Below are 110,395 nucleotides of genomic sequence, written 5' to 3'. Positions count from 1 at the left end.
GTTCAGTTGGTTAGAATACCTGCCTGTCACGCAGGGGGTCGCGGGTTCGAGCCCCGTCCGTTCCGCCACTATTCAGAAGCCCTGAGTTAGCGATAACTCAGGGCTTCGTCGTTTCTGCTCTCGGCAAAACGGTACGGCCCAATGAACGGGGCCGGCAGACCGGCCCCTTATTCCTCAGAACAACACCGAGTAGTTCAAACCGAAGGTGCGTCCACGGCCCTTATAGCTGTACAGCTCAGGCGAGCCGTAGGTCGGGCTGTACAGGATCGGCGCGCGTTGGCCCCAAACGGTGGTGTATTCCTTGTCCAGCAGGTTTTCCACGCTGAAGCTGATTTTCCCTACCGGCAGGGTATAGCTGCCGAGAAAATCGAGGGTGTTGTAGCCATCGATTTTGCGGCCTTGGGTGGAGTTGGCCTTGGTGTAATCGCCGTCGTCCGACACATCGAAGGTTTGCTGCGACTGTAAGCGCAGATTCCAGTCGCCCGGCGCCCAGCCGACATAAGCGGTGACTTTCGATGGGCTGGCGGTATCGACCACCAGCTTCTTCCATTCGCCGTTGACCTTGGTTTCGGAACGGATAACGTTGAAGTTGGTGCCGGCGCTCCAGTCGCTGTCTTCAAAGAAGTAGTCCACCGCGCCTTCCACCCCATAGATGCGCCGCTTATCCGCATTGACGTTAATGGTCATGTCGGTTTTGTTGATAGCGATGCTCTTGTCGGACAGCGAGTAGTAGGCGGCGATTTGCGTGCGCAGGTTATCGCCGGTATAGCGCCAGCCCAGCTCGTAGGCATTGACCTTGATGCCTTCCAGCTTGGAATCGCCGACGTTGACGCTCTTCAACAACTGGTAATGGCCGCCGTTCAACGTGTAGGTGCCGTTACCGTAATATTTGCCCGGATCCGGGATCTCGAAGCCCTGAGAGAAGTTGAACCAGGTTTGCTGGCGCTCGGTCAGATGTGCCAACAGGCCGGCGTTGAACAGCGCGTTGTTGTAGTCGGTTTTCCCGCCCGGTATAGCGTCGGCGGATGTCGCGGCGCCGGTGGCGATCGCCTGCTGCTGGTTATAACCGACGAAGTCGTCGATCTTGTTTTCGGTGTACTGGTAACGCACGCCGCCGCTCAGGGTGAAAATGGGATTAATGTCGTAACTGGCCTGCAGGAACGACGCCAGGTTGCTGGTGGTATAGCTCGGGTAGCGGCCGGTGCTGTAAGCGTTCTCCAGCGTCATGCCGCCGGACTGCTGAGCCTTCGCCAGGTTAAAGAACTGCTGATTGGCGTTGAAGCTTTCATGCTCGGCGTCAATGCCGTAAGTCAGCGTCAGTGCGTCGACAGGTTTGCTGTTTAACGTCAGCTTGCCGCCGTAGAAATCGGTTTTTTGCTGCGAAGCACCAATGCTGTTGACGTAATAGTTCGGCGCTTTGCCCGCCAGCGTCGGGAACGGGTAGAAGGTCAACGTTTCGTCGCGGTAGTAGACCTGCGCCACCAAATCCTGGCCGAGGAAATCAGTGTTGGAATACTGCAGGTTGATCAGGTGGCGTTCGGTACCGGGGATGCGGTCGGAATTTAAGTTACCGCTGTTATATGCCTTGGCGTTGCCCGTCACCGCCGCAAAGTTCTCTCCCAGGAACAGGCCGTGATCGCCGTCGGATTGGCTTTTGTAGTATTGGGTGGTCAGTTGCAGCTGTTGATGATCGTCGATGTTGAGGGTGCCGGTGCCCATGACGTCGAGGCGATCGGAATACTGCAGGCCGGTTTGGGTATTGTCGATCAGTACCTCATTGCCTTTGCCGTCATACCAGCCGCCATAGCGCTGGTAAGAAACGGACAGGCGCCCAGAGGCGTTGTCGTTGCCGCCGCTGACCGCCGCCGCCACGTTCTCGTCGTGATCGTGATGGCCGCCAAAGCCGGTTTTACCGCCGACCTGCAACTCGACCTGCTGTTCCTGTTGCCCTTTTTTGGTGACGATATTGATCAGGCCGCCGGTGCTGCCACCGCCGTACAGCGAGGTCGCGCCGGAAATCACCTCAATATGGTCGATATTGAACGGGTCGATCGAATCCAACTGGCGGCTGTCGCTGCGCGACGAGTTCAGGCGCACGCCGTCAATCATCACCATCATCGAGCGGCCGCGCATATTCATGCCATAGTTGGTACGGCCCTGGCCGCTGACGTCCATGCCGGGGATCAGCTGCGCCAACATGTCCTTGATCTCTTTACCGCCCTGAACCTGCTGTTCGATCTCCTGGCTTTCAATGATCCAGGTAGTCTGTGCCATTTCCGCCGTGCTGCGGTGCGAACGGCTGGCGGAGACCACCATCTGCTCTTCGGTGCCGGCTTTCTGATCCTCAGCCCAAGCCGCCGGCGCAAGCATTGCCAGCAGACAAGGATTCAATACCCAAAGGTGTTTGCGTTTCATCGTTATTTCCTGGTGATATTGTTATTGTATTTTTTGAGAATGATTCTTTTATCAATAACGTTTCTTGTTATCAATAAAATCATGATATGATTTTTTTCGATACATTAACGTAATCAATCAGTTTTATTAACATTTTACCCGCTGCGCGATCGAGCACCCCACGCCGTCAACACGGCAGCCGATCGGCTATACGCGCAAGCGACAGCGTTGCCGGAGAATAGAGAACATGTCCGCCAGCTACAGAATTTTTGATATCACCCTGAAAAGCAAAACGCTGATTTCGCCCTCGCTGGTGCGCTGCGTGTTTGAAGGTGCGGATATTCATCGGATGAAGCTGGAAGCGCCGGACCAGCGCATCAAACTGTTGTTCCCGGCGGCGGACGGCAAGATCACGCCGTTGACCAACGGCCCGGACTGGTACGGCGATTACATGGCGATCCCCAAAGAACAGCGTCCGGTGATGCGCACCTATACGTTGCGTGCGCTGCGCCGCGAGCAGAATCAGATGGACGTCGAGTTCGTGTTGCATGGCGTGAACGGCCCGGCTTCCGCCTGGGCGACCCATGCCGAACCCGGAGACACGATTCAAACGGTCGCCCCCAACGGTGACTTCGACGGCGACAGCGGCGGTTACGAATGGGCGCCGCCGGCGCAGTTGCAACAGGCGTTGCTGATCGCCGATGAGACGGCGGTGCCGGCGGCGATGGCGATTCTGGAACAGCTGGCGCAGCAGGCCAATCCGCCGCGGGTGCAGGCGTTTTTTGAGGTGCCGGTGGCGGGGGATTGCCTGGATTTGGCGCATTTCCCGTTCGCCGAGGTCTACTGGCTGCCGCGTGACGTCGGCCGCCAGCTGGCACACGGTACGCTGCTGGTGGAAGCGGTGCGCCAGCGGGTGGATATCCCCGCATCGGCGTGCGCACAGGCGCAGTCACTGGCGGAAAGCAGCCTGAGCGATGAGGTGCTGTGGGAGCGGGCGGCCGGCAGCAACGCTTTTTATGCCTGGGTGGCGGCCGAATCTTCTGCGGTGAAAACGCTGCGGCGTTACCTGATTGGCGAACGCGATCTGGATCGCTCCACCGTCAACTTCATGGCCTATTGGTGCTGAACGAGCCGTCCTTTTCCGGCATCGGCGCGGAGTCTTTATCTCTCTGCCGAAGATCGACGCGCTAATCGCCGGCTGGGATCGCGTTTAATCAGTCAAGACGCAGAAAGCTGTCGGCATCGCGCCAGGCCGGGAAGGCGCTGCGGTAGCTCTGCAGGGTTTCCAGCGACAGCTCGGCGTCCAGGCGCGTGGCCGCGCCGGGTTCCGCATCCGCCAGGATCTCGCCCTGAGGGCTGATGATTAAGCTGTCTCCGCTGTAGCTCAGTCCGTTAGGATCTTCGCCCACCCGGTTGCAGCCCGCCACATACACCTGATTCTCAATCGCCCGCGCCGTCAGCAGCGTTTGCCAATGGTGGCTGCGCGGCGCCGGCCAGTTGGCGACGTACAGCGCCAGATCGTAATCCTGCTGATAGCGCGCCCAGACCGGGAAACGCAGGTCGTAGCAGATCTGCGGCAGGATGCGCCAGCCGCGCCACTCGAAGATTTCACGCCGGTTGCCGGCCTGGTAATGCAGGTGTTCGCCGGCCATGCGGAACAGGTGGCGTTTATCATAGGCATGCACCTGGCCGCCCGGCTCTACCAGCAGGAAGCGGTTGACCGCGCCTTCGGGCGTTTTCAGCGCCACGCTGCCGCCGATTAACGCGTGGCTTTTCACCGCCCAACTGCGCAGCCAGTCGATCACCTGCTGTTCGGGCAGGGCGCTCTCGCCGGCATCCATGGCAAAACCGGTGGTGAACATTTCCGGCAAAACGATGAGATCGCGCCCGGCGATCGGCGCCAGCAACGCGTCGAAGGCGGCCAGGTTAGCGAGGCCGTCGCGCCAGACCAGAGGTTGCTGCAACAGGGTAATTTTTAAAGTCGACATAACCGCTCCGCAGCTGCATCCAGCGTGGCGTCCTGTTTAGCGAAGCACAGCCGGATCAATTTATGGGGGAAAGGATCGGCACAGAAGACCGACAGCGGAATGGCCGCCACGCCCACGTGCTCGGTTAACCAATGGCAGAACGCCACATCGTCCAGATCGGAGATGGCGCTGTAGTCCGCCAGCAAGAAGTATGTACCCGCGCAGGGTAAAATTTCCAGTCGGCTGCGCGCCAGCGCCTGCACAAAGCGATCGCGCTTGGCGCGATAGAACGCCGGCAACTGCCGCCAGTGCTCCGGCTCGGCACGCAGGCTATCCGCTAGCGCCAGCTGCGCCGGGGTGTTGACCGAAAAGGTCAGGTATTGATGCACCTTGCGCACCTCGGCGCTCAGCGCGGCGGGCGCCACGCAGTAACCCACTTTCCAGCCGGTCATGTGGAAGGTTTTACCGAAGGAGGACACCGCGATCGCCCGTTGGCGCAGCTGCGGGTGGGCCAACACGCTGGCGTGGCCGCCTTTGGCGAAGCAGATGTGTTCGTAGACTTCGTCGCTGAGCACGTAGATTTCGCGTTCTGCAATGGCGTGCCACAGCTGCTGCATATCTTCCGCCTGCCAGGCGGTGGCGGACGGGTTGTGCGGCGTGTTGACGATCACCAGGCGGGTGCGCGGCGACAGCGCGGCGGCGAACCGTTGCCAATCCACGGCAAACGCGGGCGGCTGCAGGGCGAGGCGTTTGAGTACGCCGCCGGCCAGCGTCACCGCCGGCGCATAGCTATCGTAGCTGGGATCGAAGCAGACCACCTCATCGCCGGGGCGCACCAGCGCGCTGATGGCGGCGAACAGCGCTTCGGTGGCGCCGGCGGTGACGGTCACTTCAGCAGCGGCGTCCGGCAGCCAGCCATACAGCTCGGCGGTTTTGTCGGCGATGGCTTCGCGCAGCGGCGCCACCCCGGTCATCGGCGCATATTGGTTGGCGCCCTGGGCGACGTGCCAGGCCAAGCGTTCTTTCAGGTAGTCCGGCCCGTCGAAATCAGGGAAGCCCTGAGACAGGTTGATCGCCTGATGCTGCTGCGCTAGCGCGCTCATTTGGGTAAAGATGGTGGTGCCCAGGGCAGGCAGTTTACTTTCGGGAATCAATGCGGAAGTGCTCATAGCAGGTGAATACTCCAGGCGCTTATATTGCCGTCAATATAACACGATGCTAGTATTTGGCAATCAAGACGCTTAGATGGCTAAATGCGAAAAAGTGCTTAGCCCGCCACGCGGCAGGCAAAGTTTCATCTGCCGGCCGCCTTACCGAACGGGAAATGATAATAATGACGGATAATCCGCAATTTACCGCATTGCTGGCGGCCTGCCACTGGATTGGCGACAAAGGCTGGTGCCCGGCGACCGGCGGCAACATGTCGCTGCGCCTCGACGAACGTCAGTGCCTGGTCACCGAGTCCGGCAAAGACAAGGGCAGCCTGAGCGCCGCCGATTTTCTGCGGGTGGATATCGCCGACAATCATGTGCCGAGCGGCCGCACGCCGTCGGCGGAGACCGGGCTGCATACGCTGCTCTACCGCCTGTCTGCGCACATCGGCGCGGTGCTGCATACCCATTCCGTCAACGCTACCGTACTGTCGCGGGTGGAACGCGGCGATGCGCTGGTGCTGCAGGGATACGAAATGCAGAAGTCGCTGGCCGGCCAGCGCAGCCACCTGGACAGTGTGGCGATCCCCATTTTTGATAACGATCAGGATATCCCCCGGTTGGCGGCGCGTGTGGCGGCCTATGCCGAGGCCACGCCACTGCAGTACGGTTTTCTGGTGCGCGGCCACGGTCTCTATTGCTGGGGAAGCCAGGTAGCGGAAGCCCGCCGCCATCTCGAAGGGCTGGAATTCCTGTTCCAGTGTGAACTGCAACGCCGCTTACTGGAGGCGAAATGATCCGCGCTATCGTGACCGATATTGAAGGCACCACCAGCGATATTCGCTTTGTGCATCAGGTACTGTTTCCCTATGCCCGCGAACGGCTGGCGGATTTTGTGCGCCGCCATGCCGCTGAGAGCGAAGTCGCCGCGCCGCTGGCGGCGCTGCGCGCTGAAATTGACCAGCCGCAGGCAGATCTTGACGCGCTGATCGCCGCCCTGTACCGCTTTATGGATGAAGATCGCAAATCCACCGCGCTCAAGGCGCTGCAGGGCATCATCTGGCGCAGCGGCTATCGCGAGGGCGACTTCCGCGGGCATCTGTACCCGGAAGTCGCCGGGCAGTTGGCCGCCTGGCAGCGGCAGGGAGTGAAGCTTTACGTCTATTCCTCCGGTTCGGTGGAAGCGCAGAAGCTGCTGTTCGGCCACAGCGACGCGGGCGATCTGCAGCCGCTGTTCAGCGGCTATTTCGATACGCACGTCGGCGCCAAGCGCGAAACCGCGTCGTACCGCAACATCGCGCAGGCTATCGGCATCGCGCCCGACGAGCTGCTGTTCCTGTCCGATATTCACCAGGAGCTGGACGCCGCGCAGGCCGCCGGCTGGCATACCTGCCAGCTGATCCGCGATGAGGCGGACGAGCAAAGCCGGCATCCGCAGGTTAACCGTTTTGATCGTATCGATTTAGGGGAGTTCGTCTCATGAGTGGATTGACCATTTTCAGCGATAAAGCGCCGCAGCAGCCGCTGTGGCAGAGCCGCGACGCGCAGGAGATCCAGCGCCAGCTGGCGCAAATCGGCGTGCGCTTTGAGCGCTGGCAGGCGGATCGCGAGCTGGGCGACAACCCGCAGCCGGAGGCAGTGATCGCCGCCTACCAGCATGAGATCGACCGGCTGGTGGCGGAAAAGGGCTACCAGAGTTGGGACGTGATCAGCATGCGGCCGGACCACGAGCAGCGTCAGGCGCTGCGCGAAAAATTCCTGTCCGAACACACGCACGGCGAGGATGAAGTGCGCTTTTTCGTTGAAGGGGCGGGGCTGTTTTGCCTGCATCTGGACGGCAAGATCTTCCAGATCCTGTGCGAAAAGAACGATCTGATCTCGGTGCCGGCCAACACCCGTCACTGGTTCGATATGGGCTCGGCGCCGCACTTTACCGCGATCCGGGTATTTGACAACCCGGAAGGCTGGGTGGCGCATTTCACCGGCGACACGATCGCCGATGCCTATCCGCGTTTGGACTGATCGTCAACCGGCGGGCGTTACCCCAGCGCCCGCTGGAAAATCCCCGCTTCAACCTGTTGCGGCGTGATCACGCCGCTGTCGAACACCCACCCGCTGATAAGCTTCGCCGGCGTGACATCGAACGCCGGATTGTACACCGGTGCCTCGTTCGGCGCCCACTGGCAGGCGCCGAAGCTGCCTGAAACGCCGGTGACTTCGGCCGCCGCGCGTTGCTCGATCGGGATGGCGGCGCCGTCCGGACAGTGCGGATCGTGGGTGGTGTGCGGGGCGGCCACGTAGAACGGGATGTCGTGATAGTGCGCCAGCACCGCCAGGCTGTAGGTGCCAATCTTGTTGGCGACGTCGCCGTTGGCGGCGATGCGATCCGCGCCGACCCACACCGCATCGACCTGGCCCTGCGCCATCAGGCTGGCGGCCATCGAATCGCAGATCAGACGATAGGGAATGCCCAGCTCGCCCAGTTCCCAGGCGGTCAGACGACCGCCCTGCAGCAGCGGCCGGGTTTCATCGACCCACACCTGTTGCACTTTGCCCTGCTGGTGGGCGCGCAGCAGCACCCCGATGGCGGTGCCGACGCCGGCGGTGGCCAACCCGCCGGTATTGCAGTGGGTCAGCAGGCGGCTGCCGGGCTTGACCAGCCCAGCGCCGTGATCGGCGATGCGATCGCACAGCCGGCGATCTTCCTCCACCAGCCGCAGCGCTTCGTTCACCATTGCCGGCGCCCAGTCAGGCTCCGCCAGCGCCAGCTTCATGCGATCCAGATTGTTCATCAGGTTAACCGCCGTCGGGCGCGCGGCGCGCAGCGTGTGCAGCGCCTGTTCCAGCTCGGCGCGCGGCAGACCGCGTTCCGCCAGCAGCGCCAACAGCAGGCTGGCGGACAGCCCGATCAGCGGCGCGCCGCGCACCCGCAGGCTGTGAATGTGCCCGACCAACTCTTCCACGCTGTCGCAGGCCCGCCACCGCTTTTCCTGCGGCAGAGCTTGCTGATCGAGGATCCAAAGGCGGTTATCTCGCAGGGTCAAACTGGTGGTGTTAAGCGCTTGCATCGGCGGTTAATTCCTTGTTGCGTGGTTATTGCATCTGAAACGCTATTCTGCCAACATGACTTCCAGATGTATAGACGTCCAAATGCTTTTACGTCTAAATAATCAGAGTCGCTGGGTCAGTGAGAGAGAACAGAGGGGTTGGGGAATGTCGCTTTATCGTACGTTTACGGCTGCCGATGCCGTTGAATATGCCCGCCAATACGGGCAGGTGGCCGAACCGCAGGCGCTGGTGAGCGCCGACGAGATCGGTGACGGCAACCTGAACCTGGTGTTCAAGATCCGCGATCGCGAAGGCGTGAGTCGGGTGATCGTCAAACAGGCGCTGCCCTACGTGCGCTGTGTGGGCGAATCCTGGCCGCTGACGTTGGATCGGGCGCGCATCGAAGCGGAAACGCTGCTGGTCCACGGCGGTTTCTGCCCAAGGCATACGGTAAAAGTCTTGCATCACGATCCCGAATTGGCGGTGATGGTGCAGGAAGATCTCTCCGATCATCGCATCTGGCGCAGTGAACTGGTGCAGGGGAACTATCACCCGCTGGCGGCCGGACAGCTGGCGGAATACCTGGCGCAGACGCTGTTCCACACCTCCGATTTTTATCAGTCGGCGCAGCAGAAGAAGGCGGAAGTCAGCCGTTTCACCAACCCCGAGCTGTGCCAGATCACCGAAGATCTGTTCTTTACCGACCCCTATATCGACCATGAGCGCAATCAGTTCGAGGCGGCGCTGTTGCCGCAGGTGCGGGCGCTGCGTGAGGATGCGCCGCTGAAGCTGGCGGTCGCCGGCCTGAAACATCGCTTCCTCAGCAAAGCGGAGGCGTTGTTGCACGGGGATATCCACAGCGGTTCAATTTTCGTGGCGGAAGGGCGATTGAAAGCGATCGACGCTGAATTCGGTTTCTACGGCCCGATCGGTTTCGATGTCGGCACTGCGTTAGGCAACCTGCTGCTCAACTATTGTGGTCAGCCGGGGCTGTTCGGGCCGCGCGATGCCGCCGCCGGGCGCGAGCAGCGCCTGCAGGATGTGCGCGAGCTGTGGCTGATTTTCGCCGATCGCTTCCTGGCGCTGTGCCATCAGCAAAGCCGCGATGCGGCGCTGGCGACGCCGGGTTACGCCGAGCAATTCCTGCAGCAGGTCTGGGCTGACGCAGTAGGGTACTGCGGTACCGAACTGATCCGGCGCACCATCGGCCTGGCGCACGTCGCCGATCTGGACAGCATCGCCGACGCCGACATGCGCCTCGACTGTCAGCGTCACGCCCTGGGATTGGGGCGCACGCTGATCGTCAATGCGCCGCAGATCGAGCATATCGATGCGCTGTTGGCGCGCATTCGCCAGCAGGGCTGAAAAGGCGGGTGCTCGTGGATCCTGCCTGACATCATCAGCCAACGGGCGGGGCGAACCCCGCCGTTGGGTTGCCTTACCGTTCGGATTCGTAAGCCAAAGTGGCCGCAACCTCCGAGTCTCCCAACCTGATGCGCAGTTCGCACAGCGAACCGCGGGTTAGCCAGATGAACGCGATCAGCGTCATACAGACGATCACCAGTTTAAGTACGACCCGTTTTTGCTGCATTTTTGACCTCCCTATCCTTGCCTTGCGGCGGGTAAGAGGCTAACCTGATGTTGCTTGGCATCAGAGTGGCCTCGGGTTGATAATATCGACTCGGGGCCTTTCTCTTTCTCTCCTTTGCCAAGGCTCCGGACAGAAAGATCCAGAGCACCCGCTGCGCAGTCTACTCGAACTTCCTTCCCGTGAAATCTGCCGTTGCGCCAACCTGCGGCGCGGTGCGCAGTTTGTGGTGCAAGAAAAGAAAAAGGGGCGATGATGATCGCCCCTTGGATGCGTGGAGTGGGAATTGGCGTTAAGCCGCTTCGGTCTGCTGTTGGCGCTTAGACTGCGCCGCCGGCTTTTCCGGCTTAGCGGCCGCCAGCGCATCCGGTGCAAAGTCGTCCACGTTGATGGAGCGCAGACGGCTCTCTTCGGCTTTCACCAGGATCTTCGCTTCGTCGGCGCTGATCTTGCCTTCTTCCAGCGCGCGTTCCGCCAAACGATCCAGACGGGTGAACGGCAGGTTTTTGCCGGCTGCCTTGCACAGACGTTCGTGAATCGGCTCGGCGGCCATCACGTCGGCCAGCGCCGCTTCCAGCAGGCCGATTGGGTTATGTTCGCTCGGCGTCAGGTACTGACCGCGCCCCAGGCGGCTGCGGGTGGCGGAAGGCACCTGCAGGATCTTGGCCAACTGGTGATCCAGGCGATCGGACGGTGCGGTATGCACGCGGCCGAACGGGAAGACCACGAAGCGCATCGCGCCAGCGATAAAGCGGTTCGGGAAGTTGCGCAGCAGGTCATCCAGCGCCTGTTCGGCTTTATGCAGGCTGTCTTGCACGCCCCAATGCACCAGCGGCAGATCTTCTTTCTGACGGCCTTCGTCGTCAAAGCGTTTCAGCACGGCGGAAGCCAAATACATCTGGCTGAGGATATCCCCCAGGCGAGCGGAGATGCGCTCACGGCGCTTCAGGCTGCCGCCCAGCACGCCCATGGAAACGTCCGACAGCAGCGCCAGGTTGGCGCTCAGGCGGTTCAACTGCTGATAGTAACGACGGGTCGCATCCTTGGTCGGCGTGGCGCTGGTGCGGCCGTTGGTCAGGCCCAGCCAGAAGCTGCGTACCTTGTTGCTGCCGACGTGGCCCAAGTGGCCGAACAGCGATTTATCGAAAGCGTTCAGATCGTTGTTCTGCGCCGCTGCCATTTCATCCAGCACATAAGGATGGCAGCGGATTGCGCCCTGGCCGAAGATCATCATGGTGCGGGTCAGGATGTTCGCGCCTTCCACCGTGATGGCGATCGGTGCGCCCTGATAGGCTCGAGCCAGGAAGTTGGATTCGCCCAGCATGATGCCTTTACCGCCGGCGATGTCCATGGCGTCAACGATCGACTGCTGGCCGCGGTGTGTACAGTGGTATTTGACGATGGCCGACAGCACGGCCGGTTTCTCGCCCTGCACCAGCGCGTAGGTGATCAGCGAAGCGGCGGCGTCCATCACATAGGTGTTGCCGGCGATGCGTGCCAACGGCTCTTCGATCCCCTCCATCTTGCCGATGGAGATCTTGAACTGACGGCGAATGTGCGCGTAGGCGCCGGTCGCCAGGGCGATGGATTTCAGGCTGCCGGTAGAGTTGGACGGCAGGGTGATGCCGCGGCCGACCGACAGGCACTCAACCAGCATGCGCCAGCCCTGGCCGGCCATTTTCGGCCCGCCGATGATGTAATCGATCGGCACGAACACGTCGGTGCCGCGGGTTGGGCCGTTCTGGAACGGCACGTTCAGCGGGAAGTGACGGTTGCCGATTTCCACGCCCGGCGTGCTGGTTGGGATCAGCGCACAGGTGATGCCCGGGGATTCGTTGTCGCTCAGCAGGCGATTCGGGTCATGCAGTTTGAACGCTAGGCCCAGTACGGTAGCGACCGGCGCCAGCGTGATGTAGCGCTTGTTCCAGGTCAGGCGCATGCCCAGTACCTGCTTGCCTTGCCATTCGCCCATGCACACGGTGCCGACGTCTGGAATGGCACCGGCATCGGAACCCGCTTCCGGGCTGGTCAGCGCGAAGCAAGGAATTTCGTCGCCGCGCGCCAGGCCCGGCAGATAGTGGTTTTTCTGTTCTTCGGTACCGTAGTGCTGCAGCAGTTCGCCCGGGCCGAGGGAGTTTGGCACGCCGACGGTGATCGCCAGGATGCCGGAAACGCCGGCCAGTTTTTGCAGCACCATCGCCTGAGCGTAAGGTGAGAATTCCAGACCGCCGTACTCTTTCTTGATGATCATCGCGAAGAAACGGTGTTCTTTCAGGTACGCCCAGAGTTCAGGCGGCAGATCGGCCAGTTCGTGGGTGATCTGGAAGTCGTTGGCCATGCGGCAGGCTTCTTCCACCGGGCCGTCGATAAACGCCTGCTCTTCTTCCGTCAGGCGCGGTTTCGGGTAGCTGTGCAGCTTGTTCCAGTCCGGCGCGCCGCGGAACAGATCGCCTTCCCACCAGGTGGTACCGGCGTCGATCGCTTCCTTCTCGGTGGTGGACATCGGCGGCATCACCTTGCGGAAGGCGCGCAGCGCCGGCGCGGAGAGCAGGGAACGGCGTACAGAGGAAAGGTTCAGCGGCAGCAGCACGATCGCCAGCGGCAGCAACAGCCAGAAGCTCCACAGGCCGATAGCACCCATGGCGGCAGTGTACGCCACCAGGATCAGGCTGCTGAGGGTAAGGTTCACTCGGTGGTAGAACACCACGCCGAGGAGAGCCAGGAAAACGACGATACTAAGAACCATCATAAGAAGCTCCGAAGTAGTAAGAGGTCTGACCTGTTGTGTGTATGTAATAGGTTTTAGTACAAGGCAGAATTTTTATCAATGCGTTTACAGTTTAATTACAACTCACGTCACAAACTGACAGCACCAATCATCAAAAACCTCCCCGCTTCCTTAACTGGCGCGCTGTTTGGCTGAGAATGCTTCTCGCTGTTTCCGCGATCCGGTACACTGCGAAGCGGAAGATTTGACGATAACAAGAGGTTCCTCATGTACCACGACCTTATTCGCAGTGAACTGAACGAAGCAGCTGATACCCTGGCGAAATTTATCAATGACGACGCCAACATCGACGCCATCCAACGTGCGGCGGTGCTGCTGGCGGATTCCTTCAAAGCCGGCGGTAAAGTGATTTCCTGCGGCAACGGCGGTTCCCATTGCGACGCGATGCACTTCGCCGAAGAGCTGACCGGCCGCTACCGTGAAAACCGCCCGGGCTACCCGGCAATTGCCATCTCGGACGTGAGCCACCTGTCCTGCGTCAGCAACGACTTCGGTTATGAGTATGTGTTCTCGCGCTATGTGGAAGCGGTGGGCCGCGAAGGCGACGTGCTGCTGGGCATTTCTACTTCCGGCAACTCCGGCAACATCATCAAGGCCATCGACGCGGCGCGTGCCAAGGGGATGAAAGTGATCACCCTGACCGGCAAGGACGGCGGCAAGATGGCGGGTTCCGCCGATGTGGAAATTCGCGTGCCGCACTTCGGCTACGCCGACCGCATTCAGGAAATCCACATCAAAGCGATTCACATCTTGATTCAGCTGATCGAAAAAGAGATGGTTAAGGCTTGATAGCCTTCGGGGAGCTGCGGCTCCCCCAGGAATAAGACGGCGGACGCCGCATGGTGCGTCCGCACAGCCTGTGTCAGTGTGGTTAAGGAGTGCTGGCGATGTGTGAACTGCTCGGGATGAGCGCAAACGTACCGACCGATATCTGCTTCAGCTTTACCGGCCTGGTACAGCGCGGCGGCCGCACCGGGCCGCATAAGGATGGCTGGGGCATTACCTTCTATGAAGGGAACGGCTGCCGCACATTCAAGGATCCGCAGCCGAGCTTCAACTCGCCGATCGCCCGCCTGGTGCAGGACTATCCGATCAAGTCCTGCGCGGTGGTGTCCCATATTCGCCAGGCCAACCGCGGCGAAGTGGCGCTGGAAAACACCCATCCGTTCACCCGTGAACTGTGGGGCCGCAACTGGACTTACGCGCACAACGGCCAATTAAAAGGCTATCGTCAGCTGGATACCGGCACGTTCCGCCCGGTCGGCCAGACCGACAGCGAATACGCGTTCTGCTGGCTGCTGCATCAGCTGGCGCTGAAATACCCGCGCACCCCGAGCCAATGGCCGGCGGTCTTCCGCTATATCGGCCTGTTGGCGAACCAGCTGCGCAAGAAAGGGGTGTTCAACATGCTGTTGTCGGACGGGCGCTTCGTGATGGCCTATTGCTCCACCAACCTGTATTGGATCACGCGCCGCGCGCCGTTCGGTAAGGCGACGTTACTGGATCAGGATGTGGAGATCGATTTTCAGCAGCAGACCACACCGAACGATGTGGTCACGGTGATCGCCACCCAACCGCTGACCGCCAACGAAACCTGGCACAAGATTGAGCCAGGCGAGTTCGCGTTATTTCACTTCGGTGAGCGGCTTGTTCTGAGCGAAGGGATTGGTGTTGGGCGTCGGGCTGGCTGACGCGTACTGCGTCATCTGGCCGCTGCTCATCAACGGTTGACCCAGCACATACTGGCCGTTGTCTACGGTCATCATCGGCGGCTGGTGGTTCTTCGCGAAGTAATCGTAACCCGGCTTCAGCTGGCGCCAGAAGGCGATATAGCTGGATGACGCATGGCGCTTGAGGTTTTGCTCGGTCATGCGGAACGGATAGATGCTGATATCGACGCGGCTTTGGCCATAGGCAAAAGCAGCTTCGACGTAGCGATAGATCTCATCCATATAGGTGTTGGTCATCGCGTAACAGCCGATCGATTTACATTCGCCGTGGATCATCAGATAAGCGCCGGAATAGCCCTGCGATTTATCGTAATCGTTAGGGAAACCGATATTGATCGCCCGATAATACTTGCTGTCGGGTTTCAGATGGCGTGCGTCAACGCTATAAAAGCCTTCCGGACTTTTAAAGTCGCCTTCACGACGTTTAGGACCCAGCCCGCCGGAGAAATTACAGATCGGGAACGTGTTGACCAGGCGGAATTCATTGCCCATTTTGGCATACAATTCCAGCTTGCGTTCCTCTTTGAAGATCTGAATATAGACCGGCGAACCCAATAATTGCTGTTTAACTACCGGCGCTTCGGGTACCTGCTCGCTGGCGCTGCAGGCCGTGATCATCGGCATAGAAACAAGCATCGCAAACAACAGCGCGATTTTGCTCATTATTATTCCTGCTTATATTTATCTGCCGGCGCAATTGAGGTTGGCCAACATGCCACTGATTATTGTTTTTACTGCTGCAAAACACCGCCAGATTACCAGCGCGTTTATTTTTAGCAATACGTGATATGTATAAAAAAACGACAAAGCTCGATAAAAGTGAAATGACCGGCAGATTTTAACGATAAGTAGTGAAAAACAGGCGAAATTTAATTGCGTTTGCTTGACCCAAGTCACGACGGAACGCAGAACAATGTTGCGAACAATGTTAATATTCTCTCTTCAATTTAACGCACTGTGGCGATTGAAGCGGCAAGAGTTATTGCATATAACCCGGCCGTTTTGATGGTTATTTGGCTACATGCCGTTAACACATCGACTGTCGCGCAAACAACGGAAAGGGGGATTCAAGGGAATGCGCGTTACCCCAGTTTTTCACTGCGAGAAAGTTCATGTTGGGCGTGCCGTTGTGCGCACTGCCCGGCAATCCTGGCATCGTCAGCACCCGCCTCTGGGGCCGGGCAGACGTGTAAACCCAACTACATCGTATAAATCCTATGATTAAGATCAGAAAAGGGTTAGATCTGCCGATAGCCGGAGCCCCGGTTCAGGCGATCCAAGATGGCCCGAACATTCAGCATGTCGCCCTGCTTGGGGAAGAGTATGTCGGAATGCGCCCCTCCATGCTGGTGCAGGAAGGCGATACCGTTAAGAAAGGCCAGGCGTTGTTCGAAGATAAGAAAAACCCCGGGGTTTTCTTCACGGCTCCCGCCAGCGGCCGCATCGTCGCGATTAACCGCGGCGAGCGGCGCGTATTGCAATCGGTGGTGATTGCGCTGGAAAACGGCGGCGACGATCAGCTCGAGTTTGCGCACTACCCGCAGGGGGAATTGGCCCAGTTGCCACGCGAACAGGTCGAGAGCGAACTGATCGCCAGTGGCCTGTGGACCGCACTGCGCACCCGCCCGTTCAGTAAAACGCCAAGCCCCGGCAGCGAACCGCGCGCCATTTTCGTCACCGCGATGGATACCCAACCGTTGGCCGCCGATCCGCAGGTGATCATCGCTGAGCAGCAGACGGCGTTCAACGCCGGGCTGGTGGTCTTGGCGCGCCTGACGGCGGGCAAGGTGCACGTGTGCCACGCCGCCGGCGCCTCGGTTGGCCAGGAGAGCGGCCCGCAGATTGCCTACAGCGAATTTGCCGGCCCGCATCCCGCCGGGCTGGTGGGCACCCACATTCACTTCCTTGAACCGGTCAGCCTGAAGAAAATCGTTTGGCACATCGGCTACCAGGACGTCATCGCCATCGGCACGCTGTTCACCACCGGTAAGCTCGATACCCGCCGGGTCGTGGCGCTGGCCGGGCCGCAGGTGGCGCAGCCGGCGCTGCTGCGCACCCGCCTGGGGGCCAGCCTCGAGGAGCTGACCGCCGGCCGCCTGAAAGACGGCGAGAACCGGGTGATCTCCGGTTCGGTGCTGAACGGCATGCACGCCGCCGGGCCGAACGCCTGGCTCGGCCGTTTCCACTCGCAGGTGTCGGTGCTGGAAGAAGGGCGCGACAAAGAGCTGTTCGGCTGGATCGTGCCGTCGCCGAACAAGTTCTCTATTACCCGCACCACGCTGGGCCACTTCCTGAAAAACAAACTGTTCGCCTTCTCGACCACCACTAACGGCGGCGAACGCGCCATGGTGCCGATCGGCAACTACGAGCGGGTGATGCCGCTGGATATTTTGCCGACGCTGCTGCTGCGCGATTTGCTGGCGGGCGACAGCGACAGTGCGCAGGCGCTGGGCTGCCTGGAGCTGGACGAGGAAGATCTGGCGTTGTGCACCTTCGTTTGCCCCGGCAAGTATGAGTACGCGCCGGTGCTGCGCGAGGTGCTGACCAAGATTGAGCAGGAAGGATAACCGATGGGCCTGAAGAATTATTTTGAGAAGATAGAGCATCACTTCACGCCGGGCGGCAAACTGGAAAAGTGGTACCCGCTATATGAAGCGACCACCACGGTGTTTTATACCCCCGGCACGGTGACGCGCGGCGCTTCGCACGTGCGCGACGCCATCGATTTGAAACGCATGATGATCCTGGTGTGGCTGGCGGTGTTCCCGGCGATGTTCTGGGGCATGTACAACGTTGGCCAGCAGGCGATCCCGGCGCTGCACCATCTGTACAGCGGCGACGCGCTGCAACAGGTGCTGGCGGGCGACTGGCATTATCGTCTGGCGCAGTGGCTAGGCGCCTCGCTGGCGGCCGACGCCGGCTGGGTCAGCAAGATGGTGCTGGGCGTCTGTTACTTCCTGCCGATATACGCCGTGGTGTTTGTCGTCGGCGGCTTCTGGGAGGTGCTGTTCGCCATTATCCGTAAGCATGAGGTTAACGAAGGCTTCTTCGTCACTTCAATCCTGTTTGCGCTGATCGTGCCGCCGACCCTGCCGCTGTGGCAGGCCGCGCTTGGCATCACCTTCGGCGTGGTGGTGGCCAAAGAGATCTTCGGCGGCACCGGGCGCAACTTCCTCAACCCGGCGCTGGCCGGCCGCGCCTTCCTGTTCTTCGCCTATCCGGCGCAGATCTCCGGCGATTTGGTGTGGACCTCCGCGGACGGTTTCTCCGGCGCGACGCCGCTGGCGCAGTGGAGTGCAGGCGGGGCGCACAGCCTGAGCAACGTGGCCACCGGCCAGTCCATCAGCTGGCTGGACGCCTTCCTCGGCAACATTCCCGGCTCCATCGGTGAAGTCTCCACGCTGATGATCCTGATCGGCGGGGCGATTATCCTGTTCGGCCGCGTGGCCTCCTGGCGCATCGTCGCCGGCGTGATGCTCGGCATGGTGGCTTCTGCACTGTTGTTCAACGCCATCGGTTCGGACACCAACCCGATGTTCGCCATGCCGTGGTACTGGCATCTGGTGCTGGGCGGCTTCGCCTTCGGCATGATCTTTATGGCGACCGACCCGGTTTCCGCCTCCTTCACCAATAAGGGGAAATGGTGGTACGGCATTCTGATCGGCGTGATGTGCGTGCTGATCCGGGTGGTCAACCCCGCCTATCCGGAAGGCATGATGCTGGCGATCCTGTTCGCCAACCTGTTCGCACCGCTGTTCGATTACCTGGTGGTGCAGGCCAACATCAAGCGGAGAAAAGCCCGTGGCGAATGAAGCGAAAAACGACGGCATCGGTAAAACGCTGCTGGTAGTGCTGCTGCTGTGTCTGGTGTGTTCAGTGGTGGTGGCGGGCTCCGCCGTCGGCCTGAAGTCCAAACAGCAGGAGCAAAAGCTGCTCGATAAGCAGCGCAATATTCTCGACGTAGCCGGCCTGTTGCAGCCGAAAATGGAGAGCGAGCAGGTCAAGCGTCTGTACAGCGAGCGCATCGAACCGCGCCTGGTGGATCTGAACAGCGGCGAGTTTGTCGCTGGCAAGGCGGCGGCGTTCGATCTGGGCGCCGCGCTGCGCGACGACGCCAAAAGCGTGGCGTTGCCCGCGGGCGACGATCCGGCCGGTATCAAACGCCGTAGCAACCAGGCGGAAATCTACCTGGTGCGCGACGAAAGCGGCCAGGTGAACAAGCTTGTGCTGCCGGTATACGGCACCGGCCTGTGGTCGATGATGTACGCCTTCGTGGCGCTGGATAACGACGGCAATACGGTCAAGGGCATCACCTACTACGACCAGGGGGAAACCCCAGGGCTGGGCGGTGAGGTCGAGAATCCGTCCTGGCGCCAGCAGTGGGTCGGTAAACAGCTGTTCGACGACAACGGCCAGCCGGCGATCCGCGTGGTGAAAGGCGGCGCACGTCAGGGGGATGTGCACGGAGTGGACGGCCTATCCGGCGCCACGCTGACCTCCAACGGTGTGCAGCATACGTTTGATTTCTGGTTGGGCGAGCACGGCTTCGGCCCGTTCCTGAAAAAAGTTCGTGAAGGAGCGCTGAAAAATGGCTGATTCCAAAGAGATAAAGCGGGTCCTGCTGGGGCCGCTGTTCGACAATAACCCGATCGCCCTGCAGGTGTTGGGCGTCTGTTCTGCGTTGGCGGTGACCACCAAGCTGGAGACGGCGGTGGTGATGACCATTGCGGTGACGCTGGTGACCGCGTTCTCCAGCTTCTTCATCTCGCTGATCCGTCACCATATTCCCAACAGCGTGCGCATCATCGTGCAGATGGCGATCATCGCCTCGCTGGTGATCGTGGTCGATCAGCTGCTGCGCGCTTATGCGTTCGAGATCTCCAAGCAGCTGTCGGTGTTCGTCGGCCTTATCATCACCAACTGCATCGTGATGGGGCGCGCCGAGGCTTATGCCATGAAGTCGCCGCCGATCGAGAGCTTTATGGACGGCATCGGCAACGGGCTGGGTTACGGGGTGATCCTGGTGCTGGTCGGTTTCCTGCGCGAGCTGATTGGCTCCGGCAAGCTGTTCGGCGTCCCGGTGCTGGAAACGGTGCAGAACGGCGGCTGGTACCAGCCGAACGGCCTGTTCCTGCTGGCGCCGAGCGCGTTCTTCATCATCGGCCTGCTGATCTGGGTGCTGCGCACCCTGAAGCCGGCGCAGATCGAAAAGGAGTAAAGGCCGATGGAACACTATATCAGCCTGTTTGTGCGCGCGGTGTTCGTCGAGAACATGGCGCTGGCGTTCTTCCTCGGGATGTGTACCTTCCTGGCGGTGTCGAAGAAGGTCTCGACCGCCTTTGGCCTGGGCATCGCGGTGACCATCGTGCTCGGCATTTCGGTGCCGGTGAACAACCTGGTCTACAACCTGATCCTGCGCGACGGCGCGCTGGTGGAAGGCGTCGATCTGAGCTTCCTCAACTTCATCACCTTCATCGGCGTGATCGCGGCGCTGGTACAGATTTTGGAGATGATCCTCGATCGCTTCTTCCCGTCGCTGTATAACGCGCTCGGCATCTTCCTGCCGCTCATCACCGTGAACTGCGCCATCTTCGGCGGCGTGTCCTTCATGGTGCAGCGCGACTATAACTTCGCCGAGTCGGTGGTGTACGGCTTTGGTTCCGGCACCGGCTGGATGCTGGCGATCGTCGCCATGGCGGGGATCCGCGAAAAACTCAAGTATGCCAACGTGCCGGCAGGGCTGCGCGGCCTGGGCATTACCTTTATCACCACCGGACTGATGGCGCTGGGCTTCATGTCCTTCTCCGGTGTTCAGTTGTAAAGGCGGGAAGAATTTATGGAAATTATTTTAGGCGTAGCAATGTTCACCACCATCGTGATGGTGCTGGTGTTGCTGATCCTGTTCGCCAAATCGAAGCTGGTGAACACCGGTGACATCGCGGTGGAAATCAACGGCGATCTGGATAAGAGCTTCCATGCGCCGGCGGGCGACAAGCTGCTCAACGTGCTCTCCAGCCAGGGGATCTTCGTCTCCTCGGCCTGCGGCGGCGGCGGTTCCTGCGGCCAGTGCCGGGTGGTGATCAAAGAGGGCGGCGGCGATATCCTGCCGACCGAGCTCTCGCACATCAACAAGCGCGAAGCGAAAGAAGGGTGCCGCCTGGCGTGCCAGGTGAACGTGAAGCAGAACCTGAAGATCGAGCTGCCGGAAGAGATCTTCGGCGTGAAGAAATGGGAGTGCGAGGTTATCTCCAACGATAACAAAGCCACCTTTATCAAAGAGCTGAAGCTGAAGATCCCCGATGGTGAGGACGTGCCGTTCCGCGCGGGCGGCTTTATCCAGATCGAAGCACCGGCGCACGACATCAGCTACGCCGACTTCGACGTGCCGCAGGAGTATCGCGGCGACTGGGACAAGTTCAACCTGTTCCGCTACCGCTCGACGGTGAACGACACCACGGTGCGCGCCTACTCGATGGCCAACTACCCGGAAGAGAAGGGCATCATCATGCTCAACGTGCGTATCGCCACGCCGCCGCCGAATAATCCGGACGTGCCGCCGGGCATCATGTCTTCCTATATCTGGTCGCTGAAAGCCGGTGACAAGGTGACCATCTCCGGGCCGTTCGGCGAGTTCTTCGCCAAGGACACCGACGCCGAAATGATCTTCATCGGCGGCGGCGCGGGCATGGCACCGATGCGTTCGCACATCTTCGATCAGCTCAAGCGCCTGAACTCGAAGCGCAAGATCACCTTCTGGTACGGCGCGCGTTCGCTGCGCGAGATGTTCTATGAAGACGACTTCAACCAGCTGCAGGCGGAGAACGAAAACTTCACCTGGCACGTGGCGCTGTCGGATCCGCAGCCGGAAGATAACTGGACCGGCTACACCGGCTTTATCCATAATGTTCTGCTGGAGAACTACCTGAGGAACCACCCGGCGCCGGAGGACTGCGAGTTTTACATGTGCGGGCCGCCGATGATGAACGCCGCGGTGATCAAGATGCTCAAAGATCTGGGCGTCGAAGACGAAAACATCATGCTGGATGACTTTGGTGGCTAAATTGCGCGCATTGGCGATGAAGAACTGGCTGACGGGTGTGGCGCTGAGCGCCACCCTGCTGCTGACCGGCTGCGGGCCGGAACAGGTGGACCTGATGGGTAAAACCATGGGCACCTCGTATTCGATCCGTTACGTGACCGGCGAAGATACGCCGTCGGCGCGCGAGATGCAGGCGGAGATCGACAAACGGCTGGAGCAGGTGAACGATCAGATGTCCACCTACCGGCCGGATTCCGAGCTGAGCCGCTTCAATGCCAACCGCGACATTGACCGGCCGTTCCCGGTTTCGCCGGCCACCGCCGAAGTGGTGCGCGAAGCGCTGCGCATCAACCGCGTCACCGACGGCGCGCTGGACGTGACCGTCGGGCCGCTGGTCAACCTGTGGGGCTTCGGCCCGGAAGGGCGGCCGGACAAAGTGCCGAGCGAGGCGGAACTGGCGCACCGCCGCGCCTGGACCGGCGCCGACAAACTGTCGGTGCAGGGCAGCGCGCTGGTGAAAAGCATCCCTGAGCTGTACGTCGATCTGTCGTCGATCGCCAAAGGGTATGGCGTGGACGTGGTGGCGGAATATCTGCAGTCCCGGCATGTGAAGAACTACATGGTGGATATCGGCGGCGAGGTGCGCACGCGCGGGCATAACGGCGAGCAAAAGCCGTGGCGCATCGCCATCGAGCGCCCGACCGCCGGTACGCAACAGCAGGCGCAGCTGGTGATCCAGCCGGGGGAGATGTCGATCGCTACCTCGGGTGACTATCGCAACTACTTCGAGCAGGACGGGGTGCGCTATTCGCACACCATCGATCCGGTCACCGGCCGACCCATTCACCACCGTTTGGTGTCGATCACCGTGCTGAGCCCGACCTGCATGACCGCCGACGGCCTGTCCACCGGCCTGAACGTGATGGGGCCGGAGCGCGGCCTGGCGCTGGCCAACCTGCTCGGTATCCCGGTGTTCATGATTGTGAAAACCGCCGACGGGTTTGAGGAGCGTTACTCAGACGCGTTCAAGCCCTATCTGAAAAAGCGTTCGTGAGGTTGCTATGTTGACGGTATTCGCCGCTACTTTCGTGTTGTTTCTGCTGATCGTCGGCGGGATGTCGCTGGGCTATGTGTTCAAACGCAAAAGCCTGCAGGGCAGCTGCGGCGGCATCACCGCATTGGGGATGGAGAAAGTCTGCGACTGCCCGGAGCCGTGCGATGCGCGCAAAAAGCGCGAAGCCAAAGCGGCGCAGCGGCGCGAGCAGTTGGAAAAGCACCGTATTCTGTAGCGAAAACCCGGCCTTGGCCGGGTTTTTTATTTCGCCTTACGGAAGCTTTTTGCCTCGGCCGGTGAGTTGACCATCACGCCGTCGGCGCCCAGCGCCAGCGCCTGCTGATACTCTTGCGGCGAGTTGACGCCGAACAGGATGATGTGCGCCGGGCCCTGCGAGCGGAAACAGTCCATCGACTCTTTATCCCAGGTCAGAAACGCCTTAGAACGCCCTTCGCCGAGGGTATATTTCTCTACCACTTCCACCTCGCGCTTCAGCTCCAGTCCGTACCAGCGCGGCTGGCGGTTGTCCGGTTTGACGTCGCACTGGTGCGCCATGGTGATATTGGCCAGCAGCGTGCGGGTTTCGTCGCGGCTTTCGAAGCGCGGGATGGCCGGCGGCAGCGCCTGCAGGTATTTGGCGTCGGTGGAGTAGACGCGGATGCGGTTCAGGCTGTCGGTGCTTTCCAACGTCGCCAGCAGCGCCTGGCCAAACTGCGCCGGATCGGCGTCCGGGGATTTGATGTCCAGATAGAAGGTGACGAGCGGAAACGCTTTAAGCACGTCGTCGAGCCGTGGAATGCCGATGCCCTGGCCGCGGAATGGGTGCGCATCACCCTTGGCGAAGGCCCAACCGGCGTCGATCTCGGCCAGCTGCGCGGCGGTATAGGCAGAGACCGGGCCCTGCCGGTTGGTCAGCGCTTTCAGGTCCGAGGGGCGATACAGCACGATGACGCCGTCTTTGGATTCTTGCAGGGTGATCCAGATGGCGTCGGCGCCGTTTTTCAGCGCGGTTTCGATGGCGATGCGGGTGTTCTCCGGCGCATCGGCGGTGCCGCCGCGGTGGGCGACGATCGCCGGCGCATGACCGGCGGTGGCGCTGGCCGCCAGCGCGCTCAGCGACAGCGCGGAAGCCAGCAGCAAAGAAGAAAATCTGATCATGTAGGGTACCTTGTCGTTATCGTTGTGGTGAGCCGCACGGGATGGCGGAAATCATACTATTGAAAAATTAAGCTTTTTTAACAACGCGGAAATATCTGGCGGAAACGGTGCTTTCGTCGAATCCTGCGGCCTTGAGCTTTCGGTATCTGACTGTATACTTATACAGTGTTACTGGAGGGTGCGATGCGTAAAATCATTCATGTCGATATGGACTGCTTCTTCGCAGCGGTGGAAATGCGCGACGATCCCAGCCTGCGCGATATCCCGCTGGCGATTGGCGGCAGCGCCGATCGCCGCGGGGTGATCAGCACCGCCAACTATCCGGCGCGGCGCTACGGCGTGCACAGCGCCATGTCCACGGCGATGGCGCTCAAGCTATGCCCGCATCTCACCCTGCTGCCGGGGCGCATGGCGGCCTACAAAGAGGCCTCGCTGCACATCCGCGAAATCTTCGCCCGCTATACCCCGCTGATCGAGCCGCTGTCGCTCGATGAAGCCTATCTCGACGTGACCGACAGCCCGCAATGCAACGGTTCGGCGACGCTGATCGCCCAGGAGATCCGCCAAGCGATCGCCGACGAACTGAACCTCACCGCGTCGGCCGGCATCGCGCCAATCAAGTTTCTCGCCAAAATCGCCTCCGAGATGAACAAGCCGAACGGGCAATACGTGATCACGCCGGCGCAGGTGCCGGCGTTTTTGCAGCAGCTGCCGCTCAGCAAGATCCCCGGCGTCGGCAAGGTGACCGCCAAGCGGCTGGAGGAAGTGGGGCTTATCACCTGCGCCGACGTGCAGCAATACGATTTGGCGCAGCTGCTCAAGCGCTTCGGCAAGTTCGGCCGGGTGCTGTGGGAGCGCTGTCAGGGCATCGATCGGCGCGAAATCTCTCCTGAGCGGCTGCGCAAATCGGTGGGGGTGGAGCGCACGCTGGCGGAGGATATTCACGACTGGGAAGACTGCGAAACGCTGATTATCGACAAACTCTATCCCGAGCTGGAGATGCGGCTGCGCAAGGTGAAGCCGGATCTGCAGATCGCCCGGCAGGGCGTGAAGCTGAAGTTTCAGGATTTTCAGCAAACCACCCAGGAGCACGTGTTTCCGGTGCTGAACCGGCAGGATTTGCTGGAGGTGGCGCGGCAGGCGTGGCGCGAGCGGCGCGAAGGGCGCGGCGTGCGGCTGGTGGGGTTGCATGTGACGCTGCTCGATCCGCAGCTGGAGCGGCAGCTGGCGCTGTCGTGGGAATAAAAAAGCCGGCGGTCGCCGGCTTTTTGCGTTAAGCGTGCAGATTACGCGCGCTCAGGGATTGCTTTCAGCAACGAGGTCAGCAGCTTCCAGTACAGGCCGACGCTTTCGATATGCACCTGCTCATCCGGCGAATGCGGGCCGGTGATGGTTGGCCCGATCGATACCATGTCCATGTTTGGATATGGCTTTTTGAACAGACCGCATTCCAGACCGGCGTGGATCACCATGATGTTCGGCGTCTTGTCGAACAGATCCTGATACAGCTCGCGCACCAGGTGCATCACCGGCGAGTCGGCGTCCGGCTGCCAGCCCGGGTAGCCGCCCTTCGGCGCCACTTTAGCGCCGGCCAGCTGGCCCAACGCGGTCAGCATCTCGACCACGTAGTCTTTGCCACTGTCGATCAAGGAGCGGATCAGGCAGATGATTTCCGCTTCGTTTTCGCTGGTGGTGACCACGCCGACGTTCAGCGAGGTTTCCACCACGCCTTTCACCGCGTCGCTCATGCGGATCACGCCGTTCGGCGTGCCGTTCAGCAGCGCCAGGAAGCGCTGCTGGCTGTCGGCGCTCAGCGCCAGCGAAGCGCTGGTGGTCGGCTCCAACAGCACGGTGATGTTCTTCTCTTTGGCGGAGAGTTCGTTCTGCAGCACGGCCAGGAACTCCTGGCTCAGCGCTTTCAGTACGTCGGCCTTGTCCGCCGGCACCGCTACCACCGCGGAGGCTTCACGCGGGATGGCGTTGCGCAGGGTGCCGCCGTTCAGGTCCAGCACGCGCAGGTTCAGCGCCGCCGCATGGGCGAACAGGAAGCGCGCCAGCAGTTTGTTGGCGTTGCCCAGCCCGACGTGGATCTCGGCGCCGGAATGGCCGCCTTTCAGGCCCTTGAGGGTTAGCTTCAGGGTTTGGTAACCGGCCGGCACCGCTTCGCGCTGCAGCGGCAGAGTGGTGATGAAGTCGATACCGCCGGCGCAACCCATGTAGATTTCGCCTTCTTCTTCGGAATCGGTATTGATCAGGATATCCGCCTGCAGCCAGTTCGGCTGCAGCCCGAAGGCGCCGTCCATACCCGCTTCTTCGGTCATGGTCAGCAGCACTTCCAGCGGGCCGTGCTCAACGCTGTCGTCGGCCAGCACCGCCAGGGCGGAGGCCATGCCGATGCCGTTGTCGGCGCCCAGCGTGGTGCCGCGCGCTTTCACCCACTCGCCGGCGATATAAGGCTGGATCGGATCCTTGGCGAAGTCGTGCACGGTGTCGTTATTCTTTTGCGGCACCATGTCCAGGTGCGCTTGCAGCGCCACCGGCTTGCGGTTTTCCATGCCTTTGGTGGCTGGTTTGCGCAGCAGGATATTGCCGACCTGATCACGCTCGGCGTGCAGGTTCTTTTCTTTGGCCCAGGTGAGGATGTGCTGCGCCAGCGCTTCTTCATGATAAGAAGGGTGCGGGATAGAACAGATCTTGGCGAAAATATCCCACAGCGGCTGTGGCGAAAGCTGAGACAATTCAGACACTATAAGTCTCCTGTGACGGCAGGCTCCGACAGGACGGGCATGCCGCGCGGTTAAGGTGAGCGGGTATCTGTGCGTCGTGGCACGATCGTCAGAGAATATCACTTTATTTCCGGCGGTGCGCCCCCCGTATTGTGCGGTTTAAGCGCTTGATCACATGGCTTCGCTGCGGGAACGCTCGCTTTTTCAGCATCAATCACCGAAAAGCCGCCCGGCGGAAATCGCGAGGTTTTCCTCGGTACAGCTGGAATTCAACGCGGCCAGTCTCTATAATCTCGCGCAACCTTTTTTCCCCTGAACTACAAATAAGCCGCTTCACCGCCGGCTGGGACACGATTCTATGAGCGAAAAATACGTTGTTACCTGGGATATGCTGCAAATGCACGCACGCAAGCTGGCGCACCGCCTGCTGCCTGCCGACAAATGGACGGGCATCATTGCCGTCAGCCGCGGCGGCCTGGTGCCGGCGGGCCTGCTGGCGCGCGAACTGGGCATCCGCTATGTGGATACCGTCTGCATTTCCAGCTATGACCATGACAACCAGCGCGAAATGAAAGTGCTCAAGCGCGCCGAAGGCGACGGTGAAGGCTTCATCGTGGTGGACGATCTGGTGGATACCGGCGGCACCGCGAAAGCGATCCGCGACATGTATCCGAAAGCGCATTTCGTCACCATCTTCGCCAAGCCGGCGGGCCGTCCGCTGGTGGACGACTACGAAGTCGACATCCCGCAGGATACCTGGATCGAACAGCCGTGGGACATGGGCGTCAGCTTCGTTCCCCCGATCGGCGGTCGCTAAGTCCAGCCAGTTCCAGCCCAACGCCCGGTTATGCCGGGCGTTTGCGTTATCTTGGTTTATCCCGCCAGAGTTAGGTACACTACCTCCAGTTAAGTAGGCCTTTTGCGGCCTATCGCCAGATTTACGGAGGCTGTTGTTACCATGGCACAGGCCAACCTTTCTGAAATTCTTTTCAAGCCCAAATTCAAACACCCTGAAACCTCGACGCTGGTGCTACGCGCGCGCAACAAAGTGAGCGCCGCCATGCATTCCGCATTGGAAGGCGACACCACCGGCAGCTGGTATCGCATGCTGAATCCGTTGCTGTGGGCCTGGCGCGGCGTCAGCCCGATCGAAATCCACGAAGTGCTGGCGCGCATCGCCGCCTCGGACGCCGAACGCAGCAATCCGCAGCGGCTGGATACCGTGGTGGGCTACCGCAACGGCAACTGGATCTACGAGTGGATCCATCAGGGCATGCAGTGGCAGCAGCGGGCGACGGAACAGCAGGATCCGCTGCTCGGCGGCGAGTACTGGCTGAAGGCCGCGAGCCTGTACAGCATCGCCGGTTACCCGCACCTGAAGGGCGACGAGCTGGCCGAACAGGCGGAGATGCTCGCCAACCGCGCTTACGAAGAGGCGGCGCTGTTGCTGCCGTATCAGCTGAAAGAGCTGGAGTTCCGCATCGAAGGCGGCGGCAGCGTCACCGGTTTCCTGCACATGCCGGAGAAGGGCGAGGCGCCGTTCCCGACGGTGCTGATGTGCGGCAGCCTCGATACGCTGCAGACCGACTATCATCGCCTGTTCCGCGACTACCTGGCGCCGCACGGCATCGCCATGCTGACGCTCGATATGCCGTCGATCGGTTCTTCGTGCAAATGGAAGCTGACGCAGGACTCCAGCTACCTGCACCAACAGGTGCTGATCCAGCTGGCCTCGGTGCCGTGGGTGGATCATCAGCGGGTGAGCGCCTTCGGCTTCCGCTTCGGCGCCAATGTGGCGGTGCGGCTGGCCTATCTGGAGCCGCAGCGGCTGCGCGGCGTAGCCTGCCTGGGGCCGGTGGTGCATCGCCTGCTGTGCGACAGCAGCACCCAGTTGAACGTGCCGGACATGTATATGGACGTGCTGGCCAGCCGCATGGGCATGGCTAACGCCTCGGACAACGTGCTGAAGGTGGAGCTGAACAGCTACTCGCTGAAAATGCAGGGGCTGCTGGGGCGCCGTTGCCCGACGCCGATGATCTCCGGCTACTGGGAGCGCGATACGCTCAGTCCGAAAGAGGAGTCGCAGCTGATCGTCACCTCCTCGGTGAGCGGCAAGCTGGTCGCCATCCCGCGCACCCCGGTGTACGACAGCTTCCACCGGGCGTTGCTGCAGATGTCCGGTTGGCTGAGGGACAAAATGCGTTAATTAGTTGCTAAATTTTAACAGTTTGTTAAAAAGAGTGGTCTACATTGAGGAGGTTAGAGAATGACGTTACCGAGTGGTCACCCTAAAAGCCGACTAATGAAACGTTTTGCCAGCTTGGGGCCGTACCTGCGTGAAGGGCAATGTGAAAACGACCGTTTTTTCTTTGATTGTTTGGCCGTCTGCGTCAATGTAAAGCCCGCTCCGGAGAAGCGTGAGTTCTGGGGCTGGTGGATGGAGCTTCAGGCGGAAGAGGCGCGCTTCACCTATTCGTACCAATTCGGCCTGTTCGACAAGGAAGGCGACTGGACGGCGCAAAACATTAAGGATGATGAAGTAAACGCCAAGCTGGAAGACACCCTGCGCGACTTCCATCGCCGCCTGGGCGAGCTGCTGGCGACCATGGAACTGGGGCTGGAACCCGCCGACGATTTCAAAGAAAAACTGATCAAACTCTCCGCCTGACCCCGTTTGACCACGTATTGTGCTGATTTCGCGTTGTGCCTGTTGGCATAACGCGTCTCTCCTGTTACAAAGACCTTTGCACTCTTCTTCTCATCATTACACACGGCAGAAATACTATGAACGGCAGCCAGACATTGGTTGTGAAATTGGGCACCAGCGTGTTGACCGGCGGATCGCTGCGTCTGAACCGCGCCCACATTGTCGAATTGGTGCGCCAATGTGCGCAGCAACACGCCGCGGGCCACCGCATTGTCATCGTCACTTCCGGCGCCATCGCCGCCGGGCGCGAACACCTGGGCTACCCCGAGCTGCCCGCCACCATCGCCTCCAAGCAGCTGCTGGCAGCGGTAGGGCAGAGCCGGCTGATCCAGCTGTGGGAACAGCTGTTCTCCATTTACGGCATTCACGTCGGGCAGATGCTGCTGACGCGTGCCGATCTGGAGGACCGCGAGCGCTTCCTCAACGCGCGCGACACCATGACGGCGCTGCTGGATAACCGCATCGTGCCGGTAATCAATGAGAATGACGCCGTCGCCACCGCCGAAATCAAGGTGGGCGACAACGATAACCTGTCGGCGCTGGCGGCCATTCTGGCCGGGGCTGACAAACTGCTGCTGCTTACCGATCAGCAGGGCCTCTACACCGCCGATCCGCGCAACAACCCACAGGCCGAACTGATCCGTGAAGTGCACGGCATCGACGACGCGCTGCGCGCCATCGCCGGCGACAGCGTCTCCGGTCTGGGCACCGGCGGCATGGGCACCAAGCTGCAGGCGGCCGACGTGGCCTGCCGCGCCGGCATCGACGTGGTGATCGCCGCCGGCAGCAAGCCGGGCGTGGTGGCGGACGTGATCGAAGGCAAACCGGTGGGCACCCGTTTCCACGCGTTGGAAACCCCGCTGGAAAACCGCAAGCGCTGGATCTTCGGCGCGCCACCGGCCGGTGAGATCACCGTCGACGATGGCGCGGTGGAAGCGATGATGGCGCGCGGCAGCTCGCTGTTGCCGAAGGGCATCCGCGAAGTGAAGGGCGACTTCTCGCGTGGCGAAGTGATCCGCATCCGCAACCTGGCGGGGCGCGATCTGGCGCACGGCGTCAGCCGCTACAACAGCGACGCGATGCGCATGATCGCCGGGCACCACTCGCAGGAAATCAGCGAGATCCTCGGTTACGAATACGGTCCGGTGGCAGTGCACCGCGACGATATGATTGTCAGTTAAGGAGTGAGCATGCTGGAGCAGATGGGGAAGGCCGCCAAGCAGGCCTCCTGGCAGCTGGCGGTGCTGAGCACGGCGAAGAAGAATCAGGTGCTGTCGGTGATGGCCGACAGGTTGGAAGCCAACAGTGAAGCGATCCTGCTGGCGAACGAACAAGACATGGCGCAGGCGCGCGCCACCGGCATGAGCGAAGCGCTGCTCGATCGCCTGCTGCTGACCCCGGCGCGGCTGGCGGCGATTGCCAACGACGTGCGCCAGGTATGCCGCCTGAACGATCCGGTCGGCCACGTGCTGGACGGCAACCTGCTGGACAGCGGGCTGAAGCTGGAGCGCCGCCGGGTGCCGCTCGGCGTGATCGGCGTGATTTACGAGGCGCGGCCGAACGTCACCATCGACGTCGCCAGCCTGTGCCTGAAAACCGGTAATGCGGTGATCCTGCGCGGCGGTAAAGAGACGCACAACACCAACCAGGCGACGGTGAAAGTGATCCAGCAGGCGCTGGAACAGTGCGGCCTGCCGGCTGCGGCGGTGCAGGCGATCGACAGCCCGGATCGCGCGCTGGTGAACGAACTGCTGCGCCTGGACCGCTATGTCGACATGCTGATCCCGCGCGGCGGCGCCGGCCTGCACAAGCTGTGCCGCGAGCAATCGACCATCCCGGTGATCACCGGCGGCATCGGTGTGTGCCACACCTACGTGGATGCCGACGTCGATTTCGACAAGGCGCTGACGGTGATTGAAAACGCCAAGATCCAGCGCCCCAGCGCCTGTAACTCGCTGGAGACGCTGCTGGTGAACCGCAGCATCGCCGCCGAGTTCCTGCCGGCGCTGAGCGCCAAAATGGCGGCGGCGGGCGTGACGCTGCACGCGGCGGAAAACGCGCTGCCGCTGCTGCAGGGCGGCCCGGCGACGGTGGTGCCAGTGAACGCGGAAGATTACGACGATGAATGGCTGTCGCTGGATCTGAACGTGCTGCTGGTGGACGATATCGATCAGGCCATCGACCACATCCGCACCCACGGCACCAACCACTCCGACGCGATCCTCACCCGCTCGCTGAGCAGCGCCGAGCATTTCGTGCGCGCGGTGGACTCCTCGGCGGTGTACGTCAACGCCAGCACCCGCTTCACCGACGGCGGCCAATTCGGCCTGGGCGCGGAAGTGGCGGTGAGCACCCAGAAACTGCACGCCCGCGGCCCGATGGGCCTGGACGCGCTGACCACCTACAAGTGGATCGGCTACGGCGACGATCTGGTGCGCAGCTAAGGCCGGATTGCGGTCATAAAGAGGTCAGGGCGCAGCGTGCTGCGCCCTGATTGTTTTTGGGGAAGAGAACTTAAGCTGAGAATCCGTTTACCTGAGAAGCGGGCTCCCCTTTATCTCAGCTTTCTAGCGTTACGCCCAATGCGTTCCATAATTGGCCCGGTATTTACATCCAGTAACCGCGCGATCAAGGCAAATTCCACGACATCCAATTTTCTTTCGCCATTTTCAACCTTGGCGATAAAGGATTGTGGGCGGCCAAGTGCTTCGGCTAACTTGACCTGAGTGATGCCTTTTTCTATACGAGCGTCTCGAAGTATTTTTATAACCAATTGATATTCTGCTGAATAAACTGAGGTCATGACGTTTTCCGCGAGTGATATCCCAAAATCGAATATCTGCGATTGTTGTAATTATCCCAAAACAGGATAATTACAAGGCGAGGTAATCAAGAGGATTAAACATGATGGATAAACAAGATTGGCATCCGGCGGACGTCATCGCCGCTTTGAAGAAGAAGGGCACGACTTTGGCGGCAGTTTCCAGAAAAGCCGGATTGGCATCTTCTACGTTAGGTAATGCTTTGGCTAGACATTGGCCAAAGGGGGAGAGGCTGATCGCTGAAGCACTGGAGCTAGCGCCAGCGGAAATATGGCCTTCAAGATATGGTGGTATGATGCGCCGTGAGTGAATGATAGGAGCTGCACGAGCTGCATTTTATGCTCGTGTAGCACGGTCTTCAGATCGCCGCTGATGATAAAACAACCAAACGCCCCGGCGGCTATTGACTCATTTCGTGCACAGGTCTACCTTGTTCAACGCACTTCCGGCTTGCCCCGCATGCCCGGTTCGATGCCGATATAGCTCAGTTGGTAGAGCAGCGCATTCGTAATGCGAAGGTCGTAGGTTCGACTCCTATTATCGGCACCATAAATCAATACGTTACGAAATCCTCTTTCATAAAACCTTCCTTTTTTCTTGCGTACTTATTTAGCAAGGTATAGCCCCTTACCATAATCTCCCCTTGAAATCGTTATCCTTTGACCGTTGGCTGAAATCCGATTGTTGCATATGATACCCATTTTGCAGAACAGAAGCTCAGCAAGGAGCTTCTGTTTGTCGTAGTTGTGGCGAGGGAGAAGCAAAGGTTACGTCAGTCATCAAACGATTAAGTTTTTAGCAATTGTAGAGATAACCCTTGGTATTCCTACTGCATTCTTGTCACTTTCGCAACCCATTCAACACCATTAATGACTGTCGTTCTTCTGGCTATGATGCTTGGCCCGATACTGACTTTAAAATTAAAGAACAGAAGAAAATTAGTTGGTTCAAACTAGCGGACCGGTAAGTAAATCAGCATCAGGGAAATAATCTCTCAAATGGCTCACAACTTCTGGGGCGCGAGATTTAAAAAAATCAGGCGAATAAAAATTAAAGGAACAATCACAGCATTATTTTTTCCAGTTCTGCTGGCGTTAACGGGGTGTCAACACTTAAATGACGTCACTGGGAAAGTCGGGGAGGCGTTTAATTCCTCCTTATCTTCTTTTAGTGGGGGAGGCAATCCCACTGGGCAGAAAAAACACTACACTGGCTTCTGATAATATCCAGTTGAACACCGTTAGCGGTTTAGGTTTTATTTTTCATGACTATGAAGTCAATGCGATGGAGGGAAAAAGGAACTTGATTGGGGAGGAAATCAGTATAAGCAATGCCTCCATTATGGAGGCTCAGGAAAAATACGATACTGTGAAGCACCTTGGTGCGCAGCGAAAAAATAAAATCTACGTTATTCCATGCATCTGGTGCGAAATGTTGTGGTGGGATTAACTTTTTATCTTACTATACAAGATAGGATGAAAATATTTTAAAGTTCGATAAAGGGGGGAGATGATATTTCTGGTGTGATATATGGCATTGGCGACAGGGTTTTTAATACGCATAACAATGAAAATATGATATGGAAAGTTACTAAAATTGATGGAAAAATTATACATTAAATTATTACTAAGAGCACATTGGCTTTATAGAAAGCCAATGTATATTATTTTAAAACATAAGTTATATGCCTAAGCTAAGAAACCTCTGGCACGAAGATAGTTTTCAGCTATCATTACACCTAACTTATTAATAACAATTTTGTTGAAATCAGAAAGGGTGCTGATGTTGAATTTATTAATTAAATCAATTATATATGGAATTTTTTCTTTTGCATACGCTTCATCATCATTTAACTCTATCCCGGTTTTTCCTTTAAATAACTCGAAATAACTTTTTGTATAATAATTCTCTGAGGAAATGCAGCCTTTAACATCAAGCATAGTCAAATCAACCGGCTGTATTGTTTTTATTCCATCAGTAATTCTGTCAAAGTCTATAGATGGGGTGTTATATGTGTGAGTGTAAACACTTCTGCAAAATTGTTTACTGACATCATTTATTGAATAACTTTCATCTTCATGATCAAGTATTTCTGTCAGGCTTACTCCATTAATGCTTTTGTGACAAAATCTAAAGTAATATATTAAGGAAATAAGTTTCATTTCACTTGTGGTTAAACGAGGAGTTATATCTAAGGCGTGATCAATAAGAAGATCAGTTTCTTCTTGGTTGTTTTTTATCTTTGATACAATAAGTTCTTTTAATAAATCAGATTTAGCTCCTAATCCTTTCCTGGCAACCTGTATAACAGACTGGTTCATTGCATATTGAATATCAGGATCTCGTAATTTTTCCATTACTATATCCTCAACTTCAGAAGATAGCTTTTCAATTATTTGACTTCCAAATTCAGTTGCACGTAAGCGAGCTTCCTCTTGTGCTTCCTGACGTAATGCAGCCATTTGGGTTGAAACAACAAGATTACAGATTGCAATAACCTCAGTCGTGGTATTTCCTACATTAAAATCTCCAGCAACCTGAACCGCATTGCTGTTATCACCCACTTTTTGTCCAGAGTTATCTAAAAAAGACATTATTTAATCCTTCTTGGAATTGATGTTAACATCACCACCGATTTGAATTCCTGAACCGTTTTTACCTATTTTTTGATTTATTTTTTTATTAGTATTACCTTCCGGTTTCTTTTTCATATTGGCTAATGAAGTTAAAAAAGTAACTAAGCTTACAAGGAAAGCAATAAAAGAAGCCAAGGACTTCTGATCTAGTGCCAGATATCCAAGCCCCAAGGTTGCAAAGAGTGAAATAACGGAAATAGCTATTCTCATGTTCTGGATCCTGTGGAAAAATATGCTTTTTCAATTAAATAATACTGGGTGTAAAACCAGTTGTCTATCAATTGAGTACTGAAATAGGAGGAGCACTTCCAATTTTCCCCTGTGAGCTATGAGCTAGACCTTGATTTCATCGGGTTTTTAACAGGCTTAAGCCCTTTCTTTTTTGTCTCTTGGTTACGGTGGAAAGGCAATAAATGCCGAGGTTCATTGGAATTTGGCTTTTTCTCGGTTTTATAATTGTAGTTAGCTAGTTAGCTAGTTAGCTAGTTTGACCTGCTCCCCGCTGATTAATACACCGCGATGTTAGTAATGTCTTCATAAGCCACATGAGGACATCCCCATGAAGAAGCGTTTTTCCGACGAACAGATCATCAGTATCCTCCGCGAGGCTGAAGCCGGGGTTTCTGCCCGTGAGCTCTGCCGTAAGCACGCCATTTCCGACGCCACCTTTTATACCTGGCGTAAGAAGTATGGTGGTATGGAGGTGCCCGAGGTTAAGCGCCTGAAGTCGCTTGAGGAAGAGAACGCCAGACTCAAGAAGCTGCTTGCCGAAGCCATGCTCGATAAGGAGGCACTCCAGGTGGCTCTGGGGCGAAAGTACTGACGACAGACCAGAAGCGGGAAGCCGTTGAGTTTATGTGTGATGCAACCGGTCTGTCGCAACGTCGTGCCTGCAGGCTTACAGGTTTGTCCCTGTCGACCTGCCGCTATGAGGCTCGGCGTCCGGCGGCTGATGCGCATTTATCAGGGCGAATCACTGAGCTGGCACTGGAGCGCAGGCGTTTTGGCTACCGCCGCATCTGGCAGTTACTGCGCCGTGAAGGCCTTCATGTTAATCACAAGCGCGTGTACCGCCTTTATCATCTGAGAGGGCTGGGCGTAAAACGCAGACGACGTCGTAAAGGGCTGGCAACAGAACGTCTGCCGCTGCTCCGCCCGGCGGCGCCCAACCTGACCTGGTCGATGGATTTTGTCATGGACGCGCTCGCCACCGGTCGCAGGATCAAGTGCCTGACCTGTGTGGACGACTTCACGAAGGAATGCCTGACGGTCACTGTTGCCTTTGGGATTTCAGGCGTGCAGGTGACACACATTCTGGACAGCATTGCGCTGTTTCGGGGCTATCCGGCGACGATAAGAACTGACCAGGGGCCGGAGTTCACCTGCCGCGCACTGGATCAATGGGCTTTTGAGCATGGTGTTGAGTTGCGCTTAATCCAGCCGGGCAAGCCAACGCAGAACGGATTTATTGAGAGCTTTAACGGACGATTTCGCGATGAATGTCTGAATGAGCACTGGTTCAGCGATATCGTTCACGCCAGGAACGTCATTAATGACTGGCGGCAGGATTATAACGAGTGTCGTCCACATTCAGCACTGAATTATCAGACGCCATCAGAGTTTGTAGCACGGTGGCGGAATGGAAAATGTGAAGGTAAACAAACCGACATTACTAACTGATGGCTGTATCTAATACTGGGGGCAGGTCAGTAAAGGGACATATCTTTTGGCTTCACCTCAGCAGATTTAAAGTGGCATTTTCTTTCCTGAACAACCAGTTCAGGCTGACGAGCAGGTACTGAGGTACTGAGGTGCTGGTGTTGTTTTGGTAATGCGAAGGTCGTAGGTTCGACTCCTATTATCGGCACCACCTCCTCTCCAGGCTCCATATGCTTACCCTTTCGCCGGTTAAACAACCGTTTAATTAATCACTGTTATAATTACCCCTGTTGAGTCTTGATGGATGAATGTTTTCTCCTCAAGCATTGCGATGCGGCGCTCTGCGGAGCGGCATCCGTTTTTTGGACATGCCGGTGGTTCGGTGAGAAGTAAGGAGAAGTGCACTATGAGCAGAAAAGACAAGCTCGCGGCGGCCCTGCTGGCCATCTTCCTGGGTGGGCTGGGCATTCACAAGTTTTACCTGGGGATGAAGTGGTGGGGGCTGTTCTACCTGCTGTTCTGCTGGACGGGGATCCCGGCGATTGTCGGCTTTATCGAAGGCATTATTTATCTGTTCCAATCGGAAGAGAAGTTCAACCAGAAATACAATCCGGGTCTGATTTAAGACTTTGCTGACGGCGCCTCCTGTTAAGGAAAGCGCCGTTTTTCATTCCGCTACTGTTTCTTCATCATCTTGCCGCGCATTTCCTCACTCATCATTTTATTCGAGCTGGAAATGACGCAGTTATATTGCTTGCCTTGGTTGATGATCATAAAGGTGCTGACCGGATCTTTAAAATCCTTGTCGATGGTGAAATAAATATAGGCCTGCGGCAACGCGGCCGGTTTAAAGGCACCGAAGGCATACACATCCGCCAGGCCCAGCGCGGAGAGATCGACCGTCAGTTCCATCGGCTGTTTGTCGTTGGGCGACGGGAACATCGATTTGGCCGACATCATCATGGTGCTGCTATTGATGGTGTAATCGGTTTTAACCTTCATGCCGATATATTTCGATTCCGGCATGGAAAGTTCTTTTTTGCAGGCGGCGTCGTGCTGCGGCGCCGGGCTGCCGTTTTCTATCACGGCGTGCACGTGTTCCAGCGTCACTTCCGCGTTGCCGGTGGTAGGTTGCGCATCGGCCGCGTAAGCCGCGCCGCTGAAGGCGGCCACAGAGGTAAGGATAATGCCCGTAACGATTTTCATTGTCGGTCTCCGGAATGCTAATAATGCTATTAATTGCGGTGTGTAGCCTATTGGCTTGATAAAACGCAAGGTTACCCGTTCCGTGGAAATAAAATTCCCTCGGAATTTTTATAATAAATAGCGTTTCACCCACGCGATACGCGAGGTTTGTTTAATTATATTGAGAGCCTTTCTCTTTTGTTTTTCAGTCTGTTTATCTGCATATAAAGAGTATGTCTAAACATAGTTAATGTTTAGAATATGCACAAGTTATTGTGTTTTTTACCCGCTTTTATTTTTCTTTTTTTAATGGGTTTATAAATATTGCATTGAGATACAGGGAGTTGTCTTTCCTGCGTTAAAATCACTCTGTGAAGCGTTATTTATGTGATCTCTGTAGTCACAGAAATAACGCTGAAATTATTATCTTTCTATTTAACGGCTAATTATTCATGGCATAGGCTTCAACCCTTTGCGTTTCCTGCGCTAGAATCAGGCGGTTTTCTCGTGGAAAAGGATATCGCCATGGCCGCCTGGGCCTTTTTGATCGTCGGTTGGGGGTTGATTTGGCAGGATCACCCGATTTTCGGCGTGCTGTGCATCGCGCTGTTTGCCGTGCTGCAATGGGTGAAGTACGCCGCTAAAGGCGTGCAAGACCCCGAAGAGGCCGCAGAGTGGCGCAAAACCGACTGGCATTCGCAGCCGATTGAAATGGCGCACGCCGGCGACAGCGATCGGCAGATTGGCGGCGTGGGGGAGCTGGGCATGGGCGGCCCCAGTTTTTGGACGCTGCTGCTGCGCGACGGGGCGATTGTGCATGGCGCCTGTGCGGCGCCGCAGGATGTGGACGATGGCAAGCTGCGCCTGATCCCGACCCGCGGCCGTGAGGGTGAGGGGCTGACGGTGTACGAGCCTGCTGCCCGGATGATGTACGCGCTGCCGGCATTGACCGATCGCGAGCAGGACGCGCTGGCCGCCGGTACCGCCGAGGCGCTGGCGCGGCTGCGGGCGAGGTGTCGGCAGGCGGAGGCTACGCCGTTGCACCTTGTGCGCGGTCTGTGGGTGCCGCCGTGGACAGAGGATCCGGCCGATCGTCTGGAGATCGCCTTGCCCAACGGCCGGGTGCTGGCGGCGCGCTTGATGTTGCCGGCGAATCTGCGCCTGGCGGACGATCCTGCCGCGCTGCTGCACACGCCGCCTTATGAACTGTTGCTGGATAACCGGCCGACCGATCGCTTCGTGCGCGATCTCGAACGCGTGGCGGAATCCCCGGCGGGTGACGGTTTGAGCGTCGGCGGCTGCCAGTTCCGCGGCGAGCATATCGTCGATGGCCTATACCATCTCTACTTCGCCGGCGAGTGGTTCAGCCTGCTCTCGTATGCGCATAAACCGGCGGGCGGGCGCGGTTCGGACACCACCTTTTTCGTCGAGCGGGTCGAGCCGCAAAACGGCGGGGTGTTTGTGATTGAGTGGGATGCCTACAGCGTGGGGCCAGGCGGGCGTGAGCCGCGCGTGCCGGCCCCGCCGGTATTGGTTATCGCGGTGAGTTGGCAGGAAACGCCGCTGCAGTTGCCAACGGCCAACAACCGCGTGACCGTGCGCTTGCCCAACGCCGCGGCGTAAGGCTTAAGGCAGCACCCTGACTTCGCCGTCGTGCAAGGTCAGCACCGCGATCGGGCTGCCGGAGAAGCACTCCCTAAAGATCCAGTCGCTGGGCCGAAACGCCGCCGCAGGCAGCCCGGCCTGCCACTCCTCCCACTGCGGGGTCGGCTTATCCGGCGGTAAAGAGAAAGAGACCAGCCAACCGGCTTCGCAGTGCACCGTTTGGCCGGTTGGACGGGTGAAGGTATGCGCACCTGCCAGCTCCATCACCGGCGGTAAAACCTCGAAGGCGATGATCGGCACGCCGGCCACGCTCTGCGGCTGAGGAAAACGCACGGCGGTCACGCCGTTCATCGTGATAGGGCTGTCTTCGGTGCCGGGCAGGCGTGGCTCCTGGCGGTTTACCCAACTGCCTTTCGGCAGCGTCGTTTCACCGAACGGCTTTGCCTCGTCGAGCGTCAAGTAGCTGCGTTGATTCCAACGATCTTCCGCCCGCTGGCTCTTGATGTCCTGGATGGCCATGCCGATCAGCATCAGCGCGCACGCCACCGGGTAGATCGCCAGCGCCGAGGCCAACAGATAGCCGCCCCAGGAAAGCGGCGGGCGCGGGCGGCCGCAGCGGGCGGCGGCGTAGCGCCAGCCCCACCAGGCGAGCAGGATGCCGGCGAGCAGCAGGGCCAATAACAGCGCCAGCAGGCCGGCGGCGCCGGCGCCATAACCTAACAGCATGGCAAGTTCCTTATGTTCACGGCGTGGTGGAGCGATAGCGAACGAAGTAGGGCAGCGCCGGGATCTCCCCGTCATCGTCATAGTGGCTTTCTGGTTCGATCACGGTTTGGCGCGCGTCGTCGCGCCCGTTGTACCGGTACTCCAACGGCTGTCGGTAGTGCACGTCGGATGAGCGCAGATCGAAAATCAGCGAAAGACGCGCATCGCCGTTATCCGTTTGGGCGACCAGCTTATCGTTGCCCGCCCAGAGCTGATACAGCGATTTATCGCCGGTCTCCAGCAGCACCTTCAACTGCCCGTCGGATTGATAACGCAGAAGCTGATACAGCCCTCTGTCCAGCGTTTGTGCGATCAGGTAGATGCCGCCGTCCGGGGCTTGCGCGCTTTCCTCCACGCGCACCAGCAGCCAATGCATTTCAATCACCTCGCCGGTTTTACCGTTAACGGCGATGTGTAACGCGCCAGATCCGAGCACCGGGTTCATCCAGAAATGCACGCGGTCGCCATCAATGGCGGTGAATATCTCGGGTACGGATTTGCGCTTACCGGAGGCGTAAGCCGTCGGTGACTCCTCCTCGCCGCGCTCAAAGCCCAGCAGTTGCCGCGCGTCCAGCAGCGCCGGCAGATCCAGCGTCTGCCGCCAATGGGCGCCGAAGTCCGGGCTGTAGAATACGCCTTCGGTGCTGATGAGATACAGCGCGCGTTTTCCCGGTTGCGCCACCAGTTTGCCGCCGACAAAGGAAGGCCGGTTGTCGTCGCCCTCCGGCCAGGGGATCAGCGCCCCGATGGTACCCCGTTGCACATCAACCAGCCTGCGGCCCTCAGAGAGAAAAAGCACGCACTCCTGCTCGCCGCAAACCGCATCGTGGATCAAGTCGTCGAGTTCCCCCAGCATTTGTAACCCTTTTGGGCCGGCAAACAGCACCTGGCTGAGGTAGTTGGCCGCCCAACCGTAAAAGCTATTGTACGCGCGGTCTTCACTTCTTTTGCTGGTGAGCAGCAGGGCGCCGTCCGGCGCCGGGTAGCTGTGGATGAGATCGTAACGGGCTATCGTCGGCAACGCCTGGTCGCCCCGAGTCCATTGCCACTGCGCATAGCGTTGCTCAGGGGCGAGCAAATAGACGCCCAGCGCGCTGGCTAAAAACAGCGTCAGGATAATAAGGGGTCTTTTATAAAGCGCTAACGTCATCATTTCAGCTCCGTCACCTGAGCCTGCCGCCACAACCTGCGACGCAGATTTCGCAGGTATTTAAACGTTTTAAACGTGCGGTGCTGGTCAAAAGAGTACAGGCGACAGATCTGGGCGAAACCCTCGATCAGCAGCGCCAGGCCGCTGACCATCAGCATCAGCAGCAGAATAATCGGCGGCAATTCACTGCCGAGGCGCTTCAGGGTCCAGGCATCCAGGTAAAAGCCCTCCGGGGTATCGGCGTTATCCACCACCGTCATGCCGAGCACAAAACACGCCACGATTGCCCCAAAAATGAAGACAACGCGCGCGCACAGGTTAAGGCCGGCTTCGGTGAAGTAGCGGCTGCCGCCGATGAGATAGGTTTGGCGATCGCGATGATTGATGATCCCACGCACCGTCGGCAACTCGGGGACGGTGTCGTTTTCGCAATACAGCACCTGCAGCGGATCGCCTTTGGCGATGAAAAGCGGATGTTGCCGACGAAATACCGGGTGCAGTTTGGTATTGGGGACGTTGAGCGCGCGGGTCGTCAACGCGAAGTGCGTCTCCTTCTGACGCCACGCATAGGTGTCCAAATACTGCACCTGCCGCGGGATCTCATAGTGGCAGAGTTCGTAGCTCAGGGCGTTGACCGTCTCTATGCCGGAGGCCTCGACGCCCTCGGGGAGGGGGAACTCGGTTTGTGGCATTGTGGGCGCTGGCGCGGCGTCTGCGCGGACTGCCCGGTATCTGATGCCGGGGATTTTCAGGCTGAGCGAGCCGGGCGGCGTGACGTCTTGCCCCTGCAGCACGCGATCCAGCGCTCTGAGCAGGCGCCTGCGGCCGCGGTGCGCAATCAACAGGAGCTCCGAACCGACGAACAGCACCATGCCGATGCCGATAAGGCCGGCGATGATGGCGATAAAAAACAGGACGATGGTCAGCCAGGAATCTTCCCGGTCCATGATGAAAAAGGCCGCCGGGAAACCGCCGGCCAGCGCCGCGCCCAGCAGCAGCAGGGCGAAGTATTTCAGCTTATATTTCAGCGTTCTGTCAGGCTCCAGCCGGCCTTTCGTGCCGTGCAGCAGCCAGTGCAGCCAGTAGCTGCCGTCCCGCAGGCGGTGGGCGCCGATCTTCACCCGATCGCCGGCGGCGAGCCTGGCCAGCAGATTTTCGCTGTCGCTGAAGTCATCGCGATAAAAAAAGAACGTCTGGCCGGAGGCGATGATCCTCACCAGATTGTCGGGCGCCGTCTGTTGGCAAGCGCATTGCTCGACGGTCACATGAAAAAATTGGGTTTGCATATCATTCCCTGTCAGCAGGCGTGGTCCGAAAATTCATCCCTGGCGCCGGATGGTCAGCGCTTTTTCATCAGTGGCAGCATGCGCACCAGCGCATTGTCCTTGACGATATAGTGGTGGAATAGTGCGGCGGCGGTATGCAGGCCGATCAGCCAGTAGCCGAATGACGCCAGCGTTTTGTGCCAGCCGATAATCGCCCGCGCCTGCGGCCGATCGGCCACGTCGGCGAACGGCATCGGCAGGCCGAATAGATACCACTCTTTGCCCCCCAGATAGCGCGAATAGACCCCCAGCACCGGCAGCGTCAGCAGCAGCAGGTAGATCAGGGTGTGCGTCAGGTGCGCCAGGCCGGTTTGCCACTTCGGCGGTTTGGGCGCGATGGCGGGCGAGGGGTGGCGCCAGCGCAGGAACAGGCGGGCGATCATCAGCGCAAATACCGTTACGCCGCAGCTGAAGTGGGTGACAACCAGCACGTACCAAGGGGCGCTGCCCGGTTCGGCCAAGCCCCGCAGCTCGATGGTGACACAGGTGATGACCAGCAGGATCGCCACCAGCCAGTGCAGGCGAATTTGCCACGGCATGTAGGTGTTCTGCACCGGGTTACCTTTTGATGTTAAAGGGTCTGTGCGTCGATGGTAACGAAATGTTACATCGGAGGAAAGCGCGTGCGCGCAATTTAGGCAAAACGCCAGGTTCAGCTCGCTTATTAAGCTATTGGTTTAGTGGGATATGCGTCTGGTGATAGGTGAGCGCCGTAAGTTATGAAGCTAATAATGATAGGTTCAGAGGCTGGCAGCTTATTAAGCGATGAAGCGGGTTGCGCCGCAGTCCGCGCTGCGGCGCCTAAGATCAGTTCAATTTGGCCTTGGCGAAATCGCTGCCGTTCACGTCCACCACATAGCCGCTCAGGTTGCTGCGGGTGGCGTAGAACACTTTGCCGGTGGCCAGCGGCAGCCACGGCGCCTGTTTGGCGAAGATCACCTGCGCCTGTTGATACAGCTTGGCGCGCGCCTGCGGCTGGTTCTCCTGGATCGCCTGCTGGATCAGCCGGTCATAATCCTTATCGCACCAGCGTGCCACGTTGGCGCCGCTCTGCACGCCGGCGCAGCCGAGCAGGGTGGCGAAGTTGTCCGGATCGCCATTGTCCGACACCCAGCCGTACAGCGCGCTCTGTTGCTCGCCTTTGCGCAGCCCGGCCAGATACTGCCCCCACTCCCAGGTGACGATCTTGGCCTTCACGCCCACCTTCGCCCAGTCGCTCTGGATCATCTCGGCGATGCGCTTGGAGTTCGGGTTGTAAGGGCGCTGTACCGGCATCGACCAGATGTCGGTTTCAAAGCCCTGTTCCAGCCCGGCCTGCTTCAGCAGCTCGCGCGCCTTCTGCGGATCGTAGGCGTACTCCGGCAGTTTGTCGTTGTAGCCCAGCATGCCCGGCGGCAGCAGTGAATTGGCCGGCGTGCCGCTGTCTTTGAACACCGCGGCGACGATCGCTTTCTTGTCCACCGCGTAGCTCAACGCCTGACGCACCAGCAGGTTGTCGAACGGTTTTTTCTGGGTGTTGAACGCCAGATAGCCGACGTTCAGCCCGGTAATGTCGTGCAGCTGCAGGTTGCCGTCGGCCTTGATGGCGGCGAACTGTTCCGGCAGCGGCGCGGGGATGATCTGGCATTCGTTGGTTTTCAGCTTGGCCAGCCGGGTTTGCGGATCCGGCGTGATGGAGAAGATGAGGTGCTTGCTGGCCACTTCGCCCTGCCAGTAGTGCGGGTTGGCGATGTAGCGGATCAGCGAATCCTGCTTGTACTGCTGCAGCGCAAACGGCCCGGTGCCGATCGGCCAGTTGTCGACGTATTCCGGCGTGCCCTTTTTCAGCATGGCGTCGGCGTATTCGGCGGACAGGATCGAGGCGAAATCCATCGCCCAGTCAGCGACGAAGGCGGCGTTGGGCTGGCTCAGCGTGAAGCGCACGTGATGCTCGTCCACCGCTTCCACCTTGGTGATCAGCTTATCCAGGCCCATGTCGGTGAAGTATTCATAGTTGCCGCCGGAGACCTTGTGATAAGGGTTAGCGGGATCCTTCTGCCGCATCACGGTGAACACCACGTCTTCGGCGTTGAAGTCGCGTGTCGGGGTGAAGTATTTGTTGCTGTTGAATTTCACGCCCTGGCGCAGGGTAAAGGTATAGGTCTTGCCGTCCGGGCTGACGCTCCACTCGGTGGCCAGCGACGGGGCCGGGGTTTTATCGCTTTCGCGCAGCGTCACCAAGCGGTTGTACAGCACCTGCGAGGTGGCGATAAAGGTCGGCCCGGAGCTGGAGAGCTGCGGGTTGAACGATTCCGGCGAGGCGACGGTGCAGTACACCAGCGCATCGGAAGCGGCCAGCGCGCCGCCCGCCGACAGCAGGCCGCAGCCGGCCAGCACCAATCCGGCGATAGGGTGTTTTAAAAACGTCAAGGCAAGATCCTCAGGTGGAGTGGGCCGTTACCGGCGAATTGATCTAACTATAGATAACGGATGGCGAGACGGGGAACAAGCGTCTCACCTGCGCATTCTGTGCGCCCCGCGTTGCCTGCCGCCGCAGCGCAGATCTACACTGCGGGACAGTCAGTCACTCGCAAGGATTTCCCGATGAGCCACTTTCGTCCTGTCGCCCTCGAACACGCCAGCCGCCTGCTGAACCACGGCCCGACGGTATTGATCACCAGCCGCAGCCACGACGGCGCCAAACGCAACGTGATGGCCGCCGCCTGGTCGATGCCGGTGGAGTTCAGCCCGCCGCGCATCGCCATTGTGGTGGACAAAGGGGCGCACAGCCGGCAAATGATCGAGGAGAGCGGCGCATTCGGCATTTGCGTGCCGGCGGCCATGTTCATCGACGCCACCTACGCGGTTGGCAGCGTGTCCGGGCTGGATGAAGACAAGTTTGCCCGCTTTCACATCGCCGCAGCGCCGAGCGCCACGCTGCAGGTGCCGCTGATCGAACAGGGTTGCGTGGCGTGGCTGGAGTGCCGCTTATTGCCTGAAAGCGGCGCACAGGAAAAATACGACACCTGCTTCGGCGAGGTGTTGAGCGCGGCAGCGGACGAGCGGGTGTTCCAGCAAGGGCGCTGGAACTTCACCGCCGCCAATGCGGATCTGCACACCATTCATCATCTGGGGGCCGGCAACTTCGTGCGCAGCGGCGAGACGCTGCGGGCCAAACCGCTTTAATCGGTCTCGCGCCCGCGGTCGGCATCATAGCGCTCGCGGGCGGCGTCCAGCTCGGGGAAATGGTATTCCGCCCATCGGTCCAGCGCCGCCAGCGTCTCGACCAGCGAGCAGGCGACGGCGCTGAGCCGGTATTCCACATGCGCCTGATTCTTTTCACTTAAATCTAGCCGTTCGAGCAGCCCGTTGCGTTCCAGCTGGCGCAGCGTTTGCGTCAGCACCTTCTGCGAAATGCCGTCGATGCGGCGCAGCAGCTCGCCGTTGCGCATCGGGCGCTGCGCCAGCGCAGGCAGGATCAGCATCACCCACTTGCCGGAAATCAGCGCCAGCGCATCGCGTGCGGAACACTTGCTCGAATAGACGTCGCCGGGATAAGCCATTGGGGGTTACCTTCAGGTGCGTAATTGCCAAGGGGACGATAAAGCCACAGCATAACAGCACCACCTTACAACGGGAGACACAGGATGAACGTGCTGATTGTGCTGGCTCACCCCGAGCCGCATTCTTTCAATGCCCATTTGGCCGAACAGGCGCGGCAGGCCTGGCTGGCGCAGGGGCATCAGGTGAAAACGGTCGATCTGTATCAGGAGGGGTTTGATCCGCGCGAGGGCGCCGGCCATTACCCCAGCAGAAAGCAGGTGGACCGGTTCGATGCGATGCAGGAGCAGCGCCATCACTGGACGATCCAGGCGCTGCCGGCGGAGATCCGGCGGCATATCGAGCTGTTGCGCTGGGCGGATACGCTGGTGCTGCAGTTCCCTTTCTGGTGGTTCGGCGCGCCGGCCATCATCAAGGGCTGGATGGATCGGGTGTTCGTTTACGGCGGGATCTACGACAGCCGCCACCGCCATGAGAACGGCGTGATGTGCGGTAAGCGGGCGCTGCTGACCGTGACCGCCGGCGCTTCCGCACAGGCCTGCGCGCCGAACGGGCGCGACGGCGATATGCGGCTGATGCTGTGGCCAATCATGCATGCGCTGCACTATATCGGCTTTAGCGTGCTGGAGCCGTTCCTGGTCTATGGCGTGCGCGGCGGGTTGGCGGGCGAAGCTCTGCAGGCGCAAAATGCCGCTTTGGCACAGGTGACACAGACGTACCGGGACGGTTTGAACGCGTTTTCCACCTGGCCGGCGGTGCCGTTCAATCGCAATGAAGATTTTGACGCCGATCTGGCGTTGAAGCCCGGCGCGCCGGTCTACAGTCCGTTCGTGCGGCACCGCGATCCGGATTAGAACCCGGCCTTCAGCAGTTCCTCGCGCAAATCGTCGATAATCGCCGGTTCGATGTCGGGGAACTGTTGCTGAATATCGGCGATGGCTTCGGCCACGCTGGGGCCGGCGAAAGTGCCGGAGAAGGGCAGCAGCGGCAGATTGGCGTCGCTGTCCGGCAGTTCGCCGCGGATGGTGCCGGTGATCATGCCCGCTTTTTTTTCCGCCGTGAGGTCGTACTCCCCCACGTTTTTGTCGATCGGTTTCATTGGCCGCCTCGCTGTCGGTGAGTGTTTACCCTGTTCTGTTAAAGCATAGTGTTTCAGGCAATGAATACCAATCAGTGTATATAATATTAATATAAAACAATGTGATGCGTTTTTTGTCGTTTGACGTTTGCCGGGTGGCGGCGCTATGCTCGTGGCGCTAAAGGAACCTTCCTCACTGACAGGGACAGACGACATGAAAAAACTGAAAAGCGCGGCGTTGTTGTTGCCGCTGTTGGCGCTCAGCGCCTGCACCCATCACCTCAGCAGCGCCGAGCAGCATGCCAAGCACTACATTTATCAAACGCGCGACGACTTCGATCCGCAATTCCGCACTGATGTGAACGGCAGCATTAAAAACGCCGTGCCGATGTTCGAACAGTTCTACCAATGGGGGAAAAAGGATCGCGTGGCGGGCGTGGCGCGCAGCGAGGCGCAGAAAAAGGCCGATTATCTGGCCAGCGCGGAGTTCCAGCAGAACATGGAACACAAAACCATTTTCATTAATCGCGCCTACAGCAGCGCCGACAATCCTAAGCGCCGCCAGGTGCTCTCGCAAGAGGCGGTAGGCGCCTACTGGGACGGTTACGAAGGGCGCTGAACATAATCCCTCACAAATAGAAGGTAATAAAAACTGGTCTTCTGGCGGTTATTTGATTATAAAAACCGCCGCTAAGGACGATGTTCATAGATGAAACCAGGAGTGTTTATGTTGGCAAAAGTTAAGCGTTCGTTCGCCGCCGCCGTCGTATTGATGTTGGCGCTGCCTGCGGTTCAGGCCGCGGATTACCGTGCGGGCGAGCAATACATCCGGCTGGATAAGCCGGTGGCCGCCGCGCCGGCGGTGGTGGAGTTCTTCTCCTTCTACTGCGGCCCTTGCTATCAGTTCGCCGAGACCTATCGCGTAGGCAGTACCGTGGCGCAGGCGCTGCCCGCCGGTGAGAAAGTCACCAAATATCACGTCAGCCTGATGGGCAAACTGGGCAATGAGCTGACCGAAGCCTGGGCGGTGGCGACGGTGCTGGGCGTGGAAGACAAGATTGAAGGGGCGATGTTCGACGCGGTGCAGAAACAGCGCGCCGTCAACGGCGCCGACGATATTCAGCGGGTGTTTACGGCGGCCGGCATCGATGCCGCTACCTATGAAAACGCGCGCCACAGCCTGCTGGTCAAAGGATTGATCGCCAAGCAGAACGAAGCGGTGAAAGCATTCGAGGTGCGCGGCACCCCGTCGTTCTACGTGGCAGGCAAATACAAGATAGACAATGCCGGCATGGCCAGCACCAGCGTTGAAGGCTACGCCAAAGAGTACGCCGCGGTGGTGCGTTACCTGTTGGACAAACAGCCGTAAACCGGGCCGTCAGGGCCCGGTGTTAGCCGCCGGGTCTATTTATCCGCAGGCAAATCCAGCGCCTGGCGCAGCTCGTCGCGCGCTTGCCGGTACTGCTGCTGGAAATCCTGCTGCTGTGAAAGCTGCTGGCTGATGACGCTGCCGGCGATGCGGCCCATCTCGATATCGGAAGGGTAGTGGATCCCTGCCACCACTCGGTTGTCACCGTATTGCCAGGCGCGCGTCATAATGGCGGCGCGCTTTTCCGGCACCATATTGGCTAAGGTGATGCCCATCAGCGTGCCCAGCGTGGTGTGGCCGGAAGGCCACGAGCCGGAGCTGGAGCGTTTGACGATCGGCTCGATGCGGCTGTCCAGCATATGCGGGCGCGGGCGCTTCCAGAAATCTTTCGCCGGATCCACCACCGCCGCCTCGGTCGCGACGATGCGATCGAAGAAGGCGCTCACGGCCGGCAGCGCTTTGGCGTTGAACTTCGGCCCCATCACGTTGCTGTACACCCAGACGTTCTCTTCCGCATCCGCCTTGGCCTGGCTGGCCATTTCCGGCGTGCGTTTCTGCTGCATGTCGAGCACTTCCCGCAGTTCGCGCTGGGTCTGCGCCGAGTCGTTGGCCGGCGGCGGCGGCAGGATGTGGGTCAGATCCACCTGCTGCGCGGTGGTGAACGGTTGGGCTTCCTCTGCCGCCTGCGCGTGGAACGCGGCCAGGGCGCTGGTGGTAAACAAACACAGCGCTAAAACGGATTTTTGCAACGATTTCATCGGGTCATGTCCAGGGTGTCAACGTGAAGGGGAGATCAGCCTGTATTTTTGGCGAGGCCTGTGACGATGAGATGACGGTTTCGTGGCGGATGGATGACGGTACCGGATGATCTGTGATCGCGACGCCAAATCCCCCGTTCGCCATTGATTGTGTGTTAACGGATTGTTATGGTGTTTTTCTGTTCAACGGCGCAGCACCGCCGGCGTTTGAAGGGAGAGATCATGACGGCATTGGCAACGCTCCGGGACGCCGGCTTTGAAGAGTGGCTGGGGAAAATCAACACCGCCTGCGGCCGATTCTGCGCAAAAACGCTGGGGCCCGGCTTCAGCGGGGCGATGCAGGAGTTTCGCGCTCATGCCCTGCGCCTGAGCGTGGTCGACGTGTCTCAGGCCCGGCTGTACCGCACGCCGAGCGAGATCGCCCGCAGCGACGGTGCGCACTTTTTCACCGTTTTCCAGCTGCGCGGCAGCGCGTTGATGGAGCAGGGCGATCGCCAAACGGTGCTCTCTCCCGGCGACATGACGCTGATCGACGCCTCACGGCCCAGTAGCTTTACCTTCCAGCGCGATTCGCGCCAAATCTCTCTGCTGTTGCCGCGCGGTTGCCTGCCGGTGCCGCCGCCTTGCGCCCAGCGTCTCGGGGCTGAGCTCAGCGCGGTGCGCCTCAGCCGCCAGCTGGTGCTGAGCAGTATGCAGGATCCTCAGCTCGCCGCGGCGGAAAGCGAGGCGGTGCTGAATGCGCTGGCGGCGCTGCTGCGCCCGGCGCTGGCGCTCGAACAGGCGCGCCCGGAGGGGCAGCAACCGGTCTTCGACAAGGCGCTGGCATTGATCGACAGGCATATTCAGTCGGCGCAGCTGCGCCCTGAGTGGGTGGCGGCCGAGTTGGGGGTGTCGTTACGCAGCCTGTATCGGGTGTTTGCCCGTCAGGGGCTGGTGGTGGCGCAGTACATCAGGAACCGCAGGCTGGATCTGTGCGCGCAGGCGCTGCGCAGTGCCGCCGGGCAGGAAAAACTGGCCGGCGTCGGCCTCGACTGGGGCTTCACCGATCACAGCCATTTCTCGACCGCTTTCAAGCAGCGTTTCGGCATGTCGCCGAGCGAATACCGTCGGCAGTATCAGTAAGTCAGGGCGCGGGCCAGGCCCGCGCCGCTTCACTCAATAGCGGATGCAGACCGATTTCGATTCGGTGTAGGCATCCAGCCAATCCGGGCCGAAGTCACGGCCGCTGCCCGACTGTTTAAACCCGCCGAACGGCATATTCGGATCGATCAGCGTATGGGTGTTGACCCACACGGTGCCGGCCTGAATGCGCGGCGTCAGCGCCATCGCCTGCTGCAGGCTGGTGGTCCACAGGCTGGCGGTCAGCCCGAAGTCGGTGTCGTTGGCCTTGCTCAGCGCCTCTTCGGCGCTCGCCACCCGAATCAGGTTGACCACCGGGCCGAACACTTCCTCGCGCGTCAGGTTCAGCCGATCGTCCGGGTTGATCACCAGGGTCGGCGGAATGTAGAAGCCGTTGGCGTCCGGCCCGGCCGCGCCGCCGATAAGCTCGGCGTTTTTCGCCCGGGCGTCGTCCAGGTAGGCCGCCACCTTGTTGCGGTGCGCGAGCGACACCAGCGGGTTGATTTGCGCGCCGGTATCCATCCCCGGCCCGACCGACAGCGATTTCACCGCCTGTTCGAATCCGGCCACCAACCGATCATAAATCGGCGCTTCAATATAAATTCGCGAGCTGGCGGCGCACACCTGCCCCTGGTTGAGGAAGCTGCCGAGCATCAGGCCTTCGATCACCTGCTGTGGATCGGCATCTTTCAGCACGATGGCCGGGTTTTTGCCGCCCAGCTCCAGCGTTACGCGGGTCAGGCGATCCGCCGCCGCGCGCGCGATGCTTTTGCCCACCGGCGTGGAGCCGGTAAAGCTGACTTTGGCGATCAGCGGATGTTCGGTCAGCGCTTTGCCGCACAGGGTGCCGCGGCCGGTGACCACGTTGAACACGCCCGGCGGCACGCCGGCTTCGCTCGCCAGTTCGGCGATGCGCAGCAGGGTGAGCGGGGTGGTTTCCGATGGCTTGATGACGATGGAGCAGCCCGCGGCCAGCGCCGGCATCACTTTCCACATGCCGATCATCAGCGGGAAGTTCCAGGGCACGATGCCGGCGACCACGCCGATCGGCTCTTTACGGGTATAAACCTGATATTTGGCGCCCGGCGGCATCGGAATAGAGACGTCCAGCGTTTGACCGGTGATTTTTGTCGCCAGCCCGGCGGTGTAACGCATCCAGTTCAGGGTGCTGCCGACTTCGAAAGCGCGGGCGATGTTGATGGATTTGCCCTGCTCCAGGGTTTCCAACTGCGCCAGCTCCTCGGCGTGCTGCTCCACCAGATCGGCGAAGCGCAGCAGGATACGCTCGCGCTCGACCGGCAGACGCTGCGCCCAGACGCCTTCACTGAAGGCTTTGTGGGCGGACTGCACCGCCAGTGCGACGTCGTGTTCATTGGCGTCGGCGGTGGTGGCGATCTGCTGCCCATTGGCGGGGTTATACACCGCCAGGCGGCCTTCCGCGGCGGACGCGCGCCACTGGCCGTCGATATACAGCCCATGCTGACGATCGAGAAAACGCGATACGCTATCCAGCACGGCTACGGTATTGTCAGACATACATCCTCCGATCAGGCTCATCAGGTTATCGTTAACCCTGCAAGTCTAGATCAGCGGGAAAGCGGCGGCTTTGGTCTGCCTGACATTCGGTTTGTCCTGCGTGTCATTTTGCCGTGACGGAAGGGTAAACCGAGGCCGGCGGGCGCCGGCCGGGAGGGATCACGAGCTCAGGGTCGCCAGACGGGTGGCGAAACCAAGGAACAGCAGGCCGATCAGGCCGTTGCCGAGCTTCGCCAGGCCTTTCTTGTGATTGAAGAAATGCGCCAGCATCGCGCCGGAGAAGATCAGCGTGCTCATGTAGATAAAGCTGACGGCTTCGAGGATCAGCGCCAAAATGGTGAACGACAGCCCGGTGTGCGCATAGTTGAAATCGATGAACTGCACGAAGAACGACACGTAAAACAGGATCGCCTTCGGGTTGGTCAGGCTCAGCGTCAGCGATTTTCGCAGAATGCTGTGGCCGCCCTCAATCTGCTGCTGTTGCGCCTGCGCCTTCTGCACGAAGGTGGCGTAGAGGATTTTTGCGCCGAGGAACAGCAGGTAAATTGCGCCGAGAAAACGCACCAGGGTAAACAGGAACGGCGTGGTGCGGATCAGCGACGCCACGCCGATATAGGCGCAGAAGATCAGGATCGCATCGCCGATAAACACGCCCAGCGCGGCGGTATAGCCGGCGCGCACGCCGCGCGATATGCCGGTTTTCAGCACGTACAGCGTATTCGGCCCCGGCAGAATGATGATGAAGACCACCCCGGCCAAATAGGTCCATAAATTCAGGACGCCAAAACTCTCTAACACAATAACCTCTCCATGCGCGCAACTAACAGGCAAAAACACTGGCCACGCCCGTGGCCGGCCGCGATCCTAACGCCGTGCAACCAGGTTGGCAACGTAATAAACTTCATGTTGTTGGTTAAAAATTGTCGAAACATTGTTGAAAACGTCGGCGCCGAATTAAAAAGCAAGAGTCGGCGTGTTTCGCCAACGGCCCGTCACTATGCTGGTTAACATCGAAACCGCAGTGAGGAACGGATGATGAAAAACGTAATCGACAGCGCCGATCCGCGCTGGCTGGCGATCGTCAGCCGCGACAAGCACGCCGACGGCCGCTTTATCTACGCGGTGAAAACCACCGGCGTGTATTGCTCGCCTTCTTGCCCGTCACGTCAGCCGAATCGGCAAAACGTGGAGCTGTTCGACGATGCCGAACAGGCGGAAGCGGCGGGTTATCGGCCCTGCAAACGCTGCCGCCAGGGGCTGACGCCGTTGACGGAACAGCATGCGCGGCAGATAGCCGAGGCCTGCCGCTATATCGAACGGGCGGAGAAAGCGCCGTCGCTGCAGACGCTGGCGCGCCACGTCGGGTTGAGCCAATACCATTTCCACCGGCTGTTCAAAGCGATCACCGGCCTGACGCCGAAAGGCTACGCCGACGCGCAGCGCAGCCAACGCTTGCGCACCGGCCTTACGCAGCAGGAAACGGTGACCGACGCGATCTTCGACGCCGGCTATGGCGCCAACGGCCGCTTCTACCAACAAGCCAACGCCGCGCTGGGCATGACGCCGAAGGCCTACCGAGCGGGTGGCAAAGGCATGCGCATTCATTTCGCCGTCGGGCACTGTTCGCTGGGCGAGATCCTGGCGGCGCAGAGCGAGGTAGGCATCTGCGCCATTCTGCTGGGGGACGATGCACAGCAGCTGGTGCAGGATTTGCAGGACAAATTTCCCCATGCCGAGCTGATCGGCGGCGACGCGCAGTATGAAGCGCTGATGGCGCAGGTGGTGGGCCTGATTGAAGCGCCGGAGAACGGGTTGGCGCTGCCGCTGGATATTCGCGGCACCGCGTTTCAACAGCGGGTCTGGCGGGCGCTGCAGGCGATACCGGTCGGCGAAACCGTCAGCTATGCCGATATCGCTCGGCGCATCGGGGCGCCCAAAGCGGTGCGCGCGGTGGCCGGTGCCTGCGCCGCCAACGTGCTGGCGGTGGCGATCCCCTGTCACCGGGTGGTGCGCAACGACGGCGCCTTGTCCGGCTATCGCTGGGGCGTCGAGCGCAAGAAAGCCTTGCTGGAAAAAGAGGCGCAGCGATGAGCGGCGCGCTGGCGGCGCGGCTGGCCGAATTGGACTGGGCGGCCATCGAGCGCGAACTCGATGCGCAGGGTTGCGCGCGGTTGCCCAGCGTGCTCAGCCAAGAGCTGTGCCGCGAGCTGGCGGCGCTCTACCCGCAGGATGCGCACTTCCGCAGCCGCGTCGTGATGGAGAAGCACGGTTTTGGCCGCGGCGAGTACCGCTATTTCACCTATCCGCTGCCGTCGCCGGTGGCCGAAGCGCGCAGCCTGATGTATGCGCGGCTGGCGCCGGTGGCCAACCGTTGGAACGCCTTATTGGGCCTGGCGGTGCGTTATGCCGCCGACCATGAGGTTTACCTGGCCGAATGCCACCGGGCCGGCCAACGGCGGCCGACGCCGCTGCTGTTGCGTTACGAAGCGGGAGATTACAACTGCCTGCATCAGGATCTGTACGGCGAGCGGGTGTTTCCGCTGCAGGTGGCATTTTTGCTCTCCGCCCCCGAGCGGGATTTCACCGGCGGCGAATTCGTGCTGACCGAACAGCGGCCGCGGATGCAGAGCCGGCCGGAGGTGGTGCCGCTGCAGCAGGGAGACGCCGTGGTGTTCGCCGTGCATCATCGGCCGGTGGCGGGAGTGAAAGGCTACTATCGGGTCAATCTGCGCCACGGCGTCAGCCGGATACGCGCCGGCCAACGCCACACGCTGGGGGTGATCTTTCACGACGCGCTATAGCTTGCGCGCTAGCAGGGTGGCGAAGCGCAGCGAGATGCGGTTGCCGTTGGCGTCGGTCTTGTGCAGTTGGCCGACGTCCTCGTTGTATTTGAGGATCTCCCAGTCGCGATAATAATGCTTCAGCTCACCCGGGCTGAAGGTGAACGGGAACGGCAGCGGGCAGGGATAATCCTCGGTATCCATCGCCGCCACGATCAGGTTATGGCCGCCGCGCACGGTGCTGTCCTGCATGTTTTGCACGATAGGCGGGATCTGCTGCCGCTCGAGGAACATCATTACCACGGTGGACAGGATGAAGTCGTAGTCGCCGCTGAAGCGATGGGTATTGAGATCCTGCACCCCGGCACTCAGGCGGGTCAGCTGCTCGGCGTCGACGATCTGATTGAGGCGGGCTATCGACGGCGCGTGCTTGTCCCAGGCGGTGACGTCGAAACCTTTCAGATTGAGATAGAGCGAATTGCGCCCGCCGCCGCAGCCCAGATCCAGCGCCTTGCCCGGCGCGATGCGCGCCGCCGCTTCGATCACTTCGGAGTGGGTGCGCGTCAGTTCGTATTTCTTGTGGTAGTAATCTTCCGGCGTGCAGTAAAACGCCAGCCGGCAGGTCATGTCGTCCGAAAAGGAAACGATGCGATGCCACTGCTGCGGTGCGATAAACGGCGGCTGGCTTTCGGGGCTGAACTGCCAGGTCTCGGTGGTGGCGCCGTCTTCGGTCATCATGGCGAACGTCAGGTTCCCGCTCAGTACGGTGAGCTTCGCCCAGGTGCCGCTCTGGGTGTTGTGGCGCTGGCGGAAGGCCGCCGGCAGCGTGTCGCTGTTCCATTCTGGCAGGGTTTTATAGCAAAGCAGCTGCTGCTCCATAGGGGGCTCCTTTGGCTGGGCAAGCAAAGTGATTTATATGATGCATATAAAATACATCTTTATTCGTCATTTGAAAATCCCGAGCTTCGCAAACCTATTGCTACAAACGGCGGCGCATACGGGTGGTGACCGCATCGAAACCTAACTTGGAATACAGGCGCGCGGCCGTCGGATTATCGTTGAACACCGTCAGTTCGGCATATTCCGCCCCCTGTGCTCTCGCCGCGTCCAGCACCGCATTTAGTACCCGCTCGCCATAGCCTTTGCCACGCCAGGCGTGCGTCACTTCAAAATCATAGATAAACAGCTGCTTACCGAAGGTTCGTTGCTCAATGGCGTACCAGACGGTGGCGATGCTGTCCTCGACATTCGGCAGCCTCGCGCATACCAACCGTTGGCCGGGCATCGCCAGCCCTCGTTTGAAATTGGCTTCGGCCTCGATCAACGCGTGTTCCTGGCTGAGCTGAAACGAACGCGCCAAATCGTCTGCGTAAGCCTTTACCCCGTATTTACGGTAGTGATCCAGTTCCTGCGCCGTCATTTCTTTGAGTTCGATCATTTTGTTCTCCCTGCGTTGTTGGGTATTTCCCGGCCCACCTGTGCGGCGGAACGGGTATATTTATACTGGATTGTGCGCGGCGGCTGGGCTAATTTCAGTGCTGTTCATGTCATCACGTTCAGGGAAAAGATGCCGATACTTCGTTTATTCCACCCGATGCCCTTCCGTTTGCTAAGCCTGGCCGCGCTGCTGGCGCTGGCGGGCTGTACCAGCAAAACCACCACCACGGCACCGGCGGCGCGCCCCGCCGACGTCAAAGCCCGACTGATGACGCTGATCCCGGCCAACGCCGGCGATCGGCAGGGCTGGGCTACCGATATTACCGCCGCCTTCGCCGCGCAGGGCATCGAGCCGAGCGATGAGAACCTGTGTTCGGTGCTGGCGGTGACCGAACAGGAGTCGACGTTCCAGGCTAACCCGCAGGTGCCGGGGCTGCCGAAGATCGCTTGGAAGGAGATCGACCGCCGCGCCGATCAGATGCATATCCCGAACTTTTTGGTGCACACCGCATTGAAGATTTCGTCGTCGAACGGCCAGAGCTACAGCGAGCGGCTGGATAAGGTGCGCACCGAGAAGGATCTGAGCGATATCTTCGATGACATGATCGACCGCGTGCCGATGGGGCAGAAGCTGTTCGGCCATTTAAATCCGGTACATACCGGCGGCCCGATGCAGGTGAGCATCGCCTTCGCCGAGGTGCACGCCAAAGGGTACCCTTATCCGGTCGACGGCTCGATTCGCCGCGAAGTTTTCAGCCGGCGCGGCGGTATGTACTTCGGCATTATGCATTTGCTGGGGTACCCGGCCGATTACAGCCGGCCGATTTACCGCTTCGCCGACTTCAACGCCGGCTGGTACGCCAGCCGCAACGCGGCGTTCCAAAACGCGGTCAGCCGGGCGAGCGCCATTCCGCTGGCGCTGGACGGCGATCTTATCGATTTCGGCAGCGACAAGCCCGGTTCGACCGAGCTGGCGGTGCGCACGCTCGGCAAGCGCCTGAACATGAGCGACAGCGCCATTCGCCGGGCGCTGGAGAAAGGCGACACGGCCGGCTTTGCCGACACCGAGCTGTATAAGAAGGTCTATGCGCTGGCGGGCGGCAAGCTGCCGCGTGAGATGCTGCCGGGTATCCAGTTGGAGAGCCCGAAAATCACCCGCAAGCTGACCACCGCCTGGTTCGCCAAGCGGGTGGACGAACGCCGCCAGCGCTGCATGGCGCGCGCCGGCGGGTAACGGCATAAAAAAACGCCGCCGGTTTCCTGAACCACCGGCGGCGCGATCGCGCATCAGGCGCTGCGACGCGGGTTGGTCAGGCCAAAGTTAAAGCTGTTGCAGCGGTTACAGAACTCTTTCATCACCGGCGGCGTGTCCATCATCGGCACTTTCACCTCGATAAACGCCAGCCGATCCTGCCGCGAGGCGTGTTCCAGGGCCATTTCCAGCTGTTGCGTGGTTTCCACCGCCACGCTGAACGGCTGCGCCTGGGTATTCAATACCGCCGGCAGTTTGGCGTAGTCCCACGGGCTGATGTCGTTGTAAGACGAGTTTTCGCCGAGGATATAGCGTTCAATGGTGTAGCCGTCGTTGTTGATCAGGAAGATGATCGGCTTTTGCTCGCAGCGCAGCAGGGTAGACACTTCCTGCGCGGTGAGCTGGAAGGAGCCGTCGCCGATGAACAGCAGGTGGCGGCGCTCCGGCGCCGCCATCAGGGTGCCGAGCAGCGCCGGCAGGGTATAACCGATCGAGCCCCAAATCGGTTGGTTGACCACCTTGACGCCCCCTGGCATGCGCATGCCGCCGATGGCCGCGCCTGAGGTGCCGTTTTCCACCACTACCACGTCATCCGCCTGGATGAAGCGTTGGATGCGTCTCCACAGATAGGCCTGGTCGATAGGCGCGTCGCTCGGCGTCGCCAGCTTCTCACGGGGATCGGCCAGCGGTGATAAACGCTGCGCCGGCGCGTCTTCGCTCAGATCCAGCAGTGCCTGCAGCAGATCCGCCGTCGCTACCGCTGGGTAGGAGGTGTTGTCCAGTTTCATCGAAAACGGCTGAATATCCACCTGAGCGGCGGCGGGAATTTGCTGCGAGAAATAGCCGGTGGTGGAGTCTACCAGACGTACGCCGAAGCTCAGCACGCAGTCCGAGTGGGCCATGTGTTCATACAGTTCGGGGCGCGACAGATTGCCGCTGTAGCCGCCCATCCAACCGGCGGTGTTTTCCGGGATAATGCATTTGGCGGTGGGCATATTGGTCAGCGGAATGGCGAAGCGGTGAGCGACTGCGATGACCAACTGCTGCAACTGGTAGCGATCCACCATTTGATCGACCAACATGATTGGGCGCTGTGCGCGTTTGATTTTGGTTAACAGCGCCATCGCCGCTAATTGCACATTGTATTTATCGCTGGCCGGTAATTGCGGTGCCGTCGCCGCCGCGGCGATTTCAATTTCCACATCGCAAATATCCGACGGCAGCTGTAAATACACCGGTTTCTTCTCTATCCAGGCACGGGAAATAACGCGTGGTATTTCTTGTGCGGCATTTTCCGGCGTGATCAGAGCCTGAGCGACGGTGAATTGTTTAAAGCAGTTCATGACGTTGTCGAAATTCCCATCGCCCAGGGTATGGTGCAAGAGCTGATGATTCTTCATCGCATGCAGCGGCGGCGTGCCGGCGATGCAGATAACCGGCGAAGATTCGGCATAGGCCCCGGCGATGCCGGACAGCGCGGCCAGATCGCCGACGCCGTAGGTGACGATCAGCGCGCCGGCGCCTTTCATGCGGGCGTAACCGTCTGCGGCGTAGGAGGCGTTCAATTCATTGCAGTTGCCGACAAACGCCAGCCGCTCGTCGTTTTCCAGCAGCTCCAGCAGGCTGAGGTTATAGTCGCCGGGCACGCCATAAATACGATCGACGTTCAGGGCGTGAAGCTGTTGCAGAATGAATGACCCGATAGTTATTTTCATTGATTGCTCCGGATTATTTATCTTTATTTTGTCAGGCGAAAATCAGCAAAAATAAATTGCTGGCGATGTTGTGTCGTTAGCATTAACAGTTATTTAAAGTCTCAGCTTGTTCAAGATAAGGGGGGCGGCTGGTGAATAGGCGGTTTGTATTCGGCGCTTTACGCGATTGAGTAATACATAAAAAGTAGGGGTATTGGATATTGGAAAGAGACGGTATTTTTCATTGTCGGTATATCGCTAGAGAAGCGGCGGCGCATTGGCATTTATCGTGATGCAGGGTGAATCATCCGGTACTTTTGACGCCGCGTTAAATCCCATCGGGTGGCGTAACGCTTTTTGCCTGGGAAAGAAAAGCAGAACCTGGCGTAAAGGGGGATTTTGGTGATCCGCCGCACGCTTATTTCATGAAGCCACCTTGTAACCAATCAAAAACAAAAAATTAACAACGATCGTTTTTTGTCCGCCTTTTTTCGTCAGCTTTGCTTTACGGGCCTGCAGTGCGCGCCACGTCGGGCCGGCGCTAAAATGTGCCGTCACGAGCATTAATATAACGTGGTGGCCATCACATTCCGTAGGAAGTGATACGTAAACTTTTCTCTACGTGCGCGCAGATGACGTATACCTATCAGAGGGGATGATGTCCCAGCGGTACTGGTCTGTGGGGGGAACTGCGATGAAAAGCTATCGACATATTCTGGTACTGATTCATGATGAGCGTGACGGGCTGCCGTTGCTGCGTCAAACGGTGGCGATGGTGCGCGGGCTGCCGATCGCCCTCACCGTCGGCCACCTTAACGCCGACTACGCCGAGCTGGAGTACGGCAGCGATGCGCTGGTCAAAGATCGCCAGGCGCAGGAGGTGATCGCCGCCAAGGCGATGCTGAGCCGGCTGGTGAGCGCCGTCGAGGCGCCGGTTGCGGTCAAGGAAATCGTCACCATCCGGCGCTTTAAGGACGTGAGCGATTTCATTCATCAGGCCGGCATCGATCTGGTGGTGGTCGGGCACCAAAACCGCCTGTTCGGCCTCTATTCCTCATATTCTCTGGAATTTGTGAACCGCCTCGATGTCGATGTATTGGTCAAGCACCTGGCCCGCGAGTAGCGAACGACAAAGCGGACTTTTCCCACGGTTTTGCCCTCCTAAAGGCGATAGCATAGGGGAAACCGGTGCAACCTGTTAAAAATTATTGGGAATATTCCGGTGCTAAACTTAACCAAAGCACAACGGGCGTTGGATAAATTAGATACAGCTTGATCTTGCCTGGGCTATCGGTAAGAATCTGCGGCCGTATTTTTACAGGAGCTTTACGATGTTTCTCAAACGGACTCTTTTGGCATGTTCTCTGGCGTTGATATTTCCTGCACTGCCTTCTTACGCTGAGGTTGGTACAGAAAGTGGCAATACCGCACAGGCTGAAAAACCGGGTCTATGGCAGCGTTTTACCGATAACGTGGCGGAGACCTGGAACAACTCGCCTAACCACGATCTCTATATCCCGGCCATCACCTGGCACAACCGTTGGACTTACGATGATGAACATATCGATAAGTACAACGAGCGCCCGTGGGGCGCCGGTTACGGCATCTCCCGCTACGACAGCGACGGTGACTGGCACGGCATCTACATCATGGCGTTCAAGGACTCCTTCAACAAATGGGAGCCGATCGGTGGTTACGCCTACGAGAAGATCTGGCGCCCGCTGGATGACAAGGATTTCCGCCTGGGGCTGGGCTTCACCGCCAGCGTCACCGCGCGCGACAACTGGAAATACATCCCTATTCCGGCGCCGCTGCCGCTGGCCTCTATCGGCTATCAGCGGCTGACGTTCCAGGCGACCTACATTCCCGGTACCTATAACAACGGCAACGTGTTCTTCGCCTGGCTGCGCTGGCAGTTCTAAATTTCCTGAATTCCGAAAAATGGCGCGGTGGCGAGATAAAAGGAACTTGTCGCCGCCGGCGGCGTCGGAAGGGTATCCCGGCGCGCTGCGCCGATCGCATGCCGTTATTACAGGAGTTTCACCACTATGATCACCAAACATCGTTTACTGCTGGCCTTGGCGCTGTCCGCTACCCTGGCCAGCGGTGCCTCCCAGGCCGCCGGGCTGATGGATTCCCTCAGCAGCGCGGCGGGTGAACTGAGCAAGTCGGGCGGCGATAGCAGCAGCGGCATGTCACTCTCCTCGTTGACCGGTCTGCTGAACGGCGGCGACAAGGCGCTGAGCTCCAGCAGCATGACCAATGCCGCCGGTATCCTGCAGTACTGCGTGAAAAACAACGTGCTGTCGGCTAACGGCGCCGAAGGGGTGAAAGATCAGCTGCTCAGCAAGCTGGGCATCACCAGCACCGAAAACGCCAAGAGCCAGGATTATCAGCAGGGCCTGGGCGGCTTGCTGCAGACTGGCGAAGGCAAGAGCCTGGATCTGAACAGCCTGGGCACCTCGCAGATCACCGAGAAGGTGAAGCAAAAAGCCTGCGATCTGGTGCTGAAGCAGGGCAAATCCTTTATTTCATGATGAGCGAACGGCGGAGCGCTCCGCCGTTCGTTTTTGCATAAGCTGAAAAAATGAAAAAAACGTTGATGCTTTCCCTGCTGGCAGGGATGACGATGTTGCAGGGGTGTTCCGTGAAATCCAACGAGGCGCCACCACCGCCGCAGGTGAAACCGATCGGCATGGCGAACCCGGCCGACGTGTATTGCACCAAAATCGGCGGCAAGCTGAACGCCAAAGAGAATGCGGCAGGCCAGTATTCCACCTGTACCTTGCCGAGTGGGCAGGAAATTGAAAGCTGGGAACTGTTCCGCCGCGATCATCCGGTGAAAAAGTAACCCTATGCGGCGCCGGCTCTTTCTGCCCGGCGCCCGATCAGAATTGGCGATCGCCTATAGATTGCAGCTGCAGGCTGCCGTCCTTCTGTAGCGTCAGCGGCATGCGCCAATCGCGCTGTTTATCCAGGTTGAATGACCTGGAGCGGAACATGCAGCCGGTCTTGATGTTCTTGATTTTCATCACGTGTTCCGCGTCGGCATTGATTTTTACCTCGAAGCTGCCAGCGGGCGGAATAAAGACTTCCGCCAGCTGCTGCGGCGCCGCCGGCGTTTCCAGCTTGACCAGCACCGCGAAATCGTTGCCCTGATTATCCAGCGTCAGCCGATGCAGACTGGTCGCGGGCAGCCTGGTCGGCTGATGCAGATAACCGGCTGAGGCGGGCCACGGCTGGCCGGCATTGTCGTGCAACGGCCCACCGCACTGTTCACGCGCTTCGCGCAGCGGCATTTCGCGCTTTATTGCGCGGTTGTAATCGGCGGGGGCGGCGAGGCTGAACTCGTCGTCATACTGGTGGGCGCGCAGATAGCGCTTGGCGCCGAGCACCGCGATGGCGACCAGCATGAAGAACAAAAATATCCTCAGGCGATTTTTGAAAATCAGCCCGAACAGCTTCCCGGGGAGTTGAAACAGCCACCTTGCGATCGTCAATAACATCGTTTTCCCTTTACGCCCAAGCCGTTACGTCTGCGATAACTTCGCTTGCCACAGTATAGCCAAAGCGTTGCCATCGGGCGGCATGCGCCATGAAATTCCCGTTTTTTACCCCAAACCTTCCTCTAGCAACAACAGCAGCAGGAAGCCGGCAAAGAACATCGCGGTGGCGAACGGTGTCTCTTTCCCGCCCTCATGCGCTTCGACCAGCAGTTCCTCGGTGACCAGGTAGAGCAGGGCGATCAGGCCAAAGGCCAAAAAGGCGGTCAGCCAAAATGTGCCCAGCATGGCCACCGGCGCCCCCAGCAGGCCACCGATGGGCAGCAGCAGCGCCAGGCCGACTATCGCCGCCATGGCACGCAGCCGCCTGCCGAGAAAGTCTTTCAAATCGCCGACGATCGATAATCCGAGGAACAGCACTTCCAGCGTTAACGCCAGCGTCAACAGCAGGCCGGCTTTGGCGCCGGCCGCGAAGGCAATGCCCAGCACCAGCCCATCGATAAAGATATCGACGCCGACCGCGGCGATAAAACCGACCGGCCCCTGTGCTTTTTCACCCAGCCGCCGAACCAGCAGCATTAACAGCACCCCCGCAGCGCCGCCCAGCAACACCGCCACAGGCGACTGCTGCTTGAGATCGGGCAGGATTTCGGTGGCGGCGGCGGCGAAAACGATGCCGGCGGTAAAGTGATGGATGACGCGCATTGCGGCGTCACCGGGGCGGCGATAGAGCGCCACCGCTGCGCCGACGACGGTGGCTGCGGCGGGAAACAGCGTATAAAGCACGGCGGAGGTCATCGCGTCATAATCCCTTATTGGTGATGTCACTTTCAGTCTAGACGAGCACTGCCGCTCGAGTGTTACCAAAAAAGTGATTGTTCGATTATGTACGTTTGTGTACATTTATGATCACTTTAGCGCCACCGGATCCCCGCGATGTCCAAACTGTTACCCAATGAGCGCCATCAGGCCATTCTCGACACGCTTCGCCAACAGGGGCGGGTGCTGGCCCTGGAGATGGCGCAGCGGCTGAATACCACCGAAGCGACCATCCGCCGCGATCTGCGCCAGTTGGCGGCGCAGAACCTGTGCAAACGCATCTATGGCGGTGCGCTGGCGCCGACCCCGGCCGAAGGCCCCATGACGGCGCGCATTGCCCTCAGCGGCGATGAGAAGCTGGCGTTGGCGCAGACCGCGCTGGGGGTGATCGGCGAAGAACAGCTGATCTTCCTCGATGCCGGCAGCACCCACCTGTATCTGGCAGAGCTGTTGCCACGCGATCGGCGTTTGACGGTGGTAACTAATGCGTTGAGCATCGCCGGCAAAATGCTGGAACGGCCGGGGATCCGCACCATCCTGATCGGCGGCGAACTGGATGCGCAGGTCGGCGGCTGCGTGGACGCCAAGGCGGCGGAAGAGATAGACGGGTTCCATTTCGATCTGGTGTTCACCGGCATCTGCGCATACGACCCGGCCGGTGGCTTTTCCGCATTGAGCTATCAGGACGCCACGTTCAAAAAGCGCTTACTGACGCGCGCCGGCAGCGTGGCGGTGCTGTGCACCCGCGACAAACTCAATACCTATGCCCCTTACCCCTTCCTGCCCGCCGGGCGGGTAGATCATCTGGTGACGGCGCGCGGCGCGCACCCGCAGCTTGAGTTGCAGGTGGCGCAAGGCGGCGGCCAGATCTGGCACAGCGATTTATCGATCGGAGAATGATGATGAAAATAGCCCATGTTGCCCTGTGGACCCATGACATCGACGCGCAGCTGGCGTTCTGGCAGCGCTATTTCAACGGTGAAGCGGGGGAGGAGTATGTCAGCCGCAACCGGCCGGGGTTCGTTTCCCGCTTCGTCAGACTGGCGGCCGGGCCGTCGCTGGAGATCATGTGCGTGCCGACGTTGCTGCCGGCGCAGGCGCAGGAGGAGCGGGTCGGTTGGGCGCACATCGCGCTGTCGCTGGGGGATGAGCGGCAGGTCGATCGGTTGGCGCAGCGCGCACAGCAGGAGGGCATTTTGCTGTCCGCGCCGCGCTGGACCGGCGACGGCTTCTACGAGGCCGTCATTCGCGATCCGGATGGCAACGCGATCGAAATCACCGCCTGATCACTCTTCTTCAATGCTGGCGAATTGCTCCCCCAGATAGTCGAGCAGCAGCCGCACTGCCGGCAGCAGGCCGCGGCGCGACGGGTAGACTGCGTGCACCACGCCGCCCTGTGGCTGCCAGCCCGGCAACAGTTGCACCAGCTCGCCGCGCAGCATGTCGTCGCGCATCATCATCGCCGGTAGCTGAACGATGCCGGCGCCGGCGATGGCGGCGGTACGCAGCATCAGCATGTCGTCGGTGACCAGCCGCGGCGTGTGTTCCCACTCCACCCGTTCACCCTGCGGGCCGGTCAGCCGCCATTGGTGCTGAGCGCGCGCCGGGCCGAGATCGAGCGTCGGGTATTTACGCAGGTCTTCCGGCGTTTGCGCCGGCCCGAGGGTGCGCACCAGCGCCGGGCTGGCGGCGACGCACCAGGTGCGCTGCGCGAGGATCTTCAGCACCAGATCGCTGTCCTCCAGCGGCGGCGGCCGTACGCGGATCGCCAGATCCAACCCTTCCCCCACCACGTCCACCCGGCGGTTGGTGGCTTCCAGATGCACCGTCACCTTGGGGTAATCGGCCATAAAAGCTGCCACCATGCTGCCGACGCGGGTGTGCAAGATCGCCACCGGGCAGGACATGCGCACCGTGCCGCAGGGCTCGGCGCGGGTCTGCTCGATCGCTTGCTGCGCCGCTTCCGCTTCCACCAGCATCGCCTTGCAGTGCGCGTAATAGGTTTGGCCGAGCTCGGTCACCGAGAAGCGCCGCGTCGAGCGCTGGATCAGGCGCACGCCCAACCGCTCTTCCAGCAGCGCCACGCGGCGGCTGAGCTTGGATTTGGGAATGCCCAGTGCCCGGCCGGCGGGGGCGAATCCCTGGTGATCGACCACGCTGGCGAAGAAAAACAGGTCGTTCAGATCGGTCAGCATCGCATCCCTTATCGTTCTATCAGTAGAACGCTGAGTGTACATCTTGCCTACTACTGCAGCAAACCCCGGCGGATTAAACTTCTGACATCAACTTAAGGCCGTGAGGTCTGAAACGGGAGTTCAAGATGAAAAAAATCCTCGGTATTCACAACAGCCCGGAAGCACATTGGGTCGGTAACGGTTTCCTGGTGAATTCGCTGTTCTCTTATAACGATTTGGGGGCGGAAATGAGCCCGTTCCTGCTGCTGGATCACGCAGCGCCAACCAAATTCCGCTCCGCCTCCGGCACTCGTGGCGTGGGTCAGCACCCACATCGCGGGTTTGAAACGGTGACCATCGTCTATCAGGGCGAAGTGGAACACCGCGACTCGACCGGCAGCGGTGGGGTGATTGGCCCCGGCGACGTCCAGTGGATGACCGCCGCCTCCGGCATTCTGCACGAAGAGTTCCATTCTCGGGACTTCTCGCGCAAGGGCGGCACCATGGAAATGGTGCAGCTGTGGGTTAACCTGCCGGCCAAGGACAAAATGGCCGAGCCGGGTTACCAGACGCTGCTGAACGCCGATATTCCGGTGGTTCCGCTGGCGGACGGCGCCGGGCAGGTGCGGGTGATTGCCGGTGACTTTGGCGGCCACGCCGGCCCGGCACGCACTTTCAGCCCGCTCAACGTGTGGGACATGAAGCTGAATGCCGGCCATACCACCACGCTGACGGTGAAAGAAGGCCATACGCTGGCGCTGGTGATGTTGCACGGTGCGATCCTGGTCAACGGCGAAGACGTGGTGCGCGAAACCCAAATGGTGTGTTTCGACCGGGCGGGGGATTCGATCACCATCGAAGCCAACAACGACGTCGCACTGCTGGTGCTGAGCGGCGAACCGATCGATGAGCCTATCGTCGGCTACGGCCCGTTCGTCATGAACAGCGACGCGGAAATCCAGCAGGCGTTCCGCGATTTCAACAGCGGTAAGTTCGGCAGCATGAACGCCGAAGCGAGCGCCGGTTGAACTTTGGCGCCTGGGGCGGGCCGTGTTCCCCGGCTCAGGCGCTACACTTAAACCTCAACGCCCCGCCGCCAGGCGGGGCGTTTCATCCGCAACATCAACCCCACAGGAGTAAAACCATGACTGCAAACTACAAGCGCCTCGACAAAGACCAGGCCGCCGTATTGCTGGTGGATCATCAGGCAGGGCTGCTTTCGCTGGTGCGTGATATCGATCCCGATCGGTTTAAAAACAACGTGCTGGCGCTGGGTGATTTAGCGAAATACTTCAACCTGCCGACCATTCTTACCACCAGTTTCGAAAACGGCCCCAACGGCCCGCTGGTGCCGGAACTGAAAGCCCAATTCCCCGATGCTCCCTTCATTCCTCGCCCTGGCCAGATCAACGCCTGGGACAACGACGACTTCGTCAAGGCGGTAAAAGCCACCGGCCGCAAGCAACTGATCATCGCCGGCGTAGTGACCGAAGTGTGCGTGGCATTCCCGGCGCTGTCGGCGCTCAATGAAGGTTTCGAGGTCTTTGTGGTGACTGACGCCTCCGGCACCTTCAATGAGTTGACGCGTCAGTCGGCCTGGAGCCGCATGGAGGCCGCCGGCGCGCAGCTGATGACCTGGTTCGGCGTCGCCTGCGAGCTGCACCGCGACTGGCGCAATGACATCGAAGGGCTGGGCGCGCTGTTCTCCAACCATATCCCGGACTACCGCAATCTGATGACCAGCTACAACACGCTGACGAACGGCAAGTAACGCGGCGGCCCTTTACCCAACCTTTCGCCTTTCATCACGTTAGACGCGGGATGTAAGCAAAGCGCAGCGGGGCGAAAAGGTAGCGAAAAGCGGCTTTCTCATGGGCCGGGGGCGGGGTAGCGTAATCCCGAACCCGGCAAATGAGGCTAATTCAATGAAACAAGCAATCAAGATCCTGGCGCTGCCCTGCATGGGCATGGCGCTGTTGTTCAGCGCGAGCGCGATGTCGGCCCCCGAGGCGCCTGCGGCCAAAGCGTTGCCGCCTGTGGCGGATGAACCGATGCGCATGCCGCCTTTCCCGGGCGGGCACCCGCCCAAGCCGGGGTTCTGCCACGGCGGCGAGCTGTTCTGCGCCACCTCGGCCAGCGACAATCCGGTGGAAACCATCAACAAACTGACGGCGGTGATCCCGGCGGGCAGCGCCAAACATTACGAAGTTCGCGTCGCGGTGGTGGCGGTGCCTGACGCACCGCCCGCGCCTTAACACGCCCTGTCATCCCGCTCTGGCCTGGGCGCGCTAGGCGCGTTAGGCTAAGGCGAGCGTTTTTCGGGAGGCGGGATGACCCCTTTATCACATCTGCCTTATCTCCAGCCCGGCGATCGCGCGCTGTTGTTCGACGGCGAATGTAATCTGTGTCACGGGCTGGTGAGATACCTTATTCGCGCCGATCGGCAGCGGCGCATTCTATTGGCGACGGTGCAATCCGTCGAAGGGCAGGCGATCCTGCAGGCGCTGGGATTGCCGACCGATCGTTTCGATTCCGTGGTCTATGTTGAGCAGGGGCGCTGTTGGCTGCGTTCGGCGGCGTTGTTTCAGGCGCTGCGTCAAGTGGGGTGGCCGTACCGCGTACTGGCGCTGGCGCGTTACCTGCCGCCGCGACTGGCGGACAAGGTCTATGATGCGGTCGCCGGCAATCGCTACCGGCTGTTTGGCCGCAACGACGGCACCGGCCTGCCGGGCACCGATCAGCCCGGGCGTTATCTGCCCCGGCGGCAGGAACCGCCGGCCTGAGCTTTACGCTTCTTTACCATCCAACCGCTTGAAATATCAACACTCCAGCTCCATATAATGGAACGTTCAGCCAACAAGGAGCGCGTATGGGAATCAGTGAAGAAGAGCACATCCGCCGTTTGACCCAGGAGAAGAACGACATGGGCAATACGGCGAAATGGGTGGCGATCGTTTCCGCCGTGTACTTTGCCTTGATGGTGTTTTACGGCCACCCGACCGGCGTGTTGGCGATGTCGGGCGCGGTGTTCATCGTGTCTACCACCACCTGGTTGAAAAAGCGTCAGAAGGTCAAATCTTACCGCATGGCGTTGGCCAAAATCAGCGACGATCAACCCTGATAGTCGCCGCGCTTTAGCGTATACACCAGGCTCGGCGCTGCGCCGGGCACGTCATCCAGCGTATCCACCCGCCGTAAACCGACCTTTTCCAATACTCGCCACGAGGCCTGATTCTCCGCACGTACAATGGCGGAAATCTCCTCCAGCGCCAATCCGACAAAACCGTATTGCAGCGAAGCCCGCGCCATCTCGGTGGCCAATCCCATGCCCCAGACGCGAGTATCGAAGCGATAGCCGAGGTTCACGGTGCGCTGCGCCCCGAGCGGTTTCCGGGACAATCCGCCAAAGCCGATAATCCAATCCGGCCGTTCGCGCAGAGCGATCGCCCAGGAACCGTAACCGTGTTGTTGCCACCCGGCAATCCTCTCGTGCAGCGCCGATGCGGCCTGCGCTTCGCTGGTGAGTGGGCCGGCGGGATTGAAACGCTGCGTTTGCGGATCGCCAAAGATGGCGTAGAAACGTGCGAGGTCCGCCATTACCGGTGGGCGCATCTGCAGGCGTTCGCTGAAGAAAGGGGTGGAAGGATTAAAGCTTGTCATCGTTTCTCTCTGCTGGATAAATGAACAGTGTTCACTGTAGACCAGATTGGCGAAACGGGAAATCCCCCTCTGCGGGTGAGAGGGGGAGAGGGCATTACAGGAAGGAGTCGTCGTCGTCGCTGTAATCGTCGTCGGCGTAGTCCGTGTCGTCCTGATAGTTGGCGTTCTGGAAGCCGTTGTCCTGGTTCAGGAAGCTGCCGCCGTCGCCGTTGTTGAAGGTATCAAGGTTGTTGGAGGCGTCGAAATTGCGCATCGCGCTGTCGTCCAGCGGCGCCGGGGTTTCTTCGATAATATTCACGATTTCCTGCGGCTGCGAATGGCGGAACATGCCGGTCAGCATGTCGGCCAATACCACGCCGCCGGCGACGCCCGCTGCCGTTTGCAAGGCGCCGCCCAGGAAGCCGCCGGCACGTGAAGGCGCCGCCTGCTGCGGTTGGGCATAGGCCGGTTGCTGAGGCTGTTGCTGCGCGTTGTTCCAGGCCGCCGTATTTTGCTGCTGCGCCTGATACTGTTCGCGCGGGCTTGGCGTGCGGCTGCCGCCGCCAAACAGACCGGCCAGGAAACCGCCGCTGCTTTGCTGGCCGTGGGCGGTTTGCTGCAGCTGCGCGACCTGGGCTTCCAGATCTTTGACCCGCTGGTCCATCTGCTTGAGCGCTGCTTCCTGAATGATCATCGCCTGCGCCATGTAATAAGGGGCGGAAGGCTGCTCGCGAATATGCTGGTTGATTTGCTGCTCTGCCTGGAGATCCCGTGGGCCCGTCTTGGTCTCGGCTTCTTTCAGGCGGCCAAACAGACCATCGATAAGGCGTTGTTCTTCGGATTGCATAGGCGTACCTCGGGAGATAAATAACGTTGCTGGATGATGACTATCATCGGTAACAATCACCCTAGCGCGTTTACATGAACCAATAAATAAATGGCGGGTAAACCTGCCTATGAATTTGTTACCAATTGCGGCAGCGGGATCAGCATCACCAGCTTCAGACCGGCGTGCTCCGCCGGATGGAAGGTGAGTTGGCGATAGCGCAGTGCGCCTTGCTGAGGATGTTCGAACGCTCTTTCACCGCCTTCGCGCGCCATCACGTCATGTTGCTTCCACCAGTGATTAAAGTCCGCGCTGTTGTGCGTCATGTTGCGCACGAAGGCGCGCATCTCTTCGGTATTTTGATGATGGCTGGTCTCGGCGCGAAACTCGGCCACCACGCGGCGAGCGCGTTCCTCCCAATCGCTGACCAGCGTTTTCGCCAACGGGTGGAAGAACATGAAGTGCAGCAGGTTGGGGCTGTTGGCCACATCCAGCCAGCCGCGGAACAGCGCCGCCGCCTGCGGGTTCCAGGCGACGACGTTCCAGGTCACGTCCAGTAGATAGCAGGGCACCGTCATCTGATGCACGCTTTGCAGCACCGCGTCGTTGGCGGTTTCGCGGTGCGCTTCCTGCTCGGGATCGGCGATGCGCGCCAGGGTAAACAGGTAGTGGCGTTCGGCCGGGCCGAGCCGCAGCGCTTTGGCGATGCGTGCCAGCGTATAGGGGGAAATAGACACCTCGCGGCCCTGTTCGATCCAGGTATACCAGGTGGCGCTGATGCCGCTGATTTGCGCCAGTTCTTCGCGGCGCAGGCCGCTGGTGCGGCGGCGCGAAGAGCTAGGCAGGCCGATCATTTCCGGCGTGATGCGTTCGCGGTGCGCGCGCAGAAATGCGCCGAGGGCTTTTGGCCCGGATAAGGCTTCTGATGACATAGCGTGGTACCTATTTATACCAGGATAACTGCTCATATTGTACCCGTATAGTAGCCTGATTATAGTAGCCGAAAAGCCTTCAGGCACAGGCGCAAGCCGGATAATAACAGGAGCAAACATGAGCAACAGCAACAGCCATAAAAACGCGGTAGACCGGCAGTTCGGCGAGCAGGCCAACGCCTACTTAACCAGCGCGGTACATGCGCAGGGCAAGGATTTGCAACGCCTCGCGCAGTTACTGGCGCCGCATGCCGACGCGCGTCTGCTCGATTTGGGCTGCGGCGCCGGGCATGCCAGCTTCACCGCGGCGACCAGGGTGGCGCAGGTGGTGGCCTACGATCTGTCGGCGCAAATGCTGGCGGTGGTGAAGCAGGCGGCGGCGGAAAAAGGCCTGGGTAACATTCAGCTGCAGCAAGGCGTGGCGGAGTCTTTGCCGTTTGAGGACGCCAGCTTCGATCTGGTCATCAGCCGCTATTCGGCGCACCACTGGCACGATGTCGGCCAGGCGCTGCGTGAGGTCAGGCGGGTGCTCAAACCGGGCGGCAGAGCGATCTTTATGGACGTGGTCTCGCCGGGGCATCCGCTGCTGGATATCTACCTGCAAACCGTGGAAGTGCTGCGTGATACCTCGCATGTGCGCAACTATGCGCCAGGCGAGTGGCTGGCGTTATTGACCGAAGCCGGGCTGGTGGTGCGTGAGGTGACGTCGGATCGATTGATGCTGGAGTTCGACAGCTGGGTGGCGCGCATGCGCACCCCGGCGCATTTCGTCACCGCGATCCGCGCGCTGCAGCAAAGCGTGTCGCAAGAGGTGGCGGAGCATTTCGCGATTCAGCTGGATGGCTCCTTTACCAGCGATATCATGATGTTTGAAGTGACGAAGGGCTGAAAGCAACGGGGCAGCCGATGAAGGCTGCCCCGTGAAACGCGATCGACTGCGATACGCTTATTTTTTGTCTTCCAGCAGGCAGCGGTAGATCAGGCCGCCGATAATGCCGCCGACCAGCGGCACCAGCCAGAACACCCACAGCTGCTGCAGCGCCCAGGTGCCCTGGAAGATCGCTACGCCGGTGCTGCGCGCCGGGTTAACGGAGGTGTTGGTCACCGGGATGCTGATCAGGTGGATCAGCGTCAGCGTCAGGCCGATCGCCAGCGGGGCAAAGCCTGCCGGCGCGCGCTTGTCGGTTACGCCATGAATAACGATCAGGAAGAAGGCCGTCAGCACCAGCTCAATCACGATGGCTGATTGCAGAGAATAACCGCCCGGTGAGTGTTCGCCGTAACCGTTGGAGGCGAAACCGCCCGCGGTGGCGTCGAAACCGGCTTTGCCGCTGGCGATCAGATACAGCACCGCCGCTGCGGCGATACCGCCGATCACCTGTGCGATCACGTAAGGGATCACGTCTTTCGCCGCGAAACGGCCGCCGGCGAATAAGCCGACGGTGATCGCCGGGTTAAAGTGCCCGCCGGAAATATGGCCGACGGCATAGGCCATCGTCACCACGGTCAGACCGAAAGCGAGCGCGACGCCGAGGAAACCAATACCCAGTTGTGGGAATGCCGCTGCTAATACTGCGCTACCACAACCACCAAACACCAACCAAAATGTGCCAAAAAATTCAGCAAAAAGTCGCTTTGACATAGATTCCATCCTGCGGAATTGACTAACGGGCGTTAGCACTAAAAACTATAGAACAGCTTTTTCAGTTCATGCAGATATTCTATAGAATTTTCTTAATGCACCTTGAATAACGGCGGTATTAAATCCCTGGTATTTTATTTTGTCTATGAGAAAAACACCGTTTTTCGCCGTGTTGACGCGCGTTTGCCGATTTTTTTATCTTTGTTATCAGAATTTACCCTAAGCAAAATGACGGGTTATTTCCGGGCGGTTTTTTCCAGCGGTTTTCTCCATTCAATACGCTCAGGTTAATTGCTAATTTCTATTTGCCAGCCAACCTTATTGCCTGATGTGCATTTGACGAATTGCCTATTGTCATCTAAGTGTCATGCTAAATTAATATCGTCTTCTGCCTGACAACGCTTCATTTAACCTCGGGTAACAAATATGAAAATAAAATCGCTCTCCCTGCTGTTGGCTTCACTGTTTCCTGTATTGGCCCACGCTGCCGACATTGAGGTGGCGCGTTATGTGGTCGGCTTCCCCGGTGGGGAACGCGTCGCCTATCAGGGGGCGTTCGCCAAGCATTTCCCGCAGGGGTTGCCGGTGGGGATCGGCTCCGGGTTGATGTTCAACAAGAAGCAGGGCGACGATTTGGTGCTGACGACGCTGACCGATCGCGGCCCGAATGCCGATGCCCCGGCGGTAGGCAAGCAAGAGGCCAAGATTTTCGCCAATCCGCAATTCACGCCTCTGTTGATGGACATTCGTATCGGCGGCGGCAAGGCCGTGGCCGAGAATGCGCGGCCCTTGCATGACGAAAAAGGGCCGATTAGCGGGCTGCCGCTGCCGAGTGAGCTGATTGGTTCCACGAACGAAGTGGCGTTGAACGACGCGCTGCAACCGCTGTCCGGCGATCGCCGCGGGTTGGATACCGAAGGCATCATCGGTGACGGTAACGGCGGCTATTGGCTGTGCGATGAGTACGGCCCGTTTCTGATCCATGTCGACGGCAAAGGTAAAATCCTCGCCAAATATGGCCCAACGCCGCAGGCCGGCGAGCAGGCGGTGGCGAGCGGGTTACCGAACATCCTGAAGTGGCGCCAGCCTAACCGCGGTTTTGAGGGGCTGACCCGGATGCCGGATGGGCGCATTCTGGCGGCGGTGCAGAGCACGCTGGATGTCGACGGCAAAAGCAAAAACAAGGCGCAGTTTACCCGGCTGGTGAGCTTCGATCCGCGCAGTGGCAAAACCGCGATGTACGGCTATCCCATCGATATCGACAGCTATAAAAAAGCCAAAGACGCCAAAATTGGCGATGTCGTGGCGTTGGACAACCAGCGCATCCTGTTGATTGAACAGGGAACCGGTAAAGAAAAGACGATGATCAACAAGATCTATCTGGTGGATCTCGCGCAGGCCAGCGATCTGAGCGCGTTTGACGGCCAGGGTAAAGCGCTGGAGTTCGATGATGCGAAAGATCTGGCTAAACGCGGCGTGAAGCTGGCGCAGAAACGGGAAGTGGCGGATCTGCGTCAGTTGGGTTGGCGCCAGGAGAAAGCGGAAGGGTTGGCGCTGATCGACGATCGCACGCTGGCGGTGATCAATGACAACGATTTCGGCTTGCAGGCCAAGCTGGTGGATGCGTCGCCAAAGAGCAAGAAAATCGGTGACTATCAGCTGGAGAAAGGAGGGCGGCTGAGCCTCGACGGCGACAAAACCGACGCCCGCATCGAATTGCGCCTTCTGGAGCAGCCGGAATCGCTGAGTGAGCTTTGGGTGCTCACCTTGCCGCAACCCTTGAAGTGACCGAGATAGGGGGGCGATAGCGCCCCCGTCAGACCGTTGACAAAGGAGGAAAAAACGTGGTTTTTCCTCCTTTGTGGCCATCAGCCGAAAATCAATAAATTGATTTTCCTTGTTTTTTATCCGCTGCTCTTTGCAAACCCGGCAATGGCATGAGGTTTGTCATCAATCTCACAGCGGGGGCGATAGCGCCCCCGTTTGTGTCAGGCTTCCGCATGCTGCTGCGGCGCTCTGCCGCGCGAGATGCTCTCCCACACCGCCACCATCACCATGATCAGCGTCGTCAGGCCATTGACCATCAGCAGATCGGTTAAATAGGCGATAGGGGCCAATACCGCCAGCGCCAGCAGCCCAACCAGGTGCGACAGCGGAAAACGGTGATACACCAGCCGTTTGTACAGCGCGTTGGCGAACAGGTAAATCGCCGGGCCGAGCAGCAGCACCGCCGCCGTGGCGTGTTGGATGCGGCCGTCGGGATGGGCGATCACCAGCTCGTTGGCCACGGCGCAGACGATGATCGCCCCCACCAGCGCGACGTGCACATAATGGAAATAAGCGCCCAGTTGGCCGGGGTTTTCCGCCTGGCTGATGGCGTGGCTGCCGGCTTTGCTGCTGGTGTCGAAGTAAACCCACCACATCGCCAGGCTGCCGAGAAAGGCCACCAGCGAGGCGATGAGCACCGGCAGACTCCAGCTTTCCATCTCGCTCAGGGTGGCGCCGGTGATCAGAATAGTTTCTCCCAGCGCCACGATCACGAACAGCTGGCAACGTTCTGCCAGATGGTGGCCTTCGATGGTCCATTCGCTGCTGCTGTCCGAGCGCCCCAGGACCGGTAAACGGAAGCCGAACATCGGCGAGACGTATTCGCACAAGACGGCGATCGCCCACAGCGCCAGGCGGGCATTGCCTTCTGCCAGCCCACCGACGATCCAGAAGACGGCGGAGATGCACAGCCAACCGAGAATGCGGCGAAAGTTTTGTTTTAACGGATGATCGGGCGCCAGCAGGCGTAGCACCGTGACGGAGCGGCCAACCTGAATGGCGACGTAGAACAGCGCGAAGATCAGACCGCGTTCGCCAAACGCCTGTGGCAGCGCGGCGGCGGCGAACAGCCCTAGCAGCATGATCGCGAACAGCAGCAGGCGGATCTGACGGGTATCGGGATTGAACCAGTTGGTGACCCAGGCGGTGTATTGCCAGGCCAGCCAGACGGCGAACCACAGCAGCAGGGTTTCCAGTGCGCCGGTCAGCGTCAGGTGATGCAACAGATAGTGGGAAAGTTGGGTCACGGCGAAAACGTAGATCAGATCGAACAGCAGTTCGGAGAATGAGACCGAATCGCCCTGACCGTCACGCACGCGCAGCAGGTTTTGCGACATAAGCGTTCTTCCTTAAAAGGGTAAGCCACAAAATCAGCGTAGCTCAGCGCGCCTCGGCGGGTAAAAAATCTTAAATAGCGGCGGCGTGCGTTCTTTCTTTCGCCCTGTCTTTAATTGTTCATCAAATAGGGGTAAGGTGAACTCAATAAAGTCATTCCTGCCTGAAAATACACACTCGCACTCATATCCTCCTTATTCTCCTCACAATGATTGATGTTCTTTACGTTGCATGACGTCCGTTTTCATTGGCTAGCGGATAATTAACATCACTGACAACGAGCTAATAAACAAGAACACCTGGAGTCAATCATGAAACTTATCCCAAGCATCGCAGCCGTATTGATCGCCGCCGCTTCCTTCTCCACTTTCGCCGCGCCGCTGTCGTCGGTGAAACAGGTCAACAGCGAGCAGGCCGCCAATCTGCAAAGCATCGGCGTCGTGTCGGTTTCCGGCATTAGCGGCTCACCGCATGACGCCATCACCGCCCTGAAAGAAAAAGCCGCGGCGGACGGCGCCAGCCATTACCGCATTATCGGCCTGGACACCCCCGGGGACTCCAGTAACTGGCGCGGCAATGCGGAAATTTATCGCTAAGCGTTGATTGTTACTCTCTGGCCACGGCAACGTGGCCAATAAAATAAACGGTCGTAATAATTATCTGAACAGTCGGCGCATAAACGGCTTATTTTCAGGTCATTATTACGACCGTTTTTCTTTGTGCCGTCGTGGCTGAGGTCGCATTTTATTACAACTGTGTCTGCCGCTTTCGGAATCATGTTAATGATTACTTAAGAAATTCGGCTCACATTGGGGGCTTAACCCAAGGAGGCCTCAATGTTAAATGCGACCCGGCTGCAACTGATGAATCACTTCGCTTACTTGCAGCAATTTATGGCTTCACCGCGCACCGTCGGTACGCTGGCGCCTTCTTCCCCGTGGCTGTGCCAGGCGATGCTGAACCAGATTGAATGGACCCGTGCGCTGTCGATCGCGGAGCTGGGCGCGGCGGACGGCGTACTGACCAAACGCATCCTGGGGCGGATGCGCGCCGATGCGGCGCTGGAGGCTTTCGAAATTCAACCGCATTTCGTGCATCGGCTGCGGGGGATAGACGATCGGCGGCTGCAGGTGATGCCCCATTCGGCGACCCAAATGGCCACGGATTACGACGTGGTGTTTTCCTGCCTGCCGCTGCTGTCGATCCCGGTCAGGATCAGCGTGCGTATTCTTCAGCAGGCCCGGCAGCGGCTGCTGGCGCGCAACGGCACGCTGGTGCTGTTCCAATACAGCCACCTGTCGGAAAAATTGCTGTCCCGCTATTTTCACTGGAAGCGCCTGCGGGTGGTGCGCAACTTCCCGCCGGCGCTGGTGTATGTCTGTACGCCGCGTTAGCTACAGCGTTTTCGCCATTACTACCACTTCTTCGTCATGCTGCCGCCGGCGTTCCACGGGATGCCAACCCCAGCCGGCGTACAGCGCTTCCGATTTGTCGGTGATGAGATGCAAAACCGAGTGATGGCGTTGCCGCGCCGCCTCGACGATGGCCATCTCAAGACGGTGGGCGATGCCCTTGCGGCGGTGATCGGGATGCACGAAGACGCCGGCCAGCCATGGGGTGAGATCCTGGCGCTGATGATCGTCGCTGGGCCACAGGCTGGCCATGCCCACCGGACGATCGCCGTCGATCATCATCAGCGTCAGGTGATCGTCGCTTGGCCGGCTGCAGTGGGCGAAGCGCAACTGGGTGCGCTCCAGCGAACCGCCACGCTGTGAGCCCCATTGGCCGAAGGCCCAGGCGGCGCACACATCGGCAAACTGCGGGCAATCCGACAGCGGAATGATGCGTTGAGTCATGGAGGTCTCCCGGTTTTTAGCTGTTTCCCCGTTCTATTTAACCGATTTCCCCGCCATTTTTTTAACTTTTTAAAGCCGTTATTTTAGCGGTTTCGCCATGTTTGCCGCGCGCCCGGCGCCGTTTCCCGGATTTCTTTTGGCAATGGCGGCGCGGGATTGCAAGTGCTAATGAGAGTGATTATCATGCGCACACTATTTCCCCCTTTCGGCTCAATCATGCGCAATTTCCTCATTTTACTGCTGCTTTCTCTGTGGTTCGGCGTGTTCTCCGCCCAGGCGAAGACGGTGACCGATATCACCGGCCGTCAGGTTGTGGTGCCGGACAATCCGCAGCGCATCGTGGTGGGGGAGAGCCGCATGTTGTATACGCTGGCGCTGCTGGAGCCGGGCAACCCGGCGCAGCGCATCGTCGGCTGGCCGGCGGATCTGGCGCGTTTCGATGCGCAAAGCTGGCAACGCTATACGCAGAAGTTCCCGCAGATCGCCGCGATCCCCATTATCAGCGGCAATAATTTCCGCCAGGTCAACATCGAAAGCCTGCTGCAGCTGAAGCCGGATCTGGTGATCCTGGCGCGCTACGCGCGTGAAGACGGCGACAACGATCTGCTGGTTTCCGCGCTGAACAAGGCCGGCGTGGCGGTGATCTACGTCGATCTGCGTATCGATCTGCTGAACAACACCGTGCCGAGCGTGCGGCTGCTGGGCGAAGTGCTCAATCGCCAGCAGCGCGCCGAGCAGTTCATCGCGTTTTATCAGCAGCATATGGCGGTGGTTCAGCAACGGCTGGCGGGCTATCAGGGGGCGAAGCCCAAAGTGATGCTGCACCTGCATCTGGGGCGGCGCGATACCTGTTGCACCACCGCCGCACACGGCAACCTTGGCGATCTGCTGACCTTCGCCGGCGGCGACAACATCGCCAACGCCAGCGTCAAAGGGGTGTATGGCGAACTGAACCCGGAAACCATTCTGAGCGCCAATCCCGACGTATACCTCGCCACCGGCATGGCCGGCCCGCAAGGCAAACGGCTGTCCGATCTGCGCCTCGGGCCGCAGGTCGGCCCACTGGAGGCCGCCGACAGCTTCCGCCGGCTGATCGCCAAACAGCCGATGCTGGCCAGCCTGCAGGCGGTGAAAAACCACCGCGCCTGGAGCGTCTGGCACAACTTTTACCTCAGCCCGTACCACGTGGTGCTGGTCGAGGTATTCGCCAAAGCGTTTTATCCGGATCTGTTCGCCGACATCAACCCGCAGCAGACCTTCCAACAGCTGTATCAGCAGTTTTTGCCGTTACCTTTTTCAGGGACCTATTGGAGTCAGTTAGATAATGAATAACAACAAGCGCGGCTTGTGGTGCGCATTGCCTTTGGCGGCCTGCGCAACATTGCCGACGTGGGCGGCGGAAAAAGTCGCGTCGAAAGAAGAAAGCCTGACGGTGATTGGCCGCAAAGACGCCGACGGTGTGCAGAGCTATCAGCCGTTGACCAGCGTCACCGGCACCCGCAGCGAAACCAACCTGCTGAATGTGCCGCAGGCGATCGACGTGGTGCCGCAGCAGGTGATTACCGATCAGGCGGTCAGCAGCCTGGACGAAGCGCTGTACAACGTCAGCGGCATTACCCAGGCCAACACGCTGGGCGGCACTCAGGACGCGGTCATGAAACGCGGCTTTGGCGATAACCGCGACGGCTCTATTCTGCGCGATGGCGTGCGCTCGGTGCAGGCTCGCAACTTTACGCCGACCACCGAGCGGGTGGAGGTGCTCAAGGGGCCGGCCTCGATGCTGTATGGCATGGGCGAGCCGGGCGGGATGATCAATATGATCACCAAAAAGCCCCAGCTGCAGCAACATACCCACGTGGAAGGTTGGGGCAGCAGCTTCAACGGCGGCGGCGGCCAGCTCGACGTGACCGGGCCGCTCGGCACGTCGGGATTCGCCTATCGCATGATCGTCGATCACGATGAAACCGACTACTGGCGCAACTTCGGCCGCAACCGCCAGACGGTGATCGCGCCCTCGCTGATGTGGTACGGCGAGAACACCACCGTGCGCTTGGCCTACGAGCATATGGAATATCTGGTGCCGTTCGATCGCGGCACCATTATCGATTCGCGCACCGGCAAACCGGTGAATACGCCGCGCGATCGCCGTTTCGACGAAGCCTATAACGCTACCCGCGGCGATCAGGACAGCATTACCCTGCAGATCGATCAAACGCTCAACGAGCGCTGGAAAAGCTCGCTGACCTACGCCTACAGCCGCAACAGCTACAGTGACAACCAGGCGCGCGCCACGGCGCTGAACCCGGTGACCGGCGTGTTGAGCCGCCAGGCCGACTCGACCGCCAACGCCGTCAGCCACGCCAACGCGGTGCAGCTGACGCTCAATGGCGACGTGGACTGGGGCAGCATCAACCACCAGATGCTGTTCGGCTTTGATTTTGAAGATAACCGTACCTACCGCGGCGACATGATCCGCGGTAAAAAGAACAGCGATTTCAATATCTATCATCCGGTATACGGCCTGATGCCGCCGTCGACCGCGGTCAGCGCCAAAGACAGCGACCAGCGGGAAAACCTCACCAGCTACGGTTGGTTTATGCAGGATTCTATCCAATTGACTGATAAATGGCTGGTGATGGGCGGGCTGCGTTACGACGCTTTCGACGTCTATGCCGGCAAGGGGCGGCCGTTCCAGACCAACACCGACAGCTCGGACGGCAAGCTGGTGCCGCGCGCCGGGGTGGTCTACAAGCTGACGCCTTACGTGTCGCTGTACAGCAGCTATACCGAGTCGTTCAAGCCGAACTCTTCCATCGCCACCCAAATTGATTCGCTGCCGCCGGAACAGGGCAAGTCGTGGGAGGTCGGCGGCAAGCTGGCGCTGCCGAACGGCGTCACCGGTACGCTGGCGCTGTTCGACATCACCAAACGCAACGTGATGGTCAATGAGCTGGTGGAGGGCGAAACCGTGACGCGCACCGCCGGGCGCGTGCGTTCGCAGGGCGTGGAGCTGGACGTGGCCGGTAATCTTACCGACTCGCTGAGCCTGATCGGTTCCTATGCGTATACCGACGCCCGCGTGGTGGACGATCCGGACAACAAGGGCAAAGAGATGACCAACGTGGCGCGCCATACCGCCTCGCTGTTCCTGACCCAGAACCTCGGCAGCCTGGGCCTGTACAGCGGCGATGAGGTGCGTATCGGCGCCGGCGCGCGCTACGTGGGCCGCCGCCCGGGTGACGCCGCCAACAGCTTCTACCTGGATAACTACACCGTTGCTGATGCGTTCGCCGCTTACACCATGCCGATCAACGGCTATCGGGTGAAATGGCAGCTGAACGTGAAGAACCTGTTCGATAAAACCTACTATCCGTCCAGCGGTGGCAATCTGCGCGTGGCGGTGGGAGAGCCGCGTGAGGTGGTGCTGCGCGGCAGTATCGATTTCTGAGCCACGGGCGGTGGAATTTGTTTAAATAACCGCCCCAACGTTAAGGAGAACTCATGAGCCTGCAGATCCGTTTGGCGCAGCAGCGAGATATCGCGCATCTGATGGCGGTTGAACGTTCGGCGGCGCAGCTGTTTCGCCAGCAGCCGGAATGGCGCTTTATCGCCGAAGGCGAGGTGATGGCCCCGAAACAGCACGCCGCGTTTATCGCCGAGCGCCGTGAATGGCTGGCGGAAAGCGACAACGGTGAGTGCGCCGGTTTTATCGCCGTGTTGGCTCAGGGGGAAGACTGGCATGTCGCCGAATTATCGGTCGCCGCTGCCTGGCAACGGCAGGGCGTCGGCCGCCGCCTGATCGGCGCGGTGGCGGAAGAAGCCAAACGGCAGGGCGCCACTCGCCTGACGCTCACCACCTTCATTGATGTGCCGTGGAATGCGCCCTACTACCGGCGGCTGGGATTCCGGCCGCTCGACGACGCGCGGCTCACGGTCGCCCTGCGGCGGCACCTGGATGAGGATCTGGCGCACGGCTTTGCCGTCGGCAGTCGCTGTGCCATGGAATTTACACTATCGTAAATATTGAAATACAGAGCGGGCAGGGTATGATGCAGCCACCACGCCATCGCACCCGCTCGGTATTTTGGTATGCAATGCACTCAAGTCACCGCATAAGGGACAACCCGTAATGACACAAACCCTGTTCATGATAGGCGCTCGCGGAGCCGGCAAGACCACGGTAGGCAGCGCATTGGCGCTGGCGTTGGGCTATCAGTTTGTCGATACCGATCTGTTTATGCAGCAAGCGGTACAGATGAGCGTGGCGGAAATGGTCGAGCGCGAGGGCTGGCTGGGGTTCCGTCGCCGCGAAACCATCGCGTTGCAAACCGTGACCAAACCGTCAACTGTAGTTGCCACCGGTGGCGGCGCGATCCTGGCGGAAGAGAACCGTCAGTTTATGCGCCAGCATGGCACCGTTATCTATCTGCGCGCGCCGGCCAGCGTGTTGGCGCAGCGGTTGGAAGAGTACCCGGAAGATGCGCAGCGCCCGACGCTCACCGGCAGGCCGATCGCCGAAGAGATGCTCGAGGTGCTGGCGGCGCGTGAAGCGCTGTATCAGGACGCCGCGCATTACGTGATGGACGGCGCCGCCGATCCGCAGCGGGTGGTGGAGCAAATCCTCGCGGTGCTGCCGCGTGAGACGGTGAAATAACCCTTTCTTCTCTTCGGGCGCTGGGCGCCCGTTTTCCTATTCCGTTTGCCGAGCGGCCGCAAAGTACGCCCCGGGCGTGACGCCGAAGCGGCGGCGAAAGGCGGCGATGTAGGCGCTGACGTTGTCGTAGCCACAGGTGTCGGCCACTTCGGCGACCGCTGCGCCGCGTGATAATCCCTCCAGTGAACGCAATACCCGCGCCTGCTGGCGCCACAGCGCGAAGCTGATGCCGGTTTCCTGCACAAAGCGGCGGCTCAGGGTGCGCGGGCTGAGCCCGGCCCAGTCGGCCCAGTCGCGCTGGCTGCGCAGGCTGGCGGGATCGTTCAGCAGCGCCCGGGCGATGTTCAGCAACCGGGCGTCCTGCGGCAGCGGCAATTGCAACGGCGCGCGGCTTGCCGCGTGCATTTCATCCAGCAGCACCTGCAGCAGCCGCCGTTGCGGCGCACTCAGTGGGCCGGCGGGGAACTGCGCGATACGCTCCACCAGGGCCTGCAACAGCGCAGAGGCCGTGAACAGCTGCGGCTGCGGCGGCATCTCCGGCACGCTTTCCCCCGGCAGATACAGACTCCAGCCCGCCACGTCGCCGCAGGCCAGCGCCTGATGGGCGCATCCCGGCGGCAGCCAGCCCAGCGTACCGCCGGTGATCGCCCATTGCCGGCCCGGGAGTTCCATTGCCAGCATGCCACGCGTCAAGAGATAGATCTGGCCGCCTTCGTGCCGGTGCCAGGGCGTCAGGTGCTTTTTTTCATGCTGAAGGCGTTGGCTGCGGATCTGCGTCATGTTGGCCGTTTAACGTTATTGAAAGTCTTGATGTGGTTATTATGCCATCGCCTGGCCGGGATAGGATCGCCGTTCACCCTATTTCGGAGAAACGTGATGACTCAAGTTACCCCACTGAACCTGGTGCTCGATACGCTGCAGCAGGTCGTCGCCAGCCCGGAGCATCGGCCGACGCAGCTCGCTGCCCGTTTCAGCGCAGACTACCGCCAGCAGGTGGATGGCAAGGTGCTGAACTTCGAGCAGTTTGAGCAACATATGGCGCTGCTGAAACGGCAAACCCGCCGCATGACGCTGAGCGTGATCGCGGCGGCGGAGCAGGGCGAGGCAGTGCTGACCCACCATCTGGTCGAGGTGGAAAAGCGCGACGGTACCCGCAGCCGCGTGCGGGTGCTGGCGCACTTCACCGTGCGTGAAGGCCGCATTTGCGCCTGCGACGAACTGACCGAGCTGTTGGCGGGCGCCCCCGGCGATCGCGATCTTGGCTCGCGCGTGCCGGAATGAGGGCGGCTGCTATACTTGCTACTGTGTGAAACACACGGGAGAACGGCATGCGCGAAAATGATCAACCTGCTTATCCACGGAGCGCCCGCGTCGTTGAGGTGTTTCGGGGCGACCCGAACCTGCATCTGCGCCGTTTTGAAGTGCGCACCGACGACATTGAGCCGAATACGCTGCTCAGTGAACATGAAACCGAGCAGGAAGCGCTCGACGCCAAGCACCGCTATGAAGACGAGGCGCTAGAGCTCTGACCTGCTGCACAGCGGAAACCGGCGCCAGGCCGGTTTCCTGTTTATCCCCGGCGTTAGCATATATTTCCCAGAACAATATTGATAATGATAATCATTTATGTGATTTTTATCGCCCCTATTGGGTGTTTCACTTCTGGGAAAAGAGATGTCCAATTCCGAGTTGCAGGCGCTGTTTCTGCGCCATATGCGGCCGCTGCAAGCCTATTTGAACGCCAAACTGCGCGACCCTCAGCTGGCCGCGGATTTGGCGCAGGAAAGTTTTACCCGCCTTACCGAGCAATATCCGCAGGGTAACATTCTCGATATCGAAGCCTACCTGTACAAAACCGCCAAAAACCTGATGCTCGACCATGTGCGCCAGCAGCAGCGGCGGCAGACCGAAGCGGTCGAAGACGACATTCTGGCGCAGTATCCCTCCGGTGAACCGGCGCTTGAACAACGGGCGATCGATAGCCAATTGCTGCAGCTGTTGCAGCAGGCGCTAGCGGACATGCCGCCGCGCACGCAGCAGATTTTCCGCCTTAACCGGCTCGATGGCCTGACCCAGGCGCAGGTGGCGGCGCAGCTGGGCGTGTCGCTCAGCACGGTGGAAAAACACCTGGCCAGCGCCCTCGAGCGGCTGATGGCGCGGATGGAAGAACAATAATGGCAATTTTTTTACGGGTTTATCCGCGCTCAGACGTCTTAACCTATAACCAGAAAAAACAGAGGTCTATGCCATTATGAAACCGCTAACCGCACAGGCGCGACAGCAGGCGGCCGCCTGGGCCGTGAGTCTGGCCGAAGGGGCGCTGCCGGCCGATCGGCGGCGAGCGTTGGACGCCTGGCTGGCCGCCGATCCGCAGCATCCGGCGGCGCTGCGTCAGGCTCGCCTGCTGTGGACGACGCTTGGGCAACTGCCGCCTGAGCAGCGGCAGGCGTTACAACCGCAGGTGGCGGCGCTGAAAACGCCCTCTCGCTATCGATGGCCCCGCTGGGCGGTGGCAGCGGCGGTGGCGCTCGCCGTTTCATTCGGCGTTTATCGCGGGCCGGATCTGTGGATCGGCCTGCAGGCCGATTATCAAACCGTTCGCGGTGAGGTGCGCGAAGTTGCTTTGCCGGACGGCAGCCGGGTGTCGCTGGACAGCGGCAGCGCGATCGCGCTGGCGTATTCCGCAGATGAGCGCAAGGTGCGGCTGCTGAGCGGCGCCGCCTATTTTATCGTCGCGCCGTTGGGCGGGGCGGAAAGCCGTCCGTTCAGGGTGGAGGCGAAAAACGGCGTCACCCAGGCGCTGGGCACCGAGTTCAGCGTGGCGCGCACTGAACAGGGCGTCGACGTCAGCGTGCATCAGCACAGCGTGCGGGTGACGCTTGAGCGCGGCGAGCGCTCGCTGGTGGTCGCGCAACGCCAGGCGGCGCATTACCGCAACGGGCAGCTGCAGCTGACGCGGCAAACGGCCGGTGATGACGCTTGGCGACGCGGCTGGCTGGTGATCGACCGCCAACCGCTGACGCAGGCGCTCGCGCAGCTCAACCGCTATCGCGGGACCCGCATCGTGGCGGTCAATCCCGCGCTAAGAACGCGCACCGTGAGCGGTGTGTTCGCGCTCAATAAACTCGACGACGGCGTCGGCGCCATTCGTCAGGAACTCTCCGCCCGCCAGCTGAATCTCCCCGGCATCACGCTGCTTTACTGAGCGGCCAAGGCGGGCCGGGATGCCCGCTTCGCCGTTATTTTCACTTTCTGTAAAAAATCTTTACGGGTTTTTGCCTCCCGGAACGTCCTTATGTTTAAACGAGATTGATTTCCATTATCACTTAGTTTGGCATTCTTTCGGGTGGAACACACACGCATGCTTATTCACAAGGGAACCACGCCGGCCGGCCGATTGGCCACGGCGGTACGCGCCGCGCTGGCGGCGATGATGTTGACTCAGCCGGCGGTGGCGCTTGCCGTCCAGGCTGAGGCGAACGGCGCGCAGGCCGCACAGCAAAAGAATTTCAACATTGCGGCGCAGCCGCTGCAGAGCGCCATGTTGCGCTTCGCCGAGCAGGCCGGCATGCAGGTGTTTTTTGACGAGGTGAAACTCGACGGCATGCAGGCGGCGGCGCTGAACGGCAGCATGAGCGTTGAACAGGGCCTGCGGCGCTTGATCGGCGGCAATCCGGTGGCTTTCCGCCTGCAGCCGCAGGGGCAAATCGTATTGAGCCGGCTGCCGACGGCGAACGGCGACGGTGGCGCGCTGGCGTTGGATAGCCTGACGGTGCTGGGTGCCAGCGGCATCAATGCCAACGATTGGGTTTACGACGAACCGCGCTCGGTCAGCGTCATCAGCCGCGAACAGATGGACAACCGCCCGGCGCGACACGCGGCCGATATTCTGGAGCAGACTACGGGAGCCTATTCCAGCGTCAGCCAGCAAGATCCTGCGCTGTCGGTCAACATCCGCGGCATACAAGACTATGGCCGGGTGAACATGAATATCGACGGCATGCGGCAGAATTTTCAAAAGAGCGGCCATGGCCAGCGTAATGGCACCATGTACATCGATTCCGAACTGCTGTCCGGCGTGACTATCGACAAGGGCACCACCGGCGGCATGGGCAGCGCCGGCACGCTCGGCGGCATTGCCACCTTCAATACCGTCAGCGCGAGCGATTTCCTGGCGCCGGGCAAAGAGCTGGGCGGCAAGCTGCACGCCAGCACCGGCGATAACGGCACCCACTTCATCGGCAGCGGCGTACTGGCATTGGGCAACGAAACCGGCGATATCCTGCTGGCCGCCAGCGAACGCCACCTCGGCGACTATTGGCCCGGCAACAAGGGCGATATCGGTAACATTCGCATCAATAACGACACCGGCAATTACGATCGCTACGCCGAGAGCATCAAGAACAACAAAATCCCCGACACAAATTACCGTATGCACTCGCGGCTGGCCAAGGTGGGCTGGAATCTGCCCGCCAACCAACGCCTGCAGCTGAGCTATCTGCAGACCCAGACCGCGTCGCCGATCGCCGGCACGTTGACCAACCTGGGCACCCGCCCGCCCTATGAACTGGGCTGGAAGCGCACCGGTTACAGCGACGTGATGGCGCGCAACGCGGCGTTTGATTACAGCCTGGCGCCGGAAGACGTCGACTGGCTCGATTTTCAGGCCAAGCTGTATTACGTCGATACTCAGGATGACAGCGACACCTACAGCACCAGCTCGCTGCTGGACAACGGCTACGCGACGCGTACCCGCCTGCGTACCTACGGCGCGCAGGCGCAAAATACCTCGCGCTTCAGCCTGGCGCCGGGGCATGACTTCCGCGCCAACTACGGGCTGGAGTTTTATTACGACAAGGCAACCAGCGACTCTTCCCGCCAAGGCATGGAAGGGGTGACGCCGGCCGGCAACCGTTCGGTCGCCAGCCTGTTCGCCAACTTGACCTACGACTACGACGGCTGGCTGACGTTGGAGGGGGGGCTGCGTTACGACCGCTATCGCCTGCGCGGCCAGACCGGCCTGAGCTATCCGGATTTGGCCAAGGATGGGCAACGCTACACGATTGACAATCCTTGCAAAGCGTTGCGTCTGACCGGCTGTTCAACCACCACCCGCGAAGATTGGGACGTGGATCGCGATCAGGGCAAGCTGTCGCCAACGCTGGCGGTGGCGGTACGCCCCGGCGTGGAGTGGCTTGAGCTGTATACCACCTACGGCAAATCCTGGCGGCCGCCGGCGATCACCGAAACGCTGACCAACGGCAGCGCGCACAGTTCATCCACGCAATACCCCAACCCGTTCCTGCAGCCCGAGCGCTCGCGCGCCTGGGAAGTCGGGTTCAACGTGCAGCAGCCGGATCTGTGGTTTGAGGGCGATCGGTTGGTGGCGAAGGTGGCCTACTTCGATACCAAAGTGGATAACTACATCAACCTGGCGATAGACCGCAATAAACCGGGGCTGGTGCAGCCGAGCATCGGCAATGCTGCTTACGTCAACAACCTGTCGAAAACCCGCTTCCGCGGGCTGGAGTACCAGCTCAACTATGACGCCGGGGTGTTCTACGCCGACCTGACCTATACCCACATGATCGGCAAAAACGAGTTCTGCTCGAACAAGGCCTGGTTGGGAGGGCGTCTGCGCTACGGCGACGGATCGCGCCGCGGCAACTTCTATGTTGAGCCGGATGCCGCTTCCAATGACTTCGTCACGTGTGACGGGGGGACGCAGTTCGGCTCCGCCGCCTACCTGCCAGGCGATCGCGGTTCGGTGACGCTGGGCGGCCGCGCCTTCGATCGCAAGCTGGACGCCGGGGTGACCGTGCGCTTTGCGCCGGGCTATCAGGACAGTTCGGTGCCGTCCAATTACCCGTACCTGGCCGACTGGCCGAAGTACACCCTGTTCGATCTGTACGCCAGCTACAAGCTGACCGACAGCCTGACGCTGCGCGGCTCGGTGGAGAACCTGACTAACCGCGCCTACGTCGTTAGCTACGGCGAGACGCTGGCCAATACCCTCGGGCGCGGCCGCACCGTGCAGGGCGGGGTGGAATACCGTTTTTAAGCAGTAAAAGGGCGTTGCTCATCCTTGAGCACAAGGGCAGCCTCGCAAGGGGCGCCGTTCATCAATGGAGATAGAGAAATGGCATTTTCAGTTAACTATGACAGCAGCTTTGGCGGTTACAGCATTCATGACTATCTGGGCCAATGGGCTTCGACATTTGGTGATATCAACCATACCAACGGTAACGTCACCGACTCCAACAGCGGTGGCTTCTACGGCGGCCGGTTGTCTGGTAGCCAATATGCCGTGACCAGTACGGACAACCATGTCACGTCGGTCGTGGCGGGTGGCAACCTGACCTACACGCTGTTCAATGAACCGGCGCATACCCTGTACGGCCAGCTGGATTCCCTGTCGTTCGGCGACGGTTTGAGCGGTGGCGATACATCGCCGTACAGCATTCAGGTGCCTGACGTCAGCTTCGGCGGCCTGAACCTCAGCAGCCTGCAGGCGCAGGGCCACGATGGCGTGGTGCACCAGGTGGTGTACGGTCTGATGTCCGGCGATACCGGCGCGCTGGAAACCGCGCTGAACGGCATCCTCGACGACTACGGCCTGAGCGTCAATTCCACCTTCGATCAGGTGGCGGCGGCGACGGCGGTGGGCGTGCAGCACGCCGACAGCCCGGAACTGCTGGCGGCCTGATTGCGGCTGTTTGCCCGCCGGCGCCGTGCGCCCCGGCGGGCATTTTCTCGTTTTTAGCCGATGGAAAACGCCATGAAAAACGCCGTCAGGCGCGGAGAAGTGATGAGCGTGCTGGCCGCATACCGGCGCGGATTTTGGGGCATCGCGCTGTTTACCGCGGTGATCAACCTGTTGATGCTGGCACCGGCGCTGTACATGCTGCAGGTCTACGATCGCGTGTTGCCGTCGGGCAACCGCATGACGCTGGCGATGCTGACCCTGATGGTGGTCGGTCTTTACCTGTTTATGGGGCTGCTGGAGTGGGTGCGCAGCCAGGTGGTGATCCGCCTCGGCGCCCAGATGGATATGCGCCTCAATCAGCGAGTCTACGACGCCGCCTTCGAAACCAATCTGAAAACCGGCAACCCGCTGGCAGGGCAGGCGCTGAACGATCTGACTAACCTGCGCCAGTTCGCCACCGGCAATGCGCTGTTCGCCTTTTTCGATGCCCCCTGGTTCCCGGTTTATCTGCTGGTGGTGTTTCTGCTCCACCCCTGGCTTGGCGCGTTGGCCAGCGCCGGAGTGATCGTGCTGGTGCTGCTGGCCTGGCTCAATCAGCGGGTGTCGCAGGCGCCTCTGGCGGAGGCCGGCCGGGTCGCGCTGAGCGCCACACAGCAGGCCAACGGCAATCTGCGCAACGCCGAAGCCATCGCCGCCATGGGGATGCTGACCGACTTGCGCCTGCGTTGGCTGCGGCAGCATCAGCAGTTCCTGCTGTTGCAGAACCGCGCCAGCGAGAAAATCGCCGCCGTCACCGCCTGGTCGAAAACCGTGCGGCTGGCATTGCAGTCGCTGATGTTGGGCTGCGGCGCGCTGCTGGCGGTGAACGGCGACATTACGCCGGGCATGATGATCGCCGGATCGATCCTGATCGGCAGGGTGCTGGGGCCGATCGATCAGCTGATCGGCGCCTGGAAACAGTGGTCGTCGGCGCGCCAGTCCCTGCAACGGCTGGAGGTGATGTTGGCCGCTAATCCGCCGCGGGCGGCGAGCCTGCCGCTGCCGGCGCCCAACGGGACATTGACCGTGAATCAGCTGGCCGCCAGCGCGCCCGGCGGGAGCGCACCGGTATTGCACGGCGTCAGTTTTCGTCTGGAGGCCGGCGAGGTGCTGGGCGTCATTGGCGCATCCGGCTCCGGCAAAACGTTGCTGATGCGCCAACTGGTCGGCGCGCTGACGCCGCTCAGCGGCGACGTGCGGCTGGACGGCGCGGATATCCGGCAGTGGGATAAACAGCAGCTGGGGCCGCATATCGGCTATTTGCCGCAGGATATCCAGCTGTTCGCCGGTACCCTAACGGAAAACATCGCCCGCTTTGGCCAGGTTGACGCCGAGAAGGTGGTGGCCGCCGCCGCGCTGGCCGGCGTGCACCAATTGATCCTGCATTTGCCCAAAGGGTATGAAACCGAGCTGGGCGAGGGCGGCAGCGGCCTGTCCGGCGGCCAGCGTCAGCGGGTGGCGCTGGCGCGCGCGCTGTATGACTCTCCGGCGTTGGTGGTGTTGGACGAACCGAATGCCAACCTCGATCGTGAAGGGGAAGAGGCGCTGCAGCGGGCGATCGAAGCGCTGAAGACGCGCGGCACCACCATCGTGTTGGTGACCCACAAACCGGCGATCCTGGCGACCACCGACAAATTGCTGGTGCTGGCCGCCGGCCAGGTGCAGCACTTCGGCCCCAGCGACGCCATCCTGAAGAAACTGCCTGGTTTTGCGCCTGCAGCCGTACCGGCCAACGTCGGCCGCAGCAGCGGCGGCTTCAACGTCAACTACGCCAACTTTGCCAAAACGGCCAGCGGTGAACGAAAAGTATGAGCAATCAGAGTGTGATCCCCGGCGATATCGACGCCCTTTCCCGACAGTTCGACGAAGGGCGCCATCTGCGGCTCGGCGGCTGGCTGGTGCTGTTGGGGTTTGGCGGCTTCCTGCTGTGGGGGCTGTTGGCGCCGCTGGACAAAGGCGTGCCGATTTCCGGCAGCGTGGTGGTGGCCGGCAACCGTAAGGCGGTGCAGCACCCGAGCGGCGGCGTAGTGTCGCAAATTCAAGTGCATGAAGGCGACCGGGTTCGCGCCGGGCAGGTGCTGTTGCTGATGGATACCGTCGACAGCCGCACCCAGCGCGATGCGCTGCGCAGCCAGCAGTTGAGCAACGCCGCGCAGCGGGCGCGGCTGCAGGCCGAACGCGACGGCCTGCAGGCGATCGCTTTCCCGGCATTGCTGCAGGCGCGGCGGGAGGAGCCAGAGGTGATGTCGTTGATGCTGCTGCAGCAGCAGCTGTTCACCAGCCGCCGAGCGGCGCTGCAGAGTGAGCTGGCGGCGATCGCGGAGAGCATTGCCGGATCGCAGGCGATGCTGGAAGGGATCCGTCAGTCTTACGCCAGCAAGCAACGGCAAAAGGCCATGTTGCAGGAGCAGCTGAGCGGTATGCGCAAGCTGGCTGGGCAGGGGTATGTGGCGCGCAATCGGCTGCTGGATCTGGAAGGGCAGTATGCGCAGATTGATGGCCAGGCGTCCGAGGACACCGGCAATATCGGCCGCCTGGGCCGCCAAATACTGGAGCTGAAGCTGCGGGCGATCCAGCGGCGGGAAGAGTATCAGAAAGAGGTCAGTAGCCAGCTGGCCGAGGTGCGGATGAAGCTGGACGAACTGGATAACCGCCTGGCCAAGGCGGAGGCCGATCTGGGTCATACGCAGGTGAAAGCGCCGGTGGCGGGCACCGTGGTGGGACTGAGCGTGTTCACCGAAGGTGGCGTGATCGGCGCCGGTCAGCAACTGATGGAGATCGTGCCCAGCGATCGGGGGCTGCAGGTGGAGGCGCGTATCCCGGTCGAACTGATCGACAAGGTGCAGGTAGGGCTGCCGGTCGAACTGTTGTTCTCGGCGTTCAACCAAAGCACCACGCCGCGCGTCGAGGGCGAGGTGACGCTGGTCGGGGCCGATCGCCTGACCGACGAGAAAAGCGGCGCGCCCTATTACAGCGTGCGCGTCAAGGTCAGCGAAGCGGGGCTGCAACGCCTGAACGGGTTGGAGATCCGCCCGGGGATGCCGGTCGAAGGCTTCATCCGCACCGGCGAGCGTTCGATGATGAACTACCTGTTCAAACCGCTGACCGATCGCCTTCATCTGGCGCTGACGGAAGAGTGAGCATGTCGGTTTCGCCGCTGCCTTTCGCCGCACCCGGTGCCGTCATGCCCTGGCGCCGTTGCCTGGTGCTGGTGCTGGCACTGCACCTGCTGGTTGTGGCGCTGTTCTGGCCCTGGCGGGACCAGGCCGCGCCGGCGTGGGTGCCGCCGCCGGCGGTCATGGTGGTGATGGCCGCCGCACCGCAGGCCCCGGCTGAGGTAAAACAACCGCCGGGGCAAATGACGCCGCCGCCTCAGGTTGAACCGCCGTCGCCGCCGGAACCCTTGCCGACGGTGAAGGTGCCTGAAGCCGTGCGGCCGAACATCGCCGTACCGCCGAAGCAGAAAAAACCGCCCAAGCCGGTGAAGACTCCCCCCCTGCCGCGCACACCGCCGCAGGAGAAAACGATCGCGCCGCCGAAGGTTCAGGAGCAAAGCGTCGGTGCGCCACCGCCGGGCCGGGCGGATAAAACGGCCGCGCCGCAAACTCGCCTGACGCCCTATGCTCAGGCGGGGGTGGACAACTGGCGCAGCCGCATCAGCGGCCGCCTGAATCGTTTTAAACGTTACCCCAAAGACGCATTGCGGCTAAAGCGCCAGGGCGTCGGGCAGGTGCGTTTCACGTTGGACAGGCAGGGCCATGTGCTGGCGGTGACGCTGGTCAGCAGCGCCGGGTTGCCGTCGCTGGATCGCGAAATCCAGGCGCTGGTCAAACGCGCTTCGCCGCTGCCCACGCCGCCGGCGGACGCCTACGTCAACGGCACGGTGGAATTGACGTTGCCGATCGATTTCAGTTTGCGCGGCGCGGGTTTCTGAGCCGCGGCAATATCTCCTCCTGAGAAAATCATTTTTCAGCAGCTTGTCCTGCTGTTCATTATTTTCAGAGCGTATCGTTATTTTATTCGACGCGGATAAGTCGGCGTTCTACGCAATATTTTCATTTGAAAAGCACGAATGCCTTTTATTTTACGGCTGACAAAAAATAAACAGCTTGACGCTGCGGAGTTCGGGTTTTAGTTTTTAATTATAAAACAGGAACTGAGTTCCATATAGTGGAACAAGGCGGATCATGACAACGCTGGAAAATGCCGCTGCGGTATTAAAACTCTTTTCTCAACAACGTGTGATGCATGGCCAACCGGGTATTGCATTCAGCGACGTGGTTGAGCAATTAGCGCTGCCGAAAAGCACGGTATCGCGCCTGCTGCAGACCATGGAAAATCAGGGCATGCTGGAGCGCGATCCCGATAGCCGGCGTTATCACATCGGCGCGCTGTTGCTGGCGGCATCCAGCCACTATCTGTCGATGCCGCTGGTGGACAACCTGGCGGCCAGTATGGCGCAGCTGTGCCGCCAGACGGCCTGTACCGGCTACCTTTCTATATTGGAAGGGCAGGAGATCATGGTGATGCGCATGTTTCCCGGCCGCCACTTTTTGCAGGTGGTCACCCCGGCGGGTTACCGTTCGCCAGCGGCGGAAACCTCGGTCGGCCGGGCGATACTGGCGCGTGAAAGCGACGAGCAGGTTCGGGCGCGTTACGCCGGCGGTTACCGGGCGACTTCGCCCAATGCGCCGCAAACGTTGGATGCGCTGTTGCAGACGTTGCAGCAGGTGAGGCGTCAGGGATGGTCGCTGGCGCGCAATGAAACCTTGAACAGCATCAGTTCGCTGGCGACCGCGCTGGTGAACAAGCACGGCAGCGAGACGGTGGGGTTGTGCCTGTCCTTCCCCTCGCAGGGCGAGGAGCAGCCGTTTGTACCGGAAGTCTTGGCCGAATTAACCGCAGTCAGCCGCCAACTGGCGGAAAAATATGGCGATGATTATTGGCAGCAGATCAAATAACGCGCCTGAGCTATCGTGTTGCATCATAATTAACGAGCGCCGACACCAGGGAACTCATTAATTATATTTCACCGTATTTTATTGGTAAGAAATAGACAGGCTGAATAAGAAAATAATCACGTTGTGACACCGGTAGTTCCAAATAATGGAACTGCCGCGGCGAGCTATCGTTTGGCGTTATTTCCGCCACGCAGTAGGAAATATTCAGGGAAACCAAGCATGAAATCAAATAATCCGCTAAAAGAGGCCGGCACGCTGTTGGTCATGGCGTTACTTTCGGTGGTGGGGGCGATCATCGGCGTTCAGCTGATCACCACGCTGGGCGTGACGCCCAACACCTCGATCATCGGTGCGCTGATTGCCATGCTGTTGGCACGCATTCCGCTGAAAATGTTCCAACGCTACCGCTCGGTGCACACTCAGAACCTGGCGCAGACGGTGATCTCCTCTGCCACCTTCGGCGCGGCCAATTGTCTGCTGATGCCGATTGCGGTGCCTTACGTGATGGGGCAACCGCAGCTTATTTTACCGATGTTCTGCGGCGTGGCGGCGGCGATGTTGCTTGACGCCTATCTGCTTTATCGCCTGTTCGATACCAAAGTGTTCCCCGCCGCCAATGCCTGGCCGCCCGGCGTCGCCGCCGCGGAAGCGATTAAAGCCGGCGATCGCGGCGGCAAGCAGGCCTGGCTTTTGGTGGTGGGCGTAGGGGTAGGTATCGCCGGATCAATGCTCAAGATCCCCATGGCGGCCTTCGGCACCGCCTTTATCGGCAATATCTGGGCGCTGAGCATGTTTGGCGTCGGGTTATTGTTGCGGGCTTACGCCGATCCGGTGGCCGGTTTCGATATCAATGCCCATTTTATTCCGCATGGCGTGATGGTCGGCGCCGGCCTGGTGGCGCTGATCCAGGTTGCGCAGGTGATCCGCAGCCGCCGCGCCGATAGCGCCGGTTATACCCAACCGGACAGTGCGGTAAGCAAAGCGCTCGGCCTGGGCGCGGTCGGCTACATCGCCATCGCCGCGTTTTTGGCTCTGATCGGCGGGCTGTTCAGCGAGATGTCGCTGCCGATGTTGGCGCTGTTCGTGATATACGCGGCGTTCGCCGCTTTCGTTCATGAGCTGATCGTCGGTATCGCCGCCATGCACTCCGGCTGGTTTCCTGCGTTCGCGGTGGCGTTGATCACCCTGATCGTCGGTATCCTGATCGGTTTCCCACCGCTGGCGTTGTGCATCCTGACCGGTTTTACCGCCGCCACCGGGCCGGCCTTCGCCGACATGGGCTTTGATTTGAAAGCCGGCTTCATCCTGCGTGGCTACGGCGAGGATCTGCGGCAGGAGCTGCTGGGGCGCCGCATTCAGCTGTTTGCGGCGCTGATTGCCTTCCTCATCGCCATTCCGGTGGTTTACCTCTCTTATCACAGCTATTTCCTGCAGGACCTGATCCCGCCGGTCGCGCGCGTTTACGCGAAGACCATCGAGGCCGGTGCGCAGCCGGGTATCGCCTGGAGCCTTTTAATCTGGGCGATCCCCGGCGCCGTGGTACAGCTGATCGGCGGCCCTAAGCGCCAGCTCGGCGTGTTGCTGGCAACCGGTCTGCTGATCAATAACGCCTTGGCCGGGTGGGCGGTGCTGGTGGGTATCGCGCTGCGCGTGGCGATCCTGCGCCGTTGGGGCGATCGTGGCCGCACACCGATGGAGATCATGGCGGCCGGGTTTATCGCCGGCGACGCGCTCTACAACTTCTTCAGCTCGATTTTTTCCAGCAAGGGCAAATAGCCCCTGCCGATGACATTGGTGAGGTAAAACGACCATGAGTTTGCAACAAACGCTGCAGGTTTTTGAATTGATTGATAGCGCATTCGTCAGCGGCCAGGACGTCGTCGATCTGTTTGCGCCTTACCCGGCGATCCGGGCCAGCACCTTGCGCGCCGACGGGCCGAAGGGCGGTACCGATTTCGTGCGCATCGAGATCCCCGGTAGCGCAGGCCAATTCGCTGGCGGTGCGGCGCCGACGCTGGGCATTATCGGCCGCCTGGGCGGCATCGGCGCGCGGCCGACGCGTATCGGGCTGGTGTCTGACGGCGACGGCGCGATCGCCGCCATTGCCGCCGCGCTGAAGCTGGCAGAGATGCAGCGTAAGGGCGACACGCTGCCGGGCGATGTGATCGTCACCACTCATATTTGCCCGAACGCGCCGACCCGGCCGCACGATCCGGTCGATTTTATGGATTCGCCGATCGATGACGTGACGATGAACGATAATGAAGTGGTGCCGGAGGCTGACGCCATCCTGTCGATCGATACCACCAAGGGCAATCGCATCATCAACCACAAAGGCTATGCGCTGTCGCCGACGGTGAAAGAGGGCTACATCCTGCGGGTGGCGGAAGATCTGCTGCGCATCATGGAGATGACCAGCGGCCGCCCGGCGGTGACCTTCCCGATCACCACGCAGGATATCACCCCTTATGGCAACGGTGTGCATCACCTCAACAGCATCCTGCAGCCCTCGACCGCTACTGCGGCGCCGGTGGTCGGCGTGGCGATTTGCAGCGAATCGGTGGTGCCGGGCTGCGGCACCGGCGCCAGCCACGAAACGGACATCGCGCTGGTGGTCAAATTCGCGGTGGAGGTCGCCAAAGAATTTGGCCGCGGCACTTGCCGGTTCTACGATGCTGCCGAATTCGGCCAGCTGCTGGCGCTGTACGGCAGTCTGAGCCACCTGCAAAAAAGGAGATAGACCCATGACGGCTTCATTCGCCACGCTGACCCTCGGTCAGGCGCCGCGCAGCGATATCATGCCGCTGCTGTCTGCTTATCTGCCGGCGGAGCGGGTGAGGCACGTCGGTTTGCTGGACGGCCTGGATGCCGGGCAGATCGCCGAGCGTTATGCGCCGCAACAGGGCGATAAGCTGCTGGTGTCGCGCCTGTTGGACGGCACGCAGGTGACGCTCTGTGCCGCTCGCGTTGAAAGCGGGTTGCAGCAGAAGATCCGCGAGTTGGAGGCGGCGGGGTGCCAGGTGATCCTGCTGCTGTGCACCGGCGAATTCGGCGAATTGCAGGCGGAACAGGCGCTGTTGCTGGAGCCGGATCGCATTATTCCGCCGTTGATCTCCGCGATCGTCGGCGCACACCGCGTCGGCATCGTGGTGCCGATGGCGGAACAGGTTGAGCAGCAGGCGCGTAAATGGCGGCAGCTGGCGACGCCGCCGAGCTATGCCGTCGCCAGCCCCTATCTGGCAGATGATGCCGCGCTGGAGCAGGCGGCTTGCGCACTGCTGCGGCAGGGGGCGGAGGTGGTGGTGCTAGACTGCATCGGTTATCACCAGCGTCACCGCGCCTTTTTGCAGGCGCGTCTGTCGGTGCCAGTGTTGTTGTCGAACGTACTGGTCGCCAAGCTGGCTGCAGAGTTAGTCGACTGATTCAAATAGCGAAAAGTTACCGCTCGACGCGCTCTCAGGCGCTTTGCGCCCGTGGATCTCCCCGGGGTTCAGCAGCCCTGACTGCCGGTGAGAAGCCCGGCAGCGTTTTACTCAGCGCCGCGATCGCATTTCGCGCGAAAAACCAGTGACAGATCAACCGCAATCCCCCAATATGGATTTTCCATCAAGATGATTACGCGGGTGCCAGTCTATGCTGAAAGTGAATGAGTATTTTGCCGGAAAAGTGAAGTCTATCGGTTTTGACAGTAGCAGCATCGGTCTTACCAGCGTGGGCGTGATGGAAGAGGGCGAATACACCTTCTCCACCGCGCAACCGGAAGAAATGACGGTGATCACCGGGGCGCTGAAAGTGCTGCTGCCAGGGGCGCCGGACTGGCAGGTGTTTACGCCGGGTGAGAAGTTCTTCGTGCCGGGGCACAGCGAGTTCAACCTGCAGGTGGCCGACGCGACCGCCTATCTGTGCCGCTATCTGAGCAAATAAACGTTGCTCGTTAGGGGAACGCAGGGCTCAGCGGATGCTGGGCCCTGGTCGTTTCTGCGGCGGGATTAACGCTGGGCTTCGCCGCCGAGCGCTTCGATGGTGTTTTTGATCAACGCCGCCAGCTCGCTGGTCATCAGGATAAAGTCGGCGTCAAAGCGCTGGGCGAAGTCGTCGCGATCGATGTCGTCGTTCTGCTCGCGCAGCGTGTCGGCGAACTTCAGGCGCTTGAGCGAGCCGTCGTCCGACAGCATCAGCTGAATGCGCTCCTGCCAATCCACCGCCAGCTTGGTCACCAGCTTGCCGGCTTCGATATGCACCGCGATTTCGTCACTGATCAGATTCTGTTTCTTGCAGCGGATCACGCCGCCTTCTTCCAGAATCGCTTTCAATTCCGCTTCATCCTGAATGGCGAAGCCGGCCGGCATCTCGCCGGAACGCACCCATTCGGTCAGCGTCAGTTCGATCGGGCTTTCCATCGTCAGCGGCACCACCGGCAGCGAGCCGAGGCTCTTGCGCAGCAGCGCCAGCGTATCTTCGGCGCGTTTGGCACTGGCGGCATCGACCATGATCAGATCGTTGACGGTGTCGATCCACATGAAGGTCTGGTTGAAGCGGCTGAACGCGCGCGGCAGCAGGCTGTGCAGCACTTCGTCCTTCAGCGCGTCTTTCTCGGTTTTCTTCAGTTTGCGGTGTTGTTCCGCCTCCAGGCGCTCAATCTTGGCCTGCAGCTCTTGCTTGATGACCGGCGACGGCAGGATTTTCTCTTCCTTGCGCGCGCAGATGACGATCTGGCCGTTGACCGCGTGCGTCAGCGCATCGCTGTGCGAGCCCATCGGGGAGACCCAGCCAGTCTTCGCCATGTCCTGGCTGCCGCACGGCGTGAAGGCGAACGCGCTGAGTTGTTTTTCCATTTCATCCGCGTTTAACGCCACTTCGCGGCTCAAACGGTAAACCATCAAATTCTTAAACCACAGCATAATGTTATCCCTGGCTGGGCGTGCGCTCGGCACGCTGATTCGTCAAAAGCAGGGCGGCATGATAACGAATTGACGCTGAAAAATCGCCCCATTCTCTCCGAATTGCGTTGCTTTACGCACCGAGAAAGGGCGGGGTGGAGGGTGGGAAACAGGTGATTCATCTGCGCGCTTACATTAGGCTGTGGCAACGCTACGTGGCATCGAGGAGAAAAATACGTGCGCATTGGCATCGACTTGGGTGGGACGAAAATTGAAGTGATTGCGTTGGCGGACGACGGGCGGGAGTTGTTTCGCCATCGCATCGCCACGCCGCGCCATGACTATGGGCAAACCCTGGCGGCGATCGCCGGGCTGGTGAAGCTGGCGGAAGATCATACCGGCGAATTGGGATCGGTCGGGATCGGCATTCCCGGCACGCTGTCGCCGTTTACCGGGCGGGTGAAGAACGCCAACTCGGTATGGCTCAACGGCCAACCGCTGGACAAGGATCTGTCGGCGCTGCTGGCGCGCGAGGTGCGTATCGCCAACGACGCCAACTGCCTGGCGGTGTCGGAAGCTACCGACGGCGCAGGCGCTGGCGCGAAAACGGTGTTCGCGGTCATTATCGGCACCGGCTGCGGCGCCGGCGTGGCGCTGAGCGGCCAGGCGCATTCTGGCGGCAATGGCATCGCCGGCGAGTGGGGCCACAACCCGCTGCCGTGGCAGGATGACGATGAGCTGCGTTACGCTCGCGACGTGCCGTGTTACTGCGGCAAGCCGGGCTGCATCGAAACCTTTATTTCCGGCACCGGTTTCGCTACCGACTATGCGCGCCTGAGCGGCAACGCGCTGCAAGGGCATGAGATCATGGCGCTGAGCGAGCGGGGCGATGCGCTGGCGGAGCAGGCGATCGTTCGCTACGAAATGCGGTTGGCGAAATCGCTGGCGCACGTGATCAACATGCTGGATCCGGACGTGGTGGTGCTCGGCGGCGGCATGAGCAACGTGGATCGCCTGTACCGCACGGTGCCGCAGCGGGTGAAAAGTTGGGTATTTGGCGGCGAGTGTGAAACGCCGATCCGCAAGGCGGTTCACGGCGACTCCAGCGGCGTACGCGGTGCGGCCTGGCTGTGGCCGCAACAGCAGCGCTAAACGTTGCAGCAAAGCGCGAGGCTGCTCGCGCTTTAAACCCTTCCCTGTACAAAAACTGGACGGCGTTTTATGATTTAGCTAACTTAGCTAAGGAGGACGCGTATGTCGATTCAGGCCAATATGCACGAAGCCAAATCCAATCTGAGCCAGTTGGCGGACAGAGCCGCGGAGGGAGAAACCGTGATTATTGCAAAAGCAGGGAAGCCGTACGTACAGCTGGTCGCCATCAAGGGGGAAGCGCGCCGCCCTGGCGCCGCCAAGGGCAAGTTCACCGTGCCGGCGGATTTCAACGCCGAGGATGCGGCCATTGCGGCGTTGTTTGAGGGCGATGCATGAAGCGCCTGTTGCTGGATACCCACGCGTTGCTGTGGTGGCTGATCGATGACGCCTGCCTGGGCGCGAACGCCAAAAGGCAGATCGCCGATCCGGGCAATGCGGTGTACGTCAGCGCGGCCAGCATTTGGGAGATCTCGATCAAGCAGGCGCTGGGCAAACTGGCGCTGCCGGAAGATATCTTTGCGATCATCGAGGCCGAAGATTTTCTGTCGCTGCCGATGGACGCCTTTCACTGCCAACAGGCCGGGCAGTTGCCGCCCTATCATCAGGATCCTTTCGATCGCATGCTGATCGCACAGGCGCAGGCCGAAGGGCTGACGCTGGTCTCCGCCGACGCGGTGTTTCCGCAGTACGGCGTGCGGGTAGCCGACGCTCGCCGTTAAGCCGGCTTTTCCTCGCTTTCGCTGCGCACCCGTTCGATATGAATGGTCAGAAACATCATCTCTTCCGTGGTGAGCTGATGCTGATAGTGCTTTTCGATGTGGCGGTTGATCTTACCGGCGCAGGCGAATGACTCGCGGTACTTCTCTTTCACCACCTGATAGAGCGAGTCGTCGTCGCTGTCGACGTAGTTTTTCCCCAGCAGGCGCTGGGCGAAGAATTTCAAATGGGTGACGAAACGGTGGTAGCTCAGGGATTCCTCGTTGTAATCAAAGCGGAAATGGTATTTGACCAGGTTGAGGATCTCTTGCATCACGCGGGTAATATGCAGCGTGTTGTGCATCTCGTCGTTAAGCTGGGCGTTGACCAGGTGTAGGGCGATAAATCCGGCTTCGTCCTCCGGCAACGCGGTGTCCAGCCGTTGGGCGATCAGGGCCAGCGCCTCCAGCCCGACGGCGAACTCGGCCGGATAGAGCTTTTTAATCTCCCACAGCAACGCATTTTTGATATCCAGCCCTTGCGCATGGCGCTGCAGGGCGAAGTGGATGTGATCGGTCAGCGTGATGTAGACGATGTTATGCAACTTGCCCGGCAGGCGTTCGCGGGCGAGAGTAATGATCTTGTCGGCGGTGGTGACGCAGGCTAATGGGATCTCGGCGAGCAGCTCTTTATAGCGCTCGGCGGTTTCTCCGCCGTTATGGGTGAATACCTTTTCGATCAGGCTTTCGTCCAGCGTATCGCCGAGCTTCTTTTTAAAGCCGATTCCTTTTCCCATCACCACCGTCTCTTCCTGACGGTCGTCCAGCGTAATCACCACGTTATTATTGAGTATTTTAGCGATTTTCATGGTTTTTCCCGGTGTTTCAGCATCCTGAAAACGAAAAAACCTGACGCCCGGAAGCGATCCCGGGTGTCAGGTTTTGCCTGTATTTTATGTTTCTTCCCTGCGGCCCTGAGCGGCGGAGGGGATACAGTAACAATCCTATTATGTTGGCATAATAACCCGTGCCCGCCGCGGCTCAACGCTTTTCACTGCGGAGTGCCGCCGCGGTCACACTTCTGCGCCGCGCGCCGCGGGATCATTCCAGCCTGAAATGCGCCTCCAGCCGGCTGACGCCGAGCCCGTTGACCTTTTTCACCTTGATCTGCACCGGAATACGTTCTTTCATCGCCTCGACGTGGCTGATCACGCCGATGGTTTTGCCGGAGGCATTCAGGCTGTCCAGCGCGTCCAGCGCGGTATCGAGGGTTTCGGCGTCTAGCGTGCCGAAGCCTTCGTCGAGGAACAGCGAGTCGATGCTGGTTTTGTGGCTGACCAGATCGGACAACGCCAGCGCCAGCGCCAGGCTGACCAGGAAGCTCTCACCGCCGGACAGGGTGCGGGTATCGCGCAGCGCGTCCGCCTGCCAGGTGTCCACCACCTGCAGCTCCAGCGCATCGCTGGTTTTGCGCTGAAGCAGATAGCGCCCATGCAGCCGGCCGAGTTGCTGGTTAGCCAGATAGACCAGATGATCGAGCGTTAACCCCTGAGCGAAGCGGCGGAACTTGTCGCCTTCTTTCGAGCCGATCAGCTGGTTGAGGTAGCTCCAGTCGTCGTAGTCTTGCTGACTGCGGGCGATCTGCTCGAACAGCGCCTGCTGATTAAGGCGACGGGCGGCGTCGCTTTCCAACTGGTTGCGCAGTTCACCCTGGCGCAGCTGCAACGTTTTCAACTGCTGTGCCAACTCGGCCAGCGATTGGGTGAGCGCGTCGAGATCCGTGTTGGCTTCATCCACCCCCTCAGGGCGGTTCAGCCGATGCTGCTCCAGCGTTTGCGTCGCCTGCGTCAGCAGGGCTGCGGCCTCTACCTGCCGCTGTTGCAGTTGCTCTCTACGCTGCTGCAATTCGCGGCGCAGTGTGTCGTCCAGCAGCGCGGCGGTGAAGGCGGTTTCATCAGCGAATTCGCTGTCGGCCAGCGCCTGCTGCCACTGCTGCTGCGCCTGCTGCAGCCGCTCCTGCATCTGGGTGTGTTGTTGTTGTAACCCGGCCTGCTGGCCGGTCAGGCGCTCGCGCAGTTCCTGCGCCTTTTGCCACTGTTCGGCGGCCTGTAAGCTGGCCTGTTCACAGGCGGTTTGTTTGGCGCGCAGCTGTTCCCGCACCTCGGCGACCCGCTGTTCGCCGAACAGCGCCAGCCGCTGCGCGCGCCGCTCTGCGAGGGTTTTCTCGCCTTCCTGCCAGCGTTGTTGCAGCTCTTGCTGCTGTTGCAGGCTGTCGGCGTGGGCTTTCTGCAGCAGCGTAAAGCGTTCTTCGAGCAACGCCAGCTTTTGCTGCGCCTGCTGCTGCTGCGTTTGCAGAGCGATGAGCGCGTCTTTCGCCTGCTGTACCGCCTGCGCCGCCTGTTCATGCTGCTGCAGCGCGTGCTGCCCGCGCCGTTCTTCGTCGTCGCAGCCGTTCAGCCAGGCGCTGAGTTGCTCGCCATCCGCCAGCGTAAAGTCGAACGCCAGCGGTGCGCTGAGCTGCAGCCACTGCTGCTGTTGGGCAGCCAACTGCTGTTCATCCTGCGCGATGGTTTGCTGTTGGCGTTGTTGCTGTTCCTGCAGGCCTTCGCAGCGGGTGCGCAACTCGGTGCCCTGGGTTTGCAGTTTCTCGGCGAGAGTACGCATCTCAACCAAACGCTGTTCCGTGGCCGAAGGCTGTACAGCCTGATACTGCTCTACTGCTGGATGGCTGGTGGAACCGCACAGTGGGCAGGGGGCACCGCTTTGCAGCAGGGCGCGCTCCGCTTCCAGACTGACGATGCGTTTTTCCAGTTCGTGGATCTGCTCCACTTCCTGCAGCTGCGCCTTGTGCTGTTTGAATTGCTGACGCGCGCTCTCCAACTGCTGTTGCAGCCCGGCGAGCTGCGTTTGCCGCTCGGCGTGCTCCGCCTGTTGCCTAGCCAGACGCCCGCGGGTCTGACGGTTAAGGGACGCCAGAGTAAACAGCTGCTGGCGTGTTGGGCGCAGATCCGCCAGGGCGCTCAGGCGTTGGCGCAGCGGGGCCAACGGCGTTTGCGCCTCCAGCGCCTGTTGCTGCTGTTGTTGAACGGCCAGCGCTTCGTTCAGCGCGTTCAACTGCTGCTGATGTAGTGCGCCCTGTGCCGTCAGCTGGCTGCGCTGAGCGGTGAGCTGCTCCAGCGTAGTTTGCTGCTGGGCGCACTGCTGCGTGGTGGCATCGGCGGCCTGTCGTCGCTCGGCCTGTGTCGACTGCAGTTGGGCTATTTGGTGGTCGAGCGGAGCGACCTGCTCGTCGATCAGCTGTTGCTGTTGCCGCATATGCTCGGCATGGGTTTGCTGCGCCTGGCGGGATTTCTCCACCGCCTGCTGCAGCGGGGTCAACTGCGCTGACTGCTGTTCCTGCTGTTGCGCCAACAGAGCCGCTTGCTGTTGTATCGTCTGCAGCTCGGCGCGGCAGCGATCGCGTTCACCGCGCAGCGGCCGCAATTTCTCGGCCGGCTCGTTGAGCGCCAGCCGCTGCAGCTGTGGGGCAGCCTCTGCCTGCTCGCGCTGGGCGGTGTCCAGCCGCAATTGCCCCTCGTTTTGCTGTTGCCGGAGGCGTTGCCATTGTTGCAGCCAGCTCAGCGCCTGTTGCTGTCGCTGGGTTTGCTCGCCGAGGGCGATTTCCTGCGCGCTCAGCGCCGTCAGCTGTTCGGTCAGAGACTGGCGCTGCTCGTCGTTCAGCAGTTCGATGCCGCTGGCGCGTTGATGCAACGCATCCAGGTCGGTTTTGGCCTGCTTGTGCGACTCGAACACCTGTTCGGACAGTCGCCCGTAGATTTCGGTGCCGGTCAGCTCTTCCAGCAGTTCGGCGCGATCGTTGGCATCGGCATTGAGGAAGGCGGCGAACTGCCCCTGAGACAGCATCATCGATTTGGTGAAGCGGCCGAAGTCCAGTCCGGTGATGGTTGCGGTAAGCTCCAGCTTGTCGCGCACCTTGTCCGCCAGGATCTTGCCGTCCTCGCGGCGCGCCAGTTCGACCTTCGGCGCCTGCAGATTGCCGTCCGGCGCATTCTTGGCGCGGCGCTGGCTCCAGAAGGCGCGATAGCCGACGCCCTTGACCTCGAACTCGACCTCCGCCAGCGACTCGGCGGTGTGGCGGGTCATCAGCTCATTCTGGCTCGGCGTGACGTTGAGGCGCGGCGTTTGGTGGTACAGCGCCAGGCAAATGGCGTCCAGCAGGGTGGTTTTGCCCGCGCCGGTCGGGCCGGTAATGGCGAACAGGCCGTTGCTGGCGAAAGGCTCGGCGGTGAAGTCAATTTTCCATTCGCCCTGCAGCGAGTTGAGGTTTTTTAACCGCAGGCTGAGGATCTTCATGGGTTGGTCTCCTCAGGATTGTGCTGCACCGCATCGACCACCTGGCGGAACAGTTGGTGCATCCGCCGTTGGCGTGCTTCGGGCATGTCGGCCTCCTGCGCCAGGCGCCGTTCGAACACCTCGTTGACGCTCAGTTCGTTCAGCGTTTCCTTATCCTGCTGCGCGATTGCCTGGCGGCGCTGCTCTTTGCTGCGCCGCAACAGCACCACTTCCACCGGCAGCTCATCCGCCATCAGTTGGATGCGGCGCTGAATATCGCTGAGGTAGTCCTGCGTCGCCACTTCGATATCCAGCCACACCGGCAGCTCGCCGGCATAGTCGGCAAATTGCCGCAGTTGCCGTTCGATCTCGGCCAGATCCCCTTTGATCAGCTGCATGGGCTGGAACTGCGGGATCGTTAACGCATCTACCTGCTGGAGGGCTCCGTCGGCGAAATCGACCAGGAAGACGCTTTTGGCTTTGCCCAGCTCATCGAAGCTGAGCGGGATCGGTGAGCCGCTATAGCGAATATGCTCTGACTTGGCGACGTTCTGCGCGCGGTGAATGTGGCCGAGCGCGATGTAATCGGCGGGCGGGAAGGCCTGCGCCGGGAAGGCGTCCAGAGTGCCGATATAGATGTCGCGCACCGAGTCGGAGGTGGTGACGCCGACGGTGGTCAGGTGGCCGGTGGCGACGATCGGCAGCGGCAAGCCCAGCTGGTCGCGGCGCTCGCAGGCCGCCTGATACAGCGTCTGATAATGTTCGGCGATGGCTTCCTGCAGCGCCTGCTGTTTCTGCGCGCCGGATTCGCCGGCGCGGCTGGTAAGCAGATCGCGCGGCCGTAGGAACGGGATGGCGCACAGCACCGCGCCCGGCTGGCCGTCGCGCTGGTTAAGCACCACGATCTGCTGTTCGGCCGCGCCTTGCGCGCTCGCGATCACCGTGGTGTTCAGGCAGGAGAGCAGTTCCCGCGATTCGTTCAGCGTCGCCACCGAATCGTGGTTGCCGCCCAACACGACCAACTGGCAGCCGGTGCGCTGCAGTTCCACCACGAAGCGGTTGTACAGCTCGCGGGCATAGCTGGGTGGTGAGCCGGTATCGAACAGATCCCCGGCGACGATCAGCGCATCCACCTGTTGCTGTTCGATCTGTTCGATCAGCCAGTTCAGAAAAGCCTGGTGCTCGGCGGCGCGGCTTTTGGTGAAAAAGTACTGGCCAAGGTGCCAGTCAGAGGTGTGGATCAGGCGCATGACACTCCCGGATGCAAAGATAATGGCGATGATTATAAAGGCCGCGGCGGCGGCTGTCCCGGCGCAATGATGATGACAACCGGATGATTTTTCTTTACTGCGGGAAATAATCGCTATGCTTACTGCCTATAACAGCCGGTTTTTTTCATAAAAGTGTCACAAAACTGACGCATAATGGCGCCCGAAAAGTCGCTAACACATTGGCAGGATTGACGATGGCAAGACGCATACTGGTGGTGGAAGACGAAGCGCCGATCCGTGAGATGGTGTGCTTTGTGTTGGAACAAAATGGTTACCAACCGTTGGAAGCCGAGGATTATGACAGCGCCGTGACGCGTCTGTCTGAGCCGTTCCCTGATTTGGTGTTGCTTGACTGGATGTTGCCCGGCGGTTCCGGCATTCAGTTTATCAAACATATGAAGCGCGAAGCGCTGACCCGCGATATTCCGGTCATGATGCTGACCGCGCGCGGGGAAGAGGAAGACCGCGTGCGCGGCCTGGAAGTGGGGGCGGATGATTACATTACCAAGCCGTTCTCGCCCAAGGAGCTGGTGGCGCGCATCAAGGCGGTCATGCGCCGCATTTCACCGATGGCGGTGGAAGAAGTGATTGAAATGCAAGGCCTGAGCCTGGACCCGTCCTCCCACCGCGTGATGGCGAACGATCAGGCGTTGGACATGGGGCCGACCGAGTTCAAGCTGCTGCACTTCTTTATGACCCACCCGGAGCGGGTTTATAGCCGTGAGCAGTTGCTTAATCACGTCTGGGGCACTAACGTTTATGTGGAAGACCGTACCGTTGACGTGCATATCCGTCGGCTCCGCAAAGCGTTAGAAACCAGTGGGCATGATAAAATGGTTCAAACCGTTCGGGGCACCGGCTACCGGTTCTCAACGCGCTACTGATCGCGCTGCGCTGGAGAATATGCCGTGTTAGAACGTCTGTCGTGGAAGAGGCTGGCTCTGGAGCTGGCTCTTTTTTGTTTGCCCGCCTTACTGCTGGGGCTGATTTTCGGTTATCTGCCCTGGTTCCTGCTGGCCTCCGCGCTGGCTGCGCTGGTGTGGAATTTCTACAACCAGCTCAAACTCTCCCATTGGCTGTGGATTGACCGCAGCATGACGCCGCCGCCCGGCCGCTGGAGCTGGGAACCGCTGTTCTATGGCCTGTATCAGATGCAGCAGCGCAATCGCCGCCGACGGCGCGAGCTGGCGCTGCTGATCAAGCGCTTTCGCAGCGGGGCCGAATCGTTGCCTGACGCGGTGGTGATGACCACCGTCGAGGGCAATATCTTCTGGTGCAACGGGCTGGCGCAGCATCTGCTCGGCTTCCGCTGGCCGGAAGACAACGGCCAGCACATCCTCAACCTGCTGCGCTATCCGGAATTCAGCCACTACTTGCAACAGCAGGAGTTTTCACGCCCGCTGACGCTGCAGCTGAACAACGAACACTACGTCGAATTCCGCGTGATGCCGTATTCCGAAGGGCAACTGCTGATGGTGGCGCGCGACGTCACCCAGATGCGCCAGCTGGAGGGCGCGCGGCGCAACTTCTTCGCCAACGTCAGCCATGAGCTGCGCACGCCGCTGACGGTGCTGCAGGGCTACCTGGAGATGATGGGCGACGAAGAGCAGGACGGTTCGCTGCGCAGCAAGGCGCTCGGCACCATGCAAGAGCAGACCCGCCGGATGGACGGGCTGGTCAAGCAACTGCTGACGCTGTCGCGCATCGAGGCGGCGCCCAATGTCGACATGAACGAGCGGGTGGATATCCCGCTGATGCTGCGGGTGTTGCAGCGCGAGGCGCAATCGCTGAGCGGCGGCAATCATGAGATCACCTTCCGGGTGAACGAACAGCTCAACGTGTTCGGCAATGAAGACCAGTTGCGCAGCGCGGTGTCTAACCTGGTGTACAACGCGGTCAACCACACGCCGAAGGGCACCCACATCGAAGTGAGCTGGCAGCAGACGGCGCACGGCGCGCAGTTCCAGGTCAGCGACAACGGGCCGGGCATCGCCGCCGAGCACCTGCCGCGCCTGACCGAGCGTTTTTACCGCGTCGACAAGGCCCGCTCGCGCCAGACCGGCGGCAGCGGGCTGGGGCTGGCGATCGTCAAGCACGCGCTCAGCCATCACGACGCGCGGCTGGAGATCCTCAGCGAACCAGGGATCGGCACCCGCTTTATCTTTACCTTACCCAATCGGTTGATTGTTCCCGCCGCTTTATCAGAGAATGCGGTGAAAAATTAACGCGAGACACCGGTATGACCCGAATAACCCGAGGGCTGTTGCTTTGCCTGGCGCTGCTGGCCGGGCGCGGCGCGCTGGCGCAGCCCGACGGCATGCTGGCGGGCAACCTGTCCAGCGTCGGTTCCGACACCCTGGCGAATCTGATGGCGCTATGGGCGCAGGATTTCAGCCAGCATTATCCCAACGTTAACCTGCAGATCCAGGCCGCCGGATCGTCGACCGCGCCGACCGCGTTGGCGGCGGGCGCCGCGCAGCTGGGCCCGATGAGCCGGCCGATGAAGGCCGCCGAGGTTTCGGCGTTCGAACACCGTTACGGCTATGCGCCGCTGGCGGTGCCGGTAGCAGTGGATGCGCTGGTGGTGTTAGTGCATCAGGACAACCCGCTGCGCGGCCTCAATCTGCAGCAGCTCGATCGCATTTTCTCCGCCACCCGGCGCTGCGGCGAAAGCAAACCGCTGACGCGCTGGGGCGAGCTGGGGCTGAGTGGCGACTGGGCGACGCGTTCGCTGCAGCGTTTCGGCCGCAACTCGGCGTCCGGCACCTACGGCTATTTCAAACTGCGTGCGCTGTGCGGCGGCGATTTTATGCCGCGCGTCAATGAGCTGCCCGGTTCAGCCTCGGTGGTGCAGGCGGTGGCCGGTTCGCTCAACGGCATCGGCTACGCCAGCATCGGTTTTCGCGCCAGCGGCGTGCGGCTGCTGCCGTTGGCGGAGTCGGGAGAGGACTATGTTGCCCCTACCGCCGCCAACGTGCGCAACGATCGCTACCCGCTGTCGCGCTATCTGTATATCTACATCAACAAAGCCCCTAATCAACCGCTGGAGCCGCTGACCGCCGCGTTCCTCGACCGCGTGCTGTCGACTGCCGGGCAGAGCCTGGTCAATCACGACGGCTATCTGCCGCTGCCGCCGGGCGCCCTGCAGAAGACCCGTCAGGCGCTTGGGTTGCCACCGCTCGCGCCGGCCATGATGAAATAACCGACAAAATGCGACGTAATTTTCGCCTTTTTTCACGGCCAAACGAAGCTCGTGCCACGCGAAAATCGGGCTTATATTGGCGTTTTCGCGCGGTAAAGTGATATATGCTTCACGTTTCGTGAATCTGCTGTTCAAAAATGATACAAATCATGTAGTGTATATTTATTGATAGCCAATATGATCGACTGGTGGCTAAAGTTTATATGGTCGATAGCTCTGCTTTTCGCCGTGCGTCTTGCCTTGAAGCGCTATAAACGTTTACCTTAGCCCTCGTTGTCGGATTAAACCTCCATTTTTATAACTCCTAAAATTTTGCCCATCTTCATGAGCGGCCACTTTCGAATAGGGACATAAACGCCGGATCGACTGCGTTTAGGGTGCTTATTTGGCGCTGCAACGTTAGGGCATGCCGGCAACCGGGTGGGGCGTTACGCCACCACGCTATCGGACCATTTTTTTCATTTGAACAGGCAACACGACATCGTATGAGTCATCGTTTAACGTCAAAAGATATCCTGGCACTGGGTTTCATGACCTTTGCCTTATTCGTTGGGGCCGGGAACATCATCTTCCCGCCGATGGTCGGCTTGCAGTCCGGTGAACACGTCTGGACCGCAGCGCTGGGCTTCCTGATCACCGCCGTGGGTCTGCCGGTCATCACCGTCATCGCGTTGGCGCGCGTCGGCGGCGGCATCGACGCCCTCAGTTCGCCGATCGGCCGCGGCGCCGGCCTGCTGCTGGCGACCGTCTGCTACCTGGCCGTCGGCCCGCTGTTCGCCACGCCGCGCACCGCCACCGTATCCTTTGAAGTGGGCATTGCCCCGCTGACCGGCGACGGCACCATGCCGCTGTTCATCTACAGCCTGGTGTACTTCGCGCTAGTGATCGGC

At 60.1% G+C, this 110,395-nt stretch carries 114 protein-coding genes and 2 tRNA genes (2 of these 116 cut by a window edge); 76 read left to right on the top strand and 40 right to left on the bottom strand.

Annotated features, from left to right (window positions below):
- A tRNA-Asp gene (locus RE418_RS01985) sits at positions 1–68 on the top strand; it begins 9 nt to the left of the window's first position.
- A 106-nt stretch (positions 69–174) separates the two neighbouring features.
- On the opposite strand, the gene RE418_RS01980 is transcribed toward RE418_RS01985, so the two are convergent.
- Positions 175–2,415 (bottom strand): TonB-dependent siderophore receptor, encoded by a 2,241-nt coding sequence (locus RE418_RS01980; RefSeq protein WP_089180572.1) that lies wholly within the window; start codon positions 2,413–2,415, stop codon positions 175–177.
- 226 nt (positions 2,416–2,641) lie between these two features.
- Here RE418_RS01980 and RE418_RS01975 point away from each other — a divergent pair, with 226 nt between their 5' ends.
- On the top strand, positions 2,642–3,520 hold the full coding sequence (locus tag RE418_RS01975; protein ID WP_089180573.1) for a siderophore-interacting protein: 879 nt from the start codon (positions 2,642–2,644) through the stop codon (positions 3,518–3,520).
- 88 nt (positions 3,521–3,608) lie between these two features.
- Here RE418_RS01975 and RE418_RS01970 read toward each other — a convergent pair whose 3' ends face one another.
- Together RE418_RS01970 and RE418_RS01965 are read right to left on the bottom strand one after the other, a co-directional pair.
- Positions 3,609–4,382 (bottom strand): amidohydrolase, encoded by a 774-nt coding sequence (locus tag RE418_RS01970; protein WP_043135508.1) that lies wholly within the window; start codon positions 4,380–4,382, stop codon positions 3,609–3,611.
- Positions 4,370–5,530, bottom strand: a complete 1,161-nt coding sequence (locus RE418_RS01965) for a pyridoxal phosphate-dependent aminotransferase (RefSeq protein ID WP_025301658.1) — start codon at positions 5,528–5,530, stop codon at positions 4,370–4,372. Before RE418_RS01965 ends, RE418_RS01970 begins: the two co-directional genes overlap by 13 nt.
- A 164-nt stretch (positions 5,531–5,694) precedes the next feature.
- On the opposite strand from RE418_RS01965, the gene RE418_RS01960 reads away from it, so the two are divergent.
- Genes RE418_RS01960 through RE418_RS01950 form a run of 3 tightly spaced genes read left to right on the top strand, consistent with a single transcriptional unit; the run spans position 5,695 to position 7,534 of the window.
- Positions 5,695–6,309, top strand: coding sequence for a methylthioribulose 1-phosphate dehydratase (locus tag RE418_RS01960; RefSeq protein WP_025301659.1), 615 nt, complete (start codon positions 5,695–5,697; stop codon positions 6,307–6,309).
- The gene (gene mtnC, locus RE418_RS01955; RefSeq protein ID WP_043135516.1) at positions 6,306–6,995 is read left to right on the top strand and encodes an acireductone synthase; all 690 of its coding nucleotides are present in this window, start codon (positions 6,306–6,308) and stop codon (positions 6,993–6,995) included. The genes RE418_RS01960 and mtnC overlap by 4 nt, the downstream gene beginning before the upstream one ends.
- On the top strand, positions 6,992–7,534 hold the full coding sequence (locus RE418_RS01950; protein WP_043135518.1) for an acireductone dioxygenase: 543 nt from the start codon (positions 6,992–6,994) through the stop codon (positions 7,532–7,534). Before mtnC ends, RE418_RS01950 begins: the two co-directional genes overlap by 4 nt.
- 17 nt (positions 7,535–7,551) lie before the next feature.
- On the opposite strand, the gene mtnA is transcribed toward RE418_RS01950, so the two are convergent.
- Positions 7,552–8,580 (bottom strand): S-methyl-5-thioribose-1-phosphate isomerase, encoded by a 1,029-nt coding sequence (gene mtnA, locus RE418_RS01945; RefSeq protein WP_089180574.1) that lies wholly within the window; start codon positions 8,578–8,580, stop codon positions 7,552–7,554.
- A 145-nt stretch (positions 8,581–8,725) separates the two neighbouring features.
- Between mtnA and mtnK the strand changes: the two genes are divergently transcribed.
- Positions 8,726–9,925, top strand: a complete 1,200-nt coding sequence (gene mtnK, locus RE418_RS01940) for an S-methyl-5-thioribose kinase (protein WP_060432490.1) — start codon at positions 8,726–8,728, stop codon at positions 9,923–9,925.
- 73 nt (positions 9,926–9,998) lie between these two features.
- Here the strand turns inward: mtnK and RE418_RS01935 are convergent, their stop codons facing one another.
- Positions 9,999–10,151 carry a Hok/Gef family protein gene (locus tag RE418_RS01935; RefSeq protein ID WP_004930217.1) on the bottom strand — a complete coding sequence of 51 codons (153 nt, stop codon included), beginning with the start codon at positions 10,149–10,151 and terminating at the stop codon, positions 9,999–10,001.
- Positions 10,152–10,440: 289 nt separating this feature from the next.
- Complete coding sequence (gene fadE, locus RE418_RS01930; protein ID WP_025301664.1) at positions 10,441–12,897, bottom strand: acyl-CoA dehydrogenase FadE; 2,457 nt, start codon at positions 12,895–12,897, stop codon at positions 10,441–10,443.
- A 246-nt stretch (positions 12,898–13,143) separates the two neighbouring features.
- Here fadE and lpcA point away from each other — a divergent pair, with 246 nt between their 5' ends.
- Both lpcA and RE418_RS01920 read left to right on the top strand, forming a co-directional pair.
- Entirely contained in the window at positions 13,144–13,725 is a 582-nt protein-coding gene (gene lpcA, locus RE418_RS01925; protein WP_004930220.1) for a D-sedoheptulose 7-phosphate isomerase, read from the top strand.
- 98 nt (positions 13,726–13,823) lie between these two features.
- A complete protein-coding gene (locus RE418_RS01920; protein ID WP_025301665.1) occupies positions 13,824–14,627 on the top strand; it encodes a class II glutamine amidotransferase in 804 nt (267 codons plus the stop codon).
- Here the strand turns inward: RE418_RS01920 and dpaA are convergent.
- A complete protein-coding gene (gene dpaA / locus RE418_RS01915; RefSeq protein ID WP_025301666.1) occupies positions 14,562–15,329 on the bottom strand; it encodes a peptidoglycan meso-diaminopimelic acid protein amidase in 768 nt (255 codons plus the stop codon). The genes RE418_RS01920 and dpaA overlap by 66 nt on opposite strands.
- A 554-nt stretch (positions 15,330–15,883) precedes the next feature.
- On the opposite strand from dpaA, the gene RE418_RS01910 reads away from it, so the two are divergent.
- The 8 genes from RE418_RS01910 to nqrM are packed head-to-tail and all read left to right on the top strand — an operon-like array spanning position 15,884 to position 22,994.
- Positions 15,884–17,233 carry a Na(+)-translocating NADH-quinone reductase subunit A gene (locus tag RE418_RS01910; protein WP_213928428.1) on the top strand — a complete coding sequence of 450 codons (1,350 nt, stop codon included), beginning with the start codon at positions 15,884–15,886 and terminating at the stop codon, positions 17,231–17,233.
- A 3-nt stretch (positions 17,234–17,236) separates the two neighbouring features.
- Positions 17,237–18,478, top strand: coding sequence for an NADH:ubiquinone reductase (Na(+)-transporting) subunit B (locus tag RE418_RS01905; RefSeq protein ID WP_213928429.1), 1,242 nt, complete (start codon positions 17,237–17,239; stop codon positions 18,476–18,478).
- Positions 18,468–19,262 (top strand): Na(+)-translocating NADH-quinone reductase subunit C, encoded by a 795-nt coding sequence (locus tag RE418_RS01900; protein WP_025301668.1) that lies wholly within the window; start codon positions 18,468–18,470, stop codon positions 19,260–19,262. Before RE418_RS01905 ends, RE418_RS01900 begins: the two co-directional genes overlap by 11 nt.
- Positions 19,255–19,884, top strand: a complete 630-nt coding sequence (locus tag RE418_RS01895) for an NADH:ubiquinone reductase (Na(+)-transporting) subunit D (protein ID WP_004930232.1) — start codon at positions 19,255–19,257, stop codon at positions 19,882–19,884. Before RE418_RS01900 ends, RE418_RS01895 begins: the two co-directional genes overlap by 8 nt.
- Before the next feature lie 6 nt (positions 19,885–19,890).
- Positions 19,891–20,487 carry an NADH:ubiquinone reductase (Na(+)-transporting) subunit E gene (gene nqrE, locus RE418_RS01890; protein WP_004930235.1) on the top strand — a complete coding sequence of 199 codons (597 nt, stop codon included), beginning with the start codon at positions 19,891–19,893 and terminating at the stop codon, positions 20,485–20,487.
- 15 nt (positions 20,488–20,502) lie between these two features.
- Positions 20,503–21,726 (top strand): NADH:ubiquinone reductase (Na(+)-transporting) subunit F, encoded by a 1,224-nt coding sequence (gene nqrF, locus RE418_RS01885; RefSeq protein WP_043135532.1) that lies wholly within the window; start codon positions 20,503–20,505, stop codon positions 21,724–21,726.
- Positions 21,710–22,759, top strand: coding sequence for an FAD:protein FMN transferase (locus RE418_RS01880; protein ID WP_043135534.1), 1,050 nt, complete (start codon positions 21,710–21,712; stop codon positions 22,757–22,759). The genes nqrF and RE418_RS01880 overlap by 17 nt, the downstream gene beginning before the upstream one ends.
- Positions 22,760–22,766: 7 nt before the next feature.
- Positions 22,767–22,994 (top strand): (Na+)-NQR maturation NqrM, encoded by a 228-nt coding sequence (nqrM, locus tag RE418_RS01875; RefSeq protein ID WP_016928987.1) that lies wholly within the window; start codon positions 22,767–22,769, stop codon positions 22,992–22,994.
- 26 nt (positions 22,995–23,020) lie between these two features.
- Here the strand turns inward: nqrM and RE418_RS01870 are convergent, their stop codons facing one another.
- A complete protein-coding gene (locus RE418_RS01870; protein WP_213928430.1) occupies positions 23,021–23,917 on the bottom strand; it encodes a glycerophosphodiester phosphodiesterase family protein in 897 nt (298 codons plus the stop codon).
- A gap of 183 nt (positions 23,918–24,100) precedes the next feature.
- On the opposite strand from RE418_RS01870, the gene dinB reads away from it, so the two are divergent.
- Positions 24,101–25,162 carry a DNA polymerase IV gene (gene dinB, locus RE418_RS01865; RefSeq protein ID WP_141970804.1) on the top strand — a complete coding sequence of 354 codons (1,062 nt, stop codon included), beginning with the start codon at positions 24,101–24,103 and terminating at the stop codon, positions 25,160–25,162.
- A gap of 41 nt (positions 25,163–25,203) precedes the next feature.
- Here the strand turns inward: dinB and pepD are convergent, their stop codons facing one another.
- The gene (pepD, locus tag RE418_RS01860; RefSeq protein WP_025301673.1) at positions 25,204–26,664 is read right to left on the bottom strand and encodes a beta-Ala-His dipeptidase; all 1,461 of its coding nucleotides are present in this window, start codon (positions 26,662–26,664) and stop codon (positions 25,204–25,206) included.
- A gap of 337 nt (positions 26,665–27,001) precedes the next feature.
- Between pepD and gpt the strand changes: the two genes are divergently transcribed.
- The 5 genes from gpt (at position 27,002) to proA (ending at position 31,794) form a co-directional block, all read left to right on the top strand.
- Complete coding sequence (gpt, locus tag RE418_RS01855; RefSeq protein WP_025301674.1) at positions 27,002–27,460, top strand: xanthine phosphoribosyltransferase; 459 nt, start codon at positions 27,002–27,004, stop codon at positions 27,458–27,460.
- Between the two features lie 141 nt (positions 27,461–27,601).
- On the top strand, positions 27,602–28,849 hold the full coding sequence (gene frsA, locus RE418_RS01850; protein ID WP_021504999.1) for an esterase FrsA: 1,248 nt from the start codon (positions 27,602–27,604) through the stop codon (positions 28,847–28,849).
- Positions 28,850–28,909: 60 nt separating this feature from the next.
- Positions 28,910–29,311, top strand: a complete 402-nt coding sequence (gene crl, locus RE418_RS01845) for a sigma factor-binding protein Crl (RefSeq protein ID WP_004930258.1) — start codon at positions 28,910–28,912, stop codon at positions 29,309–29,311.
- Positions 29,312–29,427: 116 nt separating this feature from the next.
- Positions 29,428–30,531 (top strand): glutamate 5-kinase, encoded by a 1,104-nt coding sequence (proB, locus tag RE418_RS01840; protein ID WP_015376738.1) that lies wholly within the window; start codon positions 29,428–29,430, stop codon positions 30,529–30,531.
- Positions 30,532–30,540: 9 nt separating this feature from the next.
- On the top strand, positions 30,541–31,794 hold the full coding sequence (gene proA, locus RE418_RS01835) for a glutamate-5-semialdehyde dehydrogenase (RefSeq protein ID WP_015376739.1): 1,254 nt from the start codon (positions 30,541–30,543) through the stop codon (positions 31,792–31,794).
- Between the two features lie 110 nt (positions 31,795–31,904).
- Here the strand turns inward: proA and RE418_RS01830 are convergent, their stop codons facing one another.
- Positions 31,905–32,153 (bottom strand): helix-turn-helix domain-containing protein, encoded by a 249-nt coding sequence (locus tag RE418_RS01830; protein WP_033634088.1) that lies wholly within the window; start codon positions 32,151–32,153, stop codon positions 31,905–31,907.
- 104 nt (positions 32,154–32,257) lie between these two features.
- Here RE418_RS01830 and RE418_RS01825 point away from each other — a divergent pair, with 104 nt between their 5' ends.
- From RE418_RS01825 to RE418_RS01815, 3 genes are all read left to right on the top strand, one after another.
- On the top strand, positions 32,258–32,482 hold the full coding sequence (locus tag RE418_RS01825) for a helix-turn-helix transcriptional regulator (RefSeq protein ID WP_060447713.1): 225 nt from the start codon (positions 32,258–32,260) through the stop codon (positions 32,480–32,482).
- A 163-nt stretch (positions 32,483–32,645) separates the two neighbouring features.
- A tRNA-Thr gene (locus RE418_RS01820) sits at positions 32,646–32,721 on the top strand.
- 567 nt (positions 32,722–33,288) lie between these two features.
- The gene (locus tag RE418_RS01815) at positions 33,289–33,621 is read left to right on the top strand and encodes a hypothetical protein (protein ID WP_230203380.1); all 333 of its coding nucleotides are present in this window, start codon (positions 33,289–33,291) and stop codon (positions 33,619–33,621) included.
- A 239-nt stretch (positions 33,622–33,860) separates the two neighbouring features.
- Here the strand turns inward: RE418_RS01815 and RE418_RS01810 are convergent, their stop codons facing one another.
- Together RE418_RS01810 and RE418_RS01805 are read right to left on the bottom strand one after the other, a co-directional pair.
- Entirely contained in the window at positions 33,861–34,766 is a 906-nt protein-coding gene (locus tag RE418_RS01810) for an LPO_1073/Vpar_1526 family protein (protein WP_072271529.1), read from the bottom strand.
- A 3-nt stretch (positions 34,767–34,769) separates the two neighbouring features.
- Positions 34,770–35,018 (bottom strand): hypothetical protein, encoded by a 249-nt coding sequence (locus RE418_RS01805; RefSeq protein WP_060447675.1) that lies wholly within the window; start codon positions 35,016–35,018, stop codon positions 34,770–34,772.
- A 349-nt stretch (positions 35,019–35,367) separates the two neighbouring features.
- Here RE418_RS01805 and RE418_RS01800 point away from each other — a divergent pair.
- Positions 35,368–36,488, top strand: a protein-coding gene (locus RE418_RS01800; protein WP_089180344.1) for an IS3 family transposase whose coding sequence is annotated in 2 segments (ribosomal slippage) — positions 35,368–35,626 and positions 35,626–36,488 — 1,122 coding nt in all. Because the reading frame shifts where the segments join, the coding sequence is not laid out codon by codon here.
- A gap of 385 nt (positions 36,489–36,873) precedes the next feature.
- The gene (locus RE418_RS01795) at positions 36,874–37,092 is read left to right on the top strand and encodes a TM2 domain-containing protein (RefSeq protein WP_015376761.1); all 219 of its coding nucleotides are present in this window, start codon (positions 36,874–36,876) and stop codon (positions 37,090–37,092) included.
- Positions 37,093–37,142: 50 nt separating this feature from the next.
- Here the strand turns inward: RE418_RS01795 and RE418_RS01790 are convergent, their stop codons facing one another.
- A complete protein-coding gene (locus RE418_RS01790) occupies positions 37,143–37,673 on the bottom strand; it encodes a hypothetical protein (RefSeq protein WP_060447673.1) in 531 nt (176 codons plus the stop codon).
- 486 nt (positions 37,674–38,159) lie between these two features.
- On the opposite strand from RE418_RS01790, the gene RE418_RS01785 reads away from it, so the two are divergent.
- Positions 38,160–39,275 (top strand): hypothetical protein, encoded by a 1,116-nt coding sequence (locus RE418_RS01785; RefSeq protein ID WP_233494379.1) that lies wholly within the window; start codon positions 38,160–38,162, stop codon positions 39,273–39,275.
- A 3-nt stretch (positions 39,276–39,278) separates the two neighbouring features.
- Here RE418_RS01785 and RE418_RS01780 read toward each other — a convergent pair whose 3' ends face one another.
- The 5 genes from RE418_RS01780 to RE418_RS01760 form a co-directional block, all read right to left on the bottom strand.
- Positions 39,279–39,983, bottom strand: a complete 705-nt coding sequence (locus RE418_RS01780) for a hypothetical protein (protein WP_089180577.1) — start codon at positions 39,981–39,983, stop codon at positions 39,279–39,281.
- A 16-nt stretch (positions 39,984–39,999) separates the two neighbouring features.
- Positions 40,000–41,175, bottom strand: coding sequence for a hypothetical protein (locus RE418_RS01775; RefSeq protein WP_043135547.1), 1,176 nt, complete (start codon positions 41,173–41,175; stop codon positions 40,000–40,002).
- Positions 41,172–42,458: a hypothetical protein gene (locus RE418_RS01770; RefSeq protein ID WP_089180578.1), complete on the bottom strand. Its 1,287-nt coding sequence runs from the start codon at positions 42,456–42,458 to the stop codon at positions 41,172–41,174. The genes RE418_RS01775 and RE418_RS01770 overlap by 4 nt, the downstream gene beginning before the upstream one ends.
- A gap of 53 nt (positions 42,459–42,511) precedes the next feature.
- A complete protein-coding gene (gene cybB / locus RE418_RS01765; RefSeq protein ID WP_089181662.1) occupies positions 42,512–43,036 on the bottom strand; it encodes a cytochrome b561 in 525 nt (174 codons plus the stop codon).
- A gap of 268 nt (positions 43,037–43,304) precedes the next feature.
- Complete coding sequence (locus RE418_RS01760) at positions 43,305–44,906, bottom strand: ABC transporter substrate-binding protein (protein ID WP_025301682.1); 1,602 nt, start codon at positions 44,904–44,906, stop codon at positions 43,305–43,307.
- A gap of 174 nt (positions 44,907–45,080) precedes the next feature.
- Here RE418_RS01760 and RE418_RS01755 point away from each other — a divergent pair, with 174 nt between their 5' ends.
- Entirely contained in the window at positions 45,081–45,662 is a 582-nt protein-coding gene (locus RE418_RS01755; RefSeq protein ID WP_043135548.1) for a flavin reductase family protein, read from the top strand.
- Here RE418_RS01755 and RE418_RS01750 read toward each other — a convergent pair.
- The gene (locus tag RE418_RS01750; protein ID WP_060447667.1) at positions 45,659–46,039 is read right to left on the bottom strand and encodes a helix-turn-helix domain-containing protein; all 381 of its coding nucleotides are present in this window, start codon (positions 46,037–46,039) and stop codon (positions 45,659–45,661) included. The genes RE418_RS01755 and RE418_RS01750 overlap by 4 nt on opposite strands.
- Before the next feature lie 84 nt (positions 46,040–46,123).
- On the opposite strand from RE418_RS01750, the gene RE418_RS01745 reads away from it, so the two are divergent.
- Positions 46,124–46,891: an NAD(P)H-dependent oxidoreductase gene (locus tag RE418_RS01745; protein WP_049208678.1), complete on the top strand. Its 768-nt coding sequence runs from the start codon at positions 46,124–46,126 to the stop codon at positions 46,889–46,891.
- On the opposite strand, the gene RE418_RS01740 is transcribed toward RE418_RS01745, so the two are convergent.
- Complete coding sequence (locus RE418_RS01740; RefSeq protein WP_019454278.1) at positions 46,888–47,136, bottom strand: hypothetical protein; 249 nt, start codon at positions 47,134–47,136, stop codon at positions 46,888–46,890. The two genes, RE418_RS01745 and RE418_RS01740, sit on opposite strands and share 4 nt — an antisense overlap.
- A 193-nt stretch (positions 47,137–47,329) precedes the next feature.
- On the opposite strand from RE418_RS01740, the gene RE418_RS01735 reads away from it, so the two are divergent.
- Together RE418_RS01735 and RE418_RS01730 are read left to right on the top strand one after the other, a co-directional pair.
- The gene (locus RE418_RS01735; RefSeq protein WP_049295112.1) at positions 47,330–47,734 is read left to right on the top strand and encodes an Exc2 family lipoprotein; all 405 of its coding nucleotides are present in this window, start codon (positions 47,330–47,332) and stop codon (positions 47,732–47,734) included.
- Between the two features lie 108 nt (positions 47,735–47,842).
- The gene (locus RE418_RS01730; protein WP_089180579.1) at positions 47,843–48,484 is read left to right on the top strand and encodes a DsbA family protein; all 642 of its coding nucleotides are present in this window, start codon (positions 47,843–47,845) and stop codon (positions 48,482–48,484) included.
- Positions 48,485–48,519: 35 nt separating this feature from the next.
- Here RE418_RS01730 and RE418_RS01725 read toward each other — a convergent pair whose 3' ends face one another.
- Positions 48,520–49,242: a phosphatase PAP2 family protein gene (locus RE418_RS01725; protein ID WP_049295113.1), complete on the bottom strand. Its 723-nt coding sequence runs from the start codon at positions 49,240–49,242 to the stop codon at positions 48,520–48,522.
- 222 nt (positions 49,243–49,464) lie between these two features.
- On the opposite strand from RE418_RS01725, the gene feaR reads away from it, so the two are divergent.
- Positions 49,465–50,364: a transcriptional regulator FeaR gene (feaR, locus tag RE418_RS01720; protein WP_025301689.1), complete on the top strand. Its 900-nt coding sequence runs from the start codon at positions 49,465–49,467 to the stop codon at positions 50,362–50,364.
- Between the two features lie 33 nt (positions 50,365–50,397).
- Here the strand turns inward: feaR and RE418_RS01715 are convergent, their stop codons facing one another.
- Both RE418_RS01715 and leuE read right to left on the bottom strand, forming a co-directional pair.
- Positions 50,398–51,897 carry an aldehyde dehydrogenase family protein gene (locus RE418_RS01715; protein ID WP_089180580.1) on the bottom strand — a complete coding sequence of 500 codons (1,500 nt, stop codon included), beginning with the start codon at positions 51,895–51,897 and terminating at the stop codon, positions 50,398–50,400.
- Positions 51,898–52,056: 159 nt separating this feature from the next.
- The gene (gene leuE, locus RE418_RS01710) at positions 52,057–52,695 is read right to left on the bottom strand and encodes a leucine efflux protein LeuE (protein WP_004940625.1); all 639 of its coding nucleotides are present in this window, start codon (positions 52,693–52,695) and stop codon (positions 52,057–52,059) included.
- 237 nt (positions 52,696–52,932) lie between these two features.
- Between leuE and ada the strand changes: the two genes are divergently transcribed.
- Together ada and RE418_RS01700 are read left to right on the top strand one after the other, a co-directional pair.
- The gene (gene ada, locus RE418_RS01705) at positions 52,933–53,988 is read left to right on the top strand and encodes a bifunctional DNA-binding transcriptional regulator/O6-methylguanine-DNA methyltransferase Ada (protein ID WP_025301691.1); all 1,056 of its coding nucleotides are present in this window, start codon (positions 52,933–52,935) and stop codon (positions 53,986–53,988) included.
- Positions 53,985–54,698 carry a 2OG-Fe(II) oxygenase gene (locus tag RE418_RS01700; RefSeq protein ID WP_399675740.1) on the top strand — a complete coding sequence of 238 codons (714 nt, stop codon included), beginning with the start codon at positions 53,985–53,987 and terminating at the stop codon, positions 54,696–54,698. The genes ada and RE418_RS01700 overlap by 4 nt, the downstream gene beginning before the upstream one ends.
- Here RE418_RS01700 and tehB read toward each other — a convergent pair.
- Positions 54,693–55,556, bottom strand: coding sequence for an SAM-dependent methyltransferase TehB (tehB, locus tag RE418_RS01695; RefSeq protein ID WP_060432526.1), 864 nt, complete (start codon positions 55,554–55,556; stop codon positions 54,693–54,695). The two genes, RE418_RS01700 and tehB, sit on opposite strands and share 6 nt — an antisense overlap.
- A 100-nt stretch (positions 55,557–55,656) precedes the next feature.
- Positions 55,657–56,115 carry an N-acetyltransferase gene (locus tag RE418_RS01690; protein WP_025301694.1) on the bottom strand — a complete coding sequence of 153 codons (459 nt, stop codon included), beginning with the start codon at positions 56,113–56,115 and terminating at the stop codon, positions 55,657–55,659.
- Between the two features lie 129 nt (positions 56,116–56,244).
- On the opposite strand from RE418_RS01690, the gene RE418_RS01685 reads away from it, so the two are divergent.
- Complete coding sequence (locus RE418_RS01685; protein ID WP_025301695.1) at positions 56,245–57,348, top strand: DUF1615 domain-containing protein; 1,104 nt, start codon at positions 56,245–56,247, stop codon at positions 57,346–57,348.
- 53 nt (positions 57,349–57,401) lie between these two features.
- Here RE418_RS01685 and RE418_RS01680 read toward each other — a convergent pair whose 3' ends face one another.
- Positions 57,402–59,081, bottom strand: a complete 1,680-nt coding sequence (locus RE418_RS01680) for an alpha-keto acid decarboxylase family protein (RefSeq protein ID WP_049206230.1) — start codon at positions 59,079–59,081, stop codon at positions 57,402–57,404.
- A 673-nt stretch (positions 59,082–59,754) separates the two neighbouring features.
- On the opposite strand from RE418_RS01680, the gene RE418_RS01675 reads away from it, so the two are divergent.
- From RE418_RS01675 to RE418_RS01660, 4 genes are all read left to right on the top strand, one after another.
- Positions 59,755–60,183 carry a universal stress protein gene (locus RE418_RS01675; protein WP_025301697.1) on the top strand — a complete coding sequence of 143 codons (429 nt, stop codon included), beginning with the start codon at positions 59,755–59,757 and terminating at the stop codon, positions 60,181–60,183.
- A 208-nt stretch (positions 60,184–60,391) separates the two neighbouring features.
- Entirely contained in the window at positions 60,392–60,982 is a 591-nt protein-coding gene (gene pagP / locus RE418_RS01670; RefSeq protein ID WP_025301698.1) for a lipid IV(A) palmitoyltransferase PagP, read from the top strand.
- A gap of 126 nt (positions 60,983–61,108) precedes the next feature.
- The gene (locus tag RE418_RS01665) at positions 61,109–61,597 is read left to right on the top strand and encodes a DUF2501 domain-containing protein (protein WP_043135570.1); all 489 of its coding nucleotides are present in this window, start codon (positions 61,109–61,111) and stop codon (positions 61,595–61,597) included.
- A 50-nt stretch (positions 61,598–61,647) separates the two neighbouring features.
- The gene (locus RE418_RS01660) at positions 61,648–61,911 is read left to right on the top strand and encodes a DUF333 domain-containing protein (protein ID WP_043135572.1); all 264 of its coding nucleotides are present in this window, start codon (positions 61,648–61,650) and stop codon (positions 61,909–61,911) included.
- A 37-nt stretch (positions 61,912–61,948) separates the two neighbouring features.
- Here the strand turns inward: RE418_RS01660 and RE418_RS01655 are convergent, their stop codons facing one another.
- Both RE418_RS01655 and RE418_RS01650 read right to left on the bottom strand, forming a co-directional pair.
- Positions 61,949–62,566 carry a hypothetical protein gene (locus RE418_RS01655; RefSeq protein WP_049206229.1) on the bottom strand — a complete coding sequence of 206 codons (618 nt, stop codon included), beginning with the start codon at positions 62,564–62,566 and terminating at the stop codon, positions 61,949–61,951.
- Between the two features lie 105 nt (positions 62,567–62,671).
- Positions 62,672–63,361, bottom strand: a complete 690-nt coding sequence (locus tag RE418_RS01650) for a transporter (RefSeq protein ID WP_049206228.1) — start codon at positions 63,359–63,361, stop codon at positions 62,672–62,674.
- Positions 63,362–63,499: 138 nt separating this feature from the next.
- Here RE418_RS01650 and RE418_RS01645 point away from each other — a divergent pair, with 138 nt between their 5' ends.
- Both RE418_RS01645 and RE418_RS01640 read left to right on the top strand, forming a co-directional pair.
- Positions 63,500–64,282: a DeoR/GlpR family DNA-binding transcription regulator gene (locus tag RE418_RS01645; RefSeq protein WP_025301701.1), complete on the top strand. Its 783-nt coding sequence runs from the start codon at positions 63,500–63,502 to the stop codon at positions 64,280–64,282.
- Between the two features lie 2 nt (positions 64,283–64,284).
- The gene (locus RE418_RS01640) at positions 64,285–64,668 is read left to right on the top strand and encodes a VOC family protein (protein ID WP_089180581.1); all 384 of its coding nucleotides are present in this window, start codon (positions 64,285–64,287) and stop codon (positions 64,666–64,668) included.
- Here the strand turns inward: RE418_RS01640 and RE418_RS01635 are convergent, their stop codons facing one another.
- A complete protein-coding gene (locus RE418_RS01635; RefSeq protein ID WP_043135578.1) occupies positions 64,669–65,577 on the bottom strand; it encodes a LysR family transcriptional regulator in 909 nt (302 codons plus the stop codon).
- Between the two features lie 125 nt (positions 65,578–65,702).
- Between RE418_RS01635 and RE418_RS01630 the strand changes: the two genes are divergently transcribed.
- The 5 genes from RE418_RS01630 (at position 65,703) to RE418_RS01610 (ending at position 68,677) form a co-directional block, all read left to right on the top strand.
- A complete protein-coding gene (locus tag RE418_RS01630) occupies positions 65,703–66,584 on the top strand; it encodes a pirin family protein (RefSeq protein WP_089180582.1) in 882 nt (293 codons plus the stop codon).
- Between the two features lie 116 nt (positions 66,585–66,700).
- Positions 66,701–67,327 carry an isochorismate family cysteine hydrolase YcaC gene (gene ycaC, locus RE418_RS01625; RefSeq protein WP_025301704.1) on the top strand — a complete coding sequence of 209 codons (627 nt, stop codon included), beginning with the start codon at positions 66,701–66,703 and terminating at the stop codon, positions 67,325–67,327.
- 154 nt (positions 67,328–67,481) lie between these two features.
- Entirely contained in the window at positions 67,482–67,811 is a 330-nt protein-coding gene (locus RE418_RS01620) for a hypothetical protein (RefSeq protein WP_025301705.1), read from the top strand.
- 75 nt (positions 67,812–67,886) lie between these two features.
- Positions 67,887–68,339 carry a DUF393 domain-containing protein gene (locus RE418_RS01615; RefSeq protein ID WP_089180583.1) on the top strand — a complete coding sequence of 151 codons (453 nt, stop codon included), beginning with the start codon at positions 67,887–67,889 and terminating at the stop codon, positions 68,337–68,339.
- A gap of 86 nt (positions 68,340–68,425) precedes the next feature.
- Positions 68,426–68,677, top strand: coding sequence for a hypothetical protein (locus RE418_RS01610; RefSeq protein WP_025301707.1), 252 nt, complete (start codon positions 68,426–68,428; stop codon positions 68,675–68,677).
- On the opposite strand, the gene RE418_RS01605 is transcribed toward RE418_RS01610, so the two are convergent.
- From RE418_RS01605 to RE418_RS01595, 3 genes are all read right to left on the bottom strand, one after another.
- Positions 68,668–69,216 carry a GNAT family N-acetyltransferase gene (locus RE418_RS01605; protein ID WP_043135584.1) on the bottom strand — a complete coding sequence of 183 codons (549 nt, stop codon included), beginning with the start codon at positions 69,214–69,216 and terminating at the stop codon, positions 68,668–68,670. The two genes, RE418_RS01610 and RE418_RS01605, sit on opposite strands and share 10 nt — an antisense overlap.
- Before the next feature lie 94 nt (positions 69,217–69,310).
- A complete protein-coding gene (locus RE418_RS01600; RefSeq protein WP_025301709.1) occupies positions 69,311–70,042 on the bottom strand; it encodes a DUF2076 domain-containing protein in 732 nt (243 codons plus the stop codon).
- Between the two features lie 107 nt (positions 70,043–70,149).
- Complete coding sequence (locus tag RE418_RS01595) at positions 70,150–70,953, bottom strand: helix-turn-helix transcriptional regulator (RefSeq protein WP_025301710.1); 804 nt, start codon at positions 70,951–70,953, stop codon at positions 70,150–70,152.
- A 118-nt stretch (positions 70,954–71,071) separates the two neighbouring features.
- Between RE418_RS01595 and RE418_RS01590 the strand changes: the two genes are divergently transcribed.
- Complete coding sequence (locus tag RE418_RS01590; RefSeq protein ID WP_089180586.1) at positions 71,072–71,842, top strand: class I SAM-dependent methyltransferase; 771 nt, start codon at positions 71,072–71,074, stop codon at positions 71,840–71,842.
- A 57-nt stretch (positions 71,843–71,899) separates the two neighbouring features.
- Here the strand turns inward: RE418_RS01590 and aqpZ are convergent, their stop codons facing one another.
- Positions 71,900–72,595 (bottom strand): aquaporin Z, encoded by a 696-nt coding sequence (aqpZ, locus tag RE418_RS01585; RefSeq protein WP_025301712.1) that lies wholly within the window; start codon positions 72,593–72,595, stop codon positions 71,900–71,902.
- A gap of 426 nt (positions 72,596–73,021) precedes the next feature.
- Between aqpZ and RE418_RS01580 the strand changes: the two genes are divergently transcribed.
- Entirely contained in the window at positions 73,022–74,383 is a 1,362-nt protein-coding gene (locus tag RE418_RS01580; protein WP_089180587.1) for an esterase-like activity of phytase family protein, read from the top strand.
- 200 nt (positions 74,384–74,583) lie between these two features.
- Here the strand turns inward: RE418_RS01580 and RE418_RS01575 are convergent, their stop codons facing one another.
- The gene (locus RE418_RS01575) at positions 74,584–75,759 is read right to left on the bottom strand and encodes a low temperature requirement protein A (protein ID WP_399675734.1); all 1,176 of its coding nucleotides are present in this window, start codon (positions 75,757–75,759) and stop codon (positions 74,584–74,586) included.
- 309 nt (positions 75,760–76,068) lie between these two features.
- On the opposite strand from RE418_RS01575, the gene RE418_RS01570 reads away from it, so the two are divergent.
- Together RE418_RS01570 and RE418_RS01565 are read left to right on the top strand one after the other, a co-directional pair.
- Positions 76,069–76,353 carry a YdgH/BhsA/McbA-like domain containing protein gene (locus RE418_RS01570; protein ID WP_004940519.1) on the top strand — a complete coding sequence of 95 codons (285 nt, stop codon included), beginning with the start codon at positions 76,069–76,071 and terminating at the stop codon, positions 76,351–76,353.
- 240 nt (positions 76,354–76,593) lie between these two features.
- On the top strand, positions 76,594–77,151 hold the full coding sequence (locus RE418_RS01565) for a class I SAM-dependent methyltransferase (RefSeq protein WP_025301715.1): 558 nt from the start codon (positions 76,594–76,596) through the stop codon (positions 77,149–77,151).
- On the opposite strand, the gene RE418_RS01560 is transcribed toward RE418_RS01565, so the two are convergent.
- Positions 77,152–77,613, bottom strand: a complete 462-nt coding sequence (locus tag RE418_RS01560; RefSeq protein ID WP_049206225.1) for a GNAT family N-acetyltransferase — start codon at positions 77,611–77,613, stop codon at positions 77,152–77,154.
- A gap of 216 nt (positions 77,614–77,829) precedes the next feature.
- Here RE418_RS01560 and RE418_RS01555 point away from each other — a divergent pair, with 216 nt between their 5' ends.
- From RE418_RS01555 to aroL, 4 genes are all read left to right on the top strand, one after another.
- Positions 77,830–78,945 (top strand): ABC transporter substrate-binding protein, encoded by a 1,116-nt coding sequence (locus tag RE418_RS01555; RefSeq protein ID WP_060447658.1) that lies wholly within the window; start codon positions 77,830–77,832, stop codon positions 78,943–78,945.
- Positions 78,938–81,061, top strand: a complete 2,124-nt coding sequence (locus RE418_RS01550; protein ID WP_089180588.1) for a TonB-dependent siderophore receptor — start codon at positions 78,938–78,940, stop codon at positions 81,059–81,061. Before RE418_RS01555 ends, RE418_RS01550 begins: the two co-directional genes overlap by 8 nt.
- 53 nt (positions 81,062–81,114) lie before the next feature.
- Positions 81,115–81,633 (top strand): GNAT family N-acetyltransferase, encoded by a 519-nt coding sequence (locus tag RE418_RS01545; protein ID WP_049295125.1) that lies wholly within the window; start codon positions 81,115–81,117, stop codon positions 81,631–81,633.
- Positions 81,634–81,742: 109 nt separating this feature from the next.
- On the top strand, positions 81,743–82,267 hold the full coding sequence (gene aroL / locus RE418_RS01540; RefSeq protein ID WP_025301720.1) for a shikimate kinase AroL: 525 nt from the start codon (positions 81,743–81,745) through the stop codon (positions 82,265–82,267).
- Positions 82,268–82,303: 36 nt separating this feature from the next.
- Here aroL and RE418_RS01535 read toward each other — a convergent pair whose 3' ends face one another.
- Positions 82,304–83,047 (bottom strand): AraC family transcriptional regulator, encoded by a 744-nt coding sequence (locus RE418_RS01535; RefSeq protein WP_049295126.1) that lies wholly within the window; start codon positions 83,045–83,047, stop codon positions 82,304–82,306.
- 96 nt (positions 83,048–83,143) lie between these two features.
- Here RE418_RS01535 and RE418_RS01530 point away from each other — a divergent pair, with 96 nt between their 5' ends.
- The 14 genes from RE418_RS01530 to ppnP all read left to right on the top strand — a co-directional run bounded on the left by RE418_RS01530 (position 83,144) and on the right by ppnP (position 97,897).
- Positions 83,144–83,548, top strand: a complete 405-nt coding sequence (locus RE418_RS01530) for a nuclear transport factor 2 family protein (protein WP_043135601.1) — start codon at positions 83,144–83,146, stop codon at positions 83,546–83,548.
- Positions 83,549–83,595: 47 nt separating this feature from the next.
- Complete coding sequence (locus RE418_RS01525; RefSeq protein WP_004940491.1) at positions 83,596–83,796, top strand: YaiA family protein; 201 nt, start codon at positions 83,596–83,598, stop codon at positions 83,794–83,796.
- A gap of 145 nt (positions 83,797–83,941) precedes the next feature.
- Positions 83,942–84,442, top strand: a complete 501-nt coding sequence (locus tag RE418_RS01520) for an RNA polymerase sigma factor (protein ID WP_049206220.1) — start codon at positions 83,942–83,944, stop codon at positions 84,440–84,442.
- Between the two features lie 76 nt (positions 84,443–84,518).
- Positions 84,519–85,472: a FecR domain-containing protein gene (locus tag RE418_RS01515; RefSeq protein WP_049295127.1), complete on the top strand. Its 954-nt coding sequence runs from the start codon at positions 84,519–84,521 to the stop codon at positions 85,470–85,472.
- 156 nt (positions 85,473–85,628) lie between these two features.
- Entirely contained in the window at positions 85,629–88,328 is a 2,700-nt protein-coding gene (locus tag RE418_RS01510; RefSeq protein WP_025301725.1) for a TonB-dependent receptor, read from the top strand.
- 78 nt (positions 88,329–88,406) lie between these two features.
- Positions 88,407–88,973, top strand: coding sequence for a heme acquisition protein HasA (locus RE418_RS01505; protein ID WP_025301726.1), 567 nt, complete (start codon positions 88,407–88,409; stop codon positions 88,971–88,973).
- A gap of 72 nt (positions 88,974–89,045) precedes the next feature.
- Positions 89,046–90,824, top strand: a complete 1,779-nt coding sequence (locus RE418_RS01500; protein ID WP_089180590.1) for a type I secretion system permease/ATPase — start codon at positions 89,046–89,048, stop codon at positions 90,822–90,824.
- On the top strand, positions 90,821–92,152 hold the full coding sequence (locus RE418_RS01495; RefSeq protein ID WP_089180591.1) for an HlyD family type I secretion periplasmic adaptor subunit: 1,332 nt from the start codon (positions 90,821–90,823) through the stop codon (positions 92,150–92,152). Before RE418_RS01500 ends, RE418_RS01495 begins: the two co-directional genes overlap by 4 nt.
- Positions 92,153–92,154: 2 nt before the next feature.
- The gene (locus RE418_RS01490) at positions 92,155–92,946 is read left to right on the top strand and encodes an energy transducer TonB (protein WP_043135609.1); all 792 of its coding nucleotides are present in this window, start codon (positions 92,155–92,157) and stop codon (positions 92,944–92,946) included.
- Positions 92,947–93,199: 253 nt separating this feature from the next.
- Positions 93,200–93,973, top strand: coding sequence for an IclR family transcriptional regulator (locus RE418_RS01485; protein WP_025301730.1), 774 nt, complete (start codon positions 93,200–93,202; stop codon positions 93,971–93,973).
- Positions 93,974–94,192: 219 nt separating this feature from the next.
- A complete protein-coding gene (locus tag RE418_RS01480; protein WP_049209291.1) occupies positions 94,193–95,749 on the top strand; it encodes an OPT/YSL family transporter in 1,557 nt (518 codons plus the stop codon).
- A 34-nt stretch (positions 95,750–95,783) separates the two neighbouring features.
- Positions 95,784–96,713: a DUF1177 domain-containing protein gene (locus tag RE418_RS01475; RefSeq protein WP_025301732.1), complete on the top strand. Its 930-nt coding sequence runs from the start codon at positions 95,784–95,786 to the stop codon at positions 96,711–96,713.
- Between the two features lie 4 nt (positions 96,714–96,717).
- Positions 96,718–97,395, top strand: a complete 678-nt coding sequence (locus tag RE418_RS01470; protein ID WP_049206213.1) for an AroM family protein — start codon at positions 96,718–96,720, stop codon at positions 97,393–97,395.
- Between the two features lie 211 nt (positions 97,396–97,606).
- Positions 97,607–97,897, top strand: a complete 291-nt coding sequence (gene ppnP, locus RE418_RS01465; RefSeq protein WP_004940463.1) for a pyrimidine/purine nucleoside phosphorylase — start codon at positions 97,607–97,609, stop codon at positions 97,895–97,897.
- A 65-nt stretch (positions 97,898–97,962) separates the two neighbouring features.
- Here the strand turns inward: ppnP and rdgC are convergent, their stop codons facing one another.
- On the bottom strand, positions 97,963–98,874 hold the full coding sequence (gene rdgC, locus RE418_RS01460) for a recombination-associated protein RdgC (RefSeq protein WP_004940461.1): 912 nt from the start codon (positions 98,872–98,874) through the stop codon (positions 97,963–97,965).
- Between the two features lie 216 nt (positions 98,875–99,090).
- Here rdgC and mak point away from each other — a divergent pair, with 216 nt between their 5' ends.
- The 3 genes from mak (at position 99,091) to RE418_RS01445 (ending at position 100,724) form a co-directional block, all read left to right on the top strand.
- A complete protein-coding gene (mak, locus tag RE418_RS01455; protein WP_025301734.1) occupies positions 99,091–100,005 on the top strand; it encodes a fructokinase in 915 nt (304 codons plus the stop codon).
- Positions 100,006–100,107: 102 nt separating this feature from the next.
- Positions 100,108–100,341: a type II toxin-antitoxin system Phd/YefM family antitoxin gene (locus RE418_RS01450; protein WP_089180592.1), complete on the top strand. Its 234-nt coding sequence runs from the start codon at positions 100,108–100,110 to the stop codon at positions 100,339–100,341.
- Positions 100,338–100,724, top strand: coding sequence for a type II toxin-antitoxin system VapC family toxin (locus tag RE418_RS01445; RefSeq protein WP_049206211.1), 387 nt, complete (start codon positions 100,338–100,340; stop codon positions 100,722–100,724). The genes RE418_RS01450 and RE418_RS01445 overlap by 4 nt, the downstream gene beginning before the upstream one ends.
- On the opposite strand, the gene licT is transcribed toward RE418_RS01445, so the two are convergent.
- The 3 genes from licT to sbcD all read right to left on the bottom strand — a co-directional run bounded on the left by licT (position 100,721) and on the right by sbcD (position 106,282).
- Positions 100,721–101,569, bottom strand: coding sequence for a BglG family transcription antiterminator LicT (licT, locus tag RE418_RS01440; protein ID WP_049206210.1), 849 nt, complete (start codon positions 101,567–101,569; stop codon positions 100,721–100,723). The two genes, RE418_RS01445 and licT, sit on opposite strands and share 4 nt — an antisense overlap.
- Positions 101,570–101,801: 232 nt before the next feature.
- Positions 101,802–105,053, bottom strand: a complete 3,252-nt coding sequence (gene sbcC, locus RE418_RS01435) for an exonuclease subunit SbcC (RefSeq protein WP_399675726.1) — start codon at positions 105,051–105,053, stop codon at positions 101,802–101,804.
- The gene (sbcD, locus tag RE418_RS01430) at positions 105,050–106,282 is read right to left on the bottom strand and encodes an exonuclease subunit SbcD (protein WP_089180594.1); all 1,233 of its coding nucleotides are present in this window, start codon (positions 106,280–106,282) and stop codon (positions 105,050–105,052) included. Before sbcD ends, sbcC begins: the two co-directional genes overlap by 4 nt.
- A gap of 215 nt (positions 106,283–106,497) precedes the next feature.
- Here sbcD and phoB point away from each other — a divergent pair, with 215 nt between their 5' ends.
- The 4 genes from phoB to brnQ form a co-directional block, all read left to right on the top strand.
- A complete protein-coding gene (gene phoB, locus RE418_RS01425) occupies positions 106,498–107,187 on the top strand; it encodes a phosphate response regulator transcription factor PhoB (protein WP_004940438.1) in 690 nt (229 codons plus the stop codon).
- A 24-nt stretch (positions 107,188–107,211) separates the two neighbouring features.
- Positions 107,212–108,528, top strand: a complete 1,317-nt coding sequence (phoR, locus tag RE418_RS01420; protein ID WP_025301740.1) for a phosphate regulon sensor histidine kinase PhoR — start codon at positions 107,212–107,214, stop codon at positions 108,526–108,528.
- Positions 108,529–108,542: 14 nt separating this feature from the next.
- Positions 108,543–109,505, top strand: coding sequence for a PstS family phosphate ABC transporter substrate-binding protein (locus RE418_RS01415; RefSeq protein WP_025301741.1), 963 nt, complete (start codon positions 108,543–108,545; stop codon positions 109,503–109,505).
- A gap of 485 nt (positions 109,506–109,990) precedes the next feature.
- Positions 109,991–110,395, top strand: partial view of a branched-chain amino acid transport system II carrier protein gene (gene brnQ / locus RE418_RS01410; RefSeq protein ID WP_025301742.1) — the beginning only. 912 nt of this gene lie beyond the right edge of the window; 405 of the gene's 1,317 nt are visible here — the first part of the coding sequence; it begins with the start codon at positions 109,991–109,993; its stop codon lies off the right edge, out of view.

It is taken from the genome of Serratia sp. szju (assembly GCF_044594185.1).
Lineage (GTDB): Bacteria > Pseudomonadota > Gammaproteobacteria > Enterobacterales > Enterobacteriaceae > Serratia > Serratia bockelmannii.
This window is presented reverse-complemented; position numbering and strand designations above follow the sequence as displayed.

Coding starts and splice junctions, on each gene's coding strand:
- RE418_RS01630 (WP_089180582.1), top strand. CDS start 65,703: ATGAAAAAAATCCTCGGTATTCACAACAGCCCGGAAGCACATTGGGTC.
- licT (WP_049206210.1), bottom strand. CDS start 101,569: ATGAAAATCGCTAAAATACTCAATAATAACGTGGTGATTACGCTGGAC.
- RE418_RS01485 (WP_025301730.1), top strand. CDS start 93,200: ATGACAACGCTGGAAAATGCCGCTGCGGTATTAAAACTCTTTTCTCAA.
- gpt (WP_025301674.1), top strand. CDS start 27,002: ATGAGCGAAAAATACGTTGTTACCTGGGATATGCTGCAAATGCACGCA.
- RE418_RS01650 (WP_049206228.1), bottom strand. CDS start 63,361: ATGACCTCCGCCGTGCTTTATACGCTGTTTCCCGCCGCAGCCACCGTC.
- RE418_RS01790 (WP_060447673.1), bottom strand. CDS start 37,673: ATGAAAATCGTTACGGGCATTATCCTTACCTCTGTGGCCGCCTTCAGC.
- RE418_RS01520 (WP_049206220.1), top strand. CDS start 83,942: ATGTCCAATTCCGAGTTGCAGGCGCTGTTTCTGCGCCATATGCGGCCG.
- RE418_RS01445 (WP_049206211.1), top strand. CDS start 100,338: ATGAAGCGCCTGTTGCTGGATACCCACGCGTTGCTGTGGTGGCTGATC.
- RE418_RS01480 (WP_049209291.1), top strand. CDS start 94,193: ATGAAATCAAATAATCCGCTAAAAGAGGCCGGCACGCTGTTGGTCATG.
- ada (WP_025301691.1), top strand. CDS start 52,933: ATGAAAAACGTAATCGACAGCGCCGATCCGCGCTGGCTGGCGATCGTC.
- RE418_RS01640 (WP_089180581.1), top strand. CDS start 64,285: ATGAAAATAGCCCATGTTGCCCTGTGGACCCATGACATCGACGCGCAG.
- RE418_RS01500 (WP_089180590.1), top strand. CDS start 89,046: ATGAAAAACGCCGTCAGGCGCGGAGAAGTGATGAGCGTGCTGGCCGCA.
- pagP (WP_025301698.1), top strand. CDS start 60,392: ATGTTTCTCAAACGGACTCTTTTGGCATGTTCTCTGGCGTTGATATTT.
- RE418_RS01880 (WP_043135534.1), top strand. CDS start 21,710: ATGACTTTGGTGGCTAAATTGCGCGCATTGGCGATGAAGAACTGGCTG.
- RE418_RS01590 (WP_089180586.1), top strand. CDS start 71,072: ATGAGCAACAGCAACAGCCATAAAAACGCGGTAGACCGGCAGTTCGGC.
- nqrE (WP_004930235.1), top strand. CDS start 19,891: ATGGAACACTATATCAGCCTGTTTGTGCGCGCGGTGTTCGTCGAGAAC.
- RE418_RS01690 (WP_025301694.1), bottom strand. CDS start 56,115: ATGATCGAACTCAAAGAAATGACGGCGCAGGAACTGGATCACTACCGT.
- RE418_RS01615 (WP_089180583.1), top strand. CDS start 67,887: ATGACCCCTTTATCACATCTGCCTTATCTCCAGCCCGGCGATCGCGCG.
- ycaC (WP_025301704.1), top strand. CDS start 66,701: ATGACTGCAAACTACAAGCGCCTCGACAAAGACCAGGCCGCCGTATTG.
- RE418_RS01535 (WP_049295126.1), bottom strand. CDS start 83,047: ATGACGCAGATCCGCAGCCAACGCCTTCAGCATGAAAAAAAGCACCTG.
- RE418_RS01655 (WP_049206229.1), bottom strand. CDS start 62,566: ATGTTATTGACGATCGCAAGGTGGCTGTTTCAACTCCCCGGGAAGCTG.
- RE418_RS01565 (WP_025301715.1), top strand. CDS start 76,594: ATGTTAAATGCGACCCGGCTGCAACTGATGAATCACTTCGCTTACTTG.
- RE418_RS01700 (WP_399675740.1), top strand. CDS start 53,985: ATGAGCGGCGCGCTGGCGGCGCGGCTGGCCGAATTGGACTGGGCGGCC.
- RE418_RS01825 (WP_060447713.1), top strand. CDS start 32,258: ATGGATAAACAAGATTGGCATCCGGCGGACGTCATCGCCGCTTTGAAG.
- RE418_RS01895 (WP_004930232.1), top strand. CDS start 19,255: ATGGCTGATTCCAAAGAGATAAAGCGGGTCCTGCTGGGGCCGCTGTTC.
- RE418_RS01775 (WP_043135547.1), bottom strand. CDS start 41,175: ATGATGACGTTAGCGCTTTATAAAAGACCCCTTATTATCCTGACGCTG.
- RE418_RS01830 (WP_033634088.1), bottom strand. CDS start 32,153: ATGACCTCAGTTTATTCAGCAGAATATCAATTGGTTATAAAAATACTT.
- RE418_RS01965 (WP_025301658.1), bottom strand. CDS start 5,530: ATGAGCACTTCCGCATTGATTCCCGAAAGTAAACTGCCTGCCCTGGGC.
- RE418_RS01515 (WP_049295127.1), top strand. CDS start 84,519: ATGAAACCGCTAACCGCACAGGCGCGACAGCAGGCGGCCGCCTGGGCC.
- cybB (WP_089181662.1), bottom strand. CDS start 43,036: ATGCCGTGGCAAATTCGCCTGCACTGGCTGGTGGCGATCCTGCTGGTC.
- RE418_RS01595 (WP_025301710.1), bottom strand. CDS start 70,953: ATGTCATCAGAAGCCTTATCCGGGCCAAAAGCCCTCGGCGCATTTCTG.
- nqrF (WP_043135532.1), top strand. CDS start 20,503: ATGGAAATTATTTTAGGCGTAGCAATGTTCACCACCATCGTGATGGTG.
- RE418_RS01715 (WP_089180580.1), bottom strand. CDS start 51,897: ATGTCTGACAATACCGTAGCCGTGCTGGATAGCGTATCGCGTTTTCTC.
- mtnK (WP_060432490.1), top strand. CDS start 8,726: ATGTCGCTTTATCGTACGTTTACGGCTGCCGATGCCGTTGAATATGCC.
- RE418_RS01555 (WP_060447658.1), top strand. CDS start 77,830: ATGCGCAATTTCCTCATTTTACTGCTGCTTTCTCTGTGGTTCGGCGTG.
- RE418_RS01605 (WP_043135584.1), bottom strand. CDS start 69,216: ATGACAAGCTTTAATCCTTCCACCCCTTTCTTCAGCGAACGCCTGCAG.
- aqpZ (WP_025301712.1), bottom strand. CDS start 72,595: ATGTCAAAGCGACTTTTTGCTGAATTTTTTGGCACATTTTGGTTGGTG.
- dinB (WP_141970804.1), top strand. CDS start 24,101: ATGCGTAAAATCATTCATGTCGATATGGACTGCTTCTTCGCAGCGGTG.
- RE418_RS01745 (WP_049208678.1), top strand. CDS start 46,124: ATGAACGTGCTGATTGTGCTGGCTCACCCCGAGCCGCATTCTTTCAAT.
- RE418_RS01920 (WP_025301665.1), top strand. CDS start 13,824: ATGTGTGAACTGCTCGGGATGAGCGCAAACGTACCGACCGATATCTGC.
- aroL (WP_025301720.1), top strand. CDS start 81,743: ATGACACAAACCCTGTTCATGATAGGCGCTCGCGGAGCCGGCAAGACC.
- RE418_RS01975 (WP_089180573.1), top strand. CDS start 2,642: ATGTCCGCCAGCTACAGAATTTTTGATATCACCCTGAAAAGCAAAACG.
- RE418_RS01960 (WP_025301659.1), top strand. CDS start 5,695: ATGACGGATAATCCGCAATTTACCGCATTGCTGGCGGCCTGCCACTGG.
- RE418_RS01510 (WP_025301725.1), top strand. CDS start 85,629: ATGCTTATTCACAAGGGAACCACGCCGGCCGGCCGATTGGCCACGGCG.
- tehB (WP_060432526.1), bottom strand. CDS start 55,556: ATGGAGCAGCAGCTGCTTTGCTATAAAACCCTGCCAGAATGGAACAGC.
- RE418_RS01560 (WP_049206225.1), bottom strand. CDS start 77,613: ATGACTCAACGCATCATTCCGCTGTCGGATTGCCCGCAGTTTGCCGAT.
- RE418_RS01770 (WP_089180578.1), bottom strand. CDS start 42,458: ATGCAAACCCAATTTTTTCATGTGACCGTCGAGCAATGCGCTTGCCAA.
- proB (WP_015376738.1), top strand. CDS start 29,428: ATGAACGGCAGCCAGACATTGGTTGTGAAATTGGGCACCAGCGTGTTG.
- RE418_RS01610 (WP_025301707.1), top strand. CDS start 68,426: ATGGGAATCAGTGAAGAAGAGCACATCCGCCGTTTGACCCAGGAGAAG.
- dpaA (WP_025301666.1), bottom strand. CDS start 15,329: ATGAGCAAAATCGCGCTGTTGTTTGCGATGCTTGTTTCTATGCCGATG.
- RE418_RS01780 (WP_089180577.1), bottom strand. CDS start 39,983: ATGCTGTTAGGTTATGGCGCCGGCGCCGCCGGCCTGCTGGCGCTGTTA.
- proA (WP_015376739.1), top strand. CDS start 30,541: ATGCTGGAGCAGATGGGGAAGGCCGCCAAGCAGGCCTCCTGGCAGCTG.
- RE418_RS01725 (WP_049295113.1), bottom strand. CDS start 49,242: ATGAAATCGTTGCAAAAATCCGTTTTAGCGCTGTGTTTGTTTACCACC.
- mtnA (WP_089180574.1), bottom strand. CDS start 8,580: ATGCAAGCGCTTAACACCACCAGTTTGACCCTGCGAGATAACCGCCTT.
- RE418_RS01505 (WP_025301726.1), top strand. CDS start 88,407: ATGGCATTTTCAGTTAACTATGACAGCAGCTTTGGCGGTTACAGCATT.
- RE418_RS01685 (WP_025301695.1), top strand. CDS start 56,245: ATGCCGATACTTCGTTTATTCCACCCGATGCCCTTCCGTTTGCTAAGC.
- RE418_RS01980 (WP_089180572.1), bottom strand. CDS start 2,415: ATGAAACGCAAACACCTTTGGGTATTGAATCCTTGTCTGCTGGCAATG.
- RE418_RS01750 (WP_060447667.1), bottom strand. CDS start 46,039: ATGGCTTATCCCGGCGACGTCTATTCGAGCAAGTGTTCCGCACGCGAT.
- RE418_RS01495 (WP_089180591.1), top strand. CDS start 90,821: ATGAGCAATCAGAGTGTGATCCCCGGCGATATCGACGCCCTTTCCCGA.
- crl (WP_004930258.1), top strand. CDS start 28,910: ATGACGTTACCGAGTGGTCACCCTAAAAGCCGACTAATGAAACGTTTT.
- rdgC (WP_004940461.1), bottom strand. CDS start 98,874: ATGCTGTGGTTTAAGAATTTGATGGTTTACCGTTTGAGCCGCGAAGTG.
- mtnC (WP_043135516.1), top strand. CDS start 6,306: ATGATCCGCGCTATCGTGACCGATATTGAAGGCACCACCAGCGATATT.
- RE418_RS01570 (WP_004940519.1), top strand. CDS start 76,069: ATGAAACTTATCCCAAGCATCGCAGCCGTATTGATCGCCGCCGCTTCC.
- RE418_RS01810 (WP_072271529.1), bottom strand. CDS start 34,766: ATGTCTTTTTTAGATAACTCTGGACAAAAAGTGGGTGATAACAGCAAT.
- RE418_RS01580 (WP_089180587.1), top strand. CDS start 73,022: ATGAAAATAAAATCGCTCTCCCTGCTGTTGGCTTCACTGTTTCCTGTA.
- fadE (WP_025301664.1), bottom strand. CDS start 12,897: ATGATGGTTCTTAGTATCGTCGTTTTCCTGGCTCTCCTCGGCGTGGTG.
- RE418_RS01935 (WP_004930217.1), bottom strand. CDS start 10,151: ATGCAGCAAAAACGGGTCGTACTTAAACTGGTGATCGTCTGTATGACG.
- ppnP (WP_004940463.1), top strand. CDS start 97,607: ATGCTGAAAGTGAATGAGTATTTTGCCGGAAAAGTGAAGTCTATCGGT.
- RE418_RS01475 (WP_025301732.1), top strand. CDS start 95,784: ATGAGTTTGCAACAAACGCTGCAGGTTTTTGAATTGATTGATAGCGCA.
- RE418_RS01740 (WP_019454278.1), bottom strand. CDS start 47,136: ATGAAACCGATCGACAAAAACGTGGGGGAGTACGACCTCACGGCGGAA.
- RE418_RS01545 (WP_049295125.1), top strand. CDS start 81,115: ATGAGCCTGCAGATCCGTTTGGCGCAGCAGCGAGATATCGCGCATCTG.
- phoB (WP_004940438.1), top strand. CDS start 106,498: ATGGCAAGACGCATACTGGTGGTGGAAGACGAAGCGCCGATCCGTGAG.
- RE418_RS01660 (WP_043135572.1), top strand. CDS start 61,648: ATGAAAAAAACGTTGATGCTTTCCCTGCTGGCAGGGATGACGATGTTG.
- RE418_RS01575 (WP_399675734.1), bottom strand. CDS start 75,759: ATGTCGCAAAACCTGCTGCGCGTGCGTGACGGTCAGGGCGATTCGGTC.
- RE418_RS01635 (WP_043135578.1), bottom strand. CDS start 65,577: ATGCTGACCGATCTGAACGACCTGTTTTTCTTCGCCAGCGTGGTCGAT.
- RE418_RS01530 (WP_043135601.1), top strand. CDS start 83,144: ATGACTCAAGTTACCCCACTGAACCTGGTGCTCGATACGCTGCAGCAG.
- RE418_RS01470 (WP_049206213.1), top strand. CDS start 96,718: ATGACGGCTTCATTCGCCACGCTGACCCTCGGTCAGGCGCCGCGCAGC.
- sbcC (WP_399675726.1), bottom strand. CDS start 105,053: ATGAAGATCCTCAGCCTGCGGTTAAAAAACCTCAACTCGCTGCAGGGC.
- RE418_RS01805 (WP_060447675.1), bottom strand. CDS start 35,018: ATGAGAATAGCTATTTCCGTTATTTCACTCTTTGCAACCTTGGGGCTT.
- frsA (WP_021504999.1), top strand. CDS start 27,602: ATGGCACAGGCCAACCTTTCTGAAATTCTTTTCAAGCCCAAATTCAAA.
- RE418_RS01675 (WP_025301697.1), top strand. CDS start 59,755: ATGAAAAGCTATCGACATATTCTGGTACTGATTCATGATGAGCGTGAC.
- RE418_RS01525 (WP_004940491.1), top strand. CDS start 83,596: ATGCGCGAAAATGATCAACCTGCTTATCCACGGAGCGCCCGCGTCGTT.
- RE418_RS01730 (WP_089180579.1), top strand. CDS start 47,843: ATGTTGGCAAAAGTTAAGCGTTCGTTCGCCGCCGCCGTCGTATTGATG.
- RE418_RS01550 (WP_089180588.1), top strand. CDS start 78,938: ATGAATAACAACAAGCGCGGCTTGTGGTGCGCATTGCCTTTGGCGGCC.
- RE418_RS01910 (WP_213928428.1), top strand. CDS start 15,884: ATGATTAAGATCAGAAAAGGGTTAGATCTGCCGATAGCCGGAGCCCCG.
- RE418_RS01600 (WP_025301709.1), bottom strand. CDS start 70,042: ATGCAATCCGAAGAACAACGCCTTATCGATGGTCTGTTTGGCCGCCTG.
- RE418_RS01815 (WP_230203380.1), top strand. CDS start 33,289: ATGACGTCACTGGGAAAGTCGGGGAGGCGTTTAATTCCTCCTTATCTT.
- RE418_RS01870 (WP_213928430.1), bottom strand. CDS start 23,917: ATGATCAGATTTTCTTCTTTGCTGCTGGCTTCCGCGCTGTCGCTGAGC.
- RE418_RS01735 (WP_049295112.1), top strand. CDS start 47,330: ATGAAAAAACTGAAAAGCGCGGCGTTGTTGTTGCCGCTGTTGGCGCTC.
- nqrM (WP_016928987.1), top strand. CDS start 22,767: ATGTTGACGGTATTCGCCGCTACTTTCGTGTTGTTTCTGCTGATCGTC.
- RE418_RS01970 (WP_043135508.1), bottom strand. CDS start 4,382: ATGTCGACTTTAAAAATTACCCTGTTGCAGCAACCTCTGGTCTGGCGC.
- RE418_RS01490 (WP_043135609.1), top strand. CDS start 92,155: ATGTCGGTTTCGCCGCTGCCTTTCGCCGCACCCGGTGCCGTCATGCCC.
- sbcD (WP_089180594.1), bottom strand. CDS start 106,282: ATGCGCCTGATCCACACCTCTGACTGGCACCTTGGCCAGTACTTTTTC.
- RE418_RS01905 (WP_213928429.1), top strand. CDS start 17,237: ATGGGCCTGAAGAATTATTTTGAGAAGATAGAGCATCACTTCACGCCG.
- RE418_RS01645 (WP_025301701.1), top strand. CDS start 63,500: ATGTCCAAACTGTTACCCAATGAGCGCCATCAGGCCATTCTCGACACG.
- RE418_RS01795 (WP_015376761.1), top strand. CDS start 36,874: ATGAGCAGAAAAGACAAGCTCGCGGCGGCCCTGCTGGCCATCTTCCTG.
- RE418_RS01665 (WP_043135570.1), top strand. CDS start 61,109: ATGATCACCAAACATCGTTTACTGCTGGCCTTGGCGCTGTCCGCTACC.
- RE418_RS01755 (WP_043135548.1), top strand. CDS start 45,081: ATGAGCCACTTTCGTCCTGTCGCCCTCGAACACGCCAGCCGCCTGCTG.
- RE418_RS01620 (WP_025301705.1), top strand. CDS start 67,482: ATGAAACAAGCAATCAAGATCCTGGCGCTGCCCTGCATGGGCATGGCG.
- RE418_RS01450 (WP_089180592.1), top strand. CDS start 100,108: ATGTCGATTCAGGCCAATATGCACGAAGCCAAATCCAATCTGAGCCAG.
- lpcA (WP_004930220.1), top strand. CDS start 13,144: ATGTACCACGACCTTATTCGCAGTGAACTGAACGAAGCAGCTGATACC.
- RE418_RS01415 (WP_025301741.1), top strand. CDS start 108,543: ATGACCCGAATAACCCGAGGGCTGTTGCTTTGCCTGGCGCTGCTGGCC.
- feaR (WP_025301689.1), top strand. CDS start 49,465: ATGACGGCATTGGCAACGCTCCGGGACGCCGGCTTTGAAGAGTGGCTG.
- RE418_RS01950 (WP_043135518.1), top strand. CDS start 6,992: ATGAGTGGATTGACCATTTTCAGCGATAAAGCGCCGCAGCAGCCGCTG.
- RE418_RS01680 (WP_049206230.1), bottom strand. CDS start 59,081: ATGAAAATAACTATCGGGTCATTCATTCTGCAACAGCTTCACGCCCTG.